This is a genomic window from Pseudomonas sp. PvP089, assembly GCF_017875165.1.
In the GTDB taxonomy this organism is placed as follows: Bacteria; Pseudomonadota; Gammaproteobacteria; order Pseudomonadales; family Pseudomonadaceae; genus Aquipseudomonas; species Aquipseudomonas fortuita.
Map to the genome: position 1 here is coordinate 2218944 of NZ_JAGGME010000001.1, position 112765 is coordinate 2331708.

Below are 112765 nucleotides of genomic sequence, written 5' to 3' on the forward strand. Positions count from 1 at the left end.
TGCTGCTGTCCAGGTACTGCGGGTCGAACACCTGGAAGAAGCGCTGGGCGCGGCCTTCCTGGCTGACGAGGGTTCCGTCGCCTTCGGCGAACGAGGCGGCCGGCAGTACCAGGTGGGCGCGGTCGACCGTCGGCGTTTTCGAGTGGTCGGCAACGATCACCACCTTGGCCGCAGCCAGGGCGGCGTCGACCTTGGCGGCCGGCACGCGGGCGTACAGGTCGTTTTCCAGCACGACGATGGCGTCGGCCTTGCCGCTGATGACCGCGTCCAGCGCGGCATCCACGGACTCGCCGCCGAGCATGGCCAGGCCGATGCTGTTGGCCTCAGGTACCACCAGGCTCAGCGAACCGTCCTTCTCGCGCAGCTTCAGGGCCTTGGCGATGTTGGCGGCGGCTTCGATCAGTGCCGGGTCGGCCAGCGAAGTACCGGCGACAACCAGTGGGCGCTTGGCGGCAACCAGCGCGTCGGCGATGCGTTGGGCCAGGGCCTTGGCTTCGTCGTCCAGGCCGGCGACGGCTGGTGCGCTCGGGTCGATGGCGTGAGCCACTGCGAAACCGATGCGGGCCAGGTCGGCAGGCGCGGCGTGCACGCATTCTTCGGCAACGTCGTCCAGCTTGGTTTCAGCCAGCGAGGCAATGAACAGCGGGTACAGCGCGTGCTGGCCGATGTTCTTCACGGCGGCGTCGAGCCATGGCTGCACTTTCATCGCTTCGGCCATGGCCTCGGCCTTGCCCTTGGTGGCCTGGCGCACGGCGAGGGCCACGCGGGCAGCGGTCTGGGTCAGGTCTTCACCGAGCACGAACACGGCGTCGTGGTCTTCGATGTCGCGCAGGGTCGGCACCGGCAGCGGGCTGTTGTTCAGCACGTTCAGGGCCAGGCGCACGCGGGCCAGTTCGCCCGCTTCCATGCCGGAGTAGAAGTACTCGGCACCGACCAGCTCACGCAGGCCGTAGTTGCTTTCAAGGCTGGCGCGTGGCGAGCCGATACCGACGATGGTACGGCCGCGCAGCAGGTCGGCAGCCTTGTCCAGGGCGGCGTCCAGGCCCAGCTTGGTGCCATCGGCCAGGTGTGGCTGGCGTGGGCGATCCTTGCGGTTGACGTAGCCGTAACCGAAGCGGCCGCGGTCGCACAGGAAGTACTGGTTGACCGAGCCGTTGAAGCGGTTTTCGATCCGGCGCAGTTCACCGTAGCGCTCGCCCGGGCTGATGTTGCAGCCGCTGGAGCAGCCATGGCAGATGCTTGGGGCAAACTGCATGTCCCACTTGCGGTTGTAGCGCTCGGAGTGGGTCTTGTCGGTGAACACACCGGTCGGGCAGACCTCGGTCAGGTTGCCGGAGAACTCGCTTTCCAGCACGCCGTCTTCGACACGGCCGAAGTACACGTTATCGTGGGCGCCGTAGACGCCCAGGTCGGTACCACCGGCGTAGTCCTTGTAGTAGCGCACGCAGCGATAGCAGGCGATGCAGCGGTTCATCTCATGGGCAATGAACGGGCCGAGGTCCTGGTTCTGGTGGGTACGCTTGGTGAAACGGTAGCGGCGCTCGTTGTGGCCGGTCATCACCGTCATGTCTTGCAGGTGGCAGTGACCGCCTTCCTCGCACACCGGGCAGTCGTGCGGGTGGTTGGTCATCAGCCATTCGACGACGCTGGCGCGAAACGCCTTGGACTCGTCATCTTCGATGGAAATCCAGGTGCCGTCGGAGGCTGGGGTCATGCAGGACATGACGATACGACCACGGGTGTCGTTCTCGTCGGTGTACTGCTTGACCGCGCACTGCCGGCAGGCACCAACGCTACCAAGCGCCGGGTGCCAGCAGAAATAAGGGATGTCGAGGCCTAGCGACAGACACGCCTGTAACAGGTTATCTGCACCGTTGACTTCGAGCGCTTTGCCGTCTACGTGGATAGTGGCCATTGTTCAAAGTTCTTCGTTGGCCCGCGTGAGCGGGCGTGGCTAATGGAAATCTGTATGCCTGCGGCACGCCACACTTCATGCGGGCCGGCCGACAGGCTGGCGGGTGGCACGGACCACCCGCGTTCTATCTTGTTATGCGCCTACCACAATGGGCTTCGCCAGGTTCGGGCGCAGGGTGCCAGCGCTTTCCGGTGCTACACCGGCCTCGAACTCCGAGCGGAAGTATTTGATGGCACTGCCCAACGGCTCCACCGCCCCCGGTGCGTGAGCACAGAAGGTACGGCCGGGGCCGAGGAAGTTGACCAGGCCCAGCAGCGTCTCGATGTCTTCGGCGCGGCCCTGGCCGTTTTCCAGTGCGCGCAGCATCTTCACGCTCCACGGCAGGCCGTCACGGCATGGGGTGCACCAGCCGCAAGACTCGCGGGCGAAGAACTCTTCCATGTTGCGCAGCAGCGACACCATGTTGATGCTGTCGTCCACCGCCATGGCCAGGCCAGTACCCATACGGGTACCGACCTTGGCGATGCCTCCGGCGTACATCTGCGCGTCGAGGTGCTCGGGCAGCAGGAAGCCGGTACCGGCGCCGCCTGGCTGCCAGCACTTGAGCTTGAAGCCATCACGCATGCCACCGGCATAGTCTTCGAACAGCTCGCGGGCGGTGACGCCAAACGGCAGCTCCCACAGGCCTGGGTTCTTCACCTTGCCGGAGAAGCCCATCAGCTTGGTGCCGTGGTCTTCGCTGCCTTCGCGGGCCAGCGACTTGTACCAGTCGTTGCCGTTGGCCACGATGGCTGGCACGTTGCACAGGGTTTCGACGTTGTTCACGCACGTCGGCTTGCCCCACACGCCGACGGCGGCAGGGAAGGGCGGCTTGGAGCGCGGGTTGGCGCGGCGGCCTTCCAGCGAGTTGATCAGTGCAGTTTCTTCACCGCAGATGTAACGGCCGGCACCGGTGTGCACGAACAGCTCGAAATCGAAACCGGAGCCCAGGATGTTCTTGCCCAGCAGGCCGGCGGCCTTGGCTTCATCAATGGCGCGGTTGAGGTTTTTCGCCGCCGTGGTGTATTCGCCACGCAGGAAGATGTAGCCACGGTAGGCCTTCAGGGCGCGGGCGCTGATCAGCATGCCCTCGACCAGCAGATGGGGCTGTTGCTCCATCAGCATGCGGTCCTTCCAGGTGTTGGGCTCCATTTCGTCCGCGTTGCACAGCAGGTAGCGGATGTTCATGGATTCGTCTTTGGGCATCAGGCCCCACTTCACGCCAGTGGGGAAGCCTGCGCCACCACGGCCCTTGAGGCCGGAGTCCTTGACGCTCTGCACGATATCGTCTTGCGACATCTCGCCCAGCGCCTTGCGGGCAGCAGCGTAGCCGTTCTTGGCCTGGTATTCGGCCAGCCAAACAGGCTCGCCGTCGTCACGCAGGCGCCAGGTCAGCGGGTGGGTTTCGGCCGAGCGCGCAATGCGGTTGGCCGGGCCGAAGGAAGTAATGGTCATACGTAACCCTCCAGCAATTGGGTGACGCCAGCGGGCTGCACGTCGCCAAAGGTGTCGTCGTCGATCATCAGCGCCGGGGCCTTGTCGCAGTTGCCCAGGCAGCACACCGGCAGCAGGGTGAAGCGGCCGTCGGCGGTGGTCTGGCCGAGGCCGATGCCCAGCTCGCTCTGGATCTGGCTGACGACCGATTCATGGCCGCCGATGTAGCAGACCATGCTGTCGCACACGCGGATGATGTGGCGGCCAACGGGCTGGCGGAAGATCTGGCTGTAGAAGGTGGCTACACCCTCCACGTCGCTGGCCGGGATGCCCAGCACCTCGCCGATGGCGTGGATGGCGCCGTCCGGCACCCAGCCACGTTCCTTCTGGACGATCTTCAGGGCTTCGATGGACGCCGCGCGCGGGTCTTCGTAGTGATGCATTTCGTGCTCGATGGCCGAGCGCTCTGTTTCGCTCAGGGCGAAACGGTCTGTCTGGATAAGCGTGCTGTTCATGCTTAGCGGTCCACGTCAGCCATAACGAAGTCGATACTGCCCAGGTACGCAATGAGGTCGGCGACCATGCTGCCTTTGATCACCGAAGGGATCTGCTGCAGGTGCGGGTAGCTCGGGGTACGGATCCGGGTGCGGTAGCTCATGGTGCCGCCATCGCTCGTCAGGTAGTAACTGTTGATGCCCTTGGTCGCCTCGATCATCTGGAACGACTCGTTGGCCGGCATGACCGGGCCCCACGAGACTTGCAGGAAGTGCGTGATCAGGGTCTCGATGTGCTGCAGGGTGCGCTCTTTCGGTGGCGGCGTGGTCAGCGGGTGATCCGCCTTGTACGGGCCTTCCGGCATGTTGCGCAGGCACTGGTCGATGATGCGGATACTCTGACGCATCTCCTCGACACGGACCATGCAGCGATCGTAGGCATCGCCGTTGTGGGCCAGCGGTACTTCGAACTCGAAGTTCTCGTAGCCGGAGTAGGGGCGGGCTTTGCGCAGGTCGAAATCGCAACCGGTGGAGCGCAGGCCGGCACCGGTGGTGCCCCATTCCAGGGCTTCCTTGGTGTTGTATGCAGCAACGCCAATGGTACGGCCCTTGAGGATGCTGTTCTGCAGGGCAGCCTTGGTGTACTCGTCGAGGCGCTTGGGCAGCCATTCAACGAAGTCCTTGACCAGTTTCTCCCAGCCGCGCGGCAGGTCGTGGGCGACGCCGCCGATGCGGTACCAGGCCGGGTGCAGGCGGAAACCGGTGATCGCTTCGATCACGGTGTAGGCGCGCTGGCGGTCGGTGAAGGTGAAGAATACCGGGGTCATGGCGCCAACGTCCTGGATGTAGGTACCCAGGAACAGCAGGTGGCTTGTGATGCGGAAGAACTCGGCCAGCATCACGCGGATAACGTCGACCTTCTGCGGCACCTTGATGCCCGCCAGCTTTTCCACCGCCAGTACGTACGGCAGGTTGTTCATCACCCCGCCGAGGTAGTCGATACGGTCGGTGTAGGGGATGAAGCTGTGCCAGGACTGGCGCTCGGCCATTTTTTCGGCACCACGGTGGTGGTAGCCGATGTCCGGTACGCAGTCGACGATTTCTTCACCGTCCAGCTGCAGAACGATACGGAACGCACCGTGCGCCGAAGGGTGGTTAGGGCCGAGGTTGAGGAACATGTAGTCCTCGTTGGCGCCCTGACGCTTCATGCCCCAGGCTTCCGGGTTGAAGCGCGCCGACTCTTCTTCAAGCTGTTGCTTGGCCAGGGTCAGGCTGTAGGGGTCGAACTCGGTGGCACGGGCCGGGTAGTCCTTGCGCAGCGGGTGACCTTCCCAGGTGGGCGGCATCATGATGCGGCTGAGGTGCGGGTGGCCGGCAAAGTCGATGCCGAACATGTCCCACACTTCGCGCTCGTACCAGTTGGCGTTTGGCCAGATACCGGTCACGGTCGGCAGGTTCAGGTCGCCTTCGCTCAGCGACACCTTGATCATCACGTCACTGTTACGCTCGATCGACAGCAGGTGGTAGAACACACTGAAGTCGGCGGCCGGCAGGCCACGGCGCTGGGTGCGCAGGCGTTCGTCCACGCCGTGCAGGTCGTACAGCATGCTGTAAGGCTTGGCGACACCGCGCAGGAAGCTGAGCACCTCTTTGAGCTGGGCGCGCTTGACCCACAGCACGGGCATGCCGGTGCGGGTTTCCTGGGCGACGAATGCTTCGGCGCCAAAACGGTTGTTCAGTTCGACGACCACATCCTGGTCGTCAGCCTTGTAGGGCGGAATATAAATAGCGTTGTCCGCTGTCATGGTCTCGGTCGCTTTGGGTCAACGTTAAGAATGAAGCCAGGCCGCCGGCTCCAGGGGGAGCGGGCGGCAGGTCGCTGGATCAGACTTCGTCGGGGCTGCGCAGGTTGGTTACTGCAATGCGCTGCTCACGACGCAGGTCTTTCTGGGCTGGCATCTCGGCACGGTAAATACCTTGATCACCAACAACCCAGGAAAGCGGGCGTCGTTCTTGGCCGATCGACTCCTGCAACAGCATCAAGCCTTGCAGGAAAGCCTCAGGGCGTGGCGGGCAGCCAGGCACATAGACGTCCACAGGGAGGAACTTGTCGACCCCCTGAACGACCGAGTAGATGTCGTACATGCCACCGGAGTTGGCGCACGAACCCATGGAAATGACCCATTTCGGTTCGAGCATCTGCTCATACAGGCGCTGGATGATCGGCGCCATCTTGATGAAGCAGGTGCCGGCGATGACCATGAAGTCGGCCTGACGCGGCGAGGCCCGGATGACTTCGGCGCCGAAGCGGGCGATGTCGTGGGGTGCCGTGAATGCCGTGGTCATTTCCACGTAGCAGCAGGACAGGCCGAAGTTGTACGGCCAGAGGGAGTTCTTGCGACCCCAGTTGACCGCGCCACGCAGCACATCTTCGAGTTTCCCCATGTAGATGTTCTTGTGGACCTGGTCCTCCAGCAGTTGGTCGGTGACGGTTTCCCGTTCACCTACCGGGTACTGCTCGTTAGGCGCATCCGGATCGATTCTGGTGAGATTGTATTGCATTGCCAAAGCCTCATTGTTTCAGCTTCGCTTGCCGCTTGCGGCGACCTTCGGGAGCCCAATCAAGAGCACCGACGCGCCATAGGTAGACAAGACCTGCCAACAGAATTGCTATGAAAACGAGTGCTTCGACGAACCCGGTCCAGCCGCTTTCGCGGACGGACACAGACCATGCAAAGAGAAAGAGGGCTTCGATATCGAAGATCACGAACAGCATCGCGACCAGATAGAATTTGGCGGACAGGCGCAGGCGGGCGCTGCCGACGGGCAGCATGCCGGATTCGAAGGGTTCGTTCTTGGCGCGGCCCCAGGCCTTGCTACCGAGCAGGCTGGACAGGCCGAGCATGAAGGCACACAGGCCGACGACACCCAGGAGGAAGATGGCAAAGCCCCAGTTGTGGGCGATGAGTCCTGCCGAATCGGACATGCTAGAGATCCTTATACAGAGACCCAGCTCTGCAGTCTGAAATAAGTAGAGCGGCGACGTGGTGTCGCAGGTGCAGTGACCAAATGTCGCAGCTGAATCAATCGCGCTGATTTTATGGGTAAACCCGGTGCAAGTAAAATTTCTGTCGCAAATTTATTCGTAGGATTAAGAACAAAAGGCAGTCGTAAATGGCTGAAAGCCTTGATATTCGGGCATTGCGTGCGGTTTTGTTAATTATGTTTCTTGCGACTGGTAACGAATTACAAGTTTCGTAATGATAATTAATATCATTTGACCTGGTGCCATGTAATTTGGCTGTTCTGTGCCTTGTAAAGTTCATCCGGCGATGCCCCTACTTGCAAATGCGAAAGACTCCTGTTCTAGCAGCTTTCGACGCGGCGCGTACCGCTCTGGATCAATACTTTATCGGTTGAGCGTTGATTGGCTGATGCCGCAATCGCCCACTGGCCAAGCCAGTAGATGAGGATGATCAGATAGGGCGCGGCGGCGAACGGGCTGACGAAGCGGTCGATGCCGATCAGGCTGTCCGAGATCACGAACAGGCCGGCGCCGATTGCGGCCAGCCCGCCACAGGCCAGGGCGCGCCAGAGCATGGCGCTGATGACCAGGGCGTACAGCGCGACCGGGATCAGCAACGGGCCGAGGCCGTGGCTGGCCAGTACGCCGAGCAGCGCGATGCCGGTGATGGCGCTGAAGATCAGTGCGGGCAGGGTGGGGCGCAGGGTAATGCCGCAATAGCCGCGCAGGTAAGCCAGGTGGGCACAGAGGAAGGCGGCCAGGCCGAACACGAACAGGTCGGCGGGGATGGCCAGCAGTATGTCGCCCAGTACCGAGAAGCCCAGGCCGATCGAGATCCACTTGCGATAAGGTGTGGCCGGGACGCCGCGCAGCCAGGCGACAAGCGCCAGGACGGGAACGGGTTTGGCCAGCAGGGCGAGCAGGGTATTGTCGCTGGCCAGTGCATATATATAGAGGGCGGCGGCGGCCAGGGCCAGAATCATCAGGTGGCTTGGACGAGGCATGGGCGGTCCTTGCTGCTGTGCTGCCTCAAGCATAGACGTGATTGTGGGGTTTGCTGGTGACGCCATTGGATTGTGTTAGGGCTGGCATGGGCCTGGCGAAAGGAATGCGACGCCTGTGAGATCGAGCGCCGCCCGCCTTGTCTGTCCCCTTCGATATTGAAGGTTGCATCACTGCTCTTAATTATTCTCCAGCCATGCACCCAGGGTGCGCGCGCCTATGGCTCAGGAATAATTGGCCCGAAACAAATGTGGGAGCGGCCTTGTGCCGCGAAGCGCCGCGCGGGCGGCGCTCGATTTGAGGAGCGCCGCAACAATCAAGCCGGGCGCTTCGCCGCCCTGACGCAATCGGGCGCAGAACACCTGACAGGCAGCGGGCGGATGGCAGCCAAACAGGAAAGAAAGGAGCGAGTCATGCTGAAAGTTGTCCCCGACCCACCCCACAACCCCCACTCCCTCGAAGACACCCCGATCCAGGCCAGCGACTACGCACTATACGCAGCCACCGTGGTGCATCAGGCGTTGCTGCTTCAGCCCAAGTCCCCAGTTTCGATCCTGATGATGACCTCCATGCACGAGCTGGAGGCGCTACGGGCTTTGCCTGAATCCGCTTTGGTTCAGGTGCAGGCGCCCAGTGAGCGCAGGACTTCGCACTAAGGCTGCTTAATGTGTTGTCAGGTCCGGCCCCTTCGCGGGCACGCCCGCTCCCACAGGATCACCACAGGCTGCAAGACTTGCACAGTACCTGTGAGAGCGGGCGTGCCCGCGAAGGGGCCGGCCCAGGCATTAGAGAATTTTCAGGGAATTGAACAAAGACAACAGAAGACACCCAATTCACCGTCGGCCAGACCACTTTCTATCAAGGCGAAAACGGCACCCATCCACTGTTCCGCATCGAACCCGGCATCCCCTGTCGGGACGCCCGCGAGCAATCTTCGGAATTGATGGGCTATGTCCGTGAACTGACCATCACTGGCCTGAAGGAGGAGAAGCCCATGATGATCTGGGCTGCTCACTACCTGAGTGCAATGGCCAAGGCGCTGAGGATGATGCAGAGCTGGGCATGAAGCACTGACATACCGCAGCCCTTTCGCGACACGGGGCCGCCCCTACAGGTTTCGTGCATTTCTGGTCGGTCTGGTATCGACAAAAAGAAAGGCCCAGGGCTTCCGCAGCTCTGGGCCTTTCTTCAGTGGCAACCCACCATCAGTGGAACTGCTCTTCCTCGGTCGAGCCGGTCAGGGCAGTCACCGACGATGCGCCACCCTGAATCACAGTGGTCATGTCGTCGAAGTAGCCAGTGCCCACTTCTTGCTGGTGCGCCACGAAGGTGTAGCCTTTGCTGGCGTCAGCGAATTCCTGCTCTTGCAGCTTCACGTAGGCGGTCATGTCGTTGCGGGCGTAGTCGTGCGCCAGGTTGAACATGCCGTGCCACATGTTGTGGATACCCGCCAGGGTGATGAACTGGTGCTTGTAGCCCATGGCCGACAGTTCGCGCTGGAACTTGGCGATGGTGGCGTCGTCCAGGTTCTTCTTCCAGTTGAAGGACGGCGAGCAGTTGTACGACAGGATCTGGTCCGGGTACTCCTTCTTGATGGCCTCGGCGAAGCGACGGGCTTCGTCCAGGTCTGGCTTGGCGGTTTCGCACCAGATCAGGTCGGCATATGGCGCATAAGCCAGGCCGCGAGAGATGGCCTGGTCGAGGCCGGCGCGGACCTTGTAGAAGCCCTCACGGGTACGCTCGCCAATCACGAACGGCTGATCGTACGGGTCGCAGTCGCTGGTCAGCAGGTCAGCGGCGTTGGCGTCTGTACGGGCCAGAATGATAGTCGGCACGCCGGAAACGTCAGCTGCCAGGCGCGCGGCCACCAGCTTCTGTACGGCTTCCTGCGTCGGTACCAGTACCTTGCCGCCCATGTGGCCGCATTTTTTGACCGAGGCCAGCTGGTCTTCGAAGTGCACGCCGGCGGCGCCTGCTTCGATCATGTTCTTCATCAGCTCATAGGCGTTCAACACGCCACCGAAACCGGCTTCGGCGTCAGCCACGATTGGGGCGAAGTAGTCGATGTAGCCTTCGTCGCCCGGGTTCTTGCCGGCTTTCCACTGGATCTGGTCGGCGCGGCGGAACGAGTTGTTGATGCGCTTGACCACGGTCGGTACCGAGTCAACCGGGTACAGCGACTGGTCAGGGTACATCGACTCGGCCGAGTTGTTGTCGGCGGCAACCTGCCAGCCGGACAGGTAAATGGCCTGGATGCCGGCCTTGACCTGTTGCACTGCCTGGCCACCGGTCAGGGCGCCCATGCAGTTGACGAAATCTTTGTCTGGGCGGAAGGACGGGTGGGCACCTTGGGTGACCAGCTTCCACAGTTTTTCTGCACCCTGGCGGGCCAGGGTGTGCTCTGGCTGCAGGGAGCCACGCAGGCGAACGACATCAGCGGCGGTGTAGGTACGGGTCACGCCTTTCCAGCGCGGGTTCTCGGCCCAGTCTTTCTCGAGGGCTGCAATTTGCTGTTCGCGTGTCAGTGCCATGGAAATAAACCTCGTCGCATCGATCTTGGGTTAATTGTGCTGATGCTCGGGTGCAGATCAGGGCGCTTGGCGGCTGTCCTGTTCGCAGGAGTGCGGCGGCGAACGCGAAGGCTCGAAGGGGGAAGGGTGGGCAGGCCGGGCGAAGGTGTGCTCCGGCAGGTCGGCTCGTGGTTGCCTTGCTGCGGTGCTACGCGATTGCCAGTACTGCGGTGATGCGCTTCCGTCCCTCGGGACAACTTCTTCGTTGCAGTCGCAATCCCGTCGAACCGCCTTGTGGGCCGTATAGACACGAGGCGCCTCCGGGGGTGGGAGGAGCACGCCTCGAAGGCCCTTGCCAGGGCCCCTGATTAGCGGGAGCGAGGCCATCATGCCCTTGGGAAAAAGACCCTGTCAAATGTTTTGTAGTGGATTTTTTCACTTACTACATCTTTGGTCTAATGCGACTTGTCAGTCAGTTTCAAGGCCTTTGGTCGAGGCCTTGAATTGCCTGGGATCAGTCGAGAAGGTCGACTTTCACCCGCAAAGTCATGTTTTCACCGCGCTGGGTGCTGTAACTGCGGCTTGACGCGCTGCGCTCGGCTTGGCTCTGCTGGTTGTAGCCTGCCAGGGTGATCCACTCGCCGAGCTTGCCGGTCACGGTCGTGTCGGTGCTTTGCACTTTCACTACATCTGCACGTTCCTGGCTGATGCGATCATTATTAGTGCTGATTTGCAGACGAACCGTGTCACCGCTCAAACTGGGCGTGACATAAAAGCCCTGGGTCACATTGCGGTATTCGGTGTTGCTCTGGATGCGCCCATAACCGTCGGTGCTGGTGCTGGTAATCGGGATGCTCTGGCCAACCTGAATGAGTGCAGGCTGGCCTTCGCTGGCCTGAACCTGCTGCATGCCGCCGTCACGGTTGCTGGTGCCGTAGTGGATGACGCGTGCGTTACCGCGGTTGTCCTGGAAGTTGCTGTCGTTGTTGTCAACGCTGATCAGCAGGCGTTTGGGAGCGGTGTCCAGTTGCTGCAGCAAAGTGCGCAGGTCGCTGATGCGCTCGGGGCTGGCGTTGACGATCAGCTTGTTTTCGAAAGCGCTGACCGTGCCGTCCTTGCCAATGAATGCCTGTGCGGCAGGCAGCAGTTCGGCGCTGGCGCGGTGCTGCAGCGGCACCACCTCGGTGGCCGCCTGGGCGGCGAGGCTGGCAACGAGCAGCAGGGAGGCGAAAAAGGGGCGTAGCGGCATGTCCATGATCTCCGCAGGTGGAATCAACATGATGGCAAATTTGCGGATGTCCTGCTGGATCTGGATCACGCTCCGGGGTGGGCAGATGAACCTTTAAGCTGCGCCGTCAGTCGCACTCACAGGGAACGCGTGGGGTGATTACATGAAGGGTAGTCTGATCCTGCTGTTATGGCTTTGCAGCCTTGGTGCACAGGCTGCAGCGGATACGCTGCGGATCAAGCAGCTGCAGCGATGCGGCGACTTGTTCGGCGATAGCCAGCAGCAATGGTGCCTGCGTGCCGAGGGGCTCGGGGCAGATGTGCCAAAGGTATGGCTGGGCGGTGTGCGGCTGCCAACGGCGGATATCGAGCGTCAAGGTGACCGGCTCACGCTGAAGCTGGCGAAGCAAGCCCAGCGCAGCGCGCCGCTTTGGCTGGAGTCTGGCAGCAGTACCAGCAACCCTGTATGGCTGACCCGCCAGCGCAGTCATGTGGTCGCCGCAAGGCCTGATGAGGTGGCGAAGAACATGGATGGCCTGACCACCTATGTCGACCTGGTCAGCCTGTTGATTGAGGAGAAACACGAAGGCCTTGGAGAGGCCCGGCGTATCGCCGATAAATACGGCGCCCAGGTTGTCGGTGCGATACCGCCGCTGAATGTCTACCAGTTGCGCTTGCCGGTGGCTGACCTGGTGCAGCGTGACGCGATGATCCTGCGCATGGGCAGTGAACTCAGCGTGGATGCCGTGGTTGTCGAGGAGTCTGCACCGGAGCGCGGTGAAGAAGGCAGCGGCCGCGATGCTCGGGCCATCGACCAGGCGGACGAATGGGCCGCCAACCGGTTCATGGATGCGCTGTATTTCTACCAGCGACGGATTGGCGCTTCGCACTTGCCGGTGCACCCCGTGCGGGTTGGGGTAGTCGAGCGTGAAGTGGATTTTGATGCCCCCGCGTTCAGCCAATACCGAGGCGGCTGCGAACAGGGCCAGACCTGCCTGTACGCGCGCGACGGGGATCGCGCGACCAGCCACGGCAGCCATGTCGCAGGCATTCTCGCCGCACAGGGTGAGGGTTTTTTGCCGGGGCTGGGCAAGCACAGCCCTGGCTTCGAGGTGATTGTAGAGCGCAACTCCGATGCAGGCATCACCGCCAACATCGCTGCATCGGTAAACCTGGTCGAGGATGGCGTGCGGGTGCTGAACTGGAGCTGGGGCATCCACCGGGTAGGCGCACGCGATGTCAACGGTGATGAGGTCGATTCGCTGGTGCGTTCCGGGCTGGCGATGAGTGGTTACGAGGAATTGCTTGAGGAGTTCTTTCTCTGGCTGCGCAAAGAGCATCCAGATGTGATGGTGGTGAATTCGGCGGGTAACGGTGCGTCGTGGTCAGGTACCGACGAATACCGCCTGCCGTCGTCGTTCATCACCGAACAACTGCTGGTGGTGGGCGGGCACCAGCGCAGCGACAAGGCGACGGCGGTCGAAGCCCCCGAGCATGTGCGCAAGCGCCACAGTTCCAACATCGACATGCGCGTGGATGTCAGTGCCGCTGCCTGCATTCGCCCAGCGGCTGCCGCTGCTGCGCATTGCGGCACGTCGTACGCAACACCCTTGGTGACTGCCACCGTTGCAACGATGCTGTCGATCAACCCGGCCCTGACCCCGGAACAGGTGCGCATGCTGTTGCGGCGCAGTGCCCTGACCCTGGGCACCGAGCAGGATTTCGAGGCGATGGATGCCGAAGACCTGACGGCGCCGATCCTGCCTTCGGAACGTGGAGGGCGCCTGAACCACCCTGACCTGGGGCGTTCAGCGCGGCTGGACATGCAGCGTGCGCTGGACCTGGCAGTGCAGAGCCGGGAGCGGGTGCGCTGAACGGTGGCCGCTGTCAGACAAATTCCGTAACATCGCGCCCTCGTTTTTGTAATGTCCCGCACCACAGGAAACCCATGAAGCCCGCCCGAATACACGCCGACCTGCTCGCCGGCCTGACCACCTCGTTCGCCCTGGTGCCCGAGTGCATCGCCTTTGCCCTGGTGGCGCACCTCAACCCGCTGATGGGCCTGTATGGCGCGTTTATCATTTGTACGCTGACGGCGCTCTTTGGCGGTCGACCGGGGATGATTTCCGGCGCTGCCGGGTCCATGGCGGTGGTGATCGTCGCGCTGGTGGTGCAGCACGGCGCGCAGTATCTGCTGGCCACGGTGCTGCTGGGTGGCGTGGTGATGATCCTGTTCGGCCTGCTACGGCTGGGCAAGCTGGTACGCCTGGTGCCGTACCCGGTCATGCTCGGCTTCGTCAATGGCCTGGCCATCGTCATCGCCATGGCGCAGCTTGAGCACTTCAAGGCGGGTGAGCACTGGCTCAGCGGCGCGCCGCTGTACCTGATGATCGGCTTGGTGGCACTGACCATGGCGGTGGTCTACGTGCTGCCGAAATTGACCCGTGCGGTACCGCCGGCGCTGGTGGCGATCCTGGGCGTTGGCTTGCTGGTGTACCTGCTCGACCTGCCCACCCGCACCTTGGGCGACATGGCGCACATCGCAGGCGGTCTGCCGGGGCTGGCGCTGCCGGATGTACCCTGGAATCTGGACACCCTGAAGATCATCGCCCCCTACGCGGTGCTGATGGCGATGGTCGGCCTGCTGGAGACCTTGCTCACCCTCAACCTGACCGATGAAGTGACCGAGAGCCGTGGTTTCCCGGACCGCGAATGCGTGGCGCTGGGTGCGGCGAACATGGTTTCGGGCCTGTGCGGTGGCATGGGCGGTTGCGCAATGATTGGCCAGACGGTGATCAACCTCAGTTCCAACGGGCGCGGCCGGCTGTCCGGGGTAGTGGCCGGGGTGATGATCTTGCTGTTCGTGTTGTTCCTGTCGCCGCTGATCGAGCGTATTCCGCTGGCAGCGCTGGTCGGGGTGATGTTCGTGGTGGCCCAGCAGACCTTCGCCTGGGCGTCGCTGCGGGTGCTGCACAAGGTGCCGGTGAACGATGTGCTGGCGATCATTGCGGTGACCGTGGTGACGGTATTTACCGACCTGGCCATGGCGGTGCTGTTCGGCATCGTCATCGCGGCGCTCAACTTTGCCTGGCAGCATGCGCGGGAGCTGTACGCCGACAGCCATGAGGACGCTGAAGGTGGCAAGCGTTATCAGGTACATGGCACCCTGTTCTTTGCCTCGACCGCCTCGTTCCTCAACCAGTTCGACCCGGCCCAGGACCCGGCCCAGGTCACGCTGGATTGCCAGCATTTGAGCTTTGTCGATTATTCGGCAATTGCGGCGCTCAAGACCCTGCGCGAGCGCTATGCCAAGGCGGGCAAGCATTTGCGCGTTGTGCATTTGTCGGAGCGGTGCAAGAAGCTGTTGAAGCGGGCTGGCGAACAGCATTGAAAAAATTGTGGCTGCCTGTTCCGGCCCCTTCGGCTAAAGCCGCTCCCACAGGGGTATGCGATCCCTTGTGTGAGCGGCTTTAGCCGCGAAGGGGCCGGAACAGGAGAGCCACTTACTCCCCGCGATTTTTCTTGACGATGCCATCGGCAATGCTCGCCGGGGCCTCGGCATAGCGGGTGAACTCCATCGAGAAGCTGGCCCGGCCCTGGGTCATCGACCGCATCGAGGTGGCGTAGCCGAACATCTCGCCCAACGGCACCTCGGCGCGGATCACCTTGCCAGCCGGTGTTTCGTCACCGTCCTGGATCATCCCGCGGCGCCGGCTGAGGTCGCCCAGAATGTCGCCCTGGTATTCCTCCGGCGTCACCACCTCCACCTTCATCACCGGTTCCAGCAACACCGCGCCGCCTTTCTGCGACAGCTGCTTGGTGGCCATTGAAGCAGCGATCTTGTAGGCCATCTCGTTGGAGTCGACATCGTGGTACGAACCGTCGAACACGGCAGCCTTGAGGCTGATCAGCGGGTAGCCTGCAAGCACGCCGTTCTTCATCTGCTCTTCGATGCCCTTCTGGATCGCGGGTATGTACTCGCGCGGTACCACGCCGCCGACGATCTCGTTGATGAACTCCAGGCCTTCCTTGCCCTCGTCGCCGGGGGCGAAACGGATCCAGCAATGGCCGTATTGGCCACGGCCGCCGGACTGGCGCACAAAACGGCCCTCGATCTCGCAGGTATTGCGGATTTTTTCCCGGTAAGCCACCTGCGGCTTGCCGATGTTGGCCTCGACGTTGAACTCGCGGCGCATGCGGTCGACGATGATGTCCAGGTGCAACTCGCCCATGCCCGAGATGATGGTCTGGCCGGTCTCTTCGTCGGTACGTACGCGGAATGACGGGTCCTCCTGGGCCAGCTTGCCCAGGGCGATGCCCATTTTTTCCTGGTCGGCCTTGGTCTTCGGCTCCACGGCCACGGAAATCACCGGGTCAGGGAAATCCATGCGTTCGAGGATGATCGGTTTGTCCAGGTCGCACAGGGTGTCGCCGGTGGTCACGTCCTTCATGCCGATCAGCGCGGCGATGTCGCCTGCGCACACGTCCTTGATTTCGGCACGCTGATTGGCATGCATCTGCACCATGCGGCCGATGCGTTCCTTCTTGCCTTTGACCGAGTTGAGTACCGCGTTGCCGGAACTGAGCACGCCGGAATACACGCGGGCGAAGGTGAGGGTGCCGACGAACGGGTCGGTGGCAATCTTGAAAGCCAAGGCTGAAAACGGCTCTTTGTCGTCGGCGTGCCGTTCCAGGTGCTTTTCTTCGTCGTCCGGGTCGGTGCCGCGGATGGCAGGAATTTCCGAGGGGGCGGGCAGGTAGTCGATTACCGCATCCAGCATCAGCGGTACGCCCTTGTTCTTGAACGATGAGCCGAGAATGGTCGGGACGATTTCGTTGGCAATGGTCCGTTGGCGCAGGGCAGCCTTGATTTCTTCGACGCTCAGCTCCTCACCATCGAGAAACTTCAGGGTCAGCTCATCGTTGGCTTCGGCAGCGGCTTCCACCAGGTGAGCGCGCCATTCGTCAGCGAGCGCGCGCAGGTCATCCGGAATTTCTTCTTCGCGGTAGCTGGTGCCATTGTCGGCGTCGTTCCAGTAGATGGCCTTCATCTTCACCAGGTCGATCTGGCCAATGAAGTTTTCTTCGCTGCCGATGGCCAGCTGGATCGGCACCGGGTGGTGCCCCAGGCGCTGGTCGATCTGCTTGACCACCCGCAGGAAGTCGGCGCCCTGGCGATCCATCTTGTTGATGTAGGCCAGGCGAGGCACATGGTATTTGTTGGCCTGGCGCCAGACCGTCTCGGACTGAGGCTCTACCCCGTCAGCGCCGCTGAACACCACCACCGCGCCATCGAGCACGCGCAATGAACGTTCCACCTCGATGGTGAAGTCGACGTGGCCGGGGGTATCGATGATGTTGAAGCGGTATTTGTGCGCGAACTGTTTGGTCGAGCCTTGCCAGAATGCCGTGGTGGCCGCCGACGTGATGGTGATGCCGCGTTCCTGCTCCTGGGCCATCCAGTCCATGGTCGCGGCGCCATCGTGCACCTCACCCATCTTGTGGTTGACCCCGGTGTAGAACAGGATCCGCTCGGTAGTGGTCGTCTTGCCGGCGTCCACGTGGGCGACGATGCCGATATTGCGGTATAGCTCGATGGGGGTTGTGCGGGCCATGGCGGACTACCTGCGGATGGGCGGATTCCACCACGTTAGCAGACCGGTGGATTCCTGCCCTGCCGCCGGGCCGTCAGTCGGCCTGGGCTTGCAGCATCCATTGGCCATCCACTTCACGGGCCAGGCCACTGGCCGTGAGCAGCGCCAGCAGGCGCGGGTGCAGGTCCGCTTCGGTGAAGGTCTTGAGGGTGGCCAGGTCCAGTGGGCCGACCAGGTTGAGGTCGGCCTTGGTGTACGACAGCCAGGCCTTTTTCAATACCTGGGCGACATCGCTGCCTGATGTACTGGCGAAGCGGCGATGGCACTGGCGGCTTGCAAAAGTGAAGGTGTGGGCGTGGCTGTAGGTGCTTTCGTCACCCCCTTCAGTGCAGCGGTGGCAGCGGCACGGGCCTTCGCCGAAGGCGTTGCGCAGGTAGCTGTTGAAGTCCACGACGGGTTTGAGGGACAGGCGTTTATCGACATCGAACAGGTCGGCGATCAGGGGTTCTTCGGCGCTCACTCGGGATCCTCGTGTGGTGTGGCGTGCATCGGCGGGCACCCTAACAGATCGGGGCATTCAGATCACCTGTAGAGACAACAGAGACCACCTGCCGTACTCTACGCGCCCTTACGCCTACACACCCACTGAGGTAACCCCGTTTGAGCACCAAGTACCCGTACACCGCCACCGTGACCATCAGCGCCGAAGACCGTGGCGGAGATACCGAAGCTTCGGAAAACCCCAGCATGCGCGTGGGCCTGGAAGCGGTGACCGAAACCCTGAAGAAGGTGCATTTCGTCGGTACGCTCGCGGCACCTGAAAAACAGGCCACGCACATCTGCGTGACCCTGGAGAACGGCCTGACCTACTACGGCCCGATCGTCAACGGCCACGCCGAACTCGAAGGCGGCTGGATCGCCTTCGAATCCGACATGCTGACCCCCGAAGAACTGGGCCTGTAAGCCTCAGTTCAGCTCCACCAGGCACTGCTCGAGGATATCCAGCCCTTCCTCGAGCACCTCGGCTTCGATGGTCAAGGGGGCCAGCAGGCGGATGATGTGTCGCGCCTTGCCGCTGGGCATCAGCAGCAAGCCCTTGGCCCGTGCCGACTCCATTACCTTGGCCAGTTGCGCCGGCGCCGGGCTGCCGTCGGCATTGACGAATTCGATGCCGCGCATGGCGCCCACGCCGGTCAGTCGGCCGATGTACGGGCTCAGGCCCGAAGCCTTCCAGCGCTGGTGGCGGCTGACGATGGCCTGCTCCTGGCGCTCACCCCAGGTGGCGATGTTTTCGTCGGTCATCTGCGCCAGGCTGGCCAACGCCGCCGCACAGGCAATCGGGTTGCCCGAATAGGTGCCACCGAGGCCGCCCTTGGGCAGTGCTGCCATCAATTCCTTGCGCCCGACCACCGCCCCCAGCGGCATGCCGCCGGCGATGCTCTTGGCCAGCAGCAGCAGGTCGGGCTCGATGCCGAGGCGCGGGAAAGCGAAGCGCTGGCCGGTGCGGCCGAAGCCGGACTGGATCTCGTCGATGATGATCAGGATGCCGTGTTGGTCGCAGAAGCGGCGCAAGGCCTGGGCGAAGGCCGGGTCGAGGGCGAGGAAACCGCCTTCGCCCTGAACCGGTTCGAGGATGAACGCTGCCACGTCTTCCACGGCCAGCTCCACGCTGAACAGGCGCTCCATGGCCTTGAGCGCCTGCTCGCAGGTAACCCCGGTATCCACGCTGGGGTAGGGCAGGTGGTACACCGGTCCGGGCAGCTCGCCGACCCGTTGCTTGTAAGGGGCTACCTTGCCATTGAGGTTCAGGGTGGCCAGGGTACGGCCGTGGAAGCCGCCGTCGAAGGCAATGATGGCGCGTTTGCCTGTAGCACCGCGGGCGACTTTAAGGGCGTTTTCTGCCGCTTCCGCACCGCTATTGGTGAGCATGCCGGCCAACGGGTAGCTGACCGGTACGAACTGGCTCAGCTGTTCCATCAGCGCCAGGTATGGACCGTGGGGTGCGGCGTTGAAGGCATAGTGGGTCAGACGGGTGGCTTGCGCCTGGATGGCTTCGACCACGGCGGGGTTGCAGTGGCCCAGGTTGAGCACGCCGATACCGCCGACAAAGTCGATGTAACGTTTGCCGTCGGTGTCCCAGACTTCGGCATTACGGCCATGGGAAAGTGTGATCGGGTGAACGATGGCGATGGATGGGCTGATACTTTCCTGGTTCATGGGCACGCGGGACCTTTGTTCAAGTTTCTTATTATCCAAGCGTGTTGGGGGGTTATTCCGCAAACGAATTATTCGATTGCGGTCATTCCCTGAATTCGTGAACTGGCCGGTATTTGTGTTGCCTGTGCCGGCCTCTTCGCGGGCTTGCCCGCTCCCACAGGTTATGCACAGTGTTCGAACCTGTGGTGATCCTGTGGGAGCGGGCAAGCCCGCGAAGAGGCCGGTATAGGTTAAGTCAGTCCCCCTCAGCCACCCGCTCCCGAATCCACTGCACAAAGGCCCTGATCTTGGGCACTTCGGCCGCATGCTCGGCATGCGCGATAAAGTGCTTGCCGTTGCTCGCCACCGGGTGGTCCCAGGCCACCACCAGCTTGCCCTCGCTCAGCTCCTCGGCCACCAGGTAGCGCGGAATCAGGGCTATGCCGCAACCGGAGATCGCTGCGCGGATGCACAGGTAGAACGTGTCGAAACGCGGCCCGTGGTAGCTGTTCTGGCTGTGTAGCCCCAACCCCAGGAACCATTCATGCCAGGCCTCCGGGCGCGACACGCATTGCAGCAGGCGGTGCTCGGTAAGCGCCTGGGCGCTTTCAAAGGGGTGGTTGGCCAGCAGCTGCGGGCTGCATACCGGTACCACTTCTTCGCTGAACAGCTCGATGCAAGTGGCCCCAGGCCAGGTGCCCTGGCCGAAGAAAAAAGCCACGTCGGCCTTGGCCTGCACCAGGTCGAATGGCTCCAGCTCGTTGCGCACGTCCAGGTGAATGCGGGGGTAGCGGTCGCCGAAACCCTTGAGCTTGGGCACTAGCCAGCGCGCGCCGAAGCTAGGCTGGGTAGCAATACGCAGCACTTCGGTTTCGTCGCCGTAGCTGAGGATGTAGCGGCTGGAAATATCGATCTGGGTGAGGATCTTGTTCACTTCGGTGAGGTACAGCGCACCCGCCGGGGTCAGGTGCAGGCGCCGACGAATGCGCTGGAACAGGGAGTGCGAGAGCATGTCTTCGAGCTGCGCCACCTGCTTGCTGACGGCGCTTTGCGTCAGGTGCAGTTCCTGGGCCGCGCGGGTGAAGCTGAGGTGGCGGGCAGCCGCTTCGAAGCACTGAAGGGCGGTGGTCGAAGGCATCAGGCGTTTGGACATGACGGGCAAATACCGAGCAAAAAAAGGAAGGAGTTCATTCCAAAGCGGAATCATGTGGTTCGAAAAGGTCGTTTGTTGACCCCGGCCTATAGATTAATACTGACCTGGATCAACGATTACAACCGGTCATGTGAAGAGGAGGTCAGTACCCGCTTCCGGCATCTGCAAAACAACAAAAACGACTATCAGAAATTTACAAGAATTCTGCTCCGACCTTCAGCCGCTTTGTCGCGGCCGACCCATTCGAGGGTTCTTCATGGCTTCGCAAGACAACAAGAAACAGCGTTCCCTGCAGCACGGCCTGACTTCCCGTCAGGTGTCCATGATCTCCATTGCCGGCATCATCGGCGCCGGCCTGTTCATCGGCTCGTCGAACGCCATCGCCACCGCCGGCCCGGCCATCCTCATTTCCTACGCCATGACCGGCCTGCTGGTATTGCTGGTGATGCGCATGCTGGGCGAAATGGCCATCGCCAACCCTAACAGCGGCTCGTTCTCCACCTATGCCTCAGAAGCCATCGGCCCTTGGGCGGGCTTTACCATCGGCTGGTTGTACTGGTGGTTCTGGGTGCTGATCATTCCGGTGGAGGCCATCGCTGGCGCCGACATCCTGCATGCTTACTTCCCCGGCGTACCGTCCTGGTTGTTTGCCTTCCTGATCATGCTGGTGCTGTCGTGCACAAACCTGATCAGCGTGAAGAACTTTGGTGCCTTCGAGTACTGGTTCGCACTGGTCAAGGTGGTGGCGATCATTGCCTTCATTGTGGTCTGCAGCCTGGCGGTATTCGGCTTCTGGCCGCTGGCCGAGGTGTCCGGAGTCAGCCGGCTGTGGGACAACGGCGGCTTCATGCCCAACGGGTTCGGCACGGTGCTCGGTGGTGTGCTGATCACCATCTTCTCGTTCTTCGGCGCCGAAATCGTCACCATTGCCGCTGACGAAACCGCAAACCCGAAAGACAAGATCCGCCGTGCCACCAACCTGGTGGTGTACCGCATTGCCATCTTCTACCTGGCGTCGATCTTCCTGGTGGTGTCGCTGGTAGCCTGGAATGACCCTGCGCTGAAAGCAGTCGGTTCGTTCCAGCGCGTGCTGGAAGTGCTGAACGTGCCAGGCGCCAAGCTGTTGGTCGACCTGGTGGTGCTGGTTGCAGTGACCAGTTGCATGAACTCGGGCCTGTACACCGCGTCGCGCATGCTGTATTCGCTGGGCGCCCGTGGCCAGGCACTGAGCATGACCAAGCGTATCTCCGGCTCGGGCGTGCCGACCGTGGCGGTCATCTTCTCGACGCTGGCCGGTTTTGCCGGGTGCCTGGTCAACTATGTGTTCCCGGGTAAGGTGTTCGGCTTCTTGCTGTCCACCACCGGCGCCATCGCCTTGCTGGTGTACCTGGTGATTGCCGTGTCGCAGCTGCGCATGCGTGCGCGTGCGGACCGCGAAGGGCGCCCGCTGGAGCTGAAGATGTGGCTGTTCCCCTGGCTGACCTGGCTGGTGATCGGCACCATCGTCATGGTGCTGGGCTACATGCTGTTCAGCGATGCCTACCGCTATGAAACCCTGATGACCGCTGGGGTGACAGCATTCATCCTGCTGGTTTCGCTGACCCAACGGCGTGCCCAGGGGGTTGCCCAAGCCGCCTGATGTTTCTGCTTTAATGGGGGCGTTGCGCGCCCCCATTCCAACAAGCACAGGAAGCGTATGACTGACCACCCACTCTCCCTTCAGGCCCTTGCGGCGCCTGAAGGCACCTGCTACGGCTGCGGCTGCGCCCACCCCAGTGGGCTGCACCTGCAAAGCCACTGGGACACCGACGGCATCCACCTGATATGCCGGCACGCACCCGACAGCACCTTTATCGGCTGGCCCGGCCTGGTTTACGGCGGCCTGCTGGCGATGCTGGTCGACTGCCATTCCAACTGGGCGGCCATGGCCTACCACTACCGCAACGAAGGCCGCGAGCCAGGCAGCCTGCCGCGTATCGATTGCGTGACTGGCACACTCAACCTGACTTACCTGAAACCTACCCCGATGGGTGGGGAGCTTTTGCTCAAAGCCCGAGTCGAAGGGGAGGTGGGGCGCAAAAGCCGGGTGATTTGCGAGGTCTGGGCCGAGGATGTGCTGACGGTGACGGCCGACTCGGTGTTTGTCCGTGTCGATACCGAAAAGCTCAAACTCAAGGCCCATGGCCAGGCTTGAGTTGCCGGCCCGGATGAGTGGTCGGTGATGGTCAGCGGCCGGGGATGTCTCTAGAGTGACAGGTTCATTCCCCAGGCAAGGTTGATCATGACCGATCTCAGTGCTTTCCCCATCACTCGCAAGTGGCCCGCCAAACACCCTGAACGCCTGCAGCTGTATTCGCTGCCGACGCCCAATGGCGTCAAGGTGTCGATCATGCTCGAAGAAATCGGCCTGGCCTACGAGGCGCACAAGGTCAGCTTCGATAACGATGACCAGTTGAGCCCCGAATTCATTTCGCTCAGCGCCAACAACAAGATCCCCGCCATCCTTGACCCGGACGGGCCTGGCGGCCAGCCATTGCCGCTGTTCGAATCCGGGGCGATCTTGCAGTACCTGGCGGAAAAAAGTGGACAACTGCTCAGCCAGGACCCTGCCCAGCGTTACCAGACGCTGCAGTGGCTGATGTTCCAGATGGGCGGCATCGGGCCGATGTTCGGCCAGGTCGGGTTCTTCCATTTCTTCGCTGGCAAGGAATATGAAGACAAGCGCCCGCGTGACCGCTACGTCAACGAGTCCAAGCGGCTGCTGGGTGTGCTGGATCGGCATTTGAAAGGTCGGGAGTGGATGGCTGACGAGTACAGCATCGCCGACATCGCCATCTTCCCTTGGGTGCGTAACCTGGTGGATCGCTACAACGCGCGTGAGTTGGTGGGCTTCGACCAGTTCAAGGAAGTGCAGCGGGTACTGGCGAATTTCCTCGAACGGCCGGCGGTGCAACGCGGCCTGAAAATCCCGGGCTGATAACGCAGAACCCGTCACGTACACCGGTCCCTGCAGGAGTGGCACAAGGCCGCTCCTGCAAAGGGCGCAGTTCAGGTTTAGAAAATGTGGTTCAGCAGCCAGTACAGGCTGCCAGCCAACAGCATCGCCGCCGGCAAGGTCAGCACCCAGGCCATCAGCAAGTTGAACAGCGTGCGCTTCTGAATCCCCGACCCATTCGCGACCATGGTCCCCGCCACCCCCGAGCTCAGCACATGGGTGGTCGAAACCGGCAACCCGAACATGTCCGCTGCGCCAATGGTGCACATGGCAACGACCTCCGCCGAGGCACCTTGGGCATAGCTCAGGTGGGTCTTGCCGATCTTCTCGCCCACTGTCACCACGATGCGCCGCCAGCCAACCATCGTCCCCAGCCCCAGCGCGATGGCCACAGCCACCTTGACCCATAGCGGAATGTAGCGGGTGGCGTCGTCCAGTTGAGTCTTGAACAGTTGCACCTGGCTGCGGGTATCGGCATTGAATGCCACCAGGCGGTTTTTCTCGATCAGGCGGATGGCTTCGCTGGTCAGGTACATATCATTGCGCACGTTGGCCATAGCCTCGGCAGGTATGCGCTTGAGCGAGCCGTAGCTTTTGACCTCTTCGCCGATCATCCCGGTCAACGCCGCCAGTGCCGGTACCAGTTGCGCGCTGGCCTTGGGCTCGCCAATGAACGCGGTCAGGGTCTGGCGCGGATCGGCCGGGGCCGCATGTGGGGCGCTGCGCACCAGTGCCTGGCGGGTCACTTCGGCGACGGTGGAAAACTGCAAGGCCTGCTCATTGGGCATGGTTTTGTTCAGCGCATACGCCATTGGCAGGGTGCCGACAAGGATCAACATGATCAGGCCCATGCCTTTCTGGCCATCGTTGGAGCCGTGGGCGAAGGACACCCCGGTACACGTCAGGATCAGTACACCGCGAATCCACCAAGGCGGCGGTGTCTGGCCTTGTGGCGCCTGATACAAAGCTTGACGCTTGACCAGTGCACGCAAGGCGAGCAACAACAGGGCGGCGCAGGCAAAGCCGATCAGGGGGGAGAACAGCAGGGCGTAACCCACCTTGCTGGCCTGGGCCCAGTCCACGCCGCTGGTGCCGTCACGCCCATGCATCAGCGCATTGGCCACCCCCACACCGATGATCGAGCCGATCAGGGTGTGCGAGGATGACGCCGGCAGCCCCAGCCACCAGGTGCCGAGGTTCCAGATGATCGCCGCCAACAGCAAGGCAAAAACCATCGCGAAGCCGGCCGAGGAGCCTACCTGTAGAATCAGTTCCACGGGCAGCAGGGCGATGATGCCGAATGCCACTGCGCCACTGGAAAGCAGCACGCCCAGAAAGTTGCACAGCCCGGACCATACCACTGCGACCGGTGCCGGCAGCGCATGGGTATAGATCACGGTGGCTACCGCGTTGGCGGTGTCGTGGAAGCCATTGACGAATTCGAAGCCCAGGGCAACCAGCAGTGCCAGGCCCAGCAGCAGAAACGGCGTGAACGTGGTGATGACCGTGCCGCTGGCGCTGACATCCTGTTTCAGGCTCCAGGCGGTGTAGGCGATACCCGCCAGCAGCAGGCCGAAGAACAACACGAGGGTGGCGCGCCCAGGCTTGTGGGCAAGTGGCGGGCGGGCGTCGCGTTGGGCCAGGTGCGGCTGGCTGGCCAGTAGCGGGGTTGCCATGATGGCTCCGGTTGGCATTGGGCAAGTTGCCGAAGGCCTTGAGCATAGAAACAATTCGCAACCCGGCCGTGACCTCGATCAATGAATTATCTAGGCTCAAGACGGACGGTAAATGCCGGAGACAGCCATGATCCGCTGCAAGCGTGTCTACGATGCGGTCGCGAGCGACGATGGCCAGCGAGTGCTGGTCGACCGCCTGTGGCCGCGCCACCTGCGCAAGGAAAACCTGCACGGGCAGTGGTTGCGCGAAGTGGCACCCTCCAATGAATTGCGCAAGGCGTTTCACCAGGGGGCGGTCGACTTTACCGGTTTTACCCAGTGCTACCAGGAAGAATTGGCTGCCCATCCAGAGCATTGGTACCCCCTGCTGGACTTGGCCGGAAAGGGGTTGCTAACCCTGCTTTATGCAGGCAAGGACACCGAGCACAATAACGCCCGGGTGCTGGCCGAATGGCTGGAAAGCGAACTGGACCGGCATGGGCCTGGCAGTTCACCCGTATGCTATGCCCAGTGAGTGACATTTGCTGCACCGGCCTCATCGCCGGCCCTGCCAATCTCCAGAGCCCATTGTGCGATGCCGCTACATTTGATTCCCGCCAACGACAGTCACCGTACGTTCGCCCGCGACCTCACGCGGCGCGCCATGCTGCGGTATTACCGTGAATTTGACCTGCTCTGGATCGAGGACGCGTTCGACCAGGCCTGGGGTTGGCGCGAGCAGTGGTTGATCAGCGAAGGCGACAGCCTGTTGGGTTTCTGCAGCCTCAGCCAGGACCGCCAGGCGCTGTTTATCCGCGAGTTGCACCTGTTGCCCGAGCATCGCGGGCGCGGTGTCGGCAGCTGGGTATTGGAAGAGCTGGCGCTGTGGGCCGGGCAGCGGCGCCTGCCGTTGCTCAGGCTGATGGTGTTTCGCAGCAACCCGGCGCGCCTGTTGTACCAACGCCATGGTTTTGTCGAAATGGGTGAGGATGAGTGCTTTGTGCGCATGCAACGTACGATTGGCTAGTAGCGTAATGATGGCTTGTCGCGACCGAAGCGCAGCGGCATAGTGAGCCCAGACGCTCACGGTCGCCCGTAGACGGGGCGGCAGAGGATGAGCGTGATCAGGGATAAGGAGAAGCCCACAATGAACGGGATTGGTCCGCGGCTGCGGGAAGAACGTGAGCGCTTGGGCATGACCCAGCGCGTGTTTGGCGATATCGGTGGGGTCGAACCCAATGCCCAGGGCAAGTACGAAAGTGGCGAGCGTACGCCGCGGGTCGATTACCTGGCAGCACTGGCGGCCAGGGGGGTGGATGCACTGTACGTGCTTAGTGGCATGCGCACGCCGGCCCCGCTAGAAGGGTTGAGTACGGATGAGTCAGGGCTGCTGGGCGCCTTCCGGCAATTGCCGATCGACGACCAGGCGGCCATCTGGCACCTGCTTGGCCGCTTGAGCAGCGATATCAAGCCCAGGCAAACAGTGAGGCCTGTCACTGTTGTGCGTCAGGCGTTTCTTACAGAAGCAATGCGTTAGACCCGCCTGGAAAAATTTTGTTAAGGTGGCGGGATCCAATCGCCCTGCTGACGAGGTGTGTGCTTGATTAGGGTCTTAGTGGTCGACGATCACGATCTGGTACGAACCGGTATTACCCGCATGCTGGCCGACATCGACGGCTTGCAGGTGGTGGGTGAGGGGGACTCGGGTGAATCCGCGCTCAAACTGGCCCGCGAGCTGAAGCCGGACGTGGTGCTGATGGACGTGAAAATGCCCGGCATCGGCGGCCTTGAGGCCACCCGCAAACTGCTGCGCAGCCACCCGGATATCAAGGTAGTGGCCGTGACCGTGTGCGAGGAAGACCCGTTCCCCACCCGCCTGTTGCAAGCCGGTGCCGCCGGTTACTTGACCAAGGGCGCAGGCCTTGACGAGATGGTTCAGGCCATCCGTCTGGCTTTTGCCGGCCAGCGCTACATCAGCCCGCAAATCGCCCAGCAGTTGGCGCTGAAACCTTTCCAGCCACAGGGCTCACCGTTCGATACACTGTCGGAGCGGGAAATCCAGATTGCCCTGATGATCGTTGGCTGTCAGAAAGTGCAGATCATCTCTGACAAGTTGTGCCTCTCGCCCAAGACCGTCAATACTTACCGTTATCGGATCTTTGAAAAACTCTCGGTCACCAGCGACGTCGAACTGACCTTGCTGGCCGTTCGCCACGGCATGGTCGACGCAAGCCTGTAGAACCTCATGTCCCAAGTGTTTGATGCCAGCGCATTCCTGGCCACCTGCAGTGGTCGCCCGGGCGTTTACCGGATGTTCGACGGCGAAGCCCGCCTGCTTTACGTGGGCAAGGCCAAGAACCTCAAGAAACGCCTGGCCAGCTATTTCCGCAAGACCGGCCTGGCGCCCAAGACCGCCGCGCTGGTCGCGCGCATCGCCCAGGTCGAAACCACCATCACCGCCAACGAAACCGAGGCGTTGCTGCTGGAGCAGAACCTGATCAAGGAATGGCGGCCGCCGTACAACATCCTGCTGCGCGACGACAAATCCTACCCCTACGTGTTCCTGTCCGACGGTGAGTTCCCGCGGCTGGGCATTCACCGTGGGGCGAAGAAGGCCAAGGGCCGCTACTTTGGCCCGTACCCCAGTGCTGGCGCCATCCGCGAAAGCCTAAGCTTGCTGCAAAAGGCTTTTTCGGTGCGCCAGTGTGAAGACAGTTACTACGCCAACCGCACCCGGCCGTGCCTGCAGTACCAGATCAAACGCTGCAAAGGGCCCTGCACCGACCTGGTCACCCCCGAAGAATACGCCGAGGATGTGCGCCACTCGGTGATGTTTCTGGAAGGCCGCAGCCAGCAACTGGGCAACGAGCTCAATGCCGAGATGGAGAAGGCCGCCATGGCCCTCGACTTCGAGAAGGCCGCTGAGTTGCGCGACCAGATCGCCTTGCTGCGCCGCGTGCAGGACCAGCAGTACATCGAAGGCGGCAGTGGCGACGTCGATGTCATCGCCGCTTTCGTCAACCCCGGTGGCGCCTGCGTGCACCTGATCAGCGTGCGCGGCGGCCGGGTGCTGGGCAGCAAGAACTTCTTCCCGCAGGTGGGCATCGAGGAGGAGGTGGCCGAGGTCATGGCCGCATTCCTTTCCCAGTACTACCTGGGCAACGCAGAACGGGAATTGCCCAGCGAGTTGATCGTCAACGTTGTTCACGAAGACTTCGATGCCATCACCGCAGCGCTGCACACGCTGCGTGGCCGCGAGCTGACCATCAGCCACCGGGTACGCGGCACGCGCGCCCGCTGGCAGCAGCTGGCAGTGACCAACGCCGAGCAGGCGCTGAACGCTCGCCTGGCCAACCGACAGCACATGGCCGCACGTTTCGAGGCCTTGGCCGAAGTGCTGGGCCTGGACGAAGTACCGCAGCGGCTGGAATGCTACGACATCAGCCATTCCAGTGGTGAAGCCACCGTGGCCAGTTGCGTGGTGTTCGGCCCCGAAGGTGCGCTGAAGTCCGACTATCGCCGCTTCAACATCGAAGGCGTCACAGCCGGCGATGACTACGCCGCCATGCACCAGGCCCTGACCCGCCGTTACGGGCGTATCAAGGATGGTGAGGGCAAGCTGCCCGACGTGTTGCTGGTGGATGGCGGCAAGGGGCAGTTGAACATGGCCCGGGATGTGATGCAGGAATTGGGCTTCACCGACCTGACCCTGCTGGGTGTGGCCAAGGGCGTCACCCGCAAGGCCGGTTTCGAAACCCTGTACCTGAACGACGTGCACCACGAGTTCACCCTAAAGGGTGATTCGCCGGCCCTGCACCTGATCCAGCAGATCCGCGACGAAGCCCACCGTTTTGCCATTACCGGCCACCGCGCTCGCCGCGGCAAGGCCCGCCGGGTGTCGAGCCTGGAGGATGTGGCCGGGGTAGGGCCCAAGCGCCGGCGCGACCTGCTGAAACATTTCGGCGGCCTGCAGGAGCTCAACCGCGCCAGTATCGATGAAATCGCCAAAGCCCCCGGCATCAGTAAAAAGCTTGCCGAGTCGATTTATGCCAGCCTGCATAGCGAGTAGAATGCCGGGCTCAACTTGCAGCCAGTCGTACCGATGAATATTCCAAACCTGCTCACCGTTCTACGCGTCCTGCTCATTCCGTGCTTCATTCTGCTGTTCTATATGCCTTATCAGTGGAGCTACATGGCCGCCAGCAGCGTGTTTGCCGTTGCCGCCGCCACTGACTGGCTGGACGGCTACCTGGCGCGTCGCCTGCAGCAGAGCACGCCGTTCGGTGCCTTTCTGGACCCGGTGGCCGACAAGCTGATGGTGGCGGTGGCCCTGGTACTGCTGGTGCAGACCCACGCCAACTTCTGGCTGACCCTGCCGGCGGCGGTCATCATCGGCCGCGAAATCGTGGTGTCGGCGCTGCGCGAGTGGATGGCTGAGCTGGGCGCGCGGGCGCACGTGGCGGTGTCCAACCTTGGCAAGTGGAAGACCGCCGCGCAGATGCTGGCGCTGGTGATCCTGCTGGGCAACCCGCCAGCGGTAACGTTCTGGGTGATCCTGGGCTACGGGCTGCTGCTGGTGGCGGCGGGGCTGACCCTGTGGTCGATGGTGCATTACCTGCTGGCCGCCTGGCCGCACCTGCGCGAAGGTTCTGAACAGAAATAAACTTTTTTTGAATCAAGGGGTTGACGCTGTTTTAGAAATCGCTAGAATGGCACCCATCACGACGCGGGAATAGCTCAGTTGGTAGAGCACGACCTTGCCAAGGTCGGGGTCGCGAGTTCGAGTCTCGTTTCCCGCTCCAAATTTTGATCCACAGACTTCTACTGGGGTCTGTAGGTCATTGAAAAAAGGAGCTTCGGCTCCTTTTTTCATTCCAGCGAGTGCCACGGAAATCCACCCACAGCTACCGTTTTTGAGTGACCAAATAAGGCACAAGAATACGGGTGGGTCGGCTACCGGATAGTTGCTGGGGCTGAGCGGGGACCATGACGAGCATAGGGCCTAAGTCATTACTTAGGAGTCTCGAAATGGCGCTCTCTGATCTGACCGTCCGGCAGGCGAAGACCACCGGAAAACGCTACACCCTCTCCGACAACGACTGCCTGGGCCTGATGGTCTCAGCCGCAGGCGGCAAGTCATGGCAATTCCGCTACTACTGGCTGGGCAAGCAAAAGCGCCTGTGCCTGGGCGGCTATCCTGCTCTCAGCCTGCGCGAGGCCCGGATCGAGCGAGACAAGGCCCAGGCCCTGCTCGCCAGGGGGATCGATCCTCAGGTCGAGCGCGACCAGAAACGGCACGCGGCCAAGCTGGCGGGCGAATACACCTTCAAGACCGTCTTCGATGCCTGGGTCGAGCATCGCCGCAAGGAACTCAAGGAAGGCCGTCAAAGCACGCTGTCGCAGATCCTGCGCATCTTCAACAAGGACGTGTTGCCCACCCTGGGAAGAATGTCGATCTACGACATTCGCCGCCCCCAACTCCTGGGCGTCTTGGCGGCGATCGAGAAACGCAAGGCGTTCACCACCGCCGAGAAGGTCCGCACCTGGTTCAACCAGTTGTTCCGCTATGCCCTGGTCATTGCCGAGGGGTTGGAAGTCAACCCGGCCGCCGACCTGGACGTGGTGGCAGAGCCCAAGCCCCCCGTAGCCCACAATCCCTACCTGCACCTGCCCGAGATGCCCGAGTTCCTCCAGAAGCTCCGGCTCTACAACCCCCGTGGCTGGCAGACCCAGCTTGGCGTCCGGCTGCTGTTCCTGACCGGGGTGCGCACCGGCGAACTGCGATTGGCCGAACCCGAACAGTTCGACCTCGACAGGGGCTTGTGGATCATCCCACCGCAGATCGTCAAGCAGCTCCAGGATGAAATGCGCAAGGCAGGGAAGCGGCCGCAGGATGTGCCCCCCTATATCGTGCCGCTATCCCTGCAGGCCATCGAGATCGTGCGCTATCTCCTGGGGGTGATGCGGCCGGCGCAGAAGTACTTGCTGTCACACCGCAGCGAACTCAAGAAGCGCATCAGCGAGAACACCCTCAACAAGGCCGTGCAGCTCATGGGCTATGAGGGGCGCCTGACCGGCCACGGCATCCGCGGCACTATCTCGACGGCGCTCAACGAGATTGGCTACCCGAAGATTTGGGTGGACGCGCAGCTTTCCCATTCCGACCCCAACAAGGTGAGTTCGTCCTACAACCACGCCAAGTACGTTGAGCCGCGCCGTCGGATGATGCAGGACTGGGCCGATCGGCTCGACCTGCTCGAACAGGGCGAAGTGGAAGCCGCGAGCGCGCATCTGACCATCCGTATCGACGGGGCGCCGGCGATGGCAGAAGTGGAGGAAGCGGTGGATGCGACCCTCGCGATGGCCGAGCCCACTCCTCCCGGCGTCCCGCCCGTCGTGGCCACGCCTATTGTCGTAACCCCGAGCAGCGGCGGCATCACGTTCCAGCGGCTGTCTCAGGTACCGCCGCCTCCGACGCATGCCCCAGAGCCGGAAGTGTCCGCGATCCAGCGCGAGCGCGAGGAAATGCTGACCATCTACGAGTCTCCAAGCAGCTTGCCGGTCCCGCTGTTCGGCAAGCTGGCCGGAAAGTCCAAGGACCAGATCAACCGCGAACTGAAAGCGGGCAAGTTGCTGTCCATCAGTTTGGGCAATCGGGGGCAGCGTGTTCCCGATTGGCAACTGGTGCCGCTCAAGCACAAGCTGGCCCAGGTGCTCATGAACCAGTGCCCGCACGCGGATTCGTGGGATCTGTACCGCATGCTGACCCAGCCGCACCCTGACCTGGGGGACCGCGCGGCCATTGATGCGGTCACGCCGACCAACGTACCGGCGATCATCCAGGTCATCATGGGCGACTACCAGCACTATGCGGATATGCCCGAGGCCATTGCCCCGTACCCCATCCCCGAGGATGTGCGGCAAAGCGTTCGTCGGCTGGTGGATAGCGCAGTAGTTCTAGACGGAGCATAGGGCTCTCAAACCTTGCAGGGGCCTTGCGGCCCCTGCATTACGCTTGCACCGCCTCCACGAGTTCGCTCAGCGTGCGCGGTGCGGGAGCGAAGAACACGGCGCCGGTGTGCGCCGTCGAGAAATCGAGCAGGCGGTCGTGCATGCCTGGCGGATCGCCGAGGAACATGCGCTCCAGCATCTTCTGCGTCACCCACAGATGCCTGGAGTAGCCGATGAAGTAGGTGCCATATTCGCCCTGGCCGGGGCGGCCGAAGGGCATGTTGTCGCGCAGGATGTCGTGCTCGGTGCCGTCGTCGTCCACGATCGTGGCGAGGGTCTTGTGCGATTTCTGGCCGCTCGTCGCGTCGGGCAATTCGACATTGCTGACGATCTCCCGGCCGATGATCCGCTCTTGCTCGTCCTTGGCGAGCCGAGCCCACGGCTGCATTTGGTGCAGATACTTCTGCACCACCAAGTAGCTGCCGCCGGCGAACGCCTGATCTTCACTGCCGACCAGCGTCGAGGCGCCGATGTCGTGCCCGGTCGGGTTGGCCGTGCCATCGACAAAGCCAAGCAGGTCGCGGGAGTCGAAGTAGCGAAAACCGACCACCTCGTCGGCCACCGTCACGCTGCTGCCCAGTTGGTCCAGCAGCAGGCGCTCGAATTCAAAACAGAGGTCCTCGCGTTCGGCACGGATGTGAAAGAACAGGTCGCCGGGCGTGGCAGGCGCGGTGTGCTTGGCACCCTCGATGGGCACGAAGGGCCGTAGTTCCTTCGGGCGCTTCCCGGTCTGGAAACGGTCCCATAGCGCCGATCCCAGTGCAGTGATGCACGACAGCCGGCCGTTGAGATCGCGGAAGCCCACCGTTTTGATCAGGTCGTCCAGCCCGTCCAAGACGCCGGCGACCGCCTGAAGGGCCTCGTGGCCCTCGGCGACCGTCAACGTGAGAAACACCGCCGCGCGCGACAGCGGCGCATCGATGCTTTGCGAGTCAATTGGTACTCGATCCCAACCACTTCCAACCATTCGTGCCTCCAAAGACCATGTTAATTCATCATATTGCCAGAGATGGAAGCGCTATCACTGGCGCGCTAACAGGCGCGTGCCGCTGCAATTACCCGCACGCAGCCTCGGCGAGAGCGGGCTATGGGGTATTCGAGCAAGCCGCCCTGTCCCTGGCAACCAGCATTGCCCTGTGCTCGAACCGCTCAGAAACAACATTGGCTCGTCCGTGGGGTCGCTGCAGGTATGTCACGATCTCGTAGGGGCCGTCTGAAAGCGGTCGCATAGTGATCCCCCACGCATGGGCACGCTCAATGCGCGATTGCGCGGAGAGCCCCACTCCGTAGCCAGCGGTCACCCAAAGCGCCATCATCTCGAACGAAGTCACGTGCTGAATGCTCTGCTGGCTCAACGGAAGAAAGGACAGTCGCTGATCCAGCAGTAGGCAAGCCTCCGCCGGCCAGCGAAACACCGGATAGTCCAGAAGCTCGGCAAGCGTGATCTTCGCCTGGGCAACTAAGGGGGACCCCAGCGGCACTGCAACAGCCACGTTCTCCACCCAGAGCGGTTGGCTTTTCACAGCCGGAGCACCAGCGTTCCGAAGCGTCATTCCAGCGTCGTAGCGGCCTTCCTCAAGGCCCGTCAACAGATCATCGGCTGAGGTCTCAAAGAACGTGATGGTGACTTCTGGTTCCTCCGCGCGCTGTAGGGCAAGAAGCGTTGTGAGGCAAGAGGATGGCACTCCGGGCGCGATAGCAAGCCTGAAATGGGAAAACTGGCTGGTGGCGTCATGCATGAGGGCCCCCAATAAGCGATCTGTCCAGAAAGGCAAACCAGCGTTTCAGGAAAGAGTGAAGTTTAACGTCGTTATCTTTAACGTGGTTAATTGTGGCAGATTGTTTGACGCTTCTGCTAATGCAGAAATCAACAATTCAGCCAGGCCGTCCTTCTGGCACATCGACGTATGAATCCGAGTCGGCGTTAGCCTTCGGACAGGCCGTGCGCGCTGCGCGCGTCGCTCAAGGAGTCGCGCAAGACGAGTTCGCATCTCGGGCAAGCATTTCGCGTTCTCACATGGGTAAGATCGAGCGTGGTGAGCACGTGCCCACGCTTCCGCTCATACTGAAAATTTCTACGGCACTTGGAATAAGCGCGGCTGACCTGATGACGGCGACCGAACGCAATCTGCGTGCCGACACTGATCCCTGAGTGTCTAGCCTGCCAGGCTCCGTCAACCGTCCGAAGAGTCGCGAAGGCGAACGATAAATCGCTCCACCGAAGCCGATAAATTGCCGCCGTCCGGCCGAAGCAGGTAGGTGGTGATCACGGCAGAATCCATCGCCAAGGGGCGGATCACCACATCCGGCCGTTGGGAGATGGGAATCTTGGTCGCCGTCATGAAGCCGATGCCGTAGCCGGCGCCGACCAACGTGAGCATCATGTCCAGCGAGGACACTTCCTCGACAACATTCAGCTTGTGCTCCAACGTGTTGAGCAGCCGCTTGAGTTCGCGGCAATAGCCCTCGCATACCTGCGGGTCGCACAGGACAAGTGGATGGCCTTGAAGTTCTTGAAGTGGCACCTCCTTGTAGGTGAGCAATGAGTGACGAGCTGGCACCGCAATCACCAGCGGGTCGTGCCAGATTGGTTCGGCAGCGATACCGTCGCCGACATCGCCCGTGTGCGCGAACCCGATCATGAAGTCGCCCGAACGCAAGCCACGCACTTGCTCTGCCAGAGGCACTTCTGACAAGCGTATTTCGATCTCCGGCTCCTCGGCGCGGCAACGAGCCAGAAATGCCGACAGCCGTGGATCGATAGCCCCATCTGATACAGCGATGCGCAGGCTACCGCGCAAGCCCGATGCCACAGCCTTGGCATTTTCACGAGCCTGTTCCAGCACTGTGAATAGACGGCGAACATCTTGCAAGAAGACCGCGCCCGCCGCCGTTAGAACTGTTCCTCGTCGGTTTCGGTCGAAGAGCACTACGCCCAACTCGTCCTCAAGTTCCTTGATGGCTCGTGATAGCGGTGGTTGTTCGATATGCAGGCGCTCAGCCGCCCGCGTGAAATGTAGCTCCTCAGCAAGAACTACGAAGCAGCGAAGATGGCGCAGCTCCATAGGCCACCCTCCCGTTCCGACTTATCCAACACTGTGCTATCTCCCTATAGAAGTGACTGCCATTCTGGCGGCGGCGAGTTCGGCCACATCATTGGAAACTTCTGGCTGAATGAGCCAGGGCTGGGTTGACCGTGCGATGGCCCGAGGCAGGCACAACACTAGGCGAGCCTGATCAAGTCCGTGGGGTGATAAGGATCAGACGAAGGCTATCTCCAGCCACGCACGTCAATGGATGCCGTGCATCGTCCCCGTCTGACCCTTGGCCGATTGCGAACCAAGCGCTTGAACACGCTTGCGGTTGATCATCACCTGCGGATTGCTGAGGCTCTGCTCCTGGTCCGAGCCAAGGCAAGTACCCTGGGGCAGACGGCAAATGCCGGCGAAAATATTCGCCGGCTCCAGTTGCTGCCCGGAGACTGGCGGGACCAGAATGCCTCTCACCAGAAAGTGTGAGACATCCTGATGCTTAGCCCGCGCCGGATGCTTAATGCCGCACTGAACCATGCGGGTCGATGACGTACTTGTATGCAGAACCCGCGTCGAACTCTTTGTACGCGGCGGGCGCGTCTTCGAGCTTGATGAACTTAGTGTTCATCATCGGCGAAAGGTAAGGCATGCGATCGTTCAGTATCGCCCGCATTAACGCGTGGTTGTAGTTGGCCGTCGGAGATTGACCAGCCGACATTCGCGGCGACTTGATCCAGGCGTTGGACCATTCCAGATCCATATGGCCTTTCTTGGCTTTCGGGTCTTTCGAGATCGGGTTTGCGCAGTACACACCGACCGTACTGGTCATTCCGCCGAAGCGGACATATTTGAGCATTGCGTTGGTAACAGCGCTCTCCACGATCTTGTCAGCCTCCGCGCCAAACCCGCGGCAGTCCACACCAACATAGTCGATGACGCGATCCACCTGCGGATTCCACGCTGACTCGGACACCCATTCCACGCGCATCCGGACAGTGATTCCACGCTGATCCGGACACTCATTCCACGAGCATCCGGACACCGACTCCACGGTCATCCGGACACTTTTCTGGCAGGCAGCCACGCAGGATTTATTCACTACCATCGATCTCTTTTTCGAAGCAGAGAGGTCGTTGTGGAGCGTTTATCCATGCGTAAAATCCGAGAGGTGTTACGCCTCAAGTTCGACTGCGGCCTGTCCGTGCGCAAGATCGCCCGCAGCCTGGGCATTGGCCACAGCAGTGCCGGTGATTACCTCTGCCGTTTTGCCGCCAGCGGCCTCACCTGGCCCTGTTCGTTGTCCGATGCCGAGTTGGAGCAGCAACTGTTCCCGCCGGCCCCGGCGGTTGCCAGTGAGAAGCGGCCTTTACCCGATTGGGCATGGGTGCATGCCGAACTGCGCCGCCCCGGGGTGACCCTGGCGCTGCTCTGGCAGGAGTACCGCCTGAGCCAGCCTCAGGGCTTTCAGTACAGCTGGTTCTGTGAGCACTACCGAGCCTGGCAGGGCAAGTTGGACGTGGTGATGCGTCAGGAGCACCGCGTCGGCGAGAAGCTGTTCGTCGACTATGCCGGCCAGACGGTGCCGGTTATCGATCGCCACAGCGGCGAGATCCGCCAGGCGCAGGTGTTCGTCGCGGTGCTCGGCGCGTCCAGCTACACCTTCGCCGAAGCCACCTGGTCGCAGCAGCTGCCGGACTGGCTAGGCTCCCATGCCCGCTGCTTCGCCTTCCTCGGCGGCGTGCCGGAGATCGTGGTGCCGGACAACCTGCGCAGCGCGGTGAGCAAGAGTCACCGCTACGAGCCGGACATCAACCCGAGCTACCGCGATCTGGCCGAGCACTATGGCGTGGCGGTGGTGCCGGCGCGGGCACGCAAACCGCGCGACAAGGCCAAGGCCGAAGTCGGCGTGCAGGTGGTCGAGCGTTGGATCCTCGCCGCACTGAGGAATCGGCAGTTCTTCTCCCTGGATGAACTCAACACGGCCATCGCCGGGCTGCTGGAGCGGCTCAACCAACGCCCGTTCAAGAAGCTGCCGGGCTCCCGGCAGTCGGCCTTCGACAGCCTGGATCGTCCGGCGCTGCGCCCCCTGCCGGAGCAACCCTACGTCTACGCCGAGTGGAAGAAGGCGCGGGTGCACATCGACTACCACGTCGAGGTCGATGGGCATTACTACTCGGTGCCGTATCAACTGGTGAAGAAGCAGCTGGAGGTGCGCCTGACGGCGCGCACCGTCGAGTTTTTCCACGCCAACCAGCGAGTGGCCAGCCACCTGCGCTCAATGCACAAGGGCAGGCACAGCACGCAGGCCGAGCACATGCCCAAGAGCCATCGCGAGCATGCCGAGTGGACGCCGCAACGGCTGATCCGCTGGGCCGAGCAGACCGGGCCGAACACCGCCGGCGTGATCCGGCACATCCTCGAACGGCGCATCCATCCGCAGCAGGGCTACCGGGCCTGCCTGGGCATCCTGCGCCTGGGTAAAACCCACGGTGAGGCGCGTCTGGAGTTGGCCTGCCGTCGCGCCATCAGCCTCGGCACGTGCAGCTACAAGAGCCTCGAATCGATCCTGCGCCAGGGGCTGGAAAACCTGCCGCTAGCTCAAACCAACCTGCCGCTACTACCGGACGACCACGCCAACCTGCGCGGATCCGCCTACTACCACTGACCCCAAGGAATCCCACCATGCTGCCCCATCCGACCCTGGACAAGCTGCAAACCCTGCGCCTGCACGGCATGCTCAAGGCGCTGAATGAACAACTGAAAACCCCGGACATCGACAGCCTGAGCTTCGAAGAACGCCTCGGCCTGCTGGTCGACCGCGAGCTGACCGAACGCGATGACAAGCGCCTGAGCAGCCGCCTGCGCCAGGCCCGGCTCAAGCACAACGCCTGCCTCGAAGACATCGACTACCGCAGCCCGCGCGGACTGGATAAGGCGCTGATCCTGCAACTGAGCAGTGGTCAGTGGCTGCGCGACGGCCTCAACCTGATCATCGGCGGCCCCACCGGTGTCGGTAAAACCTGGCTGGCCTGCGCCCTGGCCCACCAGGCCTGCCGGGAGGGCTACAGCGTGCGCTACCTGCGCCTGCCACGTTTGCTGGAAGAACTGGGTCTGGCCCATGGCGACGGCCGCTTCGCCAAGCTGATGAGCAGCTACGCCAAGACCGACCTGCTGATCCTCGACGACTGGGGCCTGGCCCCGTTCACCGGCGAGCAACGGCGCGACATGCTGGAGCTACTGGACGACCGTTACGGCCAGCGCTCGACCATCGTCACCAGCCAGATGCCGGTGGACAACTGGCACGAACTGATCGGCGATCCGACCCTGGCCGATGCCATCCTCGACCGCCTGGTGCACAACGCTTATCGGATCAATCTGAAGGGTGAATCAATGCGCAAACGGACGCAGAAATTGACGACGCCAGCCAACCCGGACTAACAATGCCACCCCTGCGTCGCTGCGCTCCGACTGCCTGTCCGAATGAGCGTGGAACAGGTGTCCGGATCAGCGTGGGCTGAGTGTCCGAATGGCGTGGAATCCGCAATCCACCTCCCTGTGCCCGGTAATGCGTTCGAGATGCTCCTCGATCGGCACGCCGTCGGAAAGGTTGATGGTTTCCACGCCGTGTGGCTTGAGAAGGTCCAGCCGCTCTTGAATGTAATCGGCAACGATGATGGCGCCTGCACCCAGAAGTCTGGCGCAGGCGGCACCCGCTCTGCCGACCGGCCCGGCACCGAAGATCAGGATGTTTTCGCCGACGACGTAGGCCGGCGCGGCTGGCCAGTCTGGGCCAGCGAACCCATGGAAAGCTGTGGGTAATACGTCAGAGAGAAGGGTCAGGTCGCGGATTTTTTCCATGGCGGCATCCTTGTCAGGGAAGCGAAGGAGATTGAAATCCGCATACGGTACGAAGAGATAATCACCTTGCCCCCCCGTCCAGCCACCGAGGTTGAACCCGTAGGCTCCGCAGTCGATTTCGGGGTTGGTGTTCTCGCATACATCGGAGCGCATATGCTTGCAGTTGTAGCAACGCCCACACCCCACATTGAAGGGAACGGAAACGATGTCGCCCTTCTTCACGACTTCGACGTCTGATCCCACTTCGATCACTTCGCCGGTCATTTCATGGCCCATGGTCATTCCCTTGGGAACAGCAAACGAACCGCGATAAATGTGAAGGTCGCTGCCACAGATATTTGTGGTAACTATTTTGAGGATAGCGCCATGGGGTGCGCTTTTCCCTTGAGGGGTTATCAGCTCTGGAAATTTGAAGGTGTTGACCTTCATTTCCAAGGGCTTCTCGAAAGTCACGATTCGGTTACCGGTCGGAGTCATTTCGTCACCTCTGTGCGTTAATGTTTCCATCTTCTAAATCGAAGTGGGAAACGAAATTTACCGCTGTCAAGAAGAACGATCGTGGTACTGCCTAGCCGTTGGCCGCGTCTCCTTCTGCGGTCTTGACAGCATCGGATCAAGCTCAGAAGTGGTCAAACTGGAATAATCTATGTACAGATAGGCACGATCTATCTACGCGGGATCGTCGAGCCGTGCTCGTCTCCTAGCCGGGAGAGGGCAACGATCATCGCTACATCGCGCCTCCTAGCTTGATCTAGGAACAGTCAGCTCGACCCAGCGAGACATGAGGAGGCCGCATGCAGCAGGTACTCCTGTCCCCCGAGTTGCCCCTGGACCTAGTGGCCTTCGATGGGTTGCTCAGCACGTGGCGCCTGTTAGCGGCGCACACGGCATGCCTGCAATCTTCGCCTGGTTGAAGCAATACAGAGTTGCTCTTCAAGACTCGCTATTTCAGGGGGCTTTGAGATGAGTCTGCTTTGGGCTGGAACCGACGATGGATCGATATAACGGATTGAAGAGTGGCGGCGAGTTCGGGGGTGTGCACCATTTCGAGCAATGCACGCGATGACGGTGCCTCGAACGCATTTTTCCCAGCAACGAATCCGACATTTGAGTGCGACATTGGTCCATTGATTGCGATTGCGTGGAGATTTGGAATGTGCGCGAGTTGGCCGGCGAGAGATTGCGGAAGAACTGCCGAATATTTTCCTGTCGCCACGTGTGCCGATAGCACGTCAATTGAATCAGTGCGAATAGTCTGCGCGGTACATTGCATCAGCCTATCTTGAATGGGTTCAGGTACTGCCGAGTTCAGCACGCAGAGTTGTCTATTGAGAACATGGTCCCACGTTGTGCTTCGGGGTTGCTGTGTTCTCGCGGCGTGAAAAAGGAAAATGCGTTCACGGTACAGAAGGTGAGTATCGAAGTCTTCCCCTGGGATATCCTCCAAATGCATGAGTGCGATATCCAAATTGTTTTCTCGAATCGCCTGTAGCAGGGAAGAAGCGCCGGAAACCAGAACTGATTGTTGAAGTAAGGGTGTTTTTTCAGCAAGGGCGATGCTTAATGTGGGCGCTACACCGGCAGTTCCTGGGAGTATCCCTAGCCGGAATTGCCCCTCTATACCTCGCCGTAGTGCGGAGAGTTCTCGCTCCAGCCCTTTGCAGTCGTCATACATCTGCTGAGCCCAAGACAGTACGCGCATCCCTTCAGAAGTGAGGCCGTCATAGCGTCGGCCATGACGCACGATCTCGACACCCATGTCTTCCTCCAATTGCTTAATGCCCGCGGAGAGTGTCGGCTGAGAAACATTGCAGCTTTTGGCCGCGTTGCCAAAATGGCCTTCACGGTGCAAAGCAAGCAAGTATTCAAAGTTTCTTACGATCATATATTTTCTTCTGATAAAGTTGATTAGATTTTATACTTTCACGAAAAACCCTGCGCACGCTTCGATCCGCGTCCAACCTTGGGCACGTAGCTGGCACGCATGAAAGGCTGCCGCGCGCAGTGCCCATACAGTAGGTTCGACTCGTCATCGACGGTCAGCACCACAACGCACGGGACAGCCAATAGCGCGAACACAGGTGCTTTGCGCTGTGGGCGAGTCGTCCTCATGTAGCTTAGCAGTTGGCGCGTTCTGGAAGGGAGTAAGCGTGAGTGGTGAGGCACGCAACCGCAAAAGGCGGTGCTAAGCTCTTGAGCTGTTCGGGTCGTGGCCGTTGAAGCGGGGAGAGAATGGAGCCTGCCATGGCCGTTGTGGCGCAGCTGGGGAAATCCTGAAAAAGACTTCCTGATTTGGCAAAATCCCCGGACACCAATCGCCGAGCTTTTCGATGATGAAACAAATGACCTTCGCCGATGCCGAGTACGCCGGTAAGCGCAAGCAGACCCGCAAGGAGCTGTTCCTGATAGAGATGGATCGGGTCGTACCCTGGGAGGGTTTGATTGCTCTGATCAAACCTCATTACCCAAAGGGCGAAGGGGGCCGTCCAGCCTATCCGCTGATGGCGATGCTGCGGATTCATCTAATGCAGAACTGGTTCGGTTACAGCGATCCGGCGATGGAAGAGGCGCTGTACGAGACGACGATCCTGCGCCAGTTTTCCGGTCTGAGCCTGGAGCGAATCCCGGATGAAACCACCATCCTCAACTTCCGTCGCCTGCTGGAAAAGCATGAGTTGGCCACCGGTATTCTCGGCGTGATCAATGGCTATTTGGGCGACCGTGGCTTGTCACTGCGACAAGGCACCATCGTCGATGCCACTCTGATTCATGCGCCCAGTTCGACCAAGAACAAGGACGGCAAACGCGACCCGGAAATGCATCAGACCAAGAAGGGCAACCAGTATTACTTCGGTGCCAAAGCTCACATTGGTGTCGACGATGAGTCCGGGCTTGTGCACAGCGTGGTGGTCACTGCGGCCAACGTCGCGGACGTAACCCAAGTCGACAAACTGCTGCACGGTGGTGAGAACGTGGTCTGCGCTGATGCGGGCTATACCGGTGTAGAGAAGCGTGAAGAGCATGAGGGGCGCCAAGTCATCTGGCAGATTGCAGCCCGGCGCAGCACTTACAAAAAGCACGGTAACCGCAGCGCGTTATACAAAGCGATACGTAAGATCGAAAGAGCCAAGGCCCAGGTTCGCTCCAAGGTTGAGCATCCATTTCGGGTGATCAAGCGCCAGTTTGGTTATACGAAAGTGCGCTTCCGAGGCTTGGTGAAAAACACTGCTCAGATGGTGACGCTGTTCGCCCTGTCGAACATTTGGATGGCGCGTCGACATTTGCTCTCCAATGCAGGAGAGGTGCGTCCGTGAAGAGTGAAGTGACTGCTGCGAGGTGCTTGCAGCGGCAAAAAAGGCTGAAATAGACGGCAGGTTTGACCGGGATTTGAGCGGCTACCGTTTTTTGAAAGTGTCGATGGCGAAGTAGCCGGAAAACAGGGGCTACTTCAGACCATCCCTAGTACACCATGCCCCCAGCGTTTCCTTAGCTGCGATTGACGGGCATGCCTGGCGGTAGCTCAATAACAGCCATTTATGGATGAAGGAACGAGGGGAATAAGGCAGATGAAGATATTCACGATTGGATTCACTAAGACCTCCGCGCGGTCCTTCTTCACCAAGTTAAGTGCTTCTGGTGCCAAGCGCCTTGTCGATGTTCGCCTGAATAATGTTTCGCAATTGGCCGGGTTCGCTAAACGCGAGGATCTTCGATATTTTTCCGAGGCGTTGTGTGGGATGGAATATGAACATCTACCAGCACTTGCTCCAACCAAAGACATGTTCGAGGAATATAAAATAAAAGGGGGAGATTGGGATATCTACGCCAGTAAATTTCTGGATTTAATGTCGTCCCGAAAGATTGAGTCAATCGATAAAGAAAAGATTGATAACAGTTGCCTGCTTTGCAGCGAAGACAAGCCCCATCACTGCCATCGGAGGCTAGTGGCCGAGTACCTTGCAGGCAAATGGCCGAATGTTGAGATCGTGCATCTTTAGAGGGGCGACGTAGCTCCACGTTTCCAACGCCTCGTCTGGAGGGCTGAGAGAGACAAAGGCGCGTATCGGCGGGAGCCGGCGCCACACATTGGGCGTACAGAGCAACCTCGCCCGCCACGGCTCGATGTCAGCGCTCAACGAGGCGAGTGGCTCCAGGTGCATTGGCAGACGGGCCGCTGGCTGACGTCGTGGCGATCGGCGGATATGCACTGGGAAGCCCGCCCATGTGTTGGGCTATCATGTTGGCGACGCCTACGCCCAGGTGGGGCGCGGCAGGATCGCCGTCATTTACACCCCAGTTTGGTACTGCTATAGGTCTTCTGGAATAGCCGATACATCAGGACAAATTGAAGTAGCTCAATTAGGAGATATCTAATGTCAACCGGTATGTTTATTCTGCACTCCAACTATACGCCGGCGGGGGACCAGCCAGAGGCGATCGCGCGGCTGCTGTCGGACATAGAAGAAGGTGCGACGCACCAGACGCTGAAAGGTATCACCGGCTCAGGTAAGACCTTCACCATGGCCAATGTGATTCATCGTCTGAAGCGGCCCACGTTGATCTTGGCTCCCAACAAGACGTTGACCGCGCAGCTCTATAGTGAAATGAAGCACTTCTTTCCTGAGAATGCGGTCGAGTACTTCGTTTCGTATTACGACTATTTTCAGCCCGAGATCTATATGCCGGGCACCGATCGTTTCATACCGAAGGACTCGGCCATCAATGACCACCTTGAGCGCCTGCGCCTGTCCACGACCAAATCCTTGATTGAGCGTCGTGACGTGATCGTCGTCGCTTCGGTGTCTTCAATCTACGGCCTGGGTGATCCAGATGCATATCGAGCGCTACAGATCGCTCTGTCCCCTGGGGTCAAACTAAACCAGAGAGAGCTAATTCGTCGCTTGGCTTTGCTGCAATATGATCGCACGGAGCGTACGCTCAAGCGTGCAACGTTCCGCGTCCAAGGTGATGTGATTGACATTTTCCCCGCTGATTCCGAGTACAGGGCGGTTCGGGTGGAACTGTTGGATGACACTGTTGCGTCTGTCCAATGGATGGACCCTGTTACTGGCAAGACGTTGGGAGAGATAGACCATTATTTGGTTTCGCCAAAAACGCTTTTCGCACCGCCCACGAACAAAATAGATTCTGCATCCAAAAAGATACTCGCTGATATGGAAGAGCGGGTTGCCGAGCTGAACAGGAATAATCGCTTGGTCGAGGCAAACAGACTGTACGAGCGGATCACGCATGACGTGGAAATGATGCGCGAGGTCGGCTATTGCTCGGGGATGGAGAATTATTCCTGCTACTTCAGCGACCGAGACGCAGCTTCTCCTCCGATCACGTTGCTGGATTATTTGCCGAAAGACGGGCTGCTGTTCGTCGATGAATCTCATGTCATGGTGCCACAGATATCCGCAATGTACCGGGGGGATCAGGCGCGCAAGGACACGCTGATCGATTACGGGTTCCGTTTGCCTTCATCGAAGAACAACCGGCCATTGAACTTTGACGAGTTCGAGAAGGTCAAGCCTCAGACCATCTTTGTTTCCGCTACTCCGGGCGACTACGAGCTGAGGGTGTCGAAAGGCAGGGTTGTCGAACAGGTTATCAGGCCAACGGGACTGCTTGACCCCAAGGTTGAAGTGCGGAAAGCGGATGGATACATAGATGACCTGCTTGCCGAAATATCGAAGTGCGTGAAGAGAAAGAATCGAGTGCTTGTGACTACGCTGACGAAGGTCAGTGCAGAAGAGCTAACGGATTTCTTGACGGACAACGGGATTCGAGCGCGCTACATGCATTCGGACATAAAAGCGGAGGATCGTGTTGAGATCATCAATGGCCTGCGCGCAGGAGAGTTCGATGTTTTGATTGGGATTAGTCTTTTGCGCGAAGGGCTGGATATTCCAGAGGCATCATTGGTTGCCATTCTCGATGCAGACCGTGCAGGGTTCTTGCGTTCGGCCCATGCGCTCATTCAGATGATCGGTCGAGTCGCTCGGAATGAAAACGGCAAGGCGATCTTGTACGCCGACGCGGTGACGCCGGCGATGAAGCAGGCGATCGATGAGACCAATAGGCGCAGGCAGCTTCAAATTGCCTTTAACGAGGAAAATGGGATTTCTCCAGCCTCGTCTGTGCGAAAACTAGCAGGGGAAGAGACGAATACGGAGGAGCCCACCGTTCATTCCGAGGCTTTCTGCGAGAACTTGTCCGACCTTTGCGATCAGATCACTGCCAAGGAACAGCAGCTACTCGAATTTACCGATACCGGTGACGAGCAGCGCGTCGAAGACATTCGTCATCAGTTGGATGGGTTGTACCGGCAATTCATTTACATCTAATCGTTCGCCGGCATTGAGTTGCATGGCCGACCGATCTGCACCTGGGGCAAGCGGGCAGACGGTCGGCTCATCATTCAACCGGAGGGGTGAGCCGCCGAGGCTCAGTGCCCCGCTTTCCAAGGTGTGTGCCCTACAGCGTCTTGCGACGTGTCAGCGCAAAGCTGGCAACGATCCAACGGCGACCAGCATTTCATCAAATACCGCTCGAACCCTTCCCGGAATGGGGCCACGCTGAGGCCGATAGACGTACAACCCCCATGCCGGAGGTTCTTCGTTCTCCAGCACTCGCACGAGCTTCCCGCTGGCAATGTAGGGGGCGGCCATGTAGTCCGCCAGTTGCGCGAACGCGATCCCGGCCAGCGCCGCTCCCATTTCCATGTCGGCATTGTCTGCGACGAGAGTGGGTGCGGTAGGTGTCCACTGGCGTCCCGCCTTGAAGTGCCAAGGCCAGGGACGGCCGGTATTGATATCCAAGGCCACGGTAACTGGCAGGCTGCTTAGCGCATCGATGTTTGCAGGTACGCCCACTTTCTTGATCAGGCGCGGAGCGGCAACGATGGGGAGTCTCATGTCGGCGGCCTTGCGTGCGACGAAGCGGCTATCGCGCATGAATCCGACCCTGATCCCGACGTCAATCCCTTCGTCAACCGTATTGCTGATGCGATCGGACAGGCGCACATCCAGCGTGATGCCGGGATGGCGCGCGGCCACGCGCTCCAGTGCCGGTAGCACCGCTCTGGTGCCCAAGCTGTGCGGTGCGGTGATGCGAACCGTACCGGACAGAGAGGCCTGCTGGTCGGAGCCAGGCGTTCGCCACAGATCCTCGAACCGCTCCAATGCGGGGCGCACTTGGTCTAGCAGCCCTTCGCCGAAGGCGGTGATGCGCACCTGGCGCGTGCTTCGATGAAACAACACCTCGCCGTAGTGTTGCTCCAGTTGCTGGATGGCACGGGTTACACCTTGCGGAGAAGTCCCCAGCCGGACGGCCGCATCGCGAAAACTGCTGCTTTCGGCCGCCACCCGAAAGATGCGCAGTAGTTCCATTTCCTTGTTCATGACGCACGCCTTATGGCCGATTTCGCTGCTCGTTGATTGTTCCAGATTGTGGAATTATAAAATCGCAACAATTCCATATACAAGGGAGGCGCGGTTGCCCAGACTGACAACACCCCGGAATGCTCCGCTCCGAACAACCCAATAAGGAACGCGAATGAACGCTGCGACTCTCATCACTGCCTACTACGACGCCTTCAACCGCGGTGACCGCGAGGCCATGCTGTCAATGTTGACCGATGACGTCGCGCACGACTTGAACCAGGGCGCTCGTGAGGTCGGTCGCGAAGCCTTCCGCGCCTTCCTGCAGCGCATGGACCGCTGCTATGGCGAGCAACTGCGCGGGATCGTGGTGATGGTCAGCGCCGACGGCCTGTGTGCAGGCGCGGAGTACGTGGTGCATGGCGAATACAAGGTCACGGACGACGGGCTGCCGGAAGCCCAGGGCCAGCGCTACGTGCTGCCGGGCGGCGCGTTCTTCGAGATCCGCGATGGCAAGATCGCTCGTGTCACCAACTACTACAACCTCGGCGACTGGATCGCACAGGTTGGAGGGGACGCCTGAAATGACCAGCGACGTGCAGGTGCTGGTTCATCGTGGTCCGGACATTGCCGAATGGTTCGATGCCGTGGCAGGCCTGCGGGCGAGCGTCTTCCGCAGCTTTCCTTACCTGTACGAGGGCGACACCGAATACGAGAAGCACTACCTCGCTATGTACGCCCGTTCGGCAGACAGCCTGCTGGTACTCGCGCTCGCTGATGACGTGGTCGTGGGTGCGTCCACGGGATTGCCGCTCGGCGATGCGGAGCCGGCCTTCCAGGTGCCGTTCGCCGATCGAGGAATCCCGATGGAGGCAGTGTTTTACTGCGGCGAATCAGTCCTGCTCCCGGCCTTCCGGGGCCTTGGCCTGGGCCATCGCTTCTTTGACGAACGCGAAGCGCATGCCCGTTCGTTGGGCGGCATGCAGTGGACATCGTTCGCGTCGGTGGATCGAGCAGACGACGATCCCCGGCGTCCTTCCAACTACCGCAGTAATGATCCCTTCTGGATCCGTCGTGGCTACGTGCGGCAGTCGGACATGAAGGTTACGCTGCCCTGGAAACAGGTGGGTGAGCCGAGCGAAACCGAGCAGACGCTCACGATGTGGCTGCGCTCCCTGGAGAACGCGAAATGAAAGTAGCAGTTGCGAAATACGCAGTGGGTCAGCCCACGGGCTTCGAGGCATTCGCAGCGCGGCAGCGGCGGGTTCTGGAGGAGGCGAGCCGTGCCGGAGCGGAACTGGCCGTGTTGCCAGAATATCTGTCCCTCGAACTGGCTGCGATGTTCGAGCCTGGCATCCGCCAGGATTTCAACGCCTCGCTGGCCGCGCTGCAGGCCTTGCAGCCTGCGTGGCTGGCCCTGTACACCGACCTGGCGCGCGAGCTGCGCATGACCATTCAGGCCGGTACGTTCTTGACCCGGGTTGGACCGGATCGCTATCGCAACCGGGCGTGGTGGTTTGCGCCGGACGGCACGCGTGACTACCAGGACAAATTGCAGTTGACGGGGTTCGAGAAAGACACTGGCGTCATCGAGGGGGGCGACGAACTCAAAGTGTTCGACCTGAATGGCGTGCGTGCCGGCATCGCTGTCTGCTACGACAGTGAGTTTCCATTGCCCGTGCGAGCCCAGCGAGAGGCGGGTGCACGCCTGCTGTTGGTCCCGAGCTGTACGGACACGAGGGCAGGTGCAACCCGGGTTCGTGTGGGCTGCATGGCGCGGGCACTGGAGAACCGGATGTTCGTCGCACAGGCCGTGACGACCGGAGCTGCTGACTGGAGTCCGGCGCTGGACACGAACACTGGCGAGGCCACGATCTATGCACCCATGGATCGTGGATTCCCCGAGGATGGCATTCTCGCGACTACTTGCGGCACGCAGACATGGGCGATCGGTGATCTTGACGTTGAAGCACTCGAACGAAACCAAGAACAGGCCCAGGTTGCGGTCGATCGTGACTGGGACGGACAGATGTTGCCTGCACTGCGGAAAGCTCGACACTCGGGTCATCAGGTCGCCTAGCCGGTCTCATCTTGATAGCTTCAACTCGATGAGTCGGCTTAGATAGGTCATATCTATCTGCGCATAGATTTTTCCAGTTTGACCAGTTTTGAACTTGCCCCGATGCTGTCGATACATGCAAGAAATATTCATTGATTTGAATGTTTTGCGCTTCTTGGGAACAAACCTGTACTAGCCTGTAAGAGTGCTCGAAGAGCACAGAATTTGTGGCAAAGTTCGGCCGCATATACTATGGGGGAGTATTGTATAATGCGGCGGTGTACCCAAGTAGAGAGGTGTTCGATGCCACACAGTCCGGAAGAAAAGAAGCAAGCACTGACGCGCATCCGGCGCATCAAAGGTCAGGTAGCGACTCTTGAGCAAGCGCTTGATGCAGGTGCGGAATGCCCTGCAATTCTTCAGCAGCTTGCGGCCGTTCGTGGGGCAGTCAACGGATTGATGGCAACCGTTCTGGAGAGCTATCTGCGGGAAGAATTTCCCAGTAGCGAAATCAGGAGCGATTCGCAGAACAAGTCCATTGACGAGACCATCTCTATCGTCCGCTCCTATCTGCGATAGAGGCACCAGGGTGCCCTCGGTGAGGGCAAATTTAGTTAGCTAGTAAAGGAAGCGACATCATGAAATCACGTGCAGCAGTTGCCTTCGGGCCAGGAAAGCCGCTGGAAATCGTCGAGATCGACGTCGAGCCGCCGCGCAAGGGCGAGGTGCTCATCAAGATCACGAATACCGGCGTTTGCCATACCGACGCCTTCACCCTGTCGGGCGACGACCCCGAAGGTCTCTTCCCGGTCGTGCTGGGTCATGAAGGTGCGGGTATCGTCGTGGAGGTGGGTGAAGGTGTGACCAGCGTGAAGCCTGGCGATCACGTCATTCCGCTCTACACCGCCGAATGCGGCGAGTGCCTGTTCTGCAAGTCCGGCAAGACCAACCTGTGTGTCGCGGTTCGCGCAACCCAGGGCAAGGGGCTGATGCCCGATGGTACGACTCGCTTCTCGTACAACGGTCAGCCGCTTTACCACTACATGGGCTGCTCGACCTTCAGCGAATACACGGTCGTCGCCGAAGTCTCGCTGGCCAAGATCAACCCGGACGCCAACCCCGAGCACGTCTGCCTGCTGGGCTGCGGCGTGACCACCGGCATCGGCGCCGTGCACAACACGGCCAAGGTACAGCCCGGCGACTCGGTGGCCATCTTCGGCCTCGGCGGCATCGGTCTCGCTGCGATTCAAGGTGCACGCCAGGCCAAAGCGGGCCGCATCATCGCCATCGATACCAATCCGGCGAAGTTCGAACTGGCTCGTACCTTCGGCGCGACCGAATGTCTCAACCCGAAGGACTTCGACAAGCCGATTCACGAGGTTCTGATCGAGATGACTGGCTGGGGTGTCGATCACACCTTCGAGTGCATCGGCAACGTCAACGTGATGCGTTCGGCTCTGGAAGCTGCCCACCGCGGCTGGGGCCAGTCGATCGTCATCGGCGTCGCCGGGGCCGGCAAGGAAATCTCGACCCGTCCGTTCCAGTTGGTCACCGGCCGGACCTGGAAGGGGTCGGCTTTCGGCGGGGTCAAGGGGCGCACCCAACTCCCGGGCATGGTGGAAGACGCAATGAAAGGCGAGATCGATCTCGCCCCGTTCGTCACTCACACCATGGGTCTCGACGAGATCAACCACGCCTTCGACCTGATGCATGAAGGCAAGTCGATTCGCACGGTGATCCACTACTGATCACTCACTATCCATTCAACACCAACCACCAAGGAAATTAACCATGTCCAATCCTGTCATTTCCGGCGACGGCATCTTCTCGCACGTCTTCATCGGCGCCGCCGACGTCCAGAAGTCGGCCGCGTTCTATGACGCCGCTCTGGGTGCTCTCGGCATCAAGAACCTCGGTCCTTTCGGCAACGGATGGGTGCTTTTCGGTCGCGAAAAGCCGGCTTTCATCATCGCCCGTCCGGGCAATGGTGAAGCGCCTTCCAGCAACGGCGTGACGGTCGGCTTTGCGGCCGCCACTCCCGCCGAAGTGGATGCCTTCCACGCCGCCGGCCTTGCCGCAGGCGGCACCGACGAGGGCCAGCCTGGCCCGCGTGGCCACCTGCCGGGTGCCTATGCGGCCTACCTGCGTGATCCGGCGGGCAACAAGGTTTGCTCGTACACCTTCGTCTGAAAGCTAGGAAGCTGAGGGCGTTCTGAAAGGGCCAGCACAAGCCTCTACACGGCGAGCCTATTAGACGGACCGTGTAGAGCGGTGCCCGCTCATGAAGATCGGCCCGCAGCCATGTGCGAAACGCATGGCTGCGGGCATTTGCTTTGAAGCGTGTTTTTCAACCAAGAAGAAATGAGGTCGTTATGAAAGAGCCGGCCAACATCAATACGACGACCGTACAACCCACCCCGACCGCCACCGTGTACGGCATGCCGGCCTATACCGATCGTGCTGCCGCCGTGGGTGAAGTGCACGCGCGCCCGCATCTCTTGATTCAGGCCCCCCGCGGCATATTGCAGCTCGCTTTCATGACCGAAGGCGACCAGGCCAGGGATCAGATGGCGATGAGCGAGTTGTCTCATCGCTTCGGCGTTGCCGAACCCGACCATACTACGCCGCTCCACGGCGTGACATGGGATGAAGGAGACCTGCACTGCGAAAAGCACACCGAGTTCTCGACGTATCTCTGGTGCGCTTCGCTGGATTCCGAGACGGGAGAGCCGTGCGGCGAAAATCCGTTCAAGCATGGATTTGTTCCTCCCGGCCCGGTCGTATCCGGCATCCGTTTGAGACTTCTTCCGTGGACGCCGGAAACGGAGAAGGAGGTCGATCGCTTCGATCCTGCCAGCCTGTGCTACTCGCTGGTGGAGAACGGCTCTGCCGCCATCCTGACCGACTTTCGACAGGATGAGGATGGCCTGACGCAGATCCTCGTCCTGGCCCGCGATTTGACCCCGGCGCGGGCGGGTGCGCTGGCTCAACGTCTGCTGGAGATCGAGACTTACCGCACCTTGGCGTTGCTGTCCCTGCCGTTGACACGATCGATGACGTCGGAACTGCGACGCATGGAGTCGCGCCTTGCGGCGATCACCGACGAGATGTGTACGAGCTTGGTGGAACGGCGCGACAGCGACGTGCTGCTGTCCGAATTGACCGGCCTGGCTGCCGAGCTGGAAGCTGGCGTTGCGGCGAATCTCTATCGCTTCGGCGCCAGCCGTGCCTACTACGAGATCGTCGAGGAAAGGCTGGCAGCGCTTTCGGAAGAGGCCGTATCCGGGTACTGCACCTGGGCGGATTTCCTGCAGCGTCGCATCGCTCCCGCCATGCGGACATGCCAATCCGTAAAGGAGCGCCAGACCAAGCTCTCCGACAAGCTGACCCGGGCCATCGCGTTGCTGCGTTCCTGGATCGACGTCGAGCTTGAACGCCAGAACCGCGATCTGCTTGCGTCGATGAACAACCGGGCCAAGATGCAATTGCGCCTTCAGCAAACCGTCGAAGGCCTGTCGGTCGCGGCAATTTCTTATTACGTCGTGAGTCTTCTCGGCTATTTGCTCAAGGGCATTCCGATGGTTCACGACAGCGTGGCGCCGGTGATGGCGGTTCTGGTGCCTGCGGTGATGCTGACGATCTGGTGGATCGTGCGCAGGATCAGACACGCCCACGGCGACACGGCAGCGGAAGAGAAATCTTCCTGACGAGCTGCCGTCCTGGCGCGCGAGAGCTGCGCCGTTCCTTTGAACATAGGAGAACACCATGGAACGCATCGAACATCACGCCAGCTTTGATGGTTGGCAGGACGTTTATCAGCATGAATCCACGACGCTCGGTTGCACGATGAAAGTCGGCGTCTATCTGCCTCCGCAGGCACAGCACGGCAAGGTGCCGGTGCTGTACTGGCTTTCAGGCCTCACCTGCACCGAGCAGAACTTCATCACCAAGTCCGCCGTCCAGCGCTACGCAGCCGAACATGGCATTGCCGTCGTCGCGCCCGATAGCAGCGCTCGCGGCGAAGGCGTTGCCGACGATCCCGCCTATGACCTCGGACAGGGGGCAGGTTTCTACGTCAACGCCACGCAGGAACCCTGGGCTGCGAATCATCGGATGTATGACTACGTGGTGCAGGAACTACCGGCGCTGATCGAGGCCCACTTTCCCGTGACAGCGGAGCGGAGCATCAGCGGCCATTCCATGGGGGGACACGGTGCTCTGGTCATCGCCCTGCGCAACCCGGGCCGTTATCGAAGCGTCTCGGCCTTCTCGCCCATCGTCGCGCCCACCCAGGTTCCCTGGGGACACAAGGCCTTCGAGGCGTACCTGGGCAGCGACCGGGAGGCGTGGAAGCAGTACGACACCGTGGAGCTGATTCGCACCGTGCAGGAGCGTCTGCCGCTGCTGGTGGATCAGGGTTTGGGCGACGAGTTCCTGGAGAGTCAGCTTCAGCCCGATCTGCTGCGCAAGGCCTGCGACGAGACGGGGCACCCGCTCACGTTGAATCTGCGCCCAGGCTACGACCACAGCTACTACTTCATTGCCAGTTTCATTGGCGAGCATATGGCACACCACGCATCGGCGCTGAAACGCTGAGAGAGAGGAGATCAGGTCATGACAAAGACCTCCAAAAACCGACATCACGTCGTCATTATCGGAGCGGGCTTCGGCGGGATCGAGGTTGCCAACCAGCTTGCTGGTGCCGAGGTCGATGTGACGATCATCGACCGGCGCAATCATCACCTGTTCCAGCCGCTGCTTTACCAGGTCGCAGGGGCATCTCTCTCGACATCCGAGATCGCCTGGCCTATTCGCTATCTATTCCGAAATCGCCCGGAAGTGAACACCTTGATGGCGGAAGTGGAAGGTATCGACCAGGACGCGCGTCAGGTCATTCTCAACAATGGCTCGCGCCAAACCTACGACACGCTCGTACTCGCGACAGGTGCTACCCATGCCTATTTCGGACACGACGAATGGGGGGCTTTCGCGCCGGGGTTGAAGACGCTGGAAGATGCCACGACCATTCGAGGCCGAATCCTCGCGGCTTTCGAGGAGGCCGAGCGCACGAGCGATCCTCAGCAGCGTGCCGCGCTGCAGACGTTCGTCATCATCGGTGGTGGTCCCACCGGGGTTGAATTGGCCGGGACCATCGCCGAGCTTGCACGAGACACGCTGGCGCGTGACTTCCGCTCGATCGACCCGAGCACGTCCCGGGTTGTACTGATCGAGGCGGGCCCGCGTCTGTTGTCCGTCTTTCCAGAGGATCTTTCGGCCTATACGCGCCAGGCACTCGAAAAGCTCGGGGTCGAGGTCGTGCTGGGTACGCCGGTCACCGAATGCTCGGCCGACGGCGTGGTGTATGGCGGCAAGCCTCTTTCGGCCAAGACCATCGTTTGGGCCGCCGGCGTCCAGGCGTCTCCCGCGGCTCGCTGGTTGGGTGCTGCGTCTGATCGTGCGGGTCGAGTGGTCGTTGGTCCCGACCTGACGGTGGCCGGTCGCCCGGAGGTCTTCGCCATCGGCGATACCGCCTCGTGCACCATGGCTGATGGGAAGCCCGTACCGGGCATCGCCCCCGCCGCCAAACAGCAAGGCAAGTACGTCGCCAACCTCATTGGACGGCGTTTGAAAGGCAAGCCCGCTGACGGGCCTTTCAAATACCGGCATCAGGGGAACCTGGCCACCATCGGCCGCAGCCTGGCCGTAATTGACATGGGGCGGGTTAAGCTGCGTGGAGCCTTTGCGTGGTGGATCTGGAAGCTCGCGCATATCTACTTTCTGATCGGTACGCGAAATCGTCTCAGCGTCGCGTTGAGCTGGGTATGGAACCATAGCATCGGCTACCGCGGCTCTCGCATCATCATGCATGCGATTAGCGACAAAGAGCCCACGGCGTTGGATAAATCCGGCTCTCTGGATTGAGGTGCACACCTTATCGGAACGTCAACTATCAGAAATACCAGGGAGAGGAACTTGACCGATCTATTCACGACAAAGCCCAAGCCTCCCTTGGCCGAACTCCTGCGGCCCAAGACGCTGGATGAATTCGTCGGGCAACGGCACTTGCTCGGCCCCGGCAAGCCGCTTCGTCTCGCGTTCGAGGCGGGCAAGTTGCACTCGTTCATCCTCTGGGGGCCGCCAGGCGTGGGCAAGACCACCCTGGGGCGCCTGGCCGCCAGTGCGACCGACAGCCGATTCATCGCCATCTCGGCCGTGCTTGCCGGGGTGAAGGACATCCGGCAAGCCATCGACGAGGCCCAGGCAGAACTGGGCAACCATGGTCGATCGACGGTGCTTTTCGTCGATGAGATCCATCGCTTCAACAAGGCGCAGCAGGATGCCCTACTGCCCCATGTCGAGTCGGGGCTCCTGACCCTGGTGGGGGGAACGACCGAGCATCCGGGGCTGGCGGTCAATTCCGCTCTGCTCTCACGCGCGCAGGTCTATACCCTCGAACCGCTGTCCGGCGACGAACTGAACCAGCTCTACGAACGCGCACTGCCGCATCTCCAGGGCGTCACGTTGGACGCGGACGCGCTGGATCTGCTCAAGGGCTTTGCCGATGGCGATGGCAGGCGCTTCCTCAATCTGCTTGAGCAGGTGACGAATGCTGCGTCGGGCGCGGGCAAGGCCGTGGTCGATGGCGAGTTTGCCAAACTGTCCACCAGCCCATCACTGCGCAGGTTCGACAAGGGCGGCGACGAGTTCTACTGGCAGCTCTCCGCCTTCCACAAGTCGCTGCGGGGCTCCGACCCCGACGCGGCCCTGTACTGGCTGGCCCGCATCCTCGACGGCAGCGGCGACGTCAGCCAGGTGACGCGCCGCATGATCGTGGTGGCCAGCGAAGACATCGGCAATGCCGACCCGCAGGCGCTGCAACTGGCGCTCAATGCCGCGCTGGCTTATGAGAGGCTGGGTTCCCCCGAAGGCGAAATACCGATTGCCCACGCGGCGACCTACCTTGCTGCCGCCCCCAAGTCGAACGCTGCCTATGCCGCCTGGAACAAGGCGAAGGCCTTCGTCAAGAACAGCGGCTCCCTGCCTGTGCCTCTCCATCTTCGCAATGCGCCGACGAAGCTGATGCAGCAGATGGGGTATCACGAAGGCTACCGCTATGCCCATGACGAGCCCAACGGCTATGCCGCTGGGCAAAGCTACTTTCCCGAGGGCGTGGCGCGGCCGGGCTGGTATCAGCCAACGGACAGAGGTGTTGAGCGCAGGCTGGGAGAAAGGCTTACTTGGCTGCGCTCGCTGGATGATGGGACGCTGCCAGAGGCGGACGCCTGACCGGTCGCCTCCGAAACCGGCTCATCGCGACTTCACGAACTACAGGAACAGGATAAGAACATGTCAGCCACTTCTTTCGGTGCATCCTCGGCGAATATCAGCCGGGGACGCGTTGCCCGCTATCTGCGCACGGAGTCTGGTGCTGCGGTGCTGCTGGTGATCGTCACGGTCGTGGCGCTGGCGTGGGCGAACTCGCCGCTATCCGATGCCTATTTCGCGTTGTGGCACCTGGACGTCGGGTTTGACTTCGGGCCGCTGGGCATGCACATGGATCTGCATCACTGGGTCAACGACGGCCTGATGGTGGTCTTCTTCTTCCTGATCGGCCTGGAGGTGCGTCAGGAGTTCGCCCACGGATCGCTCAGGGACCGCAGCCGTGCCCGTCTCGCTCTGATCGCGGGTGTCGCAGGTGTCGTGCTTCCCGCGCTGGTGTATGTCCTGATCGTGGGGCTGGCCGGAAGTGAAGGCCTGCACGGGTGGGGGGCGGTGGTCGGCACCGATACGGCATTCATGCTGGGCACCCTGGCGATCGTCGGCCCGCGGCTATCCGGTCAGTTGCGCGTGTTCCTGCTCACCCTGACCGTGGTCGATGACTTCCTCGCCGTGTCCATCATCGGCATCGTCTATAGCGAGGAGATTCGGATCGTCCCGTTGTTGATCGCCCTCGCCAGTCTCGTTGCGTTGTGGTGGCTAGGGCGCACCCGCCAGTGGCGGGCAATGCCGTATGTGCTGATCGTGATCGTGCTGTGGCTCGCAACCGTGTACTCCGGCATCCATGCCTCTCTCGCCGGGATGGCCGCGGGGCTGCTGATCCCCGCCTACGCGACGCAACGTCACAAGGTCGTCGCGGCAAAACAACTGTTCCGCGACTTCTGGCAGTCTCCGAGTGCCGCATCGGCCCGCGCGGTGGACTGCGGGCTGTCCCGGGGTATCTCGGTGAACGAGCGATTGCACGAGTTCCTGCGGCTGCCGACGGCGCTGCTGATCGTGCCGGTGTTCGCCTTGGCGAACGCCGGAGTGGACGTGCGTGGCGGGCTGCTCGCCGAGGCCTTCGGCTCGCCAGTCACGTGGGGCGTCATCGCAGGGCTCGTGCTCGGCAAGCTCGTGGGCATCGGGCTCATCACGCTCGTCGCCGTCCGTCTCGGCCTGGGCCGGCTGCCCGAGGGCGTCGGGGTGGGGAGCGTGTTCGGTGGTGCGGCACTGTCCGGGATCGGCTTCACCGTGTCGCTGCTGATCATCGGGCTCGCGTTCGGCACGACCTCCGACCTGGGCCGCCAGGCGACGGTCGGCGTGCTCGTGTCGATGGTGTTCGCCACGTTGCTCGGGTGGCTGATCTTCAAGGTCGCCGCCAAGCGGTGGGGTGAGAAGACCGCTGACCTGCCGATGGTGCTTGAGCCACCGGTCGATCCGGAGATCGATCACATCCGCGGGCCGGAGGACGCCCAGCTCACACTCGTCGAGTACGTGGACTTCGAGTGCGCGTACTGTGCGCACGCGACCGGTTCTTGGGACGATCTGCGTGCCCACTTCGGGGACGACCTGCGGTATGTGGTGCGCCATCTGCCGCACCACCCGCACGGGCCGATCGCCGCGCGGGCGTCCGAGGCAGCGGCGAACCAGGGGATGTTCTGGCCGTGGCTGGACTTCGTGTTCACCCGTCAGCATGCGCTGGAGCGCGAGCATCTGATCGGCTACGCCGCCGAGCTTGGGCTCGACGTCGAACGGTTCATCGCGGATCTCGACAGCACCGCGGTGATCGAGCGTGTCGAGCGCGACCTCGCCAGTGCGGTCGCCAGCGGTGCGCACGCCACGCCGACGTTCTTCGTCGAGGGTCGTCGTCTGCGCGGCAGCTACGACGCCCGCACTGTCACCGCGGCGCTCGAAGCCAGTCGCCGCGGCCCACGAACTCAGGAAGTCCCGTCCTGAGCGGGACGAACTACAGGATAAGAACATGCCAAACAATTCTTTCGGTGAATCCTCTTGTACCGCTGCGGCCAGCGGCCTCGTGCAGGTGCGCGGGGCGCGCGAGAACAACCTCAAAGAGGTGGACGTTTCCATCCCGCGTAACGCGCTCGTGGTGTTCTCGGGAGTCTCCGGCTCCGGGAAGTCCTCGCTGGCCTTCGGCACCATCTATGCCGAGGCTCAGCGACGTTACTTCGAGTCGGTGGCCCCCTATGCGCGGCGATTGATCGACCAGGCCGGCGTGCCCGACGTCGATGCGATCGACGGCCTCCCGCCGGCGGTGGCGCTGCAGCAGCAGCGTGGCTCCAGCAACGCGCGTTCCTCCGTGGGCAGTGTGACCACCCTGTCCAGCCTGGTGCGGATGATGTATTCGCGCGCCGGCGCCTACCCAGCCAACCAGCCGATGCTGTACGCCGAGGATTTTTCGCCCAACACGCCGCAGGGAGCGTGCCCGACCTGCCACGGCCTGGGCCATGTGTACGAGGTGACCGAGGCCATCATGGTGCCCGATCCCTCCCTGAGCATCCGCGAGCGGGCGATCGCCTCCTGGCCCCCCGCCTGGCAAGGCCAGAACCTGCGCGACATCCTGGTCAGCATGGGCTACGACGTTGACCGACCGTGGAAGGACCTGCCGAAGAAGGATCGCGACTGGATTCTGTTCACCGAGGAAACACCGACGGTGCCGGTGTACGCCGGCTTCACGCCCGCCGAGACCCGCGCCGCGCTCAAGCGCAAGATGGAGCCGAGCTACATGGGCACCTTCACCGGTGCTCGCCGGTATGTGCTGCACACCTTTGCCAACACCCAGAGCGCGCTGATGAGAAAGCGCGTGTCCCGGTTCATGGAGGGCAAGCCGTGCCCCACCTGCCACGGCAAGCGGCTCAAGCCCGAGGCGTTGTCGGTCACCTTCGCCGGCGTGGACATCGGCGCGTTCATGCAGATGCCGCTGGACCAGTTGGCGGCCTTGCTCGAACCCATTGCCCAGGGTGATTTCCGCGCCCATGCAGCGGGGGCGGCTACGGACAAGGAAGCGACCCGGCGCGACCGTGCCCAACGCGCGGCCTCCGGTCGTGCCGTACACGCGGTATCGCCCGACGTGCGCCGCACCTCCGCGCTGTCGGAAGAAAAGCGCCTCGCCGCGCAGCGCCTGGCCGGTGGCGTGATGGCACGCCTGCGCCAACTGCGCGGGCTGGGCTTGGGCTACCTGACGCTGGACCGGGCCACGCCGACGCTTTCGGCTGGCGAGTTGCAACGCCTGCGGCTGGCTACGCAATTGAGTTCCCTGCTGTTCGGCGTCGTGTACGTGCTCGACGAGCCCTCGGCGGGGCTGCACCCCTCCGACAGCCAGGCCCTGTACGACGCACTCGATCGGCTGCGCGACGCAGGCAACTCGGTGTTCGTGGTGGAGCACGACCTGGAACTGATGCGCCGCGCGCAATGGCTAGTGGATGTCGGGCCGGATGCCGGGGAGCGTGGCGGCCGCGTGCTCTACAGTGGCGAGCCGGATGGCCTGCGCAAGATTGCCGAATCGCGCACCGCCCGTTACCTGTTCGACGAGATCCCCGCGCCGGGGAGCCGGGCACGCGAAGCGATCGGCTGGCTGGAGCTGCAGGGCGTCCACCGCCACAACCTGCATGGCGTGGACGCACGCATTCCGCTGGGCGTGCTGACGGCCGTCACCGGCATCTCCGGCTCGGGCAAGTCCAGCCTCGTCGCGCAGGCCCTGCCGGAGCTGGTGCTGCTGCACCTGGGCCACGAGCCGGAAGACGATGTAGCCGAAAGCGCCACCAGCGAAGGGCCGGCAGTGATCGAAGCGACCGGCGGCCATCTGGCGGGCGACGTGGACGCCGTACAGCGTCTGGTGCAGGTGGACCAGAAACCGATCGGGCGCACGCCGCGGTCGAACCTAGCCACCTACACGGGCCTGTTCGACCATGTGCGCAAGCTGTTCGCTGCCACGCCCGATGCGCGACGCCGCCGCTACGATGCCGGACGGTTCTCGTTCAACGTCGCCAAGGGGCGCTGCGAGACCTGCGAGGGCGAGGGCTTCGTCAGCGTGGAACTGCTGTTCATGCCCAGCGTGTACGCGCCGTGCCCGACGTGCCATGGCGCACGCTACAACGAGGCCACGCTGAAGGTGCAATGGAACGGGCGCAACATCGCCGAGGTGCTGCAGATGACCGTGGACGAAGCCAGCGAATTCTTCGCGGGTGAAGACGCTGTGGCAAGGCCACTGCAACTGCTGCGCGATATCGGACTGGGCTACCTGCGCCTGGGGCAACCGGCCACCGAGCTTTCCGGTGGCGAGGCGCAGCGTATCAAGCTGGCGACCGAGCTTCAGCGCAGCCAGCGCGGCCGAAGCCTGTACGTGCTCGACGAGCCGACTACCGGGCTGCATGCGTCGGACGCCGACCGGCTGCTGGTGCAGTTGCAGCGCCTGGTCGATGCCGGCAATACCGTAGTGATGATCGAACACGATATGCGCGCGGTGGCCCAGGCCGATTGGGTGATCGACGTGGGGCCTGGTGCAGGCGCTGCCGGCGGCAGCATCGTGGTGGCGGGCTCCCCTCAGCAGGTGGCCCGAACGTCTGGCAGCAGAACCGCTCCGTTCCTTGCACAGGAGTTGGCGCGGGCCGAGTAGCTCAGTTCGCCAAATGTTGCCAGTTTTCGCGGGGCATTGATCGTCGCCACACGACGGTGGCGATCAATGCCCGAATCGCGTCATCCTTCCTGAGTCAGAGCAAGATAGGGATTGTTGGGCGGTATTTCGGCGAGTGCCAAGGACCCATCTTCGAGGAGGTAGCCATGCAGTCGGCGGGACTTCCTCGGGCCCGTGACTTCACAGGTCCAAATGTTCAGGCCATTGGGCTGCTTTCGATGTAGCTGCAGCTTCTCGAAGCGCTTCTGCACCCACTGCCAATCCTGTTGACTCTCCTGCTTGGCGAGTGCGGCCACTTCGGGATGCTCCTGCGCATAGCGTTGGAACACACCCGGGCTGACCAGGTAGGCCGTGTCATTCACCGTATGCACGAGTGCCTTCGCGTCGTTGATGATGAGCCGTCGTGAGGCGATTCCCTGCTTCAGCCAAACCATGAACTGTTCCCCGGATGGCTTCGTTGCCGATGACCCAGGCGTAGGCGCGGGTGCAGGTGCAGGCGATGGAATGGACGTCGCGGCTGTTGCTGGCGCGGGGGTGTGGAGGAACTCCTCGGCATCCTGGCCAACGCCGGCCGACTCACCCAAGCCCACCATCGCGAGCAAATCCTCCATGACGTCGGGCACGGGCTGGGCTGCGGGCGGTGAAACGATGGTGGTGCTGTCGCCCTCCCAAATCGGAGGCTCTTGACCTCCCTGCGCTGGGTTCACCGAGACGGTAGGCGCGGGAGCCGACATGCTGGCGTCGTTTTCCGCGGGCGTCGCGTCGATCTCTACCGTGCCCGCGAAAGGTGCTGGTCGCTCGCCAGACTCCCAGATCAGCGCGGGAGCGAGACGCAACAGGGTGAACGAATGGGACCAGCCGGTCGTGCTGGTCACGGTCGCGCGCCAGACCGCCTTGCCGTCCGGTGTGGGCTGCAGCATGCCGTGGTCCTGCAGCACATTGAACACGGCGGTGTTGTTCGCAGGAATGCCATCGATCCCCTGAGACAGGAGGTGTGCGCGCAGTTTGTCCGAAACCGTCTTGCTCACCAGCCACAAACCATCCTCGGTGAGCCAGCCATCGGAGGCTTCCGGCTGGTTCAGCTTCAACTGTTCCTTGAGCAGGTAGCGCAACCCGTCCAGCAGCTTGCGTTGCAGTGCGTGCTTGGGCGCGGCCATGGCGCGCGCCGGATCGCCGCCCAGCTCCTGGGCCACCGACGCCCGGTCTGCTTGCACGACGAGTTCCCCCAGTACACCGGCATGTTCGTACTGACCGGCCAGCACATAGAGCAGCGGTGCCCAGAGAGCCGGATAGTCGCTGAGCCAGTCCAGGACGTGGCGGTCGAGCAGTTGGCGATAGAGCAAGCCTGTTGCGGCGCTGTGCAGGCGGTATTCGCGGTCGTCACGGTAGCGAAATCGGTACGCCTGGTGCAGCGGGCCATGCCACGGATGCCAAGTACTGCCGTCGGCCAGTTCGACGTGTAGATCGACGGCGATCTTGCCAATATCGTGGAGCAGCGCAGCATAGGCAACGGCGGCGGTCCAGGCTTCGGACTGGGCCGCCTGGTCTTCGGGACTGGCACCGATGGGCAGCAGATGGGACTGCCGCAGTTTCAGGCTGTAGGCGACGATCTCCAGGCCGTGGTCGAGCATGCCGCCCGGGTAGGCATGGTGATGCGCCTCGGAGGCCGGGAAGGCCTGGACCAGTTCGGCATAGCGTTCCAGGGGCGTGCGATACAGGGTGGCGAATTGCCTACGCGAGAGCGAGGTACGCTGCCAGATGTGCTCCAGCAGCTTCTGCCGGCGTGGGGTGGCCAGCAGCGATGCGGCCGACTCAGGACGCAGCAGCCCTTTCGGGAGGGCGGTGACGGGTGGTGGCGTCGGTGCGGCAGCGACCGGGGGCCGTTTTCGCTGGAACAGGGAAAGCATGTGGGTGTCCTGATGACGGGCCGACCGGGAGGCCTTTTGGCCTTTTCGAGGTAGGGCCTTTCCCCTTGCACCCCATTCCCTTGCCATTTCGGCCCTTTGGCCTTTAACCGTTTCGGTATAGCGAGGCCTGGGTTGCGGCTCCAGCGTCAATGTGGAACCCGCTCGAATGCATTGGACGGCGACCCGGCGCTGGCCTCTGCCTATGCTGTGGGAACGCTGCTTCCGCCAGGTAGGTTGTTCTCACTCAGGCGACTAAGTTGACAGACGCGACAAAGGCGACTAGAGTGAATCCTGTCCCAAACCTACTCGGGAGATGACCATGCCCACTGCCATTGAATTCATTGCCGACCGTCTGCCGCGCGTCACGGTGGAAGATGTACGCCGCTTCGCGGATACCGTCGAAATCCGGGATGCCACGGCTTTCGCGGCCGAGTTGCAGGCGTTCGTCCACGAGCGTGTGGAAGCGGTGACACTGCCCGCCAACTTGGAGGGGGAGACCGTTGGGCAGGCCCTTGCACGCAAGGCGGCCGCGCTGCGCGCCGACACGCGCTGGGCACCGAATGAAACCGACGTCCAGCGAGGCCGCGCCGTGCTGCTGGAAACCTTCAACCAGCCGCACAACCTGCCGCCCGCGGAGTTCGCCAAGCTGGCGGACAAGTCGCGCCAGCAGATCTACAAGGACATCCTCGCGCGTCGGCTGCTGGCGCTGAACGTGGGGCCGCGCGGTCAGAAGCTGCCCGACTGGCAGCTCGACCCGGTGAAACAGCAGTTGACCCAAACCGTGCTTCAGGAGGTCGAGGGTATCGATCACTGGACGATCTACCGCGCACTGTCCGAACCGCTCGAAGGCTTGGGTGGGCGCTCGCCGGTGGATGCGGTGACGCATGGCACGATCGATGACGTGGCCGAGGCCGTGTTCAACGTGCTGGGCGTCCAGGTGCATTGAAGCGAGATCGCCATGAGCCACGAGCTGCCTTCGTTCCTGATCGATGCCGGTGAACTGCTCCAGCATGTGAGCCGCGTCGTCTATCGGGGCAGCCCGCTGTACTATGGTCGCAGCAGCACGAATCGCTACGATGACCCGGCGGGGGCCTACGGCGTGCTCTACCTGGGGCGCGACCTGCCCACGGCGCTGATGGAGTCGGTGTTTCACAAGCACCAGTGGCTTGAAGACACGAAGCGCTCCATCGCCCTGAAGGAGGTCCACGCCCGGATGGTCCGCGCCGTGGGCGTGCTGGACGACGTGCTCCTGGCCGACCTCACGGCGCCGGGCGTCATGGCGGGCTACTTCGGCCTGAATCTGGAGCAGTTGGCGAGCCGCGACTACACGCACACGCAGCAGGTGTCCGCTCAGGTGCATGCGATGGTCGGCGACGACGGCCAGCCGCTGTTCGACGGGGTGCTCTATCCGTCGCGCAACAACTATCCCGCCGCGAGCATCGCCCTGTTCGAGCGTGCGGGAACGAAGGTCAGCGTTGTCGAGGACATCGACCTGGTTGACCATGTGGACTGGCCGCGTTTCGTTGCCACCTACCGCATCGGCGTGGAGCCCGACCCCGGCCCGGTGGAACCGGATGACGAAGCGTCCTGAAGCAGCAAGAAAACACATTGAAGCCCGAAACGGAATGAAGTGGAGCAAACAGGAATAGGCATTCCTCAGTAGCAGGAGACGACCATGAACACGACGACCCGCACCAGTACCGCAGAACGCCTCGGCCGTACCTTTGGCCGCGGATGGCGCGTCTATGCGCGTGGCGAACGGCGGGTATCGAATTGGTTGGTGGCCAAAGGGGTGCCTTCGGTTGGTGCCACAGTGCTGCTGTGGGTGGTCAAGCTGGCTGTGCTGGGCGCGCTGCTCTACGCCGCCTTCTGGTTCGCACTCGTGTTGCTGGGAGTCGTGGTGGCGGGATGGGCGGCGGCTGCCAATACATCGGAAGAAGACGAGTGGCCGTTCACCGACCTCACCGAACTGCGCAAGACACCCGGCTACGATCCCAATCTGTACAACGATACGTCGCACGAGTTGTACACCGACGACTGATCGGCACCGCGCTACTTCAGCTTACCTCCGGTAAGGGCCCCAGCGCCCTTACCGCCTGCTTGGCCGGCGCTCTTGCTGCCATCTGAAAGCCCCTGGATGACGTGCCCGGCCCGAATCCCAACCCAGGTAAGGCTCGCAAGCCAAAAGCCCGGCAAGACCAGGAACATCGTGCCCATGACGAACATCAGGAGCAGGTCGCCAAAGGCATTGTTCAACCCCACCAGCGGATCGAAGTTAGTGTGTGGCCGGTTCCAGCCGAAGCCCCACCCATAGAGCGCATCGAGGATGGTGCTGTCGATCCAGCGTGCGAGTTGGAACCAGAAATCGGTGAAGAACAGCGCGAATTGCACGACGCTGACGGTGACGACCGTCTTCAGGTCATAGGTTCCGACGACCAGTACGAGCGGGATGCAGATGACCAGTGCCATCTTGAGCAAGGCAAGCACCATGGGCAGCGCCTGGCGCACCACGTCCATGGCGGGAAATGCGGCAAGTGCCCCGACCGCCATTCCTACATCCCCCGTGGCCCGCGTCACGATGTTCGGCAGGGTCTTGTCGATCTGGCCGCCGTAGTCGGTATAGACCGAACCCTGGTTGAGCTTCTGCTGTCGCGGTGACGCGATGGTACGGACCACCGAATCGTCCACCTCGGTACGGCTCAGGAACCCGGCCCAGCCCGCCAAGCGATTCAACAGGCTGGGGTCCACCTGGCCCAGCAGCCGTGCCCGCAGGCCGTTGCTGCCATCGGCCCACCACTGCCTGCAGGTCGGGTAGCCGCCGCCACTGGCCACCTGCGCAAGCCCTGCGTCGCGGGTGTCGTCATAGGGCCATGACTCGCGCGCCGTGCTGGAACGGTAGCTGTCGTAGTAGCCGCCGGTATCCGTGAAAAACCTCGAACCGATCCAGGTCACGTCGTTCATTTGAGCGTCGTCCAGCTCCGGCCGCGCCATGAACAATTTAGCGCGTGCAGGTCCGTAGCAGTCGTGTGTGAAATCGGCCACTTCCTGAGCCAGAACCGGGTCATTGATGCGGGTAGCGTCGATCTCCATGCGCATCTGTCGCAGGTCTGTCCCGCACGGGATTGCCGCCACCGAGGCGCTGGTGACGGCGCGCGAGAGCGCGTGCATGAAGGCCCACCAGACCGGCACCTTGGCACTCTGGTTGTTGATGGTGCTGAAGGACTGGGACCAGCCGGTATCCGTGGGCTGCGGCACGTTGACCTGGCACTGGGCCGAGCGCGAGCTGTCGTACTGAATTGTGTTGAGGTCCACGTCGATGAAGGGGATGCCGGCGAACATCACCACCACGATGGCGACGAACACCCGGTTCTCGATGCGTGCGGCCGAGAGCACGCCCTTGTTGCCTTCGTCGGCACCTTCCGCACGGGCCTTAAGCCATTCCTGCACGATGATCGCCACGAAGGGCAGTGCGAATACCCCGCTGGATACCAGTACCGCCCAGATGCCGTTGTTGACGATCCAGGACACCAAGGTCAGGTAGTACTCCAGGTAGTCGGTTGTGAAAAGCGTCATGGCTCGGACCTCCCCTCAGCCCTGCATCAACAGGCTGGCTTCAAGCGCCACGATGGCAACGACGCCGGCGATCTCGCTGCGTACCAGGCGGCGCCGCGCTTGCGCGTCGTCCTCACGCGCAAGCAGCCGGCGACGCATCCAGACCCAGCCGTAGGCCGTCGCGCCATACAGGCACAGCCGCCAGACCAGGAAGTAGCCCGCTGCTGCCGCCAGCCAACGCTCCCAGCCCGCGACACTTCCGACGAGGTAGATGCCAACGATGTTGGCACCCACGGCGACGGCCGCGAGTACCATCGTCCACAGCAGCGCCTTCGCTGCGCGCCGGTTGAACAGCCAGCGCGGGCGCAGCCAGGCCGCACGCATCAGGCTCATGGCCGGCCTCCCGGATTGCCCTTCTGCAACTGATCGAGGCGGTCAGGCACCGGATCGCCTTCGTAGATGCCACGCGAGCCCGCCGCGCGCGTGCCGTGGCGCTGGATGATCGCCATGGGCGAGTTGTTCGCCAGCTCCCGGCGCAGCTCCAGCTCGGTCTTGAGGTTGCGAATCTCGCGATCGAGCGTGTCGCTCTCGTGGTTCACCGCCTCCACGGCGAGCTGGTTGGCCGCCACGTTGGGCTCCTTCTTGCCGGTCAGCAGCGTGCGTTGCAGCAGTAGCGCCTTCTCCAGCACCGACGCCAGCGCAACCTCGGACGCCAGGCGCTGCGACAGCAGGTGCTGGTCCGGTTCGTCGCGCAGTGCCTCGACCACGCCGCGCGTGATGGGCAGCGACGCGCTGCCGGCCTCCCGCAGGTTTTCGGGCGTCGTGTTCTTCGCCTTGGAGACCAGGTCCTGGAGCGCCTGCAGCTTGGCGTCGTACTCCTCCTGGATCAGGGGCGTCAGCCCGACGCCGGGCACCGTCTCCGTCTTGGTGCAGGCGTCGCAGGTGCGCTGCTCCTTCTCGCCGAGCACCCGTGTTGCCCACTCGATGGCCGCCTGCGGCGTGGTCCAGGTTTGGCACGACAGGCTCGTGCAACTGGCCGGAGCGATTGCCGACGTGTCGGTCACCCCGCGGCCATTGACCAGGTTGTAGCCCGCGCGGGTGACGTCACCGACCACCTTGATCGCGGGCTGACCGGAGCCGCCGGCATTGCTTCCCCCGACCCAGGGCACGCCATCGTTGCCACGGCGCGTCTCGGCCTGCTCGATGGCCGAGACGGCATCCGTGCTCGAAACAGCGTCACGCAGCGCCAACCCCTCTGCCATCTGGCTCCAGCCGAGTTGGCCGCCAGCCGTTTCGGCCATCTTTTCGGCCATGGCGCGGCACGTCAGCTTCGAGCGGTCGAAATCCAGCCGCGCTTGCAGAACGCCGTTGGTGAGCAGGTTGTAGAGGCCTGGATCTGCACGCTGGATGATCAACGCCGGCAGGGACGCCACAGCACTCGTAGCACTCTGGATCACCGAGGACATGATCTGCTGAAAGCCATTGGTGACACCGTTGAGTTGATTCTTCAACGTGGTCTGGATGCTCATGTCGCCGCAGATCAGATTGCTGTTCCAGCCGACACCCACGCCGAGCGAGCGCATGCCGGCTGCGCGGCCCATCGAAACGGCGCTGCCGCCGCCGATGGAGTACATGACGTCATCGCCGATGACGTTGCCGCTGGTCTGGTAGCCCAGTTGGCCCCAGGCCACGCCGCTTGCCAGAACCAACGCGCCGGTAAGCGCCAAACAGATCCTCTTGCCACGAGCCGGTGGGGAGAACTGCATAGAGTCGGAACGCTTCATCGCGGCACCTCAAAGGAAATCAACGCTGCCAAGGAACACCTGTCCACGGCGTTCGCAGCAGGCATACGGCCGCCACAGCGCCCAGGCGTAGTCGCCTTGCTGGGCCTGAGTCAGGAAGCCGGTGCGTGGGAAAACCGTGCAGGACGAGGACAGGACGGGCGTGAGTTCCTGCCACTTGCCAGTCGAGGCATCACCCTCCATCAGCGCGCTGGCGGGCCAGTAGCCATCGCGGGCATTGGCAAGCAGCGGCTGGTACACGTGCAACTGCCCGCGGCGCGTGACGACATCGCCCGCACGCTGGGCCACCACGGCTCCCGATTTGTGGTCGTCGGTCTGGTGCAGGAAGCCGCCGCGGGGATACACGTTGCCCCAAAGGTTCATCGTGGTGCGTGCGCCGACCTCGCGCATGCCGGGAATCAATGCCTCCGGGTAGGCCATCTCGGGCACGTTGTAGCGCCAGGCAAGCGTGTCCAAGGTGCTGAGCAGATACGGCATGAATGCCGTTCCCGCGCCCTCGCAGAAGTAGCCCGAGGACGAAACAAACTGGTTGAACACCTCGACGCCGGGATGGCCGATCACGTCGGCGTTCTTGAATTTCGCGAGATTGTTTTCGTGATCCTCGTTCGTCGTTCCATCGCCGCCCGCTTGGGCGGACGGGTTGGCCGTACTCATCGCCCGGACTTCGACCCACGGGTTCTCGCCCGTGTTGCTGTAGCTGGAGACGACCGCATCGGGGATGTAGTGGCGCACCTTGACAGAGGTGCGCACCGTGCAGCCTCCCCAGGTGCAGTAGAGCCAGTAGCAGATACCCACCACCCGGTACTCCAAGCAATCGGGCGAGGCCACCGAGGCAACGATGGCGGTGGTGTTCAAGGCGTAGCTACCCGTGGCGCTGAGCAGCAGCAAGGAAGCCACGCCAGCCCGCATGCGGCGCATAAGGTCGAATGGCCTCGTCATGGCTGGGTCCTCCGACGCTGCTCGATGCGCGCGACAGCGCGGGCCACATCCGGCTCGCCATAGACCACGTAGCGCTGATCCACCACGACAGCCGGGATGCTGGTGATGCCCAGGCTCCATGCGTCGGTGACGCCCTGGTATGCGGAAGCGATGCGGCGCTGTAGGTCGGCGCCGCCTTGGTTCAGCCGACGCTTGACGGTGGCCGCCGCCTGTTCGGGGGCGGCGGGCAGTTCCGCAGAAAGCTCCGCTTCAATCCGGCGGGCTTCGTCCAGCTCGATCAGCCGCTCGCCGCCCATGGTCTTGACCGGGTGGTGGCTGTCGGTGACGACCAGTACGTCGGCTGCGAAGGTGACGGGGCTGAACACGGCCAGGGACGCCGGCAGCGCCACGACGAGACCAAGGGTTCGCCAGCCCGACGCGAACGTGGAAAAGGATGCCGGCATGTCGCGTGCCCCGAAAGTTGATCAGGGCCATAGTCAAACGCGAACCCGATGCCACCCCAACAAACAATGCGCATCGCGGGCTGCCCGCATACCTGCTTGTCCCGGGCCATAAAAAAACGGAGGCCGAAGCCTCCGCGAGGATCAATGAAGCAATGCGACCGTTACAGCAGGCCTGACTCCGCAAAGGAGAACGGGGAACCTTGGCCTACGATGATGTGATCCAGTACCCGTACATCGATGAGCGCCAGCGCGGCCTGCAGTTGCTGGGTCAGCACACGATCCGCGCTCGACGGCTCGGAGATGCCCGAGGGGTGCTGGTGCGCGAAGATCACCGCGGCGGCGTTCAACTCCAGCACACGCTGTACGACGACACGTGGATAAACAGAAGTCGAGTTGATCGTGCCCCTGAACAATGGCTCGTAGGCCAGCACCTGGTGCATGCTATCCAGGAACACAGCGGCGAATATCTCGTTGGGTTCAGCGACCAGTTTCACGCGCAGATAGTCCCGCACGGCGGCCGGCTGGCTGAGGCATGGTCCAGCTTTGAAGATCCGTTTTTCCAGCAGCACGATGGCCTGCTGGATGATCCAGTCTTCGTGCTGGGCAGCTACGGCGGAAAGCGACTCCACACAGGAGTCATTGATGGCGAAAGACATGGCGAACCTCCAGACGGTGAGATCGGAGGGCGCGCGCCCCCGAGGGCAAGCCCTCCTGGGGATGAGAATGAAAAGATGCATCCATCACCGCGATTGCGGTGACCGTTCGCGGCCAGGATGCAAGGCGAACGAGTCGCGGTCAGCGCAGAGGACTGCGCCGTAGCCTTGAAGACCGGGGCTACCTGGGCATGTCGCCGACGACGTCGGCAGGCATTTCGGATGTGGGTGTGCTGGTCGGACCCTCAGCCGCCAGCATGTCCATGGCTGACAGCAAGGCATCGCCCTCGATCGGCCCCTGCAGCAGGATGGCCTGGCCCGTTTGGCGATCGAGCAGGCGCAGCGACGGCGTGGCGGTTACGCCGCTCTTGGTGGCTTCCGCAGCCTGGGCGCGGATAGCCGCACTGGGCCTTTCGCTTGCCATGCACTGCTCGCTGGCTGGCGTCGATTCGGGGTACCGCAAGCCATCGGGCAAGCCCTGGCCGCCGCTGCGCGTGTGGGCATAGACCCATTCGATCGCCTGCCAGAACGCGACATGCCCACCTGCTTCGGCAGCGCATTCCACTAGGCGTGCCTCGGCTGACGCGGCCGGCTCGTGCTCGGCCAGCGGCTGGTGGTGCCATTGCAGCGCCACGTCGGTGTTGTTGCCGATCCACCGCTTGAGCTGCGGGAAATACTCCCGGCAGAACGGGCACTCCAGGTCGGCATAGAGCGTCAGCGTGAAACGGCCTTTGGGGTTGCCCATTAGCCAGGGCGGCCCGGCCACCGGTGCCATGCTGACCGGCGTGGGCGGCTGCGGCGGGGATTCGCCGGGCGACCTTGACACAAGCCAGATCAGCAGCAGCGCGACCAGCACAGCAGCCAATGCCCAGGGCCAGCGGGGCCGCCCGTTGCGGCGGCGGAACGCCTGGACCTGCATCGGAATGGAAGGACGTTTCTGTTCCATGGCGTTCTCCGTCTTACGACAGTTCCAAGGCCGGCGACTCGATGCCGCGCGCCTGGTCGATCTTCTCGGCCACCTTGAAGGCCGCTTCCAGTTCGGTGCAGCCGTAGTGCTGCATGAGCTGGTAGCGCTCGGCCTTCTCTTCGGGTTCGGTCTGCGCCAACGCCAAGTACAGGCTGGGCGGCACGGCGCGGAACAGCACTTCCATGCTCTTGGAAAGGATGACGCCCTCGGTGAACTTGCCCGCTTCTTTGCGCGCCGAGAGCATCAGCGCTTTCTGCGCGGGCGAGAGTTCGCGGAAGCGTGCAATCTTCTCGACCTCATCGGGCGGCATCGACAGGCAGATCCACCACTCAATCATGTTGAGCATGGGCTCCGCGGCACGCGGCAGATCGTCGATATTTTGTGTAGCCAGCCAGAACCAGGCCCCTAGCTTGCGCCACATTTTTGTAATTTTTACAACGTAGGGCGCAAGCAGCGGGTTCTTCGTGATGATGTGGCCTTCGTCGGTCACATTGATGATCGGACGGCCCAGGTACTGGTCGCGCTCGGCGATGTTGTTCACCGTGCTGATCAGGCTGATGTAGGCGATGGAGAGCTGCGCGTTGTAGCCCTCCCGGGCATAGGTCGCGAGATCCACCAGCGTGATGTCGGCCTCGGGCCACGGCGTGCCATCGCGATCGAACATCTCGCCGTCCGTGCCTTGGCAGAACATGTCCATCGCGTCCGCCATCTCCAGCAGCCGCACGCGCCGCATCTCGGGCAGCGTCGGGTCCTGGCCGCGCGTGCGCAGCGCGTTGCGCACGTCGCGCGTGAGCACCGTGCGTTTCTCGGCCACGCAGTGCTCGGCGGCATCGAGGATGCACTGGCGGATCAGCGAGCGATCGGCCCGCGTCATCCGGGCTTCTTCCTTGTCCTCGCCGCCTGTGATCATCAGCCGTGCCGTGATCTCCAGTTCACCCAGCACGTCGCGCTGCTCGTCCTCCTCCATGACCGAGGAATCGGCTGGCAATTCTTCATCCAGTGCATCGGCATCAAGCGTCTGCACGTTGCTGGGCGTTTCGATCAGCCGGCGAGCGTCGGCGAACGGCGCCAGGCTGATGCCCGAGCCAGGAGCCAGCTTGACCCGGTTCACGGTCAGACCCAGGCGCTTTGCGAAGTCGCTGAACAAGCCAAAGCTGTTGCCGGCTTCCACGATGAACAGCCGCGGCCGGTAGATGGCCGTGACCTGGTTCAAGAGGTTGTTGAGCGTTGCGCTCTTGCCCGAGCCGGTGGGGCCGAACAGGAACAGATGGGCGTTCATCTGCCTGTCCAAGCGGTTCAGTGGATCAAACGTGATCGGCCCGCCGCCGCGGTTGAAGAACGTGTTGCCCGGATGACCCGTACCCTGGCTGCGACCCCACGCCGGCGAGAGATTCGCCACATGCTGGGCGAACATCAGTTGGGTGAACCAGTTCCGTCGATCTTGCGCAGGGTTGTAGCAGCACGGTAGCCAGCGCAGGTAGCTGTTGAGCGGCGCGACTTCATCGTCCTCGCGCACAGGCTGCAACCCCGCGTTGAGCATCACGTTGGCGAGGTCCAGACCGCGCCTGTCAAGTTCGGCTTCATCGCGTCCGCGCAGATAGAAGGCCAGCGTGCCGCGGTAGAGCTTGTGCGCGCTGCCGATGAGCGAGCGTGCCTCCTGCACATCCTTGAGCGTTTGTTCCGATGCCAGTGTTTCGCCGACAGCCTTCTTCGCCAGGTGATTCAGGTGCGATTCGAGGATGTCCTGGGGCGTCGCCACCATGGTCAGACACATCGTGGTGTCTTCGGGCATCTGATCGAAAAGCGTGTTGATAGCGTCCCCCTTGCGGGTTTCGCCGGTCAGGTGCCCCGTACCGGGCGGCATGCGTAGCCGGTCGGTGACCAGTACGCGATGCGGCATACCGTCAAAGTACCAGGTGCCGTGCTCGGCATCGGAGCGAGGCTGACCGAAGAACAGCCGTTGACTGAAGTCCCGACCACTCGCCAGCTCAATCTCACCTTCCTCCACCTCGTCGGGATAGCGGGCCAGCGCATAGAAGCGCTCTCGCTCCTCAGCGCCGGGCCCGAGCATCGTGGGGCGTGGGTTGAACCAACGCAGCAGCCAGTCGTGAACATCGGCCGCGACCATGCGCCGGGCCTGGATGCCGGCGTTCGCCAAGCCGCCGCAGAGGCGATCGCAGACGATGTTCAGCATTTGCTCGGGTGTCTGGCCGCGGCGGTTCGCCTGCCCGGCGGCCCGGCGATAGACCACCATGCGCACGCGCCGCGTCTGGCCGCGCCAGCGCAACCGCGTGACCACCGTATCCTCGAACAGTCCGCCGGGCTTGGCCACCGCGCGCAGGTGGTGGCCAAAGAAGCGGAGGTAGAACTCGGTGAAGGCCGTGCTGCGGGCGCGCGGCTGCACGTAGTCGCGTAGCGTCTGCATGTACTGGTCGAAGCTGGGCTCGTCCTGTGCATAGAGCTGGAGCACCCACGGGTTCTCATCCAGCTCATCGAACGAGTCCTGGAGCGCGTTTTCGAGCGCATCGCGGGCATGAGCGAGCCAGCCCGGTTCCCGACCTTCGGTGCCTAGCGGGACCAGTTCGTAGAAGGCCGCGACCGATTGCCCGTCCTCCAGCAGCATGGACTTCGACGGCGGCAGGAACTCCACCCACGGCAGCAGCTCCGCGAATGACTGCGCAACGTCGTACATCGCCTGCTCGTCCGCCACGGTCGCCGGCCTGCGGCCCTGGACCGTCGCTCCGGGTTCGGCAATGCCGGCCTGGCGCAACGCCTCGACGTGGCGCTGCCAGCCGTCCGGCTGCTCGTCATTGCCACCATCGGATGCAGCCAGCTTCGGCCAGGGGAGTTTCCAGCGCATCAGTAGTCCTCCACGCGCTCGCCCGGCATGGCGTACTGCACACGCTGGTACAGGGGAAAGACCGTCGTGTAGCCCGGAACCGGCACGGGATCGGTGCCCGCCAGGTGCGGGTACACATACATGACAAGATCGGGGTTCGGCAGGCGGTGGAACTGGCGATAGACCTCGTTGCGCGCCGTGCGCGTGTAGCGCATCTGCTCGGTGGGCGCGGCCTCCACGTCGGCCTCGGTCAGCGTCCGGCGCAGGCTCTGGCGTGCATCGAGCAATTGCCTGCGCGCCACCTGGCCGGCGCCACCACCCCCGTCACCGGCGTTCTGCTGCCAGATGTCCATCATCGTGCTGTCGCCGTGGGGGAGCAGCTTTTCCTTGCTGGTGGCACAGCCGCCGAGCACCGCGACGGCGAGGGCCAGCGCCAGGGCCTTATTCAAGTTCGAGAGCATGGCTTTCTCCTGCGCGGTGATCGACCTTGCGGCCTTCGGGATCGAAGTCGATGGCGAGCGGCTTTTCGAGGTGGACGGCGACCTTCGCGCCGGGCTGGACATAGACAGCGGCGAACGCCTGGCCGTACAGCTTGTTCACCCAGTCGGCCATGTCGCGCACGCCACCGGCCAGGATGCGGCCCACGGCTTCATTGCCCGAGATACCGACGCTGCCGATGGAGCCGTCGGCGCCGACGTAGGACATCTGGCCGCTGTCGCTGTCGATCAGCGAGGCGACGCCGGCACCGGCGGCGGTAATCAGGGCTTGCGAGCCAAGGTACTGCTGGGCGTTGCTGCGCCGCTCCCCGCTGACGCAGGGAATGCCGTATGGGTCGCTGATCCAGCCCAGGCCTCCACTTTGAGAGTTCTGCTGCTGGTTGTTTTGCTGGTTGCCGTCGCGGTCTTCGGGGATGGTGCGGATCGTGCCGTCGTGGAAGACGAAGGTGATGCTGCGTACCTGGCCGCGCACGCACGAGAGCGTCCAGTCGCCCGATGCGGTGCCGCTGAACACGGCACCGGCCACGTCGGGAATGTCGATGCCATTGGCGGTCAGGTTGTCCGATCCGACCAACACCTTGAAGGGGTACGGATCGTTGACGGTTCCGTCGATCGGCACGCGGCCGATCAGCGCCGTCATCGCCACCGACCCCATCAGCGTCGAATTGGTCGGTACGGTATAGACCGCCTTGGCGCTCTTCACGCCTGCGGCGCGTGCGCCCGCGTTCGCCACGGTTTCCGCCGTGGTTTCCAACGTGCTCTGCGCGGGGCCGAAGCTCGTCGGGAAGCTCATGCCGCTACCCGTGCCACGACTGCTGTTGCGCCCCTCGGCTTTCCTCGCATCGTCGGGTTCGACCCAGCGCACGCCGCCTTCCATGCCGGCCTCGTCGCCGTCACGCAGCCCCAGACCCACCGGCAGGTCGGCATGGCCGCCGCCACGTCCGCCGATACTGTCCAGGCGCCGTTGCAGGTCGGCCAGCAGCCCTTCGGTCTGCTGACGCGCGCTGGCTGCCTGCTCTTGGTCGCGACGCAGGTTGGTGCGCTCGGAGTCGAGGGCCGAATTGATGCGCTGGTCAATGGAGTTCTCGCGCTGGCGCAGTCGCTGGTTTTCTTCGCGCTGGGATTTGTTGTCCGAGAGCGCGGTCTGAAGCTCGGTGCGCAACTGCTTCACTTGGGCAACGAGCGTCGCCACGGTGTCGCGCGGGGTATCGCCCTCGATGCCCAGCGCCTTCATTTCCGCTGGCGTGAGCTTGGCGCCGGCATCCGCGGTCGGTGGTGCCGAAGTGCTGCCTCCCGAGAACAGCCGGATGGCGACGAACAGCACCAGCACGGCAACCGGGATCATCAGCCACTTCAGGAGTCCATTACTGCGCATGGCGGACCTCCTTGCGGTCGGTGCCATCCTGGGAACCGGCTTCCGGTTGCGGGAGATGCACGGCCGGGTCGAAGCGGTTGACCGCTGGTAGCAGCGATTGCGCAAGGCCACGCCCGCGCGTCACCAGGTACAGAACGGTCGTGTCCTCGGGCGTCCCGCGCGGGCCAAGCGCCTCGTGTTGGAAGGTGGCGGTGAGGAAATCGCCTTGCAGCACGCGCGGGTCCAGGGTGATCCAGCCGCTGCTGCTGTTGGTCAGGCGCACGGCGGTCACCCACTGGTCTTCCAGACGCCATGACGCGAGCGCGACCGCGCGCACGGGCAGCGTCGGCATCAGCGTGCCGAGGTCGAGGTCACGGCGCAGGTTCACCCGCATGACGCTCGGCAGCGGCTCCACGGTGCGTAGCGGCGCGTAGAGGTTCTGTGCGGCAAAGCGCGTCAGGACAACCGACACCGGGGTCTCGCGTCGCGCCGCTCGCGCGCCGGCCTGGTCCTGGGCGCGCGCCGGAGCTTCGTTGTCATCGCCGGGCTGATCGCCATAGCGCGCCGGGGTGCTGTTGCCCTCGACGATGCGCACTGGTTCCAGCTCGGCTTCGCCGTCCTTGGCTGGCTCCGCCGCAATGTCCAGCAGGATCAGCGCGCCCGTGTCGGCGTCCTGCAATTGCAGCCGCGTGGGCTCGATCGGCTCGCTGGCGCGCAGGTACACCGCGCCGCCCGCGCTCTGCACCCGTAGGCGCTCGCCGACGCCCGCAGGTACGCCCACGCGGACGTTGCGGTCGATGAACACGATGCGCTCGTGGCCGACCTTCAGCGGCACCGCCAACGGCATACGTTCCCAGCGCAGGATCTCCACTGCCTGGACAGCAGGAGCGGCGGCCACGGCCAACAGCCCCAGCAGCGTGAGTACAGGATGCTTCATGGGGTTTCTCCTTGGGGCGCTTGCGGAGACAGGCCGCCAGACGCCGGGCGCGTTGGCTCCGGCGTGCTGATGCGCTGGGGCGCGCCCTCATAGCAGTCGAGCGCCAGGCCGAACGGGTTGCGGGCAGGATCGACGTCCACCCGCGTGACCTTCACTGGATAGCGCACCAGAGCGCGCTTGACTTGCTCGGCGCCGTAGTACTCGTCGGCGGTGATGTCCAGCGTCACCACCCAGTCGCGGTCGGAGACCACGCGCACGCGCGCCGTAGGGTCGTCGCCGTAGCCGCGGCCGGGGATTTCATAAATCCCGCGCACGCGCTGGCGCAGCTCGCCCGTGCTGCGGCGGTAGTCGTAGTCCGCGCGAAGGAAGGCCTGGCAGGACGGGGTGAGATACGGCGAGAGCGTGTGGAGGTTGCGCGCGTAGTCCTCTTCGCCATTCGTCGGCCAGCGGTTGAGCGTCTGGAACACGTAGAACGTGAACGCATAGACCGATTCGGGCGGCACTTCCCACCACTTCCTGGTACTGCCGGAGCGCAGGTCAGGCGGAACGTGGATGGTCAGATCGCGCGGAGCGCTCCACCAGCCGCCGCCCATGACCAGGGCGACGATGACCAGGGCGCCAGCCCCCAGGCGAAGCGTCTTGATGTGCGCCTGCAGGTGGGTGATCTCGTTCTTGAAGCGGCTCATCGCGCGCTCCTTCGGGTGGTCCAGAAGCCGGAACGCGAGATCAGCACATGGCCGCCCACCCAACCCGCCATCAGTGGATGACGTGTCGCAATGCGCCATTGCAGTTGCCGATACAGCCAGGTGTCGGGACGCCCGCGTTTGAGGCGGCGAAGAATGCCGCCGCCGATGAACACGCCCAAGGCCACGCCCAGGACGACGAACGTGGGAGCTAGCGCGATCGTGCGGAACACCCACGACAGCGGCGCGCCGACCAGCAGGCCGGCGGCGCCGGACAAGCCGCAGCAGATCCACAGCTCGTCGGCGGTGAGGCCGCGCACGACAACGGGGTGGCGGTTGAGCCGGTGCGGAAGGAACGTCACGGTCCCGTCCGCACGGACGTGCTGCTGCTCAGACATACCGGCCTCGCCTTACAGGATGCCGGTGGCTTCGGTGAGCAGCCAGATGCCGATCACGAGCAGGACGGCGCCGATGGCGACCGTGAGGCCGAACTGGCCCCACGTCTTGCGGCCTGTGTGGATTTCCGCGTAGGTCCCGTAAGCGTGGTAGCACACGCCGATGAACATCGACGCCACCACCAGCAGGGCTACGAGCATGATGATGTCGTAGCCGTAGTTGCGGATCGTTTCCATGATGCCGTTGCCCGTGCCGCGGGTCGGGTTCTCCAATTGCGGCAGACCCTGCGCGAACGACAGCACGGGCAGCGCAGCGGCGCCCAGGGCCACGGCGGCGCGCTGGGCAAGACGGGAATTGAGGATGCGGTTTTGCATGGTCATGCCTTTCAGGTCAGGAGAGGAGGAAGAAAGTCAGGACGAGGTACATCGCGACGAATCGGATGCAGACGCCGAGGAACTGGCGCTGGTTGAGGCGGCTCTCGGACCACCCCACGTAGGCCGTTCGCATGGCCCAGACGCCCCAGACGAGCAGGACCGCGAACACGACGCCGACCAGGACGGTCGCCATCGCTGAAGGTGCGATGCCGCTGTTGGCTTGAAATGCCGAGACCTGGGCGCCGTTCATGGCTTGCCCTCCGCGGTCGTCGGCGGTGATGGCGGGACGACCCGCTCCGTGCGGTAGTCGCCGGCCAATTCGGACGGGTCGCGCGGCTGGGCGCGCGACGGTGTGAGATGGGCCTGGATGCCGGCGCGCACGCGCGCCAGGTCAGCCAGCAGCCTCGGGTAGTCGAAGTGGTAGCGCTCGCCCGGCTGGATGGGGGCATGCGCGGCGCTGTCGGCGACCGTGCGCTCCAGCGCGTCGAGTTGGCGCAGCGCTGCGACCAGCTCCTGACGCTGCGCTGGGGACTCGGCCAAGGCCATCGAGGACTGGCCCAACACAAGGGCCGTCACGAGAAAAGTGGGCACGCCGCGATGCGCGGCGCGCAGCCAGATCGGAGCCAACATCGCGCCATTCCTGTGTGATCAGCAATGGCTAGATCGTGGAGATCAGGGCTGTTTCAGGCCGCAAACAATAGGAACCTGCGGATGACCGGATTGATCGGCTAGAGGTACTTCTTGAAGCTGCCCGCAGTCAGGCTCACGGCCAGTCCCAGCAAGGCGGCGCTCGGCAACAGGATCAGCAATGGATGCACCGAGATCGGCAGTGCCAGGTACGTGATCCACGGCAGCACGGCCAGGGGCATAAGGCTGGCTTTCGCGCGGTGGTAGATGAACCCGGATTCGCGGCCCGCGCCGAACCTGCGCACGTCACGTCGCACCAGACCGTCAATCAGACCGACGAAAGCAGCCGTGAAGATCAGTGGCAGCGTGAGCACCAGGACCAGCAGGCGCACTAGGAAGGTCAGCGTCGTGAAGGCCGCGGCGATCAGGTAGCTCTCGGCCCAGACATAGGCTTGGCTGATGTAGTAGCGGAAGTTGCGCGCCTGCTCGTGGCTGGGCGCGCGGACGCGCTCGGCGGTCTGGCTCATGCGCGCCAGCAGCCCGGAGCGAACAAACACCCATTCGTAGCCTGTATCCACCAACTCGTGCGCCGTGCGCCCCGGCTCCTGCACGACCACGCTGCGCGTGAAGTGGTTGGACAGATGCCCAAGCTCGTACTGCAACATCTGCTGGGAATGGCGCCAGCCCTGGTCCTTCCAGAACAGGTGCATGCCGACGCACTCCACCACGATCGAGAACAGCAGCGAGCCGATCAGCACTCCAAGCAAGCGAAACGGCAAGGTGATGGTGCCGACGATCAGGCCCTGGCGCTGATTCTGCTCCCGCTGCGCGGTCGAGGCGGCGTCCTTCACGGCGCGGCCTCGTCGCCACTGTGGTCGGTGTCGGTGGCCACCGCAGCAGGCTCGGCTGGAGCAGCATCATCCAGCAGGTCATCGGGCAAGGCCGCATCCTGCAAGGCCGGGGAACTGGTGAACTCCCACCACTGCGTAGCCTCGCTGTAGCTCTGGCGCATGTACCCTGCCAGTTGTTGCAGGTCCGTCGGCATCACTTCATCCGGGTCTGGTAGCGGCAGCGGCATGCGAACCTTCCAAAGCTGGCCGCCCTGCAGCAGCGCGAAGCATTGGCCTTTTGGCAGGCCGACTACGTGCGATGGCTCGATCATCGGCACGCTGGACATGCTGATGCGGTCCTGGGTGTTCGACGTGAAATCCGTCGCGCCGCGGATGTCCGAACTGTCGGTTGCCCCGGAGACGATGGTAGTGGTATAGACCTCGACCTTCGGCAACTGCCGCGTCAGCAGTTCGGCAGTGGCAGTCTCGCGCACGCGCAGCATGAACAGGTTGTTGAAGTTGCCGATCACCTGGCCAGCTTTCGCGCGATTGCCGATGCGGGCCTCGATGTCCGAGAGGGTCTGCGTGTACGCGGTGACTTGCAGCCCGGCGCCGCCGCCTTTGTTGATAAGCGGCACGAATTCGTCACCCATGAGTTCATTGAATTCATCCGCATGGACGTTGATCGGTACGCGCGCGCCAGCCGAGGCGTCTGGCAGGCCATCGTCGATTCCGTGCTTGTAGATATGGCCCGCGACCGAAACCAGGTCGGAGAACATGGAGTTGCCGACCGCTGCGGCAACCTCGGCGTCGGACAGCGCGTCCAGTCCCACATAGACGATGGCGCGCTTCCTGATGACTTGCATCCAATCGAAGATCGGGCGCGGGTCGGCCAGGTCGGAATAGTTCGGTGCCAGGAGCTGCGCGATCTTGCCGCTGGTTAGCTTTTCCAACAACGGCAGCAATGACGCGACGATCTTGTCGAAGTAGGTCTTGTCGTACCGAACTGCCGAGCGCAGTCCGTCGAGCACCGGGTCGTAGTTGCGCGCCTGGGAGAGATACTGCTCCAGCGCAACCACGCGCTTCTCTCGCCCGATCATGTTGCGCGGGATGTTCTTCTCGTTGAGCTTGGCCTCGATCTGGACGATCACCTCCCAGGCCTTGGGCTCGGTCTTGGCGAAGTAGTGCTGGGCGTACTCGATAAACAGCGCGTCGATGTTGATGACGTGCCGCTGGATCAGCATGTAGTCCGGGCGCTGTCCCAGTTCCACCAGGGCACGAGCAATGATGTTGACGAAGCGCCACGCGAACTCCCTGAAGGCCGCGCTATTGCCTTCACCGGAGAGTTGCCCTGCGATACGGGTGGCGACTTCCGAGATGCGACCGAATCGGCCCACCGCGTTGTAGCGGGCGCTGATCTCCGGCCAGCCCAAGTGGAAGATGTAAAACTCGCCTTCACGGCCGGCGCGCTTGGCCTCGACATACATGCGCTTCAAGAGGTCCGCATCCCCTTTGGGGTCGATGACGATCACGACTTCGTGCTCGCCGGCAGCGCTCTTGCGGCGGATGTCCTGGGTCACGAACAACTCGGCCAGTCGCGTCTTGCCCACGCGCGTGGTGCCCAGCACCAGCGAGTGCCCGACACGCTCGCCGAGCGGAAGGCTGACGTCCACCTCGTCCGGTTCGATGCCGTGCAGGCGTGGCAGGCCGCCCACAGGCGGCAGCGGACGCACCGGGTTGAAAGGAGCATCCCAGCCCGTGAGCGCGGACAGCCGGGATAGCGGGAACGGCGCGAACTCCAGCCGCTCCTCCAGTCGCCGTGCCAGCCGGTAGGCAGGCGTCGGCTCGACGTATCGGCGGAACTCCGGCCGGTACGTCTGCATCAGCCTATGGGTGTGTTTTTGTTCCCACAGGAACCCGCGCCCGATGAAAAGCCGCTGCTGGCTGACGGGCACGTCCTTGCTCGTCATCACGTAGCGCGACAGGCGGCGGATGTTGCGTCGGTAGCGCAGGATCACGCGGGCATCGCGATAGCGGATCGCGCCGTAAGCGCCGAAAGCCAGCGCGCTGCCGACGCCCATCGACGGGCTCAGCGCGAGCGACCATGGGGCCACCAGGCACAGAAACGCGGCGCCTGCACACGCCGCGACGGTGTATAGCTCCACCGCTGGGCGTAGCAGAACCTCGACCGGCTGTTTCCCCGACATGGCTTCATTGCTCGATGCCGGTGGCCGTGATCAGCGCCGGGTAGTGCCGCAGCCCCAGGCGATCGGCCAGGTCGTCTCCGGCTACGGGCGCGAGCGGCACGCCCGGCACCAGGGCACGCAACCGTGCCAGGCCCTGCGCGGTCTCGACATTGACCACGAGGCCGACCGCGCCGCGTTCGCGCAAAGCGACGCCGCGGCGCTGCAGCCAGGCCCGGGAGGCGTCGTCGTCGCCGATGACCACGAACGGCCGCAGGCCGGGCGCTTCGATCACGCGCCGCGCGACGGTGCCGGGCGTGAGCTTGGCGCTACGCACCGGCAGCATCGCTGCCTCGTCCGCGGGTGTGGCGGGAACCTGTGGCGTCGGAATGGGCGGCCGGCCCGGGACATCGGCGCGCGCCTGGAGGTTGAGGGCCTCGTAGTACGGCAGCGCCGACGTGCCACCGCGATCTTCGACCACGATCAGCGGATCGCCGGCACGCGATGCCAGCGGCAGACCTGCCAGCAGCACAAGCAGGCCCCGCAGGGCCAGATGGGATTTTGTCATGGGGAAGTCTCCTGGCGCGCGGCGAGCACCGCGGCGTTTGGATGTGCGCCCTGCACACGCGCGAGATGGCGCGACACGCTGCGCCGGTAGCGGGCGGCGGGCTCGCCGCCCGCAGGACGGTGGTAGCGGCCGATCGCGAGCAGCCAGTCTTCGCCGGACGTGTGCTGCTCGTTCAGGATTTCAGCGGCGATGGCGAGGTTTCGATACGGGTCCAGCAGGTCGCACGCGCTGGTGAAGCGATGCTTGTGGTAGCCGAGGTTGATCTGGACCAGGCCTGCATCGATGCGCGTGTGGGGCGTGGTACGCATTGCCTGTTGCAAGCCCGAGCAGGCGTCGGCGCGCGTGGCGAAGCGGCGCGACTGGCCGGCGACATTGAGGGACCACGGCCACGGCACGATGCGCCCGTTGCGTCGAACGCCGCTCTCCTGCAAGGCCACGGCGTAGAGCACGGTCGAGGGGATGCCCGCCTGCTGGGCGGCGAGCTGGTAGGCAGGTGGCGGAATCTCCTGGGCATGGACGGCGCAGGCGCACAGGCCGGTAGCGAGCACCAGTGCGCACAAGAGCTGCGAGAAGGAGGTGGCCGCTACGGCTGGCGCTGCCATTGGCCGTTCACCTCGCGCACAGCCGCGGGCAAGTCACCGGGCAGGCCCAGCGACAGCCAGCGGCCGCCGTCGTGGTTGAGGGTAATGCTGCCGCTGCGCACGCGCGCCGGGTCGATCTGCGCGCGCTTGGCCCAGTCGCGGATGCGTGCGTCGTCCTGGCGGCTGCCCACCATATACAGGTCGAACTCGGCACCCGAGGATTGCAGCCGCTGCACGAGCTGCCCACAGGCCGCGCAGCCGTCCTTGACGAACACCGCCATGCGACCGCTGCCGCGCGCGGTGCCGGTGCCCGGCCCGTCGTCGGGCAGGTTCACGCGCTGCATGCCGGGGTTCAGGCGCTGCCAGGCTTCGTCGTAGGCACGTTGGTAGGCGAGCAGCTTCTCGACGCGGCGAGCCTCGACTTGCACCTGCAGCTCTGCATAGCGCCGCCGTTCTTCGTCGGTGCGTGCCTCGATGCCTAGGGCAGACAGCGGGTCCAGGTTTGGCGAGTAGATGCCCAGCGGCCCATCCATCAGCTCGCGGTAACGCGCCCATTCCTGGGGTTGGAGCCCCCAGTTGCTTGCTACTCGGTCGTCCAGGACGCGGGCGGCCAGCGGGCGCTCCTGGCTCTGCGCATTGCGGGCTGGAGCTGTGGCTGGCTGTTGCGCCCACGCGGGCCACTGGACTGAAGCCAGTAGGAGTGCGGAAAGGATGATCGACGGCTTCATGTCGTGTGCTCCGATCAGGGAATCGCCACGCGACGGATCTGTTCGCCGGCTTGGAACACCGCAGCGCTGCCATCGATTGCCTGCAAGCGCCATGGACCGACCGCATCACCGGGCAACAGCACCTGAAGCTGGTCGGGCGTGAAGTCCCCGCTGCTCGGCGCGACGGACACACTGAGCTGGCCGGCGCGCAGTTCGGCGCCGACGATGCGGAACGGCAGTGGCGGCGGTTCAGGCTTGGCGGCGGGCTTGCTCGATGTGCGCGGCTGGGCGGGTGTTGCTGCACGCGCGGCGGTCTGACGCGTCTTGATCTGCTCGATCTCCGCGCGCAGCGCCTGAAGGTCGTCGGCTGCTGCGTAGCTGCTCAATGTCTTCTCAACTTGGGAAGCGCGTGCTTCCAGGATTTGGCGGGTGTCTTTGAGGTCCGCCGCCGTTGCGACCTGCGGACGCTGCTGGATGGTTCCGATGGTCTCGGCCAAGGCCACCGCCTGCGCTTCGAGGCGTTGCAAACGGGAGTCGAGCCGTTCCTCGTCGGCCTGGTCGCTCATCGCCTGGTAGCCGAGGGCCACGATGACGCTGAGACCGAGCAGCCAGAGCCAGAGCAGGCTTTGCGCCACCACGGCGGCAGCCGGGCGCCGCGAGGATTGGGGAGTGTTCATGGCTGGCCGCCTGGAATGGAGGGCATCAGTGGGAAGGTCTGCACCGCATCGGCGGCGGCCGGTTCAGGCATGGATTCGACGGCCATGCTGTCGCCGGGCCGCTCGAAGCAAATTTGTCGTGCGCGGTCATCCGCGTGCAGTTCCCAGGCCGGACCAGCTAGGGTGATCAGCGCGTCGCGCAAGGTCATGGGACCGAGATGCAGGTGCGCCGCCGGCAGCGGCAGCGCATACAACTCGATCACGGCATGTGCCGTTTGACACAGGCTGTAGCCGCTGCGCTTGAGCACGTGCCGCAGCCCATCGCCGACCGTGACGCGGGCATCCGCCGGCATCGAAACATCGATGGTCTGCAACAGCAGGTCGCGCTGCGCCGCCGTGGGGGCCAGCTCGACCAACGTGTAGCGCCCATAGCGCACAACGGGGATGTACTCGGGCGCTTCGGGTTCGGGCGCGGTCGAGACTTCCTCGAAGGCATCGGGTGCGTGCGGCGCAGTCGTTGTCGCGCAGCCGCCAGCCAGTACCGACCAAAGCAGGCCGAGAAATCCCGTCAGCAGGCGGCGTTCGGGATGGTGAAACCAGGGTGGAGAGGGGCACATAGCTCGGCGTCCTGAAACATCGAGCCCTCACCATCGCCGCTGGGGTCGTGCGCGGCAGCAAACAATGCGAATCACGCCCCGTCCGATTTTCCGACAGCCTCCCTCCAAAGAAAAAGGCCCCCGAAGGGGCCAATGAGAGCGCAGGTCGGACCCTGCCGAATCAACCCCGAGCCAGCTTCAGGCCAGGATCGACCTGTGCCAGTTGGGCATGCGCCCAGCAGCGCACGAGTTGGCCGTTCTCGCCGAGCGGCCGGTCCGCCATCGCCACCGAGTACTCGTCGGTATCGCTGGTGTCGTAGCAGACGACTTTGATCTCGCCGGTGTCGCAGCGGATGGAGTGGATCTGGCCGTCGGTCATATCGACCACGACGACCTGCGGGACAAGACCCAGTTCGCGGGCGGCCGACAGGATGGGGCCATATTCGGCAGCGTCGAAGCAGACGAACGGCCCTTCGTACCGGGCTTCTTCGGCCAGATCCTTGGCTTTGTGGTAGTGGGCACCCTGGTCGTATTCCTCCTGGGTGGTTCTGACCTTGAAGACCGGCATGTTGGGGGTGCCGGAAGCATCGACGCAGGCGACAGCGACTTGCATCTCGATCTCGCCGCCTTCAGCAGGCTCGGTCGGAGGGATGACAGCCTGACTCTCGGGTTCTTCGTCGGCCATACCCATGCGCTCGCGCATCTCGTCGGCGAATGCCTCGGGAGCCATCAGGCCGTAGCGCGCCAGGCGCACGGGGATGTCTTCAGCGTTCAGATTGCCGTCTTCGATGCGCTGCCGCATGAAGGAGGCGATCTCGGTTACCAGGGTGTCACTCTCAGCTTCCGAGGGCTGCTCGGACACATCGATCGACCACTTATCCACTTCCGCGGCGGTCTCGCCGGTCAGCAGACCCTCATCGATGGCGTATTCGCACATGCTGCGCAGCCGTGCCAGCATTTCCGATTCGGCCTCGCCGTTGAGCAGGTAAGTCACGTCCAGCGTGAGGCGAGCACTGACGACTTTGGTCGTTGCTTGGGTATTGGTGTTCATGGAAATCTCCTTGGGATCGAAAAAGCGCAGCCACGCCCACGGAGACCGTGGACGTGGCTGCAAGGTGGGAACAGCGGAAAGCCGGCGGCGTTAGGCCAGCGTTGGCGTGGGGATCAGGCGGCGACCAGTTGCCGGGCCAGTGCGACCTCGACCGAATCACCATCCTGGTTCAGGACGTCCAACCCTGATTCGGGCACGTCGCCCGAGGTGGACTGCGAGACCATGATCTTCTTGGCCATCAGTTCGAGGCAGGTCATCTGCGAGGAGCCGGCGTAGCCAAGGTAGATCACGCGCACGGGTTGCTTCTGCCCGATGCGCCAGGAGCGGCGTGCCGCCTGCTGCAGCGAGTACACGTTGTAGCCCGACTGCATGAACACGATCGTCGGAAACTCCAACAGGTCCAGTCCCGTTTTAACCAGCTCGGGGTTGGTGATGAGCACATCGATGCCACGGTCCAGTTGTTCGGCGATCCAGTCCTCGCGGCGGCTGGCATCCACGCTTGCGCGCAGCACCGCCACCTTGAAGCCTTCCTGCTCCAGCAGCACCTTCAACCGGCTGGTCGTGTCGCGCGTGCCGGTATAGACCGTGTAGGCCAGCACCTTGCGGCCCTGCGCCTTCTCCTCTTTGCAGATGTCGATCAGCTCACGCTCCTTGGGGCTGATCTCGAACTCGTTGAACTGAGCCGGGACGAACGCCAAGGTGTTGCGCGTGCGCGGATGCACCACGGTCTCCGACCGGAAGCAGCAATCTGGCCAGGCCAGTAGCACGTTGAGCACCACACCCAGCAAGGTCGTATCGCGTCGTGCAAGAGCCTGTTTCAGCTCCGCGGTCAGCCGACCCGCCAGATCGCGGTAGGCCGCGGCTTGCGCCGTGTCCATCGCGACTTCGCGGAACTCCTCGTCATACGGCGGCAGGATGTTGCCGCCGATGTCCTTGAGCTTGAGGAAGATCGTGAACGGCAGGATGCAGCGCAAGACGCCCTTGGGGCCGAAGCCCGGGGCCTTGACCGTGCGCACCGATACCTTGGTGCCCTTGGCCGTCTTGTGCGCCGTGCCGGTGCTCTCGGAGTAGATGTCCTTCAAGACCCCGTGATCGCGCATGAACGCCATCGCGGCCGAGGTCATGCTGCCGCTCGTGGTCGGGCGGTAGCCGTCTTCGATCATCCGCCCCGGAAGGGCTCGGAACAGCAGGTAGAACAGGTCGTCCCCGTAGCCGCCCATCAGCGTGCCAGTCAGCAGCAAGGTCTTGCGAGCCTTCGCTGCCAGCACGCCCATGGCCTGGCCTTGGGCACTGCCGCCGTTCTTGTACTCGTGCGCCTCATCGGCGATGAGCAGGTCGAACGTGCCTTGCGGCAGGTAGCGTTTGATGAACTCGGACGGCTGGTAGCCGCCTTCGCCAAAGCCGAACTCCATGTTGGCCATCGCACGTTCCATGCGGGTGGCCTGACGGTCGGAAAACACCAGCTCGCCGTTGCCGTCCATGAGGTTGATGAACTCATGGATGTTGTCGCCGAGCATCGAGGCCAGGAAGCCGTCTCCGAACTTCTGCATCAGCTTCTGCGCGGTGACTGCCCCGATGGTCGGGATGCGCTTCAAGGCTTTCAGCACGGCCGAGGACTGGTCGCTGCCGGACAGGCTGCGTGGGCGGATCAGCGTCCACAGGGGCGCTGCGCAATGGCTGCACTTCCTGCGGTACTCCTCGGCTTCGAGCGCGACCGGGTTGACCGGCTCGCCGTCGAGGTCGGTGATGACCGTGCCGCAGTCCGGGCAGGCCGCCACGTCGCCGTGGCGGGTGCGCCGCTGGGTGAAGACAGGCTTCCAGTGGAACCCCATCCGCATCCTGACGCGCCCCAGGACAAAGAACTCCTGGCCGGTCGGCTGCACACCCAACTGCTCGCGCAGCTTGATGAGCTTGACCAAGGTATCGGGGCCGTTGAGCACCCAGACCTTCGCGCCCGCTACTGTCTCCTGGATCTCGCGCCGCCACTTGTAAACAAGGTGCGGGGGCGAGAGAACCAAGGTCCGGCGGTAGCCTTCGGCGTTGAGCACAGCGGCCGTGGCGATGCCGACGGTCGTCTTGCCGCAGCCCATCTCGCCATTGACGATCGCGGCGCGCTCGCCACGGTCAATCAGCAGCTCCGCGGCGGCGTGGACGACTTCGGCCTGGGCCTGGAACAGCTTGCGCTTGAGGCTGGCGACGATGAGCTGGCGATGTGCTTGCGGTTGGCCGGTATAGACCGGCGGGTTGGCGCTGTTGAGGGCGTCGAGCAGTTCGTCGCCGAACTCGCCGACGAAATCCTGAAGGCTCAGGGTCAGAGGGGAAGATTCCGCGTCGAGCAGTTCGCCCTGTACGGGCGCGGCTTCAGCGGCATTGGTTTCGAGATCGAGGGACATGGTGATGCTCCAAAGAAAAAGGGGCATGCACCACCCCCAGCGGGGCAGTGGCATGCCCCGTGGTGGGAAGTAAATCGACGCGTGGCCGACGGTGGTTGAAGGTGCTGGCCTGGGTGGCCAGCGGCTGAACCGTGCTCAGTCCTCGGACGGCAGAACGATGACGGTGGCGTGGCGCTCCGCGTCGGTAACGATGCGAATGGCCAGCCCCGGATGGATCACGTAGTGCGATGCCAGCGATGCGCCTGATTGAAGCGCGGTGCTGTTGGCCTGCCATTGCTGGACGTTGACGTCGCCCCAGTCGCCACGGGTGTGGCGCCTGAAGTACGGGATCGGGTCGAGGCGACCCGAGCGGACCAGGCGGTCAATGCCTTTGCTGAAGATAAGCGCCCCGATGGGGAACGCCAGGTTCTGACAGTAGGTTTCGATGCGATGTGATGCCATGGGCTCCTCCTTGATGAGTCATTGAGCCACGACACCCCTGCCGGAGTGAAGTGGCTCCGTCAGGAGAATGAGGATGACGATGTGGGGACGTCAGATCAGGTCCCGCTCTTCGGGAAGCTGGATCACCGTGGTCTGGTGGTCCTCGCTGGTCTTGACGATTAGCGCCAGGTCCGGCGTGATCCTGAACTGCGAGATCATCAGGTTGTCCTGTTGGATCGCCACGTCGTTGGCTTGGCGTGTGGCCTCATCGATCTCGCCCCAGTCCCCGCGCACATGGCGCTGGACATAGGCTAAGGGGTCGATCAGGCCTCTTCGGGCCAGCCAATGCACCTTCTCGCTCAACTTCAACGTACTCGGTGCGAACAACGGTTGCTTGTGCGGCGCTGGCCGCTTGAACGGATTCGGGAACATGGTGTTTCTCCTTCGATGTGGTACAGCAGGACGGCAGCGCGTCCGGTGGATCAGCGGATGGTCAACACCTCGCCCCGTGTCGCGGAGCCAGGCGTCATGTCCCACGCGCGGATGACGGGCACAAACTTGTCGGTGAGGATGCGGGTCTCGGCGATGGAGCCGTCTTCGCGTTCGGTGAATTCCCGCTGGAGCGTTTTGTCCTTGTGGGTGTCACCTTTGACGACGAGCACGCGCCCCGTCTGGGAGCGCACAACGCCGGAGATCGCGCCCGCTGCCAAGGCCAGGGCGAGATGCCAGTGGGACAAGGCTCGCGCCGGTGGACGCAGCGACTGCTGCGCGGCCCCCAGGTGCGTGTCCAGCGACGGCCAGAGGCCTTGCAGCCGACCGACCTCATCGGCGAACTGCTCCGGCTCCATCGTCACGCGGAAGAAATGCTCCGGCTCGACCGGACTGGCGGGGACGATGTACGGCAGGAACGGCCATTCGCTCGGCAGTTCCTCGGCTTCGACTTCGCCAAGCCCAACCTGCAGCAGCAGGTTGCGCACGGCCTTGACGCCATCGGGGGCCTGCTCGCGCTGGCGCACCCTTCGGCCAAAGATCACCACCTGCTTGAACTGCGTTTCCACCGCTCGGTAGATCCGCAGATCGGTGTAGTGGCGTGTCAGCCAACCAACCAGCTCCGCGTCGAGCACGTAGCCGGGGACGATGAAGACCAGCATGCCGCCGTACTGCAGCAGCGACAGCGAACGCTGATAGAACAGCTTTTCGAGGCGGGCACGTCCCTGACCTTGATAGCCGATGTTGCCGTTGACGTCCTTGGACAGGTCGCCATACGGCGGGTTGAGCCAGAGCAACCCGAAGGACTGTTTGGAGACCATCGTGTCCATCAGGTCCGCGTGCAGGCAGTGATCGACCAAGCCTCGGGCATGGCGTGCCCGCTCCGCGTCGAACTCGACCGCGAATGCCTTGGCCTGGTCACGCCCGAGGGCATAGGCGGCTTCGGCGATCGCCACGCCTTCGCCGGCGCAGGGATCAAGGATGCACATCGGCCCGTCGCTGGGCATCAGTGCGTTGAGGGCTCTTTCGAGCGTGGGTTCGTCGGTCGGGTAGTACCCGTTCTTGGCGAAATTGCGGGCGAGCCGCGGGAACATGAGGGCCATGGAAGTCTCCTGGTTGGCGGGGATGAAAGACGGAAGCACGCCGAGACGTGCCTCCGAGGGGGTCAAGCCGCTACCGCTTCCGGCGTCCAAATCTTGGTCGGATAGGGATAGGCGGTGAGCGCGTCACTGCGGATCAGGGAGCCCAGCGCCAGGGTCAGCGCCGGCACGTCGATGGCGAGCCGATGGCCTTCCAGCGGCCCGAGGGCGAACGGAAGGCGGGCCAGCATCTCGCGGCTTTGCAGCAGTTCCAGCACGGTCTCGCGCCAGTGGTCGAGTAGCGGCAACGGGCAGGTGTCCCGCACCAGCATCCACAGGCGGTCAAGCCGGTGGGCGCTGTCGCGCGGCAGCAGTGCCAATGCGCTGGCGTTGGCCTTGTCGGGCTTGACGCAGCGCCGGTCGAACAGCCACACGTTGGACAGCGAACCGAACAGCGTTCGCCGGTAGGCGCGGGTCATGCGCTTTTCCAGGCGATCGACGTTGCCGATGAACACCGGGACGCTGCCGCCCTGGTCGGTGATGACGTGGAACTGGTCCAGTCCCTGCTCGTCGCGCCCGAGGGTCAGGCGAGCGAGGAATTGCTGGACGGCGGTGTCGCGTGCCCAGATGGACAGGAAGATCAGGTTGCCCTGGTCATCGCCAACGCAGGCGTCGGCCATCACGTCCGGGCATTCGTCGATGCGGTACAGCGTGGAAGAAGTGTTTGCGGGCATGGTGGTGTCCTCGGATGAGCGGGAACAGCACCGCCCGTCGGGGCAGGTACTGCCCCGGGGGGGGTGGAAGAAAACCGCTCAGTCCGGCTCGAACTGCCGGGTGTGCGGGTTGAAGTGAAGCGCCTCGTCCACCGCGGTGATCGGCGTGAAGCCGTCCAGGTAGATGTTGTTGAGGTACTGGTCGCGATAGGTCAGCGCCTGCCGTGCCTGCTCCTCGGTGAGGCCGTTGTCGATGAAGTACGCCAGCATTTCCTCGTCGGAGGAAACTTCGTCGTTGGACAAACTGCCTTCAACGAGCTTTAACAGCGAGGCGGGGAGCGCAGCCAGGATCGGGTCCATGTTGGTTCCTCCTGGCTCAGGCCAATAGTGCCGCGGCGGGTGCCGTGGCAACCGTGGGTGTACGACGCCGCGCGTGGTAGGCGCGAACGCCTGCACGCCAGTCGGCGGACTGCTCCGGTGCGAGGTCCAGATAGGACAGCGGGCACGAGTAGTAGTACGGGTGCATGGACTCGTCCAGCGGCTTGTAGCCCCACTGGTTGCCGCTGCGCTCCAGAAGATCGCAGCGGATGTAGCGCAGGGACTGGCCCGGCGCGAGATCACGATGCACGCCTTCGGCCCTGGCCGTCACTTCCGCGACGGACCAGAGGACGTTGCCGCGCAGCGTGTGGGCGATGACCTTCACGCTGGCGCGCTCGGTCTCCTGCGGTGCGATCAGTTCGGCGATCAGTTCAGACCGCGATTGGGGAGAGAAATACCAGCCCATGAGAGGCCTCCTGAAGAAGTAGAGCCAGAGGCCTCCCCGTGGGGAAGAACCCCCAGCGGGTGATGGAATGCCGCGTGTGCGGCGATGGAATGCAGTGCGGGCTAGGAACCGCAACCGGCCGGGCAGCAACCCAGCGTGATCCCATGCGAACAGCAGCCGTTTTCAGCGAGCCAGTCCTGGGTTTCCTGCCGTTCGGCAGGTGTTGCGTAGTCCCATTCCTGGGTCGCGATTTCCAGCGCATGAACGCGCTGGCTTTCCGGCAATCGACTGGCTTGCGCGTCGATCTCCGAGCTGAAAAGCGTGACCCAGTGATCCCAGGACAGGCCGCAACCACGTTGGGCATGCTCGGCGGCCGTCTTGCAAACGGCGCGCCACGCGGTTTCGTCCAGCGCGGAACGGGGTGTATCGCAAGTGATGGTGGACATGATGGAGACCTCCAGAAGAAAGCCGAGGCCACCCCCGCATGGGGAAGGAACCCCAGCGGGTGGATGAAGAACACCGCGGATGCGGTGTCTGCAATCACGCAGGTTGCAGTTCGGCCTGGCGGCTCCACTCCTGCGTCTTGAAGTCCAGCGCGTAGCCCAGTTCGCCCAGGCGGGCGATCTGGGCGCGCAGGGCGCGGCGGTCGATGGTCGAATCCAGCTTCACAGACTCGCCCAGCGGCCACAACAGGCCGAACAGCGCGGCGTCGCCATCCTCGGTGCTGCCGGGGGCAGCAGCCGCAGCAGGCGGCGCGTCCACGCCGAAGGGCGTGGTATCGACCAGCGGGTCCGCGGACGTCTGCACGGGTGCAGGTTTGGCGGACCTGGATGCCTTGGCGGGTTTGGCCGGCGTTGTCGCAGGCTGTGTCCCTTGATCTTCATCGAGCGGATCGACTTCCTGCGGGGCGAAGCTATGTGCTTCGGCCTTGCTCAGCTTGTCGATGCCGAAAAGTGTCATACCGTCCAGGTTGGCGCGCATCTCGAAACGCATGCTGCCGTCGCTGATCGGATAGCCTTTGAGGAAGATGTAGCGAAGGACGAACTCCCCTTGATACTTGCCCTCGGGGTATTGCTCCAACTCCGCGTCTTTAATCGTGAATTTTCCGAGTTGGCATTCGAGCTTGCCAACATTGAACTTTCCGTTGCGGCCATGAATGGTGCGCAGCGCGAGCTGGCCCGGGACGATGATGGGAGTGGCCGATTTCTCGGGTGCCGATGTGACTGCCATGATGCTTCTCCTTGAGGAATAGGAAAAAGGCAAGGCCCCGTGAGGGGCCATGCCGGATCAGAACGAAGCAGCCAATGCCGGCTCCTGCTCTTCGACTTCACCTGCGGGCTCGCGCTCGGCGGGCTCGATAGGCTGGTCGGCAGCGGTGTCGGCGGCGTCCTCGGCTTCGGGCGCGGGTGCGTCCTCGGCCTGCGACGCCTCGGCTTGCGCCTGGCTCGTCGGATAGACCTGGGTGCCGTCGATCTTGATCAGACCGATGTGGATCAGCGTCGATTCCAGGCTCGCTCCCGGCTCCCCGGCGCGCTCACCCTTGGTGCGGATGTACGGATCGATCTTCATGTCGTTCAACTTGAAGGCGATCAGCACCTTGCGGTCCCCTTCGATGGCCTGCACGCACCGGCGAACCAGGTGCTCGGCTTCAGGGGTGGCGACGATGGTGTCGAAGTACCGATAGTCCGGTTCACCGACAGGCCCGGCCAGAGCCGCGACGCAGCACGACAGGAACGGATCGCCATCCTTGGGGGTGACGTCCTTCGGACGGCTGAGGTAGCCGATGCCGCGGGTGATCAGCTCGTGCTGCTTGATGGAAGCCAGTTCGGCCCGGTCAAGCGGCTCGGCCTTGAGCAGTCGCGCCTTGAGGGACGCGGCGGCTTCACCCTTGCGCTCGCCCTTGTCGCGGATGTACGCATCGCCCCACAGGTCGCCGAGGCGGAAGCGCACCAGCGGGCGCTGCTTGGGATCGTCAACGCCGATGTAGCGCTGGACGAGGTTCTTGGCCTCGGCACCCGAGACCTTGACGTCGAAGTAGCGGTAGCTGGGGTCCCTGGCGGGGCCGACCAGCGCGGCAACGGTGCATGCCAGGAAAGGCTGCGCACGGCGGCCGCCCCGGACAGGCACTTCACGGACACGCTGGATGTAGCCGATGCCCGAGGTGTGGAGGTCGAAATACGATTTCTCGTTGGACGTGGTGTTCATGGTGAATCTCCATAGGGAAGAAGCGGAGACACACCAGCCCCACGCATGCGGGGAAAGGTGCGTAACCCCGCGGTGGGTCGATAAGGCGAAAGCATCCGCCACCAGAGACTGGTGGCCGCTCGCGGATGGATGCGGTGCGAGCTGGCTCGGTCACGCAGTGGGAACTGCGACGCAACCTTGAAGACCGATGGTTGCTTGGCATGTCGCTGACAACGTCAGCAGGCATGGGGTCAGCATGGCCGGGCCTCGCGCGCGCGACAGCAATCAATCGGCATCCGGGCGCTTCCCATTTTTTCCAGGCTGCCCAGTTCCGCCCAAAAGAAAGCCCCCGAAATGGGGGCTTCAAGGGGTATGCGGACATTTTTGGACTACGCCGATTCCACCGCCGCCAGCGACAGATACGTAGCGGTGGCGGACAGCTCCAGATCATCTGAGCTTTGCAGAATGCGAGTGAAAACGCTGTCTTTCGGGTCGAAGAACTCGCCGAAGTCGTCGCCGCCAAGCTCGGCGCGTGCCAGTTCCCACCAGTCATCGAACGGGTCGGTATCCGGGTTGCAGCCGACGGCATAGGCCAGCAGCTTCACGCGGCCATCGGGGCGGCGCTCTCCGCGCTCGGCGAGGAAGTACACGCCCTGGTCCTTGGCCAGGGCGACGCGGCATTGGTTGGCGATGGCTTCGGCAAGCACGGGGCGCAGGTCGGAGCCTCTGAATCGCAGTGACATGGTTGAAATCTCCTGTATGGATGAAGAAAAAAGCCCTCCACCGAAACGGATGGAAGGCTTGTGGGGCAGTCGCCGGTAGGCTGTGGACTGATCAGTCGTGCCGCTAGGCTTCCTGTCTGGCACGTCAGGCTGGAACCGCCTGACGTTGCCGAAAGGCTTTGGCGTCGATCACGCTCACGTCGATCAGGCGCCAGCGCCCGTCGTCGATGAGCCGCTCCAGCACTTCACCGAGCATGTCGAAATACACCTCGTCGTGCCTATCGACCAACTCACCGTCGCGGTGCAGCTCCACCACGTAGGTGTCGCCGCCACGGTCGTAGAGGATCGTCACCTGACCCTCGAACTTGGTGGTTGAGACCGTGAAGCTGATCGCCGGCGGGGTCTCGATGATCCTGGAGGGCTTGGGATCGACCCAGGCGAAGTCGCGGGCACCTGCATCGACCAGCATGTGGGTGATGCACCGGAACCCGTCGGGCGCGGGCATCTCCTCCAACTGCTCGATGAGTTGGCCCAGCTCCATGCACTGCGGCTCGGGAATGGGCAGCTTGGCGGGTGCTTTGCCAAGGATATGCCTCGTGATGGTGTAAGGCGTGCCATCCGAAGTCTTCTCGGTGACGACTTCCGGGGTGTCCGCGCGAAGCCCGTCGAAACGTCGCCGGGCGTAGGGTTGGACATGGACCTTGGCGCCCTCGCTGGGAACGGTGGTCACCAGGTTGGGATCGAGCACGGCGAACTCGGAAGGCTTGAGCTTGACGACGATGGCATCGTCGGTCGCGGAGACTACCTTGCCGTTGAAGGGCTGAGGGTCAATGGCGAAGCCCAACGTCGAGGACTGCGGCTGATCATCGAATACGCGGTATTTGAACGAACGCACGTTGCGAGGGACATGGCCCGCGACAAGCGAAGGCATCATGGATTTGATGAGGGAACGGTCCATGGGAATCTCCTTGAGGAAGAACAAGGGATTCCCCGCCCGCAAGGGAGAGGTCCCTTGTGGGTGGCGTGAACGGACGGGGTACGTCCATAGGAAGAAACGACCAGCACGGTTTCCCGCACTTGCAGCCTTGAAGGTCTCGGCTGCCAGGGCATGTGTCGGCAACGCCGACGAACATGGAGCAAGGATGGCTCTGGAATGGGCGGCCTGCCTGCAAGAAATCGCACAGCGTCGCACCCGCTTTCCTGCGCTGCGGACAAGAAAAAGCCCCTCGAAAAGGGGCTTGGTTGGGTCAGGCTTCGTACACGAAGTAGTGCTCGCGCTGACGTGGGAAGAAGACATGCTTCCATGTATCGCCGCTGGTGTTGCCACCGTCGAAGACGACCATTTCGTAGTCGTCAATGTCGGTGTCCACCAGGTCGGCGCTGGCGATATGGCGCATGTGCAGCGTGCCGCTCATGCGCTCGAATACCAGGATCTGGCCGATGGCGTCGTCCTGGCCCATGGCATTGACGCAGGCGCCGAGCTGGTGCTCGAAGTCTGGCGTGCGCGAGATGAGGTCGGGGAACATGAGGTTGCTCCTATGAAAATGGACCAGCCCGGCTCCGGGAGGGAGACGGGCCGGTATGGGGGAGAACAAAGAGGAAGGATGTTGCGTCGAGCGGCTGCTAGGATTCGGCCAACGGCAGGCCCAACAGCACGGGTGCGTCGGCGTCGAGAATCAGGATGCGCACGTCGGCCTGGCCAGCCAGTTCAATGACGTTCGCCAGGTCATCCGGCATACCCTTGCTTCGGTGCTCCTGGCGAAGCTGCTCCGCACTGATGCCCTCGGCGTGGTCCAGGTTCTTGTCCGTCCAGGGAGTGGAGATCAGCTTGATGCCGATCGCCGGGCTGTACGGAACCCGGAACGCGATGAACAGGAATGCCTCCGGCGTAGCGAGGTCTGCCAGGTTGGCGAGGTATTGGCCGGTTTCTTGGCTGATGTGTGCGCTGCTGATTTCCCAGCACCGGCTGTAGTAGCCGGTCTCGAAACTCAGGCGCTGTACGACTTCCCGCGCTGCCTCTGCCGAATAGGCGTCGCCGACGTGGATGGGGCGACCGTCGAAGTCGTCGCCATGGATGGCATAGACCACGGCACCGATTACACCTTCGCCGCTGACACCTTCTGCGGTATCGCATTCGGCCAGCACCTCGGCACTCACGGGTTCGGGACCATTCCTGACCACGGCGAAATCGCTGGTGACGATGCACGAGGATGAAATCAGTTCCTCGTCGGAAAAGTGCTTTTGACTCGCGTGGATGATTCGCCAGACATGCGGGCTTCCGTCGTCGTAGCCGATGCACAGCGTGCGGACGATTTTCAGATTCCAGTAGCCGCGGAGAAAGGGATTGGGTTTCTGGGACATGGGAACTCTCCAGATTTGAATATTGGGGCCAATCTCCGCCACCGGGAATTGGACCCGGTTGGTTGAAAGTGGAAAATGCGTCAGTCGGCGCTGATCGTTGGCGTCTGAACCAGCCGTTCGGCGATGCGATGGCGCACATTTAGGCGAAATTGCTCATCGGTGATGCCGGCAAGCAGGTTGGCGGCCTCCAGCGCGATCAACGCTGAGGCCTCTTCGATGTCGGCGGCCAGGATGGTGTTGCGCAGTTGATCGCCGAGTTGAAGCGCCTGCGAGGACGTTCTGAAGACCTGGACCTCACGGCTCAGGTAGCAGCCGTTGCCGCCGAACTCGAATAGCCTTGGCTTGCTGCAATACCAGCAGCCCTCAAACTGGATGGCGGTCAGGTTATGGCCGTCATCGAAGCGGGTAGCGATCAGAAGCAGGGCTTCCAGGTCGGCGCCGTCCTCGAATTGGTGGTGCTCGATCAGGTTCTCCAGCTCCCCGTCCTGGTCAGCACCGAAGTGCGCGGCCAGCCGTTCAAGCAGAGGCGGAATCGACAACTCTTCGTCGTCGGGCATGGGGATGCCGAGTTGTGTGGCCAGGTTTTCCAGACCGTCCAGCACATCTGTCCAGCGTGGATCATTGGTTTCGGCGATCTGGGCGATGTAGGCCTGCCCATTGCCGGGATGGTTTTCGTCGAGCGCGAAAGCACCGAACAGTGCCTTGATGACGGGAGTAACGCGGTTGAGCACGAGAACGCCCGTGCCTTCGTAGTAGTTGTTTGCCATGCTGGCTCCTTTCGAGAAGAGCGGAGCCAGCCCATGCGGACGATGGCGTCCGCAGGGAATAGCCCAAGGCCGTTGGCGTCGGGCGATGGGGAAGAAAAATTGAGGGACATGGCCTTATGGGCGCATGTCCCTCACGGGGGGATCGAGAGGACAGTGGCGTGCCGGAGACCGGCTCACCAACCGCTGTAGTTCACCAGCAGGTCGGCGATGACCTTGCGGCGTTCCAGATCGAGACCGTCGAAGTCCGACAGCCCGTGGAAGCGGCAGCGCTTGAGCATGGCACCGCCCTCGCGCGCGTTGTAGAAGCTGACCATGGCGGACAGGAACATGCGTTCGCCGCTGCTCAGGACGCCGAGGGCATCGTTGAGCCGCAGCATGTCGGGACGCAAATCCCACTTGGTCTTGGCCTGGTTCAGGCCTTCACGGGTGCCGTCGCCGAACCACTCGGGACCAGCAATCTCGACACCGCGCTTCCAGGCCTCGAAGAAGGCTTGGGGCGCGGCAGCGAAATGCTGCTCTTCCCGCATGATCTGATCGACGACTTCCCGCGGCAGTAGCTGGTTCATGACGTGATTTCTCCAGTTGGATCAGGGAATGGCGAGCTGGGACCAGCCGCCTCTTTCGAGGGCGCGTTGAGCCGCGGCATAGCTGCGGAAGTACTCGCGGGATTCCCGCGAAACGGGACCTTCGGTATCGCGCGTGCCGATGTAGTGGCCGGCGGCGCTTTGCAAGACTTCGAGCGGCAGGAACTTGCCGCAGTAGGTCAGGGCCAACTGGCCGAAAGAGGCTTGCTGGGACATGGACGGGCTCCTTGGAAAAGCGGGGCCTTGTCCCTCACGGGATGGCAGCTCCCGCACGCGGTTGATAAAAAGCATCAGCGTCACGGGGACGCTCATCCGCAGAATTGATGCGATGCGGACTGGTGGGTGACGCGGGAGAGACCCGCGGCAGCCTGGAACCCTGGCTGCTGGCATGTGCTGACGAATCAGCGAACATGCAGGCAGCTTCGTGCGAGGGCTGCGCCGCGTCAGTTGGAAAACGGCATTCGGCCCAGCCCCGATTGATGAGCACAGGAAAAGAAAAGCCCCGCATCGAGTACGGGGCTGTCAGGAGGGTGCGGTGGCGCTGGGTCAATCGGGCTTGTCGCCCAGGACATGCTGCTTCCACAGGTCGAATGCCCGCTCGGGCGGAAGCTCGGCGAGGATGACGATGGGCTGGGCCTGCCTGGTGCGCAGCGAAGCGAAGTACGCCTTGCGGTCGGCGATAGCCTTGAGCTTGATGCCTTTGATGAACAGCAGTTTGCCGTCCTTGATGAACAGCACCTTGTTGCCGATGTCGCGGTTGAAGGCGGCTCGCACCTTGCGCTCCGCGTGCATGGCATCGGCCAGTTCATCGACCAGGAAGTCGAGCGTCATGTCGATGTAATGAGGGTCTTCACCCTCCTGGCCTAGATCGAGCGGCGCAGGCGGCAAGCCCTTGGCAAAGGCTTCGGCCTGAGCCAGCAGCGTCGTCTTGCCGTTGAGCGCGCGGAGGAATGTCGAGCCGCCATGCCCGTCGTTGCGGGCCTCGGCGATGGGAGTGCCGTCGAACACGATGGTCGCGGTGAAGCACAGCGTTTCCTCGCTGGCGAAGTCGGCGACCTTGAGGTTCTTCAGCGTGATGCGGTCTTGCTTGGTGATGGTGTCCATGGGAAGTCCTGAAATCGACCGGGTGGCGACATGCCCCTGACGGGACGTGGCGACCATCCCGTGGGTTGGAGAAAGGAGGCATCGATGCCCCGGTGGGCAGCGTTCGCCGGTGAGATGCCGAAGCGAACTGGTGGGTGGCGTGGGCGGAACCCACGGCAGCCTTGACACCCTGGCTGCGGGCTGCTGCCGATACATCGGCAATGCAGGGGGAGAATGGCGCGGCCGGCAGGCTGCGTCGTCGATCAATCCGAAGCGGTCGAGTCCGTCTTGTGCAGGCACTGCACCAGCCGGTTGCCCAGCCAAGCCATGCACGGGACGGCCATGGAGTTGCCAATCGCCTTGTAGCGCGGAGCGTCTGCGGCAGGCTTGCCGCGATACGGGATCAGCGTGTAGTCGTCGGGCATGCCCTGCAGCCGCTCGCACTCCATGGGCATCAGCCGCCGCACCCGCCATTGCGACCAGTCCGCTGCACCGGATTCATTCCAGTCGTAGCGGAAATGTGCCTCGAAGTCGGGGGCCAGGACATGGGGCTTGTCTGCGCCGCCGCCGCTGGTACGCAACGCCGCCGCAACGCTTCCGCCCAGTTCGGCAGCAAGACCCTGCGTCCGTCCCCGCAGGGCAACGCAGGCCACCATCGGCACACCGTAGCCCGGCTTGCCGTTGGACAGGACGGTGCAAGACACCTGTCCATGGCCCGACTCGAAGCGCACTTCGCCGCGGTTGTTCTGCGCGAAGGCGATGGCGGGCACGACGCCTGCGTTCGCATGGCTGTTGCGATGCCCGCCGGCACGCAGCGTCGGCGTCAGGTCGATCGTGGCGTCCGCGCCGCTGCCCTGGGCGGTGAAGGCGATGATCGGCACGCCCTTTCCCGTACCGTCCTCGCTGCTGCCCTTGCCGTTGTTGGCGGTGTCGAGGGTGTGGGCGATGCTGCCGGCGATGGACTGCACCATGAACGTCTCGGTGCGGATGTCGTGCTTGGGACCCGCGGCCATCAGGCATGCCGCAACATCGACGGGGCCAATGCCGCCGCTGAATCCGAACGTCGTCGTGACCTTGCCGTAGGGCTGGTTCAGTCCAGCGAATCCTGCGTATCCGCCTGCTGCTGCAGCACCCGGTCCAGCAGCGCGGGCAGCTTCTTGCCACGGCGCGCGGCCCGCAGAAGAATCCCCGCGCAGGCCTGTGCGCTCAAAAAGTACTTCGGAGGGATCGAGGTCATCACCACCACATGCCACAAGAAACACGCGCTTGCGGCGTTGGGCGACACCGAAATATTGAGCGTCGAGCACGCGCCAGGCGATGCGGCGGCGGGGTCCAGACACACAACCAGCGTGCGCCCATTTTTCCCCTGGCGGCTGGAGCGCACGGCTTTCTCCGGCCAGTGCGCCCAGGAAATGCCCGAAGGCATTGCTGCGGTCGTTGAGGACGCCGGGGACGTTTTCCCAGACGAGCGTTGCCGGCGGGCGGCGGTCTTGGTGGCGGGTTTGGTCGATGGCATTTGCAAGCTCCACATAGGCAAGGGTCAAGGCGCCGCGCGGGTCGTTCAACCCCTGGCGCGCGCCGGCAACGCTGAACGACTGGCACGGCGTGCCGCCGACCAGGATGTCGGGCGCCGGCACGGTGCCGGCGCGCACCTGACGGGCGATCGCGGTCATGTCGCCCAGGTTGGGCACATGGGGGTAACGGTGGGCGAGCACGGCGCTCGGGAACGGCTCGATCTCGGCGAACCACGCGGCTTTGAGGCCGAGGGGTTGCCATGCGAGGCTCACGGCCTCGATGCCGCTGCACACGCTGCCGTACAGCAGTGGCGCGGCCTGGGGCGCACCGCGAAGGGTGCAAGGTTGCGGGTTCATGTCGGGTCTCCTGTTCGTGTGGCCCGGGGCGGGCCGGGACGTTGATAGGCAGGAGAAAGGCGCCGAAGGCCCTGCGGCCTTCGGCTCGGGAGGACAGAACCACCCGTGGGCTGGTGCAGGCCCGGTCGTCGCTAGAACCGTCTGCTCATCAGCAATCACACCCGGCGCATGTCGTGGTTCGCGCCGGCATCGTCTGGCGCACATCCGCGCACAAAGGGAGCCCGTTTTTGCGCCGGCGGGCACCGGCACCGAATACCGCTGACCACGAAGGGTCTCCGGGTGGCTCGCGCAGCTTGGCAAGCCACCGGGGGACCCTTCGCAGAGGCGGGAGAAATGCAGATCAGCAGAACGCGCAGGAGGCGGTTCGCGGAGAAGCTACCTTCAGGTCCCGCGGCCGGGGATGACCAAGCGGGACGCGCACACGGACAAGAAGGCGTTGCGCGCTGGGCGTCCCGCAGGGCGTGCGGAACACAGGCCGCGCCGCCGATGGCGGGCACGGTTCACGGGGAACGGGGTCGGTCAGGAGCCTTTGCGGCCGCTGCGGCGCGGGCGCGAGGCACCACGCTTGGACGTGCCGGATTCGACCGGCAGCGTGCCTTTGCAGTCGGGGTAGCGACTGCACGACCAGAATGGGCCGCTCTTGCCGGTGCGCTGGCGCGTCGGTGCGCCGCACTGTGGGCAAGGCGGTCCGTGGGGAACCTTGATGGACAGGGACGTGCTGCCGTACTGCGCGATCAACTGTGAGATCCATGCAGCCTGCTTGCCGATGAATACGTCCAGCGTGAGCTGTCCAGCTTCGATCATGTCCAGCGCCTGTTCCCAGACGGCGGTTGTCCCTGGGTCGGCAATCGCTGTGGGCACCGCGTCGATCAGGGTGAAGGCCGCATCCGAGGCACGGATGGCGCGGCCCTTCTTCACGAGGTAGCCCCGCGTCAGCAGGCCACTGATGATGTTGGCCCGCGTCGCTTCGGTGCCGATGCCGACCGTATCCTTGAGCTTCTGTTTCAGGCGCGGGTCCGAGACCAGTTTGGCGACGCCCTTCATGGACTTGACCAACTCGCCCTGCGTATAGGGCCGAGGGGGCAGCGTCTTGAGCGCCTTCAGATCGACGTCGGCCACCTGACATGCCAGGCCCTCGCGCAGCGCGGGCAGTACCTGGCTGCGCGCCGCAGGGTCGCCATCCTCCTCGGATTGCGGTTCGGCCAGCACCAGGCGCCACCCCTTGACGACGACCTGCTTGCCGGTGGCCGCCAGCGTCTGCTGGCCGCAGGAGAGGTTCGCCACATTGCGGTCGAACTCGTGGTGAGGAAGGAATTGCGCCAGGTAATGCGCCCGGATCAGCCGATACACTGCCAGTTCCTTCTCACTCATGGTCGAGAGGTTCGCCGGTTCGAGCGTCGGGATGATGCCGTGGTGAGCAGACACCTTCGCGTCGTTCCAGGCGCGTGAGCGTTGAGTGCGGTTGAGCTGGTCCATGATCGGTCGCAGCAAGGGATCGGTCTTGACCAGGCTGTCGAGGACCGTTGGCACCTCGGCGAACATGCTTTCGGGCAGGTAGCCCGAATCGGAGCGCGGGTACGTCGTGGCCTTGTGCGTCTCGTATAGGGCCTGAGCAATGTCTAAGGTCTCCTGCACATCGAGCCCAAGCTGCCTGGAACACACCTCCTGCAAGGTCCCCAGGTCGAACGGCAGCGGCGGGCCTTCCCGCACGCGCTCGGTTTCGACCGCCACCACCTGGGCGCTGTCCGCGGCGCGGATCTGCTGCGCGGCGTGCTGCGCGATGGGCTGCTGCAGGCAGCGGCCGGCGTCGTCGGTGCATGCTTTCGGGGGAACCCACTGCGCGGCGAAAGTCTGGCCACCGGCGGACAGGGACACGTCGATGGCCCAGTACGGCACGGACACGAAGGCGGTGATCTCGCGGTCGCGGTCCACGACCAGTTTGAGCGTGGGGGTCTGGACGCGGCCTACCGACAGCACGCCGTCGTAGCCGGCCTGCCGTCCCAGCACCGTGAACAAGCGGCTGAGGTTCATGCCGACGAGCCAATCCGCCCGAGAGCGCGCCAGCGCCGAGTAGTACATCGGCAGCGTCTCGGCCGATGGCCGGAGCTTGCCGAGTGCCGCGCGGATGGACGCATCGTTGAGCGCCGACAACCACAGCCGTTCGATGGGACCGCGGTAGCCGCACAGGTCGATGATCTCGCGGGCGATCAACTCGCCCTCGCGGTCGGCATCTGTGGCGATGACAAGCTGGGTCGCCTTAGCCAGAAGCGCCTTGACGACTTTGAACTGCGTGGCGGTTTTAGGTTTGACCTCGACCCGCCAGTGCTGAGGAATGATGGGCAACTGCTCCAGCGACCAGCGCTTGAGCGCCGCGTCATAGACCTCGGGGGCTGCCGCTTCGACGAGATGGCCGATGCACCAGGTGACGGTGACGCCGGAACCGTTGAGGCAGCCTTCACCGCGCTGCGTGGCACCGAGAATTCGGCCAATGTCTTTGCCCTGGGAGGGCTTCTCGCACAAGAACAGCCGCATGTCCGTCCATCCCGATTCCCGTTGTTCATGGAGTTGCTGGAATCGAGGATGCCGAGCGCCACCTGGGGTAGCAGCAAACAAGCCGCATGCGCCGGCGACCGCTTTCACGCCGATGGAATGGCTCGGGCGGGGATGGCGCGTGGCCGCAGGTGTGCGGACCAGTAGCCGCGATTTGCGGGAGCGCGTGGAAGTCGATGGACGTTGATGGAGCTATCCCCAGGGGATAGCTTGCGGGGTGCATGGAGGGCGGCGAAGCACTACGGCGGCCGCCCTCCATGCCGGTTCACTTCCTGCGCTTCGCCTCCTTCGGCGCGGTCGATTCCTGGGCAGCCTGTGGCTTCGGTTCTGCCTCCTGCGGCTTCGGACTGAGGGCCACGGACTCGATGCGGTACGGCAGGATGCCGACGCTGCGCGCGTTGATCTGCCAGGTCTCGCGCGGCTGATCTTCGTTGTCCGTCCAAGGCTCGCGCTCCATGCGGCCGATGACCAGCACGCGCATACCTTTCTGGTACAGGTCCTTCCAGTGCTCGGCGTCGCGGTGCCAGATTTCCACCGGCGCCCAGAAGCCGCCGCGGTCCTCGAAGGTGCCATCCTTCTTGGGTACGGGGTTGTCGAAATAGACGTTCAGGCGCAGCAAGCGGCTGGGTTCGTCATTGCCGTTGGGGAATTCGCGGTACTCCGGTGGCGAGCCGATGTTGCCTTCGCCAGAAAAATGCGTGCTCATGGTGTGATCTCCGTGGTGGTTGAAATACCCGTGCCTCGTCGGCGCCGGGCGCGTGCTGGGATGCCCGGCGCAATCACCGATCGCGCATTGCGGCAGGAACGGACGTGAGCCGGTGCAGGTAGGCGTCGTCCGCCTCGGCGGCCTTGCTGGCGCATTCCTGCGCCTGCCTGCCCAAGGTGTGCAGCAGGCTGATCTGCATGTTCAACGTGATGCGCTGCAGCTCGATCGCGTGCAGGTCGGCCAGCAGGTTGACGGGTGTGCTGCTGCTGGCGATCAGCTCCCGCCACAGCGCCACGCCCATGGCCGACCTGTCGTGCCTGCGCCAGCGCAAGAAGACGGTTCCTGCGCCAGTGGTCTGTTGGGCCAGTTCGATGGGCAGAAGGTGGAAGGGGTGCCCGCATGCTTGCTCCAGCACCTGTCGCTGTGCCAGGGCAATCAACTCGTCGCGCATGGCGAAGCACTGGCTGGCCCAGGCCTCGAAGTCCCCTTTACCCTTAAAAGGCTTTAAAAGGCCTTTTAGAGAGGCCGCGTGTTCCAGCCGCATGAAGGCACCCTGTTGCAGGCCCCGGAAGTAGCGGGTCGGTTGGTTCAGATCGTTCATGCGGGCTCGTCCTCGCCGGCTGACGCTTCGGGCGGCTCTGCGGTGGCGGCTTCGTCGCTGGGCGGAGGCGCTGTGGCAGGACCGTCGCCGCGCTGTTGCAGGCCACGGCGCACGACGGGTGGCGCAAACTTCGAGCGGCGTGTCCCCTCCAGCACCTCCTGCGGCAGTTCGCCGTACTTCTCCAGCGCGACTCGCGCAGCGGCGTTCTTCGCCGCGAAATCGTCGCGGGTGCAGCCCGAGTAGCGATACTGCTGGGCCAGCGAGAACAGGCTGCGCAGCGCGTGCGCGCCCTCGTTGAGCCAGCGTTCCAAGGTGCTGCGGTCGATGAGCGCGGTGTGGTGGGCGAGGATCAGCTTGCGGGCGATGTCGTCGTAGTCGGCCAGGAGATAGACCGCGGCAAAGCCGAGCTGCGCGTTGACGAAGAGCGGGAGCTTGACCGGCTGCACGTTGAGGTTTTCGCCCAGGCTGAGCGCCGGTGGCACGCTCGCCAGCGCCTGGTCCACCTGCTCGCGCAGCGATTGCAGCGTGACCTTGGTTTGGTCGAGCTTGTCCTCGATGCGCAGCATCCACCAGTCCGAGTACGGGTCGTCCTGCTCCGAGCCCCGCCGCATCTTGTTCATCTGGGCGATGTAGCCGTTCAGGCCGACGATGCCCGGTCGCCCCTCGGCGGCGGCGCGGCCGTGCCAGATGCGGGAAGCGTGATGGGTGTGCAGGGTCAGCGACATCGCGCTGCGCAGGGAGCCGAGATTCAGTTGCAGAGGTTCATTGGTTGCCATGGTGTCCGCTCGTTGTTGGAAAAGGAGCGGCCAGCTTCGGCAGGAAGCGGAAGGCAGTCAGTCAAGAATCCGAATCCCGGCGGGCCCCGGTTTAGGGCGCGGCGGTTGCATGCGGCGCGAGCTATCCCCAGGGGATAGCTCCATGGAGCGTCAACGAACGCTGCACGCCGGGATCAGGGTAGGCAACACCGATGCTGCGGCAGATGGTCGATCCCAGGCCTGCGACAACTTGGCGTTGTGCCCAGCAGCGGAACTATCCCCAGGGGATAGCTCTATTGGCGGCCATGGGCATCTACTTTCACCGACTTGCATGCCGGCTCACTTGCTGGCGAGCAGATTGCGTAGCCGCTCGATGTGCTGCTTGGCGACTTCCGGCGGCACTGGCTTACCCTGCGGCTGAGGTGGCGGTGCTGCTGGTGGCCGCTCGTTTGGCGGGACGGGTGCCGATGGCGCGTCTTTCTTGGCCCAGGCATTGAACTCGCCATGGATGGCGCGCTGGATGATGCCGAACAGATACCCCGCAGGATTGCGGATGCCATGACTGCTGCATCGTGCGGCCCAGTCGTCCAGCACGGCCTGTCTCAGCGCGGCATCGACCTGCTGCAATGCCACCCTGGCACCTGTCTGCTGCTCTGCCTTCAGTTCCGTGAAGCGCTTGGGCCATTGCAGATCGCCCAGCGCGCGCGCCTGCGCGGTAGTACGTACTTCATTAATACGACTACTACGTACTGTACGGGCCTGCTTCGGATTCCGAAGAGAGGCGTCTGGCGCGGGTTTCGCCCCTGCTTCGGATTCCGAAGACGGGTCGTCCGCATTCCGAAGAAGGCTCGATGCTCCTTCTTCGGAATCGTGGGCGGCATCCTCCTGTGGATAACTTTCGGCGGCCGTGATGCCTTGGCTGGCGAGGCGTTCGGCCAGGACCTGTAGCCGCGACGGCAGTGTGCGTCCGGAGAGCATCGGATCTTCCGCGATCTCCTTGAGGGTGTTCAGACCGACCATCTGGACAGCCTTGGCCGAATGGCCGAGGGACTGGCTGACCAGTGCCAGGTAGTCGGCGTCGAGCTGCATGGCCTCGAAGGGCGTCAGTGGTTCATCGTGCAGAACGTAGAGGTTGCCGAGGATGCGGCCGGTCTTGGGGTCACGCCGTCGCCGTACCAGGCTCAACCATCGGGTGAGGCGCAACAGCGTCAACGCTCGGGCCACGGTTTCATGCGAGGCCTGCCCGGCGCAGGGCATCGACGCCAGCCAGGGTCGAAGCTGCTCATACGTCGGGAAGGCTGTCATGCCGTCGTCGTTGAGCATCAGCCGGAACACCTGCCAGGCGTTGCGCTCCAGCGGCGTCAGGCGACGGTCGAGGAACAGCCGCCGCGGCACGGTCTCGTGCCGGTTGCCGCTGAAGAGGAAGGCATCGCCTGACGTGGCGGGCGTCGGCGTAGGCACGGGTGCTGGCGCACTGGGGCTGGGCTTGGGCGCGAGGTCTTTCAGGGCAGCATCGAACAGATCCGCGAGTGCGACGGGGCCACGGCGTGGTGCGGTGTCGTCCACGGCCATGGCTCAACCCAATCCCTGATCGACCCAGCTCTTGATCGAGGCCCAGACCACCGACAGAGGCAGCGACATGCCTTCGGCCAAGTCCATGGTAGCGTCGAGGATGGAGGTTTCGTCTTCGAGATCGACATTCCTGCTGCCGGTCACGGCCTTCCATTGCCGCCACAGCTCCGTGTCCTGTTTCTCGTCCAGCACGGGGTGGCGGCCCTTGCGCTTCGGCAGGCCGAGGATTTCGCGGCGAAGCGCCACCTCCTGGTGGGTCAGGCCATAGAACCGACTGACCATCTCGGTGCTCGCGCCCAGCCTGAGCATGCGATCGACCGTGGCGATTTCCTTCTCCACGTCCTGCGCCTGCTTGAGCAGTCGCCGGAGCACTTCGCGGTTGACCGTCACCGAGCACCAGGAGACGTTAGCGTTGGCGAGCACGCTGATCAGCGCGGGATGCTTGAGGGCGTCCAGTTCTTCCTCGCCAAACCCCATCAGTTTGCACCGGCGCAGTTGCCCATTGCGCAGGTCATAGAGGGCCTGGGCGATGACGGCCTGGTTGAGTGGGTGTGGTGCGGACATGCTGGCCTCCCTCGCTCACATTCCAACGCCTTCAGCGCCGGCTTCAAGGTCGAGCAGGCGCCGGGCCAGCCGCAGCAGCCGGAACAGCTTGACCAGCGAGGTATCGCTCAATCGCTGGGCCGCATCACCCTGGCCGTGCAGCAGCGCCGGCAGTTCGATGACGATTTGCCCGTCGTGCAGGCCGACGTCGGCGGGCCGCTGACCGGCCAGGCACGCTAACAGCGCGAGGACGGCACGGCCCAGCGGTGCCGAGCTTTGGGTGCGGGCCCGGCAGACGAAACCGATACCCTCTGCACGGTCATCAATGCACTCGTCCAGGTCTGCCTCGCCCGCGATTTCGCGGGCGAACTGTGCGATGTGGATGCGCAGGCGCTCGGCTGTGTCCACGCCGGGATCGATGTACCAGACATCGGAGATCGGATAGAGCCCGCCAGCCTGCACAGGGATGGACTGCAAGACACTCGCCGAGAAGTCGAGCGGCAGCGCATCACCCAACTGGTCGGCGACCATGCGCTGAATGGACTGGAGCCGTTCGGTCGTCGGTGCCGGCGAGACGATGTGCTCCCGAAGCAGATCGCCACCCACCGCAGGGTTGGCCGGACTTGCCTGGCTGGCATCCGTGTCGCTCTCGCGCGTCGAAGGCGTTGCCGCAGGTCGGCCTGCAGGCGGCGCTGCGGATGCAGCCCCTGCGATGGGTGGCGCAGTGTTGGCAGGTGGGCGCGCGATGGTTCCCGGCTCCGGCAACGCAGGCGGCGTCGATGGCGGCGTTGGGTCGCTGACCAAGGCGCGCTGCCGGCTCTCGGATTCGGTCATGTCCAGGGCGAGCACGTCGTAATCGACACCCAGCATCTCGGCCATCTGGCCGATCAGCTCGTCCTGTACACGCTGCGCGGAGAACTCGTCGGCCTGGACGTCGAATTGCGACAGCACTTCCTGGAAAAATTCGTCGAAGTCCTGAACCAGTGGGCGACCCTTGGCGTAGCGCTCCCACGCGAGCATGCAGGCTTTGCGCATGACCGACAGGCGTTCGACCTGATGGCGACCGAGACCGCCATAGAGCACGGTGGGGATCGCGGGCAGGAGATACTGCACCGCGTCGTTCATGCGGCTGATGTGCGACTGTTGTACCGGGAAGCCATCGGCGGCGAGGCGGCGGGCCAGCTCGGACTGGCTCAAGGTGGTGCCGCTTTCTTGCTCGTAGAACTCGCGCGCCTTCTCGACGCCGAGGGCGCGCTCGATGAACGTGAGGCCCCCGCGCAATTCGTTCTCGGCCAAGTGGCCGGTCAACATGACGACTTCGCCGCGGCTGGGCCACGGCCGGAACAGGCACGATACACGGAAAAACCGCTCGTCCTTGGTCTCTGACCATAGTTCGCGCAGGATCGCCAGCCGAGTATTTCCACCGTTGCGGATGATGTAGTGGGACTCACCTGGTCGGCGAGTGATGGCCGGCGCTGCGTCCAGACCGCGCTCGCGGATGGACGCCTTGATTTCCTCGTAGGCCGGGTTGCGTTTTTTCCTGGGATCGTGGTCGTAGGGGCGCAACTGATCTAGGGTCACGACCATGGGGGTGTCGGCGATCGGGTCGCTCAAGGTCGAGGCTGACGGGCCGCTGCGCTCGAACCCGGCCGCGAGCAGCTTGCCAGCCATCTGCTGGGAGGTGATCTCAGCCATGGCCGCCTCCCTGCGCTTGGTATCGGGCCTCGCGCTCGGCGCGGCGGATTTGCGCACGGGCATTCAGGGTCGCCCGGTGGTCGCTTGCCGTCGAGCTGGTGTAGATCGCGGCGCAGCCAGGCTTGGTGAACTTGAGGTGGCCGCCAGGCGTGCGTTTGACGTGCCAACCTTCGCCAACCGCGAACTCGATCAGGGCGCGAAGCCGCTTGTGGCCTCGGGCTAGCTCATGTGCGTTCGCCATGGGACCTCCCGGCATCAAGAGGGTGTGGCGGACGGCCGGACACCATGGCAAATCGGTGCCGCCATTGCGGAAATAGTTCGTCTGCGAGGCCGCGCATGGTGTCGAGCGCGGCGAGGGCGACTCTGCCCGGCGGCTGGCGGTATTCGACCCGATGCACTGGCAATCCGCGCGTAGCTGCACGCGGATACGCCTCGATGGCCGGCACGTCGGTGGCCAGCACGCGGATGCCGGCGTGGTCCTGGAAAAGATCGCGCAGGGCCTGCTGGATCAGCCGTGCATTGGCTGACACAGGGTGGACGCGATTGATGAGCAGATGCAGAGGTGGAGGCTCGATGCCCAGGTGCCGGTAGGGCGCAATGTCTTCGAGCAACTGCATGGTGCCGCGCCGCAGCTCGCGCGCCGCGAGAATTTCCGGGGTCACGGGCGACAGCGCGAGGTTGGAGGCGAGCACCGCCATCTCCAGCAGCACCGAGCGCGCACCTTGGGTGTCGATCAGCACCAGGTCATAGAGAGGCGCCAGGACCGGCAAGAGATGGCGCAACCGTAGGCGCCCATCCGGCGTGTGCAGCAGCAAAGTGTTCAGCTCGCCTCGGTGGTCGTTGGAGAGCACCAAGTCCAGGCCCTCGATGTTCGTGCGGGACACAAGCAGCCCGAGGTCGCGCTCGTTGAAGGCCAGCAACTCGTAGATGCCACCAGGTGCGCGGTGGCCTAGCTCGTAGTACGAGGACAAGGTGGGCTGCACGTCGAGGTCGAGCAGCAGTACACGCAGCCCCGCGTCCGCGGCAAGCCCGCCGAGGTTCGCGGCCGTGGTGGTCTTGCCGACGCCACCTTTGGTTGAAATGATGGATACGACCTGCATGGCGTTCTCCGTGTGAGGATGGGAAGTCCGCTGGAGAACGGGTCAGGCCCGGTTGTTGACGCGCTCGGCGATCCACTGATCGATCTCGATGGAGTCCCAACCGACCGCGCGCACGCCCAGGCGCAGCGCCTTCGGGAACAGGCCTTTGCGCATCAGGTTGTAGATGTGGGCGCGTTTGAAACCCGACTTGGTTTCGACTTCATCAAGCCGCAGGATGCGGCGCTCGCTTGCGGGCAGTGCAGGTGTTTGCGACATGGCGGTCACTCCTGAACGCTCAGTGGCGTTTGTTGGCGTGACCTCCATTCAATAGACATGGATGGGAAAAGACATTGCAAATGCAATCTCCGCGATTGCACATACAAGATGGAAAACCTCAGACTGTTGCGCTACGCAGCCGGCGTCTGGCCGTGGCGAACTTGCCGTTTAGCGTCCGCTCCGCGATCCCCATTGCGCCGCTGTGATGGGCGACCAACGCGCTGACCACCGCCTCCTGCGTCTTGAAGCTGGAGTACGGAACGCCGGAAGGCGACTGGCCGAGCATCAGGTCCAGCATGCTGCCGATGATGTTCAGGTAGGTGGCTTCGGCGCGATCACTGATCAGGCACTGTGCGCCAGCAGAGGGCGCCATCTGCTTGAGAAGCGCTCCGTGCTTTTCCTGCAGCTCATGCAGTTGGCGTTTGTACTGGTCCAAGGTGGACTTCAGGGCCAGGCGCTCGACTAGCATCGCCTGCCCAGTTTCCACCGAGATGAAGGGATGGGCGATGCGCTCGCTCCGGGAGAAAAGGAAGCACGGTCGTTGCTCGGGATAGTGCTGGCGCATCCAGCGCTTCAGATCGACGTGGCGCACCGTCAGATCAGGGGAGTCGATCAGCGCGGAATCGCGCGTCGTGATGCCGTTCCGTCCGAAGGGCAGTTCTCCATTGAGGATGCCGTCGAAGATGCGTTCGGTGCAAAGCCGCAGCTCGTCACAACGTGGACAGTCCAACGACTGCGGCAGGCGCCTTGGCGACGAAATCGAAGCCAGGATCACCTGCTCGTATCGCAGCAGCCCGGCCCAGCGGATGGACGCTTCGATCGGGCGATAGAACACCTTTGATGTTGGTGCATCATTCTTGTTCTCGTGCATGCTCCGTCTCCTTCCAGGAGAAGAACTACATGACCGACTCCTTTGTCGCCGACCTCATGGTCGGCCTGTCGCTTGTGTAGGAAGTGGGTCCCGAAGGCCGCTTCGTCATGTGGTTTGAATACTTCTCACCAGTTCGCGCAACTGGTAGTCGTCGTGTGTTCGATGTGCAAAAATCATCGATCAGAAGGTCGAGCATCGGGACGTAGGCTCGACAGCGACGCTCACGCTATCAGGGTCGTGAGAAGTTACGGTTTCTGCAAAACCGTCTAGGTATGACCTGATATGCCAGCGGTCTCAGGAAGCGTGAGGGGGCCGCAATCGTCCTCGAATGTCCAGTCGGACGCAGCAAACCGGCGCCTGTCATGCTTGCCCCGTCATCCTGATATATCGACAAAGAATCGTGTGCGGAAACGCGGTGGCCAGCATGCGCGTTCTTTCAAAGGAGCTTGACCAGAAGGTCGCCTGTGAGTTGTGGTGCAGGCGTTCCTAGGTGGCATCCGAGCTGTGCCATCACCAGAACCATCTGCCTGATCGTCTTCGCGGTGATGGATGCGGGGCAGACGACCGGGCGTGGATGATGAGTTCGAGGGAGTTGCCTACGACGATGTACCGATCGTGGGTCTGGTGTGCTGAGTGCAGCTCTTTGGACGTCTGTGGAACTCTTTGGACGAATTTGTTGCCGAGGACGAAAAACAAGGCTACAATTGAGGTCTTCGCTGGCCAGCCCAACGAAGAAAGTGATTGGGAAACAACGACTTACTGTCCTAGTACACGTCTCGTTTCCCGCTCCAAATAAAGATATACAGGTTTAATCAGAATCGGTATATCGTCGAAAAGGCCCTTAGGGGCCTTTTTTCGTTTCTGCAGTCTTCACCGAAAATCAGCGTTATCCCGGCATTTCAAAGGCAGCAACTAGTCCAGAATTGAAATCGCCCAATTCGTTTCTGCGGGGAGAGCTGCTCATGAATCCTCACATTCGCTAAAAGCCGCGCCCCCGCATTCGTAAAATGCCCTTTGAGCCCGCCAGGCTGTGAGTCTGGCCTGAATCCATTCA

111 protein-coding genes, 1 tRNA gene and 1 pseudogene (1 of these 113 running past the window's edge) are annotated in these 112765 nt (G+C 63.1%); 37 read left to right on the forward strand and 76 right to left on the reverse strand.

Going from position 1 to position 112765, the window contains the following annotated elements; translation table 11 throughout:
• From nuoG to J3A71_RS10100, 7 genes are all read right to left on the reverse strand, one after another.
• A protein-coding gene (nuoG, locus tag J3A71_RS10070; RefSeq protein ID WP_060516973.1) for an NADH-quinone oxidoreductase subunit NuoG crosses the window boundary here: on the reverse strand, window positions 1-1915 show its 5' portion. 800 nt of this gene lie to the left of the window's left edge; only the first 1915 of its 2715 coding nucleotides appear in the window; it begins with the start codon at window positions 1913-1915; its stop codon lies off the left edge, out of view.
• 132 nt (window positions 1916-2047) lie between these two features.
• On the reverse strand, window positions 2048-3409 hold the full coding sequence (gene nuoF, locus J3A71_RS10075) for an NADH-quinone oxidoreductase subunit NuoF (RefSeq protein ID WP_016488220.1): 1362 nt from the start codon (window positions 3407-3409) through the stop codon (window positions 2048-2050).
• Complete coding sequence (gene nuoE / locus J3A71_RS10080; protein ID WP_016488219.1) at window positions 3406-3903, reverse strand: NADH-quinone oxidoreductase subunit NuoE; 498 nt, start codon at window positions 3901-3903, stop codon at window positions 3406-3408. The genes nuoF and nuoE overlap by 4 nt, the downstream gene beginning before the upstream one ends.
• Window positions 3904-3905: 2 nt before the next feature.
• Window positions 3906-5687, reverse strand: a complete 1782-nt coding sequence (gene nuoC, locus J3A71_RS10085; protein ID WP_016488218.1) for an NADH-quinone oxidoreductase subunit C/D — start codon at window positions 5685-5687, stop codon at window positions 3906-3908.
• Window positions 5688-5766: 79 nt separating this feature from the next.
• A complete protein-coding gene (locus tag J3A71_RS10090; RefSeq protein ID WP_012313769.1) occupies window positions 5767-6444 on the reverse strand; it encodes an NADH-quinone oxidoreductase subunit B in 678 nt (225 codons plus the stop codon).
• Window positions 6445-6454: 10 nt separating this feature from the next.
• Complete coding sequence (locus tag J3A71_RS10095; protein ID WP_003251427.1) at window positions 6455-6868, reverse strand: NADH-quinone oxidoreductase subunit A; 414 nt, start codon at window positions 6866-6868, stop codon at window positions 6455-6457.
• A 380-nt stretch (window positions 6869-7248) separates the two neighbouring features.
• The gene (locus tag J3A71_RS10100; protein ID WP_016488217.1) at window positions 7249-7911 is read right to left on the reverse strand and encodes a lysoplasmalogenase; all 663 of its coding nucleotides are present in this window, start codon (window positions 7909-7911) and stop codon (window positions 7249-7251) included.
• Between the two features lie 411 nt (window positions 7912-8322).
• Here J3A71_RS10100 and J3A71_RS10105 point away from each other — a divergent pair, with 411 nt between their 5' ends.
• Window positions 8323-8565: a hypothetical protein gene (locus tag J3A71_RS10105; protein ID WP_024717880.1), complete on the forward strand. Its 243-nt coding sequence runs from the start codon at window positions 8323-8325 to the stop codon at window positions 8563-8565.
• Between the two features lie 158 nt (window positions 8566-8723).
• Window positions 8724-8983, forward strand: a pseudogene (locus J3A71_RS10110) (DUF3077 domain-containing protein); the annotation flags it as partial.
• 131 nt (window positions 8984-9114) lie between these two features.
• Here J3A71_RS10110 and aceA read toward each other — a convergent pair.
• Both aceA and J3A71_RS10120 read right to left on the reverse strand, forming a co-directional pair.
• The gene (aceA, locus tag J3A71_RS10115) at window positions 9115-10440 is read right to left on the reverse strand and encodes an isocitrate lyase (protein ID WP_016488214.1); all 1326 of its coding nucleotides are present in this window, start codon (window positions 10438-10440) and stop codon (window positions 9115-9117) included.
• A 493-nt stretch (window positions 10441-10933) separates the two neighbouring features.
• Window positions 10934-11698 (reverse strand): secretin N-terminal domain-containing protein, encoded by a 765-nt coding sequence (locus tag J3A71_RS10120; RefSeq protein WP_172901768.1) that lies wholly within the window; start codon window positions 11696-11698, stop codon window positions 10934-10936.
• Window positions 11699-11810: 112 nt separating this feature from the next.
• Between J3A71_RS10120 and J3A71_RS10125 the strand changes: the two genes are divergently transcribed.
• Both J3A71_RS10125 and J3A71_RS10130 read left to right on the forward strand, forming a co-directional pair.
• Complete coding sequence (locus J3A71_RS10125; protein ID WP_096426554.1) at window positions 11811-13520, forward strand: S8/S53 family peptidase; 1710 nt, start codon at window positions 11811-11813, stop codon at window positions 13518-13520.
• A gap of 74 nt (window positions 13521-13594) precedes the next feature.
• Window positions 13595-15037: a SulP family inorganic anion transporter gene (locus J3A71_RS10130; RefSeq protein WP_096426553.1), complete on the forward strand. Its 1443-nt coding sequence runs from the start codon at window positions 13595-13597 to the stop codon at window positions 15035-15037.
• Between the two features lie 112 nt (window positions 15038-15149).
• On the opposite strand, the gene fusA is transcribed toward J3A71_RS10130, so the two are convergent.
• Entirely contained in the window at window positions 15150-17261 is a 2112-nt protein-coding gene (gene fusA, locus J3A71_RS10135) for an elongation factor G (protein WP_016488211.1), read from the reverse strand.
• A gap of 73 nt (window positions 17262-17334) precedes the next feature.
• Entirely contained in the window at window positions 17335-17760 is a 426-nt protein-coding gene (locus tag J3A71_RS10140; RefSeq protein ID WP_016488210.1) for a hypothetical protein, read from the reverse strand.
• A 140-nt stretch (window positions 17761-17900) separates the two neighbouring features.
• Here J3A71_RS10140 and J3A71_RS10145 point away from each other — a divergent pair, with 140 nt between their 5' ends.
• Complete coding sequence (locus J3A71_RS10145; RefSeq protein WP_016488209.1) at window positions 17901-18203, forward strand: hypothetical protein; 303 nt, start codon at window positions 17901-17903, stop codon at window positions 18201-18203.
• Window positions 18204-18206: 3 nt separating this feature from the next.
• On the opposite strand, the gene J3A71_RS10150 is transcribed toward J3A71_RS10145, so the two are convergent.
• Together J3A71_RS10150 and gcvA are read right to left on the reverse strand one after the other, a co-directional pair.
• On the reverse strand, window positions 18207-19457 hold the full coding sequence (locus tag J3A71_RS10150) for an aspartate aminotransferase family protein (RefSeq protein ID WP_016488208.1): 1251 nt from the start codon (window positions 19455-19457) through the stop codon (window positions 18207-18209).
• A 235-nt stretch (window positions 19458-19692) separates the two neighbouring features.
• The gene (gcvA, locus tag J3A71_RS10155; RefSeq protein WP_209952838.1) at window positions 19693-20589 is read right to left on the reverse strand and encodes a transcriptional regulator GcvA; all 897 of its coding nucleotides are present in this window, start codon (window positions 20587-20589) and stop codon (window positions 19693-19695) included.
• Window positions 20590-20845: 256 nt separating this feature from the next.
• Between gcvA and J3A71_RS10160 the strand changes: the two genes are divergently transcribed.
• The 3 genes from J3A71_RS10160 to J3A71_RS10170 all read left to right on the forward strand — a co-directional run bounded on the left by J3A71_RS10160 (window position 20846) and on the right by J3A71_RS10170 (window position 23566).
• A complete protein-coding gene (locus tag J3A71_RS10160) occupies window positions 20846-22228 on the forward strand; it encodes an amino acid permease (RefSeq protein WP_016488206.1) in 1383 nt (460 codons plus the stop codon).
• A gap of 57 nt (window positions 22229-22285) precedes the next feature.
• Window positions 22286-22783: a PaaI family thioesterase gene (locus J3A71_RS10165; RefSeq protein ID WP_096426551.1), complete on the forward strand. Its 498-nt coding sequence runs from the start codon at window positions 22286-22288 to the stop codon at window positions 22781-22783.
• An 87-nt stretch (window positions 22784-22870) separates the two neighbouring features.
• The gene (locus J3A71_RS10170) at window positions 22871-23566 is read left to right on the forward strand and encodes a glutathione S-transferase N-terminal domain-containing protein (protein WP_016488204.1); all 696 of its coding nucleotides are present in this window, start codon (window positions 22871-22873) and stop codon (window positions 23564-23566) included.
• A 77-nt stretch (window positions 23567-23643) separates the two neighbouring features.
• Here the strand turns inward: J3A71_RS10170 and J3A71_RS10175 are convergent, their stop codons facing one another.
• The gene (locus J3A71_RS10175) at window positions 23644-25260 is read right to left on the reverse strand and encodes an inorganic phosphate transporter (RefSeq protein WP_096426550.1); all 1617 of its coding nucleotides are present in this window, start codon (window positions 25258-25260) and stop codon (window positions 23644-23646) included.
• 127 nt (window positions 25261-25387) lie between these two features.
• On the opposite strand from J3A71_RS10175, the gene J3A71_RS10180 reads away from it, so the two are divergent.
• The 8 genes from J3A71_RS10180 to J3A71_RS10215 all read left to right on the forward strand — a co-directional run bounded on the left by J3A71_RS10180 (window position 25388) and on the right by J3A71_RS10215 (window position 32211).
• Window positions 25388-25774: a DUF488 family protein gene (locus tag J3A71_RS10180; RefSeq protein WP_023047493.1), complete on the forward strand. Its 387-nt coding sequence runs from the start codon at window positions 25388-25390 to the stop codon at window positions 25772-25774.
• Window positions 25775-25834: 60 nt separating this feature from the next.
• The gene (locus J3A71_RS10185) at window positions 25835-26266 is read left to right on the forward strand and encodes a GNAT family N-acetyltransferase (RefSeq protein ID WP_016488201.1); all 432 of its coding nucleotides are present in this window, start codon (window positions 25835-25837) and stop codon (window positions 26264-26266) included.
• Between the two features lie 120 nt (window positions 26267-26386).
• Window positions 26387-26776 carry a helix-turn-helix transcriptional regulator gene (locus tag J3A71_RS10190; RefSeq protein ID WP_016488200.1) on the forward strand — a complete coding sequence of 130 codons (390 nt, stop codon included), beginning with the start codon at window positions 26387-26389 and terminating at the stop codon, window positions 26774-26776.
• A gap of 63 nt (window positions 26777-26839) precedes the next feature.
• Window positions 26840-27478, forward strand: a complete 639-nt coding sequence (gene uvrY / locus J3A71_RS10195) for a UvrY/SirA/GacA family response regulator transcription factor (RefSeq protein WP_023047491.1) — start codon at window positions 26840-26842, stop codon at window positions 27476-27478.
• Between the two features lie 6 nt (window positions 27479-27484).
• On the forward strand, window positions 27485-29308 hold the full coding sequence (gene uvrC, locus J3A71_RS10200; protein ID WP_060516982.1) for an excinuclease ABC subunit UvrC: 1824 nt from the start codon (window positions 27485-27487) through the stop codon (window positions 29306-29308).
• Window positions 29309-29341: 33 nt separating this feature from the next.
• The gene (gene pgsA, locus J3A71_RS10205) at window positions 29342-29902 is read left to right on the forward strand and encodes a CDP-diacylglycerol--glycerol-3-phosphate 3-phosphatidyltransferase (RefSeq protein WP_016488197.1); all 561 of its coding nucleotides are present in this window, start codon (window positions 29342-29344) and stop codon (window positions 29900-29902) included.
• 63 nt (window positions 29903-29965) lie between these two features.
• A tRNA-Gly gene (locus J3A71_RS10210) sits at window positions 29966-30041 on the forward strand.
• Window positions 30042-30267: 226 nt separating this feature from the next.
• The gene (locus J3A71_RS10215; RefSeq protein WP_023103875.1) at window positions 30268-32211 is read left to right on the forward strand and encodes an integrase arm-type DNA-binding domain-containing protein; all 1944 of its coding nucleotides are present in this window, start codon (window positions 30268-30270) and stop codon (window positions 32209-32211) included.
• A gap of 37 nt (window positions 32212-32248) precedes the next feature.
• Here the strand turns inward: J3A71_RS10215 and J3A71_RS10220 are convergent, their stop codons facing one another.
• Window positions 32249-33217 carry a Dyp-type peroxidase gene (locus J3A71_RS10220; protein WP_020924940.1) on the reverse strand — a complete coding sequence of 323 codons (969 nt, stop codon included), beginning with the start codon at window positions 33215-33217 and terminating at the stop codon, window positions 32249-32251.
• Window positions 33218-33335: 118 nt separating this feature from the next.
• Window positions 33336-33989: a substrate-binding domain-containing protein gene (locus tag J3A71_RS10225; RefSeq protein ID WP_023106332.1), complete on the reverse strand. Its 654-nt coding sequence runs from the start codon at window positions 33987-33989 to the stop codon at window positions 33336-33338.
• Between the two features lie 119 nt (window positions 33990-34108).
• On the opposite strand from J3A71_RS10225, the gene J3A71_RS10230 reads away from it, so the two are divergent.
• Entirely contained in the window at window positions 34109-34402 is a 294-nt protein-coding gene (locus tag J3A71_RS10230; RefSeq protein WP_009459591.1) for a helix-turn-helix transcriptional regulator, read from the forward strand.
• Between the two features lie 22 nt (window positions 34403-34424).
• Here the strand turns inward: J3A71_RS10230 and J3A71_RS10235 are convergent, their stop codons facing one another.
• Both J3A71_RS10235 and J3A71_RS10240 read right to left on the reverse strand, forming a co-directional pair.
• Window positions 34425-35315, reverse strand: coding sequence for a LysR family transcriptional regulator (locus J3A71_RS10235; RefSeq protein WP_023103878.1), 891 nt, complete (start codon window positions 35313-35315; stop codon window positions 34425-34427).
• 484 nt (window positions 35316-35799) lie between these two features.
• Window positions 35800-36381 (reverse strand): hypothetical protein, encoded by a 582-nt coding sequence (locus J3A71_RS10240; protein ID WP_245353465.1) that lies wholly within the window; start codon window positions 36379-36381, stop codon window positions 35800-35802.
• 51 nt (window positions 36382-36432) lie between these two features.
• Between J3A71_RS10240 and istA the strand changes: the two genes are divergently transcribed.
• A complete protein-coding gene (gene istA / locus J3A71_RS10245; protein ID WP_019437638.1) occupies window positions 36433-37947 on the forward strand; it encodes an IS21-like element ISPpu7 family transposase in 1515 nt (504 codons plus the stop codon).
• 17 nt (window positions 37948-37964) lie between these two features.
• Window positions 37965-38720 (forward strand): IS21-like element ISPpu7 family helper ATPase IstB, encoded by a 756-nt coding sequence (gene istB, locus J3A71_RS10250; protein WP_019437637.1) that lies wholly within the window; start codon window positions 37965-37967, stop codon window positions 38718-38720.
• A 66-nt stretch (window positions 38721-38786) separates the two neighbouring features.
• Here the strand turns inward: istB and J3A71_RS10255 are convergent, their stop codons facing one another.
• Window positions 38787-39617, reverse strand: a complete 831-nt coding sequence (locus tag J3A71_RS10255) for an alcohol dehydrogenase catalytic domain-containing protein (RefSeq protein WP_245353464.1) — start codon at window positions 39615-39617, stop codon at window positions 38787-38789.
• 466 nt (window positions 39618-40083) lie between these two features.
• Window positions 40084-41025 (reverse strand): LysR family transcriptional regulator, encoded by a 942-nt coding sequence (locus tag J3A71_RS10260; protein ID WP_028698648.1) that lies wholly within the window; start codon window positions 41023-41025, stop codon window positions 40084-40086.
• Window positions 41026-41473: 448 nt separating this feature from the next.
• On the opposite strand from J3A71_RS10260, the gene J3A71_RS10265 reads away from it, so the two are divergent.
• The 3 genes from J3A71_RS10265 to uvrB all read left to right on the forward strand — a co-directional run bounded on the left by J3A71_RS10265 (window position 41474) and on the right by uvrB (window position 45490).
• On the forward strand, window positions 41474-42454 hold the full coding sequence (locus J3A71_RS10265; RefSeq protein ID WP_024086516.1) for an IS5-like element ISPa26 family transposase: 981 nt from the start codon (window positions 41474-41476) through the stop codon (window positions 42452-42454).
• Window positions 42455-42706: 252 nt separating this feature from the next.
• The gene (locus J3A71_RS10270) at window positions 42707-43138 is read left to right on the forward strand and encodes a DUF488 domain-containing protein (RefSeq protein ID WP_023835768.1); all 432 of its coding nucleotides are present in this window, start codon (window positions 42707-42709) and stop codon (window positions 43136-43138) included.
• A 375-nt stretch (window positions 43139-43513) separates the two neighbouring features.
• Window positions 43514-45490: an excinuclease ABC subunit UvrB gene (gene uvrB / locus J3A71_RS10275; RefSeq protein WP_028690943.1), complete on the forward strand. Its 1977-nt coding sequence runs from the start codon at window positions 43514-43516 to the stop codon at window positions 45488-45490.
• Between the two features lie 150 nt (window positions 45491-45640).
• Here uvrB and J3A71_RS10280 read toward each other — a convergent pair whose 3' ends face one another.
• Complete coding sequence (locus J3A71_RS10280; protein ID WP_023103881.1) at window positions 45641-46546, reverse strand: LysR family transcriptional regulator; 906 nt, start codon at window positions 46544-46546, stop codon at window positions 45641-45643.
• A gap of 154 nt (window positions 46547-46700) precedes the next feature.
• Between J3A71_RS10280 and J3A71_RS10285 the strand changes: the two genes are divergently transcribed.
• From J3A71_RS10285 to J3A71_RS10340, 12 genes are all read left to right on the forward strand, one after another.
• The gene (locus tag J3A71_RS10285; protein WP_023103882.1) at window positions 46701-47108 is read left to right on the forward strand and encodes a ketosteroid isomerase-related protein; all 408 of its coding nucleotides are present in this window, start codon (window positions 46701-46703) and stop codon (window positions 47106-47108) included.
• A 1-nt stretch (window position 47109) separates the two neighbouring features.
• Entirely contained in the window at window positions 47110-47718 is a 609-nt protein-coding gene (locus J3A71_RS10290; RefSeq protein WP_028690944.1) for a GNAT family N-acetyltransferase, read from the forward strand.
• A complete protein-coding gene (locus J3A71_RS10295) occupies window positions 47715-48605 on the forward strand; it encodes a carbon-nitrogen hydrolase family protein (protein ID WP_028690945.1) in 891 nt (296 codons plus the stop codon). Before J3A71_RS10290 ends, J3A71_RS10295 begins: the two co-directional genes overlap by 4 nt.
• 282 nt (window positions 48606-48887) lie before the next feature.
• Window positions 48888-49163 carry a formaldehyde-responsive transcriptional repressor FrmR gene (frmR, locus tag J3A71_RS10300; protein WP_007182548.1) on the forward strand — a complete coding sequence of 92 codons (276 nt, stop codon included), beginning with the start codon at window positions 48888-48890 and terminating at the stop codon, window positions 49161-49163.
• 59 nt (window positions 49164-49222) lie between these two features.
• Window positions 49223-50332: an S-(hydroxymethyl)glutathione dehydrogenase/class III alcohol dehydrogenase gene (locus J3A71_RS10305; protein WP_011871467.1), complete on the forward strand. Its 1110-nt coding sequence runs from the start codon at window positions 49223-49225 to the stop codon at window positions 50330-50332.
• A 43-nt stretch (window positions 50333-50375) separates the two neighbouring features.
• On the forward strand, window positions 50376-50774 hold the full coding sequence (locus J3A71_RS10310; protein ID WP_023103885.1) for a VOC family protein: 399 nt from the start codon (window positions 50376-50378) through the stop codon (window positions 50772-50774).
• A 182-nt stretch (window positions 50775-50956) separates the two neighbouring features.
• Window positions 50957-52291, forward strand: a complete 1335-nt coding sequence (locus tag J3A71_RS10315; RefSeq protein ID WP_023464791.1) for a DUF3422 family protein — start codon at window positions 50957-50959, stop codon at window positions 52289-52291.
• 58 nt (window positions 52292-52349) lie between these two features.
• Entirely contained in the window at window positions 52350-53180 is an 831-nt protein-coding gene (gene fghA / locus J3A71_RS10320) for an S-formylglutathione hydrolase (protein ID WP_023464790.1), read from the forward strand.
• Between the two features lie 18 nt (window positions 53181-53198).
• Window positions 53199-54506: an NAD(P)/FAD-dependent oxidoreductase gene (locus J3A71_RS10325; RefSeq protein ID WP_028690947.1), complete on the forward strand. Its 1308-nt coding sequence runs from the start codon at window positions 53199-53201 to the stop codon at window positions 54504-54506.
• Window positions 54507-54557: 51 nt separating this feature from the next.
• Window positions 54558-55871, forward strand: coding sequence for a replication-associated recombination protein A (locus J3A71_RS10330; RefSeq protein WP_028690948.1), 1314 nt, complete (start codon window positions 54558-54560; stop codon window positions 55869-55871).
• Window positions 55872-55931: 60 nt separating this feature from the next.
• A complete protein-coding gene (nhaA, locus tag J3A71_RS10335; protein ID WP_028690949.1) occupies window positions 55932-57797 on the forward strand; it encodes a Na+/H+ antiporter NhaA in 1866 nt (621 codons plus the stop codon).
• 25 nt (window positions 57798-57822) lie between these two features.
• Window positions 57823-60474, forward strand: a complete 2652-nt coding sequence (locus tag J3A71_RS10340) for an excinuclease ABC subunit UvrA (RefSeq protein WP_028690950.1) — start codon at window positions 57823-57825, stop codon at window positions 60472-60474.
• A gap of 80 nt (window positions 60475-60554) precedes the next feature.
• Here J3A71_RS10340 and mobH read toward each other — a convergent pair whose 3' ends face one another.
• Window positions 60555-62399: a MobH family relaxase gene (gene mobH / locus J3A71_RS10345; RefSeq protein ID WP_028690951.1), complete on the reverse strand. Its 1845-nt coding sequence runs from the start codon at window positions 62397-62399 to the stop codon at window positions 60555-60557.
• 319 nt (window positions 62400-62718) lie between these two features.
• On the opposite strand from mobH, the gene J3A71_RS10350 reads away from it, so the two are divergent.
• From J3A71_RS10350 to J3A71_RS10360, 3 genes are all read left to right on the forward strand, one after another.
• Window positions 62719-63345 (forward strand): hypothetical protein, encoded by a 627-nt coding sequence (locus J3A71_RS10350; protein ID WP_023657212.1) that lies wholly within the window; start codon window positions 62719-62721, stop codon window positions 63343-63345.
• 12 nt (window positions 63346-63357) lie between these two features.
• A complete protein-coding gene (locus tag J3A71_RS10355; RefSeq protein WP_028690952.1) occupies window positions 63358-63990 on the forward strand; it encodes an RES family NAD+ phosphorylase in 633 nt (210 codons plus the stop codon).
• Between the two features lie 84 nt (window positions 63991-64074).
• Window positions 64075-64440, forward strand: coding sequence for a DUF3742 family protein (locus J3A71_RS10360; protein WP_028690953.1), 366 nt, complete (start codon window positions 64075-64077; stop codon window positions 64438-64440).
• 11 nt (window positions 64441-64451) lie between these two features.
• Here J3A71_RS10360 and J3A71_RS10365 read toward each other — a convergent pair whose 3' ends face one another.
• The 54 genes from J3A71_RS10365 to J3A71_RS10630 form a co-directional block, all read right to left on the reverse strand.
• Complete coding sequence (locus J3A71_RS10365; RefSeq protein WP_028698647.1) at window positions 64452-65972, reverse strand: conjugal transfer protein TraG N-terminal domain-containing protein; 1521 nt, start codon at window positions 65970-65972, stop codon at window positions 64452-64454.
• A gap of 15 nt (window positions 65973-65987) precedes the next feature.
• A complete protein-coding gene (locus J3A71_RS10370) occupies window positions 65988-66344 on the reverse strand; it encodes a hypothetical protein (protein WP_017516006.1) in 357 nt (118 codons plus the stop codon).
• Window positions 66341-67735 carry an integrating conjugative element protein gene (locus J3A71_RS10375; RefSeq protein WP_023103896.1) on the reverse strand — a complete coding sequence of 465 codons (1395 nt, stop codon included), beginning with the start codon at window positions 67733-67735 and terminating at the stop codon, window positions 66341-66343. The genes J3A71_RS10370 and J3A71_RS10375 overlap by 4 nt, the downstream gene beginning before the upstream one ends.
• A gap of 9 nt (window positions 67736-67744) precedes the next feature.
• Complete coding sequence (locus tag J3A71_RS10380; protein WP_023103897.1) at window positions 67745-68692, reverse strand: TIGR03756 family integrating conjugative element protein; 948 nt, start codon at window positions 68690-68692, stop codon at window positions 67745-67747.
• On the reverse strand, window positions 68689-69135 hold the full coding sequence (locus J3A71_RS10385) for a TIGR03757 family integrating conjugative element protein (RefSeq protein ID WP_017514119.1): 447 nt from the start codon (window positions 69133-69135) through the stop codon (window positions 68689-68691). Before J3A71_RS10385 ends, J3A71_RS10380 begins: the two co-directional genes overlap by 4 nt.
• A gap of 161 nt (window positions 69136-69296) precedes the next feature.
• Window positions 69297-69791 carry a DNA repair protein RadC gene (radC, locus tag J3A71_RS10390; protein ID WP_023103898.1) on the reverse strand — a complete coding sequence of 165 codons (495 nt, stop codon included), beginning with the start codon at window positions 69789-69791 and terminating at the stop codon, window positions 69297-69299.
• Window positions 69792-69969: 178 nt separating this feature from the next.
• The gene (locus J3A71_RS10395; RefSeq protein ID WP_028690954.1) at window positions 69970-70734 is read right to left on the reverse strand and encodes a DsbA family protein; all 765 of its coding nucleotides are present in this window, start codon (window positions 70732-70734) and stop codon (window positions 69970-69972) included.
• 13 nt (window positions 70735-70747) lie between these two features.
• Complete coding sequence (locus tag J3A71_RS10400) at window positions 70748-73615, reverse strand: conjugative transfer ATPase (RefSeq protein ID WP_023103900.1); 2868 nt, start codon at window positions 73613-73615, stop codon at window positions 70748-70750.
• Complete coding sequence (locus J3A71_RS10405; protein WP_023103901.1) at window positions 73615-74055, reverse strand: TIGR03751 family conjugal transfer lipoprotein; 441 nt, start codon at window positions 74053-74055, stop codon at window positions 73615-73617. Before J3A71_RS10405 ends, J3A71_RS10400 begins: the two co-directional genes overlap by 1 nt.
• Window positions 74036-75466 (reverse strand): TIGR03752 family integrating conjugative element protein, encoded by a 1431-nt coding sequence (locus tag J3A71_RS10410; RefSeq protein ID WP_017515583.1) that lies wholly within the window; start codon window positions 75464-75466, stop codon window positions 74036-74038. The genes J3A71_RS10405 and J3A71_RS10410 overlap by 20 nt, the downstream gene beginning before the upstream one ends.
• The gene (locus J3A71_RS10415; RefSeq protein ID WP_023103903.1) at window positions 75456-76382 is read right to left on the reverse strand and encodes a TIGR03749 family integrating conjugative element protein; all 927 of its coding nucleotides are present in this window, start codon (window positions 76380-76382) and stop codon (window positions 75456-75458) included. The genes J3A71_RS10410 and J3A71_RS10415 overlap by 11 nt, the downstream gene beginning before the upstream one ends.
• Window positions 76379-77068 (reverse strand): PFL_4703 family integrating conjugative element protein, encoded by a 690-nt coding sequence (locus tag J3A71_RS10420; RefSeq protein ID WP_023835765.1) that lies wholly within the window; start codon window positions 77066-77068, stop codon window positions 76379-76381. Before J3A71_RS10420 ends, J3A71_RS10415 begins: the two co-directional genes overlap by 4 nt.
• Window positions 77065-77463 (reverse strand): TIGR03750 family conjugal transfer protein, encoded by a 399-nt coding sequence (locus tag J3A71_RS10425; protein ID WP_023103905.1) that lies wholly within the window; start codon window positions 77461-77463, stop codon window positions 77065-77067. The genes J3A71_RS10420 and J3A71_RS10425 overlap by 4 nt, the downstream gene beginning before the upstream one ends.
• A 12-nt stretch (window positions 77464-77475) precedes the next feature.
• Complete coding sequence (locus J3A71_RS10430) at window positions 77476-77835, reverse strand: TIGR03745 family integrating conjugative element membrane protein (protein ID WP_023103906.1); 360 nt, start codon at window positions 77833-77835, stop codon at window positions 77476-77478.
• 16 nt (window positions 77836-77851) lie between these two features.
• Window positions 77852-78085, reverse strand: coding sequence for a TIGR03758 family integrating conjugative element protein (locus J3A71_RS10435; RefSeq protein WP_009459672.1), 234 nt, complete (start codon window positions 78083-78085; stop codon window positions 77852-77854).
• On the reverse strand, window positions 78082-78465 hold the full coding sequence (locus tag J3A71_RS10440; protein ID WP_023465080.1) for an RAQPRD family integrative conjugative element protein: 384 nt from the start codon (window positions 78463-78465) through the stop codon (window positions 78082-78084). Before J3A71_RS10440 ends, J3A71_RS10435 begins: the two co-directional genes overlap by 4 nt.
• A gap of 98 nt (window positions 78466-78563) precedes the next feature.
• Complete coding sequence (locus tag J3A71_RS10445; RefSeq protein WP_023103908.1) at window positions 78564-79313, reverse strand: TIGR03747 family integrating conjugative element membrane protein; 750 nt, start codon at window positions 79311-79313, stop codon at window positions 78564-78566.
• On the reverse strand, window positions 79310-81499 hold the full coding sequence (gene traD / locus J3A71_RS10450; protein WP_023103909.1) for a type IV conjugative transfer system coupling protein TraD: 2190 nt from the start codon (window positions 81497-81499) through the stop codon (window positions 79310-79312). Before traD ends, J3A71_RS10445 begins: the two co-directional genes overlap by 4 nt.
• A gap of 4 nt (window positions 81500-81503) precedes the next feature.
• Complete coding sequence (locus J3A71_RS10455; RefSeq protein WP_017515759.1) at window positions 81504-82043, reverse strand: integrating conjugative element protein; 540 nt, start codon at window positions 82041-82043, stop codon at window positions 81504-81506.
• Window positions 82040-82645, reverse strand: coding sequence for a transglycosylase SLT domain-containing protein (locus tag J3A71_RS10460; RefSeq protein WP_028690955.1), 606 nt, complete (start codon window positions 82643-82645; stop codon window positions 82040-82042). Before J3A71_RS10460 ends, J3A71_RS10455 begins: the two co-directional genes overlap by 4 nt.
• Complete coding sequence (locus tag J3A71_RS10465; protein WP_023103911.1) at window positions 82627-83352, reverse strand: TIGR03759 family integrating conjugative element protein; 726 nt, start codon at window positions 83350-83352, stop codon at window positions 82627-82629. The genes J3A71_RS10460 and J3A71_RS10465 overlap by 19 nt, the downstream gene beginning before the upstream one ends.
• 14 nt (window positions 83353-83366) lie before the next feature.
• Window positions 83367-84008, reverse strand: coding sequence for a hypothetical protein (locus tag J3A71_RS10470; RefSeq protein WP_023103912.1), 642 nt, complete (start codon window positions 84006-84008; stop codon window positions 83367-83369).
• Window positions 84005-84604: a PilL N-terminal domain-containing protein gene (locus J3A71_RS10475; RefSeq protein WP_028690956.1), complete on the reverse strand. Its 600-nt coding sequence runs from the start codon at window positions 84602-84604 to the stop codon at window positions 84005-84007. The genes J3A71_RS10470 and J3A71_RS10475 overlap by 4 nt, the downstream gene beginning before the upstream one ends.
• Before the next feature lie 160 nt (window positions 84605-84764).
• Window positions 84765-85634, reverse strand: a complete 870-nt coding sequence (locus tag J3A71_RS10480) for a hypothetical protein (protein ID WP_028690957.1) — start codon at window positions 85632-85634, stop codon at window positions 84765-84767.
• Window positions 85635-85747: 113 nt separating this feature from the next.
• A complete protein-coding gene (locus J3A71_RS10485; RefSeq protein ID WP_028690958.1) occupies window positions 85748-88027 on the reverse strand; it encodes a helicase-related protein in 2280 nt (759 codons plus the stop codon).
• A gap of 135 nt (window positions 88028-88162) precedes the next feature.
• On the reverse strand, window positions 88163-88468 hold the full coding sequence (locus J3A71_RS10490; protein WP_023103916.1) for a hypothetical protein: 306 nt from the start codon (window positions 88466-88468) through the stop codon (window positions 88163-88165).
• 90 nt (window positions 88469-88558) lie between these two features.
• Window positions 88559-88879 carry a hypothetical protein gene (locus J3A71_RS10495; RefSeq protein ID WP_023103917.1) on the reverse strand — a complete coding sequence of 107 codons (321 nt, stop codon included), beginning with the start codon at window positions 88877-88879 and terminating at the stop codon, window positions 88559-88561.
• A 50-nt stretch (window positions 88880-88929) separates the two neighbouring features.
• Window positions 88930-90063 carry a DUF6094 domain-containing protein gene (locus tag J3A71_RS10500; RefSeq protein WP_254912518.1) on the reverse strand — a complete coding sequence of 378 codons (1134 nt, stop codon included), beginning with the start codon at window positions 90061-90063 and terminating at the stop codon, window positions 88930-88932.
• A 38-nt stretch (window positions 90064-90101) separates the two neighbouring features.
• Window positions 90102-90749, reverse strand: coding sequence for a hypothetical protein (locus J3A71_RS10505; RefSeq protein ID WP_023103919.1), 648 nt, complete (start codon window positions 90747-90749; stop codon window positions 90102-90104).
• Between the two features lie 78 nt (window positions 90750-90827).
• Window positions 90828-91088 (reverse strand): hypothetical protein, encoded by a 261-nt coding sequence (locus J3A71_RS10510; protein ID WP_023103920.1) that lies wholly within the window; start codon window positions 91086-91088, stop codon window positions 90828-90830.
• Window positions 91089-91104: 16 nt separating this feature from the next.
• Window positions 91105-91512 carry a hypothetical protein gene (locus J3A71_RS10515; protein ID WP_023103921.1) on the reverse strand — a complete coding sequence of 136 codons (408 nt, stop codon included), beginning with the start codon at window positions 91510-91512 and terminating at the stop codon, window positions 91105-91107.
• Between the two features lie 101 nt (window positions 91513-91613).
• Entirely contained in the window at window positions 91614-91937 is a 324-nt protein-coding gene (locus J3A71_RS10520; protein WP_023103922.1) for a hypothetical protein, read from the reverse strand.
• Between the two features lie 94 nt (window positions 91938-92031).
• A complete protein-coding gene (locus J3A71_RS10525) occupies window positions 92032-92721 on the reverse strand; it encodes a DUF3275 family protein (protein WP_023103923.1) in 690 nt (229 codons plus the stop codon).
• A 57-nt stretch (window positions 92722-92778) separates the two neighbouring features.
• Window positions 92779-93696 carry a DUF3577 domain-containing protein gene (locus J3A71_RS10530; RefSeq protein WP_023103924.1) on the reverse strand — a complete coding sequence of 306 codons (918 nt, stop codon included), beginning with the start codon at window positions 93694-93696 and terminating at the stop codon, window positions 92779-92781.
• A gap of 368 nt (window positions 93697-94064) precedes the next feature.
• A complete protein-coding gene (locus J3A71_RS10535; RefSeq protein WP_009459699.1) occupies window positions 94065-94418 on the reverse strand; it encodes a DUF3085 domain-containing protein in 354 nt (117 codons plus the stop codon).
• Window positions 94419-94542: 124 nt separating this feature from the next.
• Entirely contained in the window at window positions 94543-95355 is an 813-nt protein-coding gene (locus J3A71_RS10540) for a hypothetical protein (protein ID WP_023103925.1), read from the reverse strand.
• Between the two features lie 289 nt (window positions 95356-95644).
• Window positions 95645-95923, reverse strand: a complete 279-nt coding sequence (locus J3A71_RS10545; protein ID WP_009459701.1) for a hypothetical protein — start codon at window positions 95921-95923, stop codon at window positions 95645-95647.
• A 97-nt stretch (window positions 95924-96020) separates the two neighbouring features.
• Window positions 96021-96758, reverse strand: a complete 738-nt coding sequence (locus J3A71_RS10550; RefSeq protein ID WP_017512403.1) for a hypothetical protein — start codon at window positions 96756-96758, stop codon at window positions 96021-96023.
• An 80-nt stretch (window positions 96759-96838) separates the two neighbouring features.
• Window positions 96839-97525 (reverse strand): hypothetical protein, encoded by a 687-nt coding sequence (locus J3A71_RS10555; protein WP_017512402.1) that lies wholly within the window; start codon window positions 97523-97525, stop codon window positions 96839-96841.
• 173 nt (window positions 97526-97698) lie between these two features.
• Complete coding sequence (locus tag J3A71_RS10560; RefSeq protein ID WP_017512401.1) at window positions 97699-98091, reverse strand: hypothetical protein; 393 nt, start codon at window positions 98089-98091, stop codon at window positions 97699-97701.
• Window positions 98092-98112: 21 nt separating this feature from the next.
• A complete protein-coding gene (locus J3A71_RS10565; protein WP_003290186.1) occupies window positions 98113-98325 on the reverse strand; it encodes a hypothetical protein in 213 nt (70 codons plus the stop codon).
• 330 nt (window positions 98326-98655) lie between these two features.
• A complete protein-coding gene (locus tag J3A71_RS10570) occupies window positions 98656-99213 on the reverse strand; it encodes a hypothetical protein (RefSeq protein WP_023103929.1) in 558 nt (185 codons plus the stop codon).
• Between the two features lie 242 nt (window positions 99214-99455).
• Window positions 99456-101063: a DNA cytosine methyltransferase gene (locus J3A71_RS10575; RefSeq protein WP_023103930.1), complete on the reverse strand. Its 1608-nt coding sequence runs from the start codon at window positions 101061-101063 to the stop codon at window positions 99456-99458.
• 519 nt (window positions 101064-101582) lie between these two features.
• Window positions 101583-103595 carry a DNA topoisomerase III gene (locus tag J3A71_RS10580; RefSeq protein WP_028690960.1) on the reverse strand — a complete coding sequence of 671 codons (2013 nt, stop codon included), beginning with the start codon at window positions 103593-103595 and terminating at the stop codon, window positions 101583-101585.
• Window positions 103596-103878: 283 nt separating this feature from the next.
• Window positions 103879-104319 carry a single-stranded DNA-binding protein gene (locus J3A71_RS10585; RefSeq protein ID WP_028690961.1) on the reverse strand — a complete coding sequence of 147 codons (441 nt, stop codon included), beginning with the start codon at window positions 104317-104319 and terminating at the stop codon, window positions 103879-103881.
• Window positions 104320-104392: 73 nt separating this feature from the next.
• Entirely contained in the window at window positions 104393-104920 is a 528-nt protein-coding gene (locus J3A71_RS10590) for a DUF3158 family protein (protein WP_028690962.1), read from the reverse strand.
• Window positions 104917-105696, reverse strand: coding sequence for a PFL_4669 family integrating conjugative element protein (locus tag J3A71_RS10595; RefSeq protein WP_028690963.1), 780 nt, complete (start codon window positions 105694-105696; stop codon window positions 104917-104919). The genes J3A71_RS10590 and J3A71_RS10595 overlap by 4 nt, the downstream gene beginning before the upstream one ends.
• Window positions 105697-106014: 318 nt before the next feature.
• Complete coding sequence (locus J3A71_RS10600) at window positions 106015-107247, reverse strand: STY4528 family pathogenicity island replication protein (protein ID WP_028690964.1); 1233 nt, start codon at window positions 107245-107247, stop codon at window positions 106015-106017.
• Window positions 107248-107250: 3 nt separating this feature from the next.
• Window positions 107251-107811, reverse strand: coding sequence for a DUF2857 domain-containing protein (locus J3A71_RS10605; protein ID WP_023093474.1), 561 nt, complete (start codon window positions 107809-107811; stop codon window positions 107251-107253).
• A 15-nt stretch (window positions 107812-107826) separates the two neighbouring features.
• A complete protein-coding gene (locus J3A71_RS10610; RefSeq protein WP_028690965.1) occupies window positions 107827-109485 on the reverse strand; it encodes a ParB family protein in 1659 nt (552 codons plus the stop codon).
• Window positions 109478-109726 (reverse strand): hypothetical protein, encoded by a 249-nt coding sequence (locus J3A71_RS10615; protein ID WP_019726333.1) that lies wholly within the window; start codon window positions 109724-109726, stop codon window positions 109478-109480. The genes J3A71_RS10610 and J3A71_RS10615 overlap by 8 nt, the downstream gene beginning before the upstream one ends.
• Window positions 109710-110585 (reverse strand): ParA family protein, encoded by an 876-nt coding sequence (locus J3A71_RS10620; protein ID WP_028690966.1) that lies wholly within the window; start codon window positions 110583-110585, stop codon window positions 109710-109712. The genes J3A71_RS10615 and J3A71_RS10620 overlap by 17 nt, the downstream gene beginning before the upstream one ends.
• A gap of 42 nt (window positions 110586-110627) precedes the next feature.
• Window positions 110628-110840 carry an AlpA family transcriptional regulator gene (locus tag J3A71_RS10625; protein WP_009459729.1) on the reverse strand — a complete coding sequence of 71 codons (213 nt, stop codon included), beginning with the start codon at window positions 110838-110840 and terminating at the stop codon, window positions 110628-110630.
• A 118-nt stretch (window positions 110841-110958) separates the two neighbouring features.
• A complete protein-coding gene (locus J3A71_RS10630; RefSeq protein WP_028690967.1) occupies window positions 110959-111711 on the reverse strand; it encodes a hypothetical protein in 753 nt (250 codons plus the stop codon).
• Between the last annotated feature and the right edge of the window lie 1054 nt (window positions 111712-112765).

Bases quoted from the DNA above. Each gene is read 5' to 3' on its own strand.
- nuoF (WP_016488220.1), bottom strand. From the start codon at position 3,409: ATGACCATTACTTCCTTCGGCCCGGCCAACCGCATTGCGCGCTCGGCC.
- nuoE (WP_016488219.1), bottom strand. From the start codon at position 3,903: ATGAACAGCACGCTTATCCAGACAGACCGTTTCGCCCTGAGCGAAACA.
- nuoC (WP_016488218.1), bottom strand. From the start codon at position 5,687: ATGACAGCGGACAACGCTATTTATATTCCGCCCTACAAGGCTGACGAC.
- J3A71_RS10090 (WP_012313769.1), bottom strand. From the start codon at position 6,444: ATGCAATACAATCTCACCAGAATCGATCCGGATGCGCCTAACGAGCAG.
- J3A71_RS10095 (WP_003251427.1), bottom strand. From the start codon at position 6,868: ATGTCCGATTCGGCAGGACTCATCGCCCACAACTGGGGCTTTGCCATC.
- J3A71_RS10100 (WP_016488217.1), bottom strand. From the start codon at position 7,911: ATGCCTCGTCCAAGCCACCTGATGATTCTGGCCCTGGCCGCCGCCGCC.
- J3A71_RS10105 (WP_024717880.1), top strand. From the start codon at position 8,323: ATGCTGAAAGTTGTCCCCGACCCACCCCACAACCCCCACTCCCTCGAA.
- aceA (WP_016488214.1), bottom strand. From the start codon at position 10,440: ATGGCACTGACACGCGAACAGCAAATTGCAGCCCTCGAGAAAGACTGG.
- J3A71_RS10120 (WP_172901768.1), bottom strand. From the start codon at position 11,698: ATGTTGATTCCACCTGCGGAGATCATGGACATGCCGCTACGCCCCTTT.
- J3A71_RS10125 (WP_096426554.1), top strand. From the start codon at position 11,811: ATGAAGGGTAGTCTGATCCTGCTGTTATGGCTTTGCAGCCTTGGTGCA.
- J3A71_RS10130 (WP_096426553.1), top strand. From the start codon at position 13,595: ATGAAGCCCGCCCGAATACACGCCGACCTGCTCGCCGGCCTGACCACC.
- fusA (WP_016488211.1), bottom strand. From the start codon at position 17,261: ATGGCCCGCACAACCCCCATCGAGCTATACCGCAATATCGGCATCGTC.
- J3A71_RS10150 (WP_016488208.1), bottom strand. From the start codon at position 19,457: ATGAACCAGGAAAGTATCAGCCCATCCATCGCCATCGTTCACCCGATC.
- gcvA (WP_209952838.1), bottom strand. From the start codon at position 20,589: ATGTCCAAACGCCTGATGCCTTCGACCACCGCCCTTCAGTGCTTCGAA.
- J3A71_RS10160 (WP_016488206.1), top strand. From the start codon at position 20,846: ATGGCTTCGCAAGACAACAAGAAACAGCGTTCCCTGCAGCACGGCCTG.
- J3A71_RS10165 (WP_096426551.1), top strand. From the start codon at position 22,286: ATGACTGACCACCCACTCTCCCTTCAGGCCCTTGCGGCGCCTGAAGGC.
- J3A71_RS10170 (WP_016488204.1), top strand. From the start codon at position 22,871: ATGACCGATCTCAGTGCTTTCCCCATCACTCGCAAGTGGCCCGCCAAA.
- J3A71_RS10175 (WP_096426550.1), bottom strand. From the start codon at position 25,260: ATGGCAACCCCGCTACTGGCCAGCCAGCCGCACCTGGCCCAACGCGAC.
- J3A71_RS10180 (WP_023047493.1), top strand. From the start codon at position 25,388: ATGATCCGCTGCAAGCGTGTCTACGATGCGGTCGCGAGCGACGATGGC.
- J3A71_RS10185 (WP_016488201.1), top strand. From the start codon at position 25,835: ATGCCGCTACATTTGATTCCCGCCAACGACAGTCACCGTACGTTCGCC.
- J3A71_RS10190 (WP_016488200.1), top strand. From the start codon at position 26,387: ATGAACGGGATTGGTCCGCGGCTGCGGGAAGAACGTGAGCGCTTGGGC.
- uvrC (WP_060516982.1), top strand. From the start codon at position 27,485: ATGTCCCAAGTGTTTGATGCCAGCGCATTCCTGGCCACCTGCAGTGGT.
- pgsA (WP_016488197.1), top strand. From the start codon at position 29,342: ATGAATATTCCAAACCTGCTCACCGTTCTACGCGTCCTGCTCATTCCG.
- J3A71_RS10215 (WP_023103875.1), top strand. From the start codon at position 30,268: ATGGCGCTCTCTGATCTGACCGTCCGGCAGGCGAAGACCACCGGAAAA.
- J3A71_RS10220 (WP_020924940.1), bottom strand. From the start codon at position 33,217: ATGGTTGGAAGTGGTTGGGATCGAGTACCAATTGACTCGCAAAGCATC.
- J3A71_RS10225 (WP_023106332.1), bottom strand. From the start codon at position 33,989: ATGCATGACGCCACCAGCCAGTTTTCCCATTTCAGGCTTGCTATCGCG.
- J3A71_RS10230 (WP_009459591.1), top strand. From the start codon at position 34,109: ATGCAGAAATCAACAATTCAGCCAGGCCGTCCTTCTGGCACATCGACG.
- J3A71_RS10235 (WP_023103878.1), bottom strand. From the start codon at position 35,315: ATGGAGCTGCGCCATCTTCGCTGCTTCGTAGTTCTTGCTGAGGAGCTA.
- istA (WP_019437638.1), top strand. From the start codon at position 36,433: ATGCGTAAAATCCGAGAGGTGTTACGCCTCAAGTTCGACTGCGGCCTG.
- istB (WP_019437637.1), top strand. From the start codon at position 37,965: ATGCTGCCCCATCCGACCCTGGACAAGCTGCAAACCCTGCGCCTGCAC.
- J3A71_RS10255 (WP_245353464.1), bottom strand. From the start codon at position 39,617: ATGACTCCGACCGGTAACCGAATCGTGACTTTCGAGAAGCCCTTGGAA.
- J3A71_RS10260 (WP_028698648.1), bottom strand. From the start codon at position 41,025: ATGATCGTAAGAAACTTTGAATACTTGCTTGCTTTGCACCGTGAAGGC.
- J3A71_RS10265 (WP_024086516.1), top strand. From the start codon at position 41,474: ATGAAACAAATGACCTTCGCCGATGCCGAGTACGCCGGTAAGCGCAAG.
- J3A71_RS10270 (WP_023835768.1), top strand. From the start codon at position 42,707: ATGAAGATATTCACGATTGGATTCACTAAGACCTCCGCGCGGTCCTTC.
- uvrB (WP_028690943.1), top strand. From the start codon at position 43,514: ATGTCAACCGGTATGTTTATTCTGCACTCCAACTATACGCCGGCGGGG.
- J3A71_RS10280 (WP_023103881.1), bottom strand. From the start codon at position 46,546: ATGAACAAGGAAATGGAACTACTGCGCATCTTTCGGGTGGCGGCCGAA.
- J3A71_RS10285 (WP_023103882.1), top strand. From the start codon at position 46,701: ATGAACGCTGCGACTCTCATCACTGCCTACTACGACGCCTTCAACCGC.
- J3A71_RS10290 (WP_028690944.1), top strand. From the start codon at position 47,110: ATGACCAGCGACGTGCAGGTGCTGGTTCATCGTGGTCCGGACATTGCC.
- J3A71_RS10295 (WP_028690945.1), top strand. From the start codon at position 47,715: ATGAAAGTAGCAGTTGCGAAATACGCAGTGGGTCAGCCCACGGGCTTC.
- frmR (WP_007182548.1), top strand. From the start codon at position 48,888: ATGCCACACAGTCCGGAAGAAAAGAAGCAAGCACTGACGCGCATCCGG.
- J3A71_RS10305 (WP_011871467.1), top strand. From the start codon at position 49,223: ATGAAATCACGTGCAGCAGTTGCCTTCGGGCCAGGAAAGCCGCTGGAA.
- J3A71_RS10310 (WP_023103885.1), top strand. From the start codon at position 50,376: ATGTCCAATCCTGTCATTTCCGGCGACGGCATCTTCTCGCACGTCTTC.
- J3A71_RS10315 (WP_023464791.1), top strand. From the start codon at position 50,957: ATGAAAGAGCCGGCCAACATCAATACGACGACCGTACAACCCACCCCG.
- fghA (WP_023464790.1), top strand. From the start codon at position 52,350: ATGGAACGCATCGAACATCACGCCAGCTTTGATGGTTGGCAGGACGTT.
- J3A71_RS10325 (WP_028690947.1), top strand. From the start codon at position 53,199: ATGACAAAGACCTCCAAAAACCGACATCACGTCGTCATTATCGGAGCG.
- nhaA (WP_028690949.1), top strand. From the start codon at position 55,932: ATGTCAGCCACTTCTTTCGGTGCATCCTCGGCGAATATCAGCCGGGGA.
- J3A71_RS10340 (WP_028690950.1), top strand. From the start codon at position 57,823: ATGCCAAACAATTCTTTCGGTGAATCCTCTTGTACCGCTGCGGCCAGC.
- mobH (WP_028690951.1), bottom strand. From the start codon at position 62,399: ATGCTTTCCCTGTTCCAGCGAAAACGGCCCCCGGTCGCTGCCGCACCG.
- J3A71_RS10350 (WP_023657212.1), top strand. From the start codon at position 62,719: ATGCCCACTGCCATTGAATTCATTGCCGACCGTCTGCCGCGCGTCACG.
- J3A71_RS10355 (WP_028690952.1), top strand. From the start codon at position 63,358: ATGAGCCACGAGCTGCCTTCGTTCCTGATCGATGCCGGTGAACTGCTC.
- J3A71_RS10360 (WP_028690953.1), top strand. From the start codon at position 64,075: ATGAACACGACGACCCGCACCAGTACCGCAGAACGCCTCGGCCGTACC.
- J3A71_RS10365 (WP_028698647.1), bottom strand. From the start codon at position 65,972: ATGACGCTTTTCACAACCGACTACCTGGAGTACTACCTGACCTTGGTG.
- J3A71_RS10370 (WP_017516006.1), bottom strand. From the start codon at position 66,344: ATGAGCCTGATGCGTGCGGCCTGGCTGCGCCCGCGCTGGCTGTTCAAC.
- J3A71_RS10375 (WP_023103896.1), bottom strand. From the start codon at position 67,735: ATGAAGCGTTCCGACTCTATGCAGTTCTCCCCACCGGCTCGTGGCAAG.
- J3A71_RS10380 (WP_023103897.1), bottom strand. From the start codon at position 68,692: ATGACGAGGCCATTCGACCTTATGCGCCGCATGCGGGCTGGCGTGGCT.
- J3A71_RS10385 (WP_017514119.1), bottom strand. From the start codon at position 69,135: ATGCCGGCATCCTTTTCCACGTTCGCGTCGGGCTGGCGAACCCTTGGT.
- radC (WP_023103898.1), bottom strand. From the start codon at position 69,791: ATGTCTTTCGCCATCAATGACTCCTGTGTGGAGTCGCTTTCCGCCGTA.
- J3A71_RS10395 (WP_028690954.1), bottom strand. From the start codon at position 70,734: ATGGAACAGAAACGTCCTTCCATTCCGATGCAGGTCCAGGCGTTCCGC.
- J3A71_RS10400 (WP_023103900.1), bottom strand. From the start codon at position 73,615: ATGCGCTGGAAACTCCCCTGGCCGAAGCTGGCTGCATCCGATGGTGGC.
- J3A71_RS10405 (WP_023103901.1), bottom strand. From the start codon at position 74,055: ATGCTCTCGAACTTGAATAAGGCCCTGGCGCTGGCCCTCGCCGTCGCG.
- J3A71_RS10410 (WP_017515583.1), bottom strand. From the start codon at position 75,466: ATGCGCAGTAATGGACTCCTGAAGTGGCTGATGATCCCGGTTGCCGTG.
- J3A71_RS10415 (WP_023103903.1), bottom strand. From the start codon at position 76,382: ATGAAGCATCCTGTACTCACGCTGCTGGGGCTGTTGGCCGTGGCCGCC.
- J3A71_RS10420 (WP_023835765.1), bottom strand. From the start codon at position 77,068: ATGAGCCGCTTCAAGAACGAGATCACCCACCTGCAGGCGCACATCAAG.
- J3A71_RS10425 (WP_023103905.1), bottom strand. From the start codon at position 77,463: ATGTCTGAGCAGCAGCACGTCCGTGCGGACGGGACCGTGACGTTCCTT.
- J3A71_RS10430 (WP_023103906.1), bottom strand. From the start codon at position 77,835: ATGCAAAACCGCATCCTCAATTCCCGTCTTGCCCAGCGCGCCGCCGTG.
- J3A71_RS10435 (WP_009459672.1), bottom strand. From the start codon at position 78,085: ATGAACGGCGCCCAGGTCTCGGCATTTCAAGCCAACAGCGGCATCGCA.
- J3A71_RS10440 (WP_023465080.1), bottom strand. From the start codon at position 78,465: ATGTTGGCTCCGATCTGGCTGCGCGCCGCGCATCGCGGCGTGCCCACT.
- traD (WP_023103909.1), bottom strand. From the start codon at position 81,499: ATGTCGGGGAAACAGCCGGTCGAGGTTCTGCTACGCCCAGCGGTGGAG.
- J3A71_RS10455 (WP_017515759.1), bottom strand. From the start codon at position 82,043: ATGACAAAATCCCATCTGGCCCTGCGGGGCCTGCTTGTGCTGCTGGCA.
- J3A71_RS10460 (WP_028690955.1), bottom strand. From the start codon at position 82,645: ATGGCAGCGCCAGCCGTAGCGGCCACCTCCTTCTCGCAGCTCTTGTGC.
- J3A71_RS10465 (WP_023103911.1), bottom strand. From the start codon at position 83,352: ATGAAGCCGTCGATCATCCTTTCCGCACTCCTACTGGCTTCAGTCCAG.
- J3A71_RS10470 (WP_023103912.1), bottom strand. From the start codon at position 84,008: ATGAACACTCCCCAATCCTCGCGGCGCCCGGCTGCCGCCGTGGTGGCG.
- J3A71_RS10475 (WP_028690956.1), bottom strand. From the start codon at position 84,604: ATGTGCCCCTCTCCACCCTGGTTTCACCATCCCGAACGCCGCCTGCTG.
- J3A71_RS10480 (WP_028690957.1), bottom strand. From the start codon at position 85,634: ATGAACACCAATACCCAAGCAACGACCAAAGTCGTCAGTGCTCGCCTC.
- J3A71_RS10485 (WP_028690958.1), bottom strand. From the start codon at position 88,027: ATGTCCCTCGATCTCGAAACCAATGCCGCTGAAGCCGCGCCCGTACAG.
- J3A71_RS10490 (WP_023103916.1), bottom strand. From the start codon at position 88,468: ATGGCATCACATCGCATCGAAACCTACTGTCAGAACCTGGCGTTCCCC.
- J3A71_RS10495 (WP_023103917.1), bottom strand. From the start codon at position 88,879: ATGTTCCCGAATCCGTTCAAGCGGCCAGCGCCGCACAAGCAACCGTTG.
- J3A71_RS10505 (WP_023103919.1), bottom strand. From the start codon at position 90,749: ATGCCCGCAAACACTTCTTCCACGCTGTACCGCATCGACGAATGCCCG.
- J3A71_RS10510 (WP_023103920.1), bottom strand. From the start codon at position 91,088: ATGGACCCGATCCTGGCTGCGCTCCCCGCCTCGCTGTTAAAGCTCGTT.
- J3A71_RS10515 (WP_023103921.1), bottom strand. From the start codon at position 91,512: ATGGGCTGGTATTTCTCTCCCCAATCGCGGTCTGAACTGATCGCCGAA.
- J3A71_RS10520 (WP_023103922.1), bottom strand. From the start codon at position 91,937: ATGTCCACCATCACTTGCGATACACCCCGTTCCGCGCTGGACGAAACC.
- J3A71_RS10525 (WP_023103923.1), bottom strand. From the start codon at position 92,721: ATGGCAGTCACATCGGCACCCGAGAAATCGGCCACTCCCATCATCGTC.
- J3A71_RS10530 (WP_023103924.1), bottom strand. From the start codon at position 93,696: ATGAACACCACGTCCAACGAGAAATCGTATTTCGACCTCCACACCTCG.
- J3A71_RS10535 (WP_009459699.1), bottom strand. From the start codon at position 94,418: ATGTCACTGCGATTCAGAGGCTCCGACCTGCGCCCCGTGCTTGCCGAA.
- J3A71_RS10540 (WP_023103925.1), bottom strand. From the start codon at position 95,355: ATGGACCGTTCCCTCATCAAATCCATGATGCCTTCGCTTGTCGCGGGC.
- J3A71_RS10545 (WP_009459701.1), bottom strand. From the start codon at position 95,923: ATGTTCCCCGACCTCATCTCGCGCACGCCAGACTTCGAGCACCAGCTC.
- J3A71_RS10550 (WP_017512403.1), bottom strand. From the start codon at position 96,758: ATGTCCCAGAAACCCAATCCCTTTCTCCGCGGCTACTGGAATCTGAAA.
- J3A71_RS10555 (WP_017512402.1), bottom strand. From the start codon at position 97,525: ATGGCAAACAACTACTACGAAGGCACGGGCGTTCTCGTGCTCAACCGC.
- J3A71_RS10560 (WP_017512401.1), bottom strand. From the start codon at position 98,091: ATGAACCAGCTACTGCCGCGGGAAGTCGTCGATCAGATCATGCGGGAA.
- J3A71_RS10565 (WP_003290186.1), bottom strand. From the start codon at position 98,325: ATGTCCCAGCAAGCCTCTTTCGGCCAGTTGGCCCTGACCTACTGCGGC.
- J3A71_RS10570 (WP_023103929.1), bottom strand. From the start codon at position 99,213: ATGGACACCATCACCAAGCAAGACCGCATCACGCTGAAGAACCTCAAG.
- J3A71_RS10575 (WP_023103930.1), bottom strand. From the start codon at position 101,063: ATGAACCCGCAACCTTGCACCCTTCGCGGTGCGCCCCAGGCCGCGCCA.
- J3A71_RS10580 (WP_028690960.1), bottom strand. From the start codon at position 103,595: ATGCGGCTGTTCTTGTGCGAGAAGCCCTCCCAGGGCAAAGACATTGGC.
- J3A71_RS10585 (WP_028690961.1), bottom strand. From the start codon at position 104,319: ATGAGCACGCATTTTTCTGGCGAAGGCAACATCGGCTCGCCACCGGAG.
- J3A71_RS10590 (WP_028690962.1), bottom strand. From the start codon at position 104,920: ATGAACGATCTGAACCAACCGACCCGCTACTTCCGGGGCCTGCAACAG.
- J3A71_RS10595 (WP_028690963.1), bottom strand. From the start codon at position 105,696: ATGGCAACCAATGAACCTCTGCAACTGAATCTCGGCTCCCTGCGCAGC.
- J3A71_RS10600 (WP_028690964.1), bottom strand. From the start codon at position 107,247: ATGGCCGTGGACGACACCGCACCACGCCGTGGCCCCGTCGCACTCGCG.
- J3A71_RS10605 (WP_023093474.1), bottom strand. From the start codon at position 107,811: ATGTCCGCACCACACCCACTCAACCAGGCCGTCATCGCCCAGGCCCTC.
- J3A71_RS10610 (WP_028690965.1), bottom strand. From the start codon at position 109,485: ATGGCTGAGATCACCTCCCAGCAGATGGCTGGCAAGCTGCTCGCGGCC.
- J3A71_RS10615 (WP_019726333.1), bottom strand. From the start codon at position 109,726: ATGGCGAACGCACATGAGCTAGCCCGAGGCCACAAGCGGCTTCGCGCC.
- J3A71_RS10620 (WP_028690966.1), bottom strand. From the start codon at position 110,585: ATGCAGGTCGTATCCATCATTTCAACCAAAGGTGGCGTCGGCAAGACC.
- J3A71_RS10625 (WP_009459729.1), bottom strand. From the start codon at position 110,840: ATGTCGCAAACACCTGCACTGCCCGCAAGCGAGCGCCGCATCCTGCGG.
- J3A71_RS10630 (WP_028690967.1), bottom strand. From the start codon at position 111,711: ATGCACGAGAACAAGAATGATGCACCAACATCAAAGGTGTTCTATCGC.